Here is a 110408-nt window from a genome sequence, read left to right as displayed (position 1 = left end):
CTGCATGCCTGGAAGGGCCGCATCTTCCGCCTCGATGACCACATCGCGCGTTTCGAGGCCTCGATGCGCGGCCTGCGCATGTCCCTGCCGCACAGCGGGGCGGACATCGCCGCCATCCTGAAGGAATGCGTGCGCCGCAGCGGCTTCCGCGACGCCTTCATCATGGTGATCTGCTCGCGCGGGGTGCCCCCGCCCGGCACGCGCGACCCGCGGCTGTGCCGCAACCGCCTCTATGCCTGGGCGCAGCCCTTCATGAACATCGCCGAGCCCCGCCAGCAGGCCGAGGGCTTCCGCATGATCCTGGCGCGGACGCAGCGCATCCCCTCCGAATCCCTCGATCAGCGGATCAAGAACTTCCACTGGCTCGACCTGACGATGGGGCTGTTCGAGGCCTATGAGCGCGACGCCACCGTCGCGATCCTGCCCGCCGCCGACGGCACCATCACCGAAGGCCCGGGCTTCAACATCTTCATCGTGAAGGATGGCGTGCTGGCGACGCCGGCGCGGGGGATGTTCGAGGGCATCACGCGCCGCACCGTCACCGAGATCGCCGCCGACCTCCAGCTGCGCTGCGAAATCCGCGCCGTGCGCGCGGAGGAGGTGCTGGCGGCGGACGAGATTTTCACCAGCACCACCGCGGGCGGGATCAACGCGGTGACCTGGTATGAGGGCCGCCCCGTGGGCGATGGCCGCCTCGGGCCGATCACGCGCCGCATCCATGACCTGTACTGGCGGCGCCATGAGGACCCGGCGCTGAACACGCCCGTCGGCTTCGCGGACTGAACGCGGCCACCGAGGAGGGCGGCCTGAGACGCCGCGGCCCCCCTCCCCGCCTGCGGCCCTGGTCACATCTGGATGTTCAGGGCCTGGACCAGCGGGCGCACGGCGGCGATCTGGTTGTGGACGGAGGCGCCGAATTCCTGGGCGCTGTTCCCGCCGGGTTCCGCGCCCAGTTCCAGGATGCGGCTGGCCACGCTTTCGTGTCGTGCGGCGGCGGCGAGTTCGCGGTGAAGGCGTTCCAGCACGGGCGCCGGCGTGCGGGCAGGCGCGAAGAAGCCGTTCCAGCCGAGGAGTTCGGCGTTGGGGAAGCCCTGTTCGCGCACGGTGCGGACTTCGGGCAGCACGCGCGGGCGGCGGTCGGCCAGGGTGGCGATGGGGCGCAGCGCGCCGCCGCGGATGTGCTGGAGCGAGGAGGAAAGCTGGTCACCGCCGAACACGACACGGCCGGCCAGCAGGTCCTGCACCAGCGGGGCGGCGCCGCGGAAGGGGATGTGCTCCATCTGGAACTGCCCGTCGCGCTTCAGCACCTCGCTGATCATGTGCATGGTGCTGCCGGGGCCGGTGGAGCCGTAGAAGGGCGGCGGGTTCTGGGTCTTCGCCCAGGCGACGAATTCCGTCAGGTCCTGCGCCGGCACCTGTGCGTTGGCGAGCAGGATCATGGGCACGGCGGCGCCCAGGGTGATGGGCGCGAAATCCGTCTCGATGCGGTGCGGTGCGCGGCCGGCGATTTCCAGCGCGGCGGTCGTGGTGGAGAAGGTCAGGTTGTGGAACAGCAGCACCTGGCCGTCGGGCGGCGCCTTGGCCACATAGTCGGCGCCGATGGAGCCGCCGCCGCCGCCCCGGTTCTCGACCACGGCGGGGCCGAGGGTGTCGCCCAGGCGCTGGGCGAAGATGCGCGCCAGGATGTCGGTGGTGCCGCCCGCCGGAAAGGGCACGACGATGCGGATGGGCCCGCTCGGCGTCCAGGACTGGGCGCGCAGGATGGCGGGGGCGGCGGGCAGCCCGGCAAGCGCCAGGCCGAGCGTGCGGCGGTTGAGCATGTTCCGTTCCTCCAGCGGCGCCGGGTCGTTGCTGCCCGGCGCATGGAGGGAGGGTGGGCGCGCCGCCGCGCGCCCGTCAATGCCCGGCGTTTTCGCCCGAGAAGTCGGGCGCGGCGAGGCCCGAGGCCTCGATCTGCGCCGCGAGCTGCGCCTTGAGGCGTTCCAGCCCCTCGGCGCTGGAAGCCTCGGCGCGGGCGACGAGCACGGCCTGGGTGTTGGAGGCGCGCAGCAGCCACCAGCCATCGGGCGTGTTCACGCGCACGCCATCCACCGCGGAGACATCGGCGCCCTCGGCGTCGAGGCGGGCGGCGACCTCGCGCACCACCTCGAACTTGCGCGTGTCCTCGCAGTTGAAGCGGAGTTCCGGCGTGTTCAGCACCTGCGGCAGGCCCGCGCGCATCTGGGCGAGGCTCTGCTCGCTGCGGGCCAGGATGTCCAGCAGCCGCACGGCGGAATAGAGCGCGTCGTCGAAACCATACCACTTGTCGGCGAAGAAGATGTGGCCCGACATCTCGCCGGCCAGCGGGCAGCCGGTCTCGGCCATCTTCTGCTTGATGAGGGAGTGGCCGGTGCGCCACATCAGCGGCGTGCCGCCGGCGGCCGCGATCTCGTCGAACAGCACCTGGCTCGCCTTCACATCGGCGATGATGGTGGCGCCCGGATGCGCCTTCAGCACGTCACGCGCCAGCACCACCAGCAGCTGGTCGCCGAAGAGCATGTTGCCCTCACCATCCACCACGCCGATGCGGTCCGCATCGCCGTCGAAGGCGATGCCGAGGTCGGCCTTCGTCTCCTTCACCTTCGCGATGATCTGCGCGAGGTTCTTCAGCACCGTGGGGTCGGGGTGGTGGTTGGGGAAGCGACCATCAATCTCGGCGTTAATGACGTGGTGGGTGCCGGGAAGCTCGCGCACCAGGCGCTCCGTGATGGCGCCGCCCGAGCCATTGCCCGGGTCCCACACCACGTTCAGCTTCTTGGCGCCCCCACCGTAATCCTGGACCATGCGCGCGATATAGGTGGCCGAGACGTCCACCTCACGCGAGGAACCCTTCGCTTCCGGCACCACGTCGCCGGCGGCGGCCATGCGGCCGAGTTCCTGGATGTCCTTCCCGAAGAACGGCTTCTTGCCGATCATCATCTTGAAGCCGTTATAGTCGGGCGGGTTGTGGCTGCCCGTCAGCATCACCGCGCCATCGGCCTTCTGGTCGTAGCTCGCAAAATAGAGCATGGGCGTGGGGCCGCAGCCCACGCGCACCACCTCCATCCCCGAGGCCACGAGGCCGGCCACGAGGTGCGTCTCCAGCTCGGGCGAGGAGAGCCGCCCGTCACGCCCCACCGCCACGCGGCCGCCACCGGCGCGCGCCACGATGGTGCCGAAGACGCGGCCGATGGCGAAGGCATCCGCGCCATGGAGCGTTTTGCCCACGATGCCGCGAATGTCGTATTCGCGCAGCGAGGTCGGGTCGAAGCGGTGGGTGAAGGCGTCCATCAGGGGCGTCCGATCGGGTGCGGGGGGAAGGGTCAGCGGTAGCGGTCGAGGAAGCCGCGCACCGCGGGCGCCAGCTCCGGCCGGTCGAGGGCGAAGGCGATCTGCGCTTCCAGGAAGCCCAGCTTGTCGCCGCAGTCGAAGCGCCGCCCCTCATAGCGCAGCCCGTGGAAGGGCTGGCTGCCGATGAGCTTGGCCATGCTGTCGGTCAGCTGCACCTCGCCCCCCGCGCCCTTCTCGAGCTTGGAGAGGTGCGTCATCACCTCGGGCATCAGCACGTAGCGGCCGATGATGGTGAGGTTGGAGGGCGCCTTGTCCACCGGCGGCTTCTCGACGAGGCCCTTCACGGAAACGAGGCGCCCCATGTCCTTCTCGATGTCCAGCACGCCATACTTGTTGACGCGCTCCATCGGGACTTCCTCGATGGCGACGACATTGCCGCCGGTCTCCCGATAGGCCTCCGCGAGCTGGGCCACGCAGGAGGTCTCGCACTGCATCAGGTCGTCGGGGAGGATGATGGCGAAGGGGTCGTCGCCCACGAAGGCGCGGGCGCACCAGATGGCATGTCCAAGCCCCATCGGCACCTGCTGGCGGACGGTGACGATGGAGCCGGGGGTGACGGCCAGGCCGCGCAGCTCGGCCAGGATGTCGGCCTTGTTGCGCTCTTCCAGGCTCTTTTCCAGCTCATAGGCAATGTCGAAATGCTCGACGATGGCGGTCTTGCCGCGGCCGGTGATGAAGCAGAACTGCTCGATGCCGGCGGCGCGCGCCTCGTCCACCGCGTACTGGATCAGCGGGCGGTCCACGACGGGCAGCATTTCCTTGGCCACGGCCTTTGTCGCCGGCAGGAAGCGGGTGCCGAAGCCTGCGACGGGCAGGACGGCCTTCTTGAGGGGCTTCATCACGGGGGCTCCTTCACCGGTGCGAGCCGTTGTTGCCACGGCCCAGGTGTTACCGGCAAGTCAGCCCCCGGATGTGGTCAGCGCGTGCCGGCGACGCGCTGCGTGCCGGGCGGGGTGGCGCGGGTGCCGCGCGGCGCATTGGCCGGGGCGCGGCGGGCGGCCGGGCTGGGCTGGGCCCGGGCTGCCTGGGTGCGGGCAGCCTGGGCGCGGGCGGGCGGCGTGCGGGCCGCCTGTGCGCGGGCGGGCGCGGCGCGGGCCGGACGCGCGGCGGCCTGGGCACGCGCGGGCGGCGTGCGCGGGCGGGCCGTGGCCTGGGCGCTGGCCGGCGGACGGGCGGCACGGGCGGCCACGGCGGGGGGCACGGGCGGGGGCAGCCCGCCGCCCACCGCGCGGGCGGCCAGCACCCGGCCGGCGGCGGCGGCCGCGGCCATCTCGGCGGCGGCGGGGGGGACGCCGCGCACGCCCTGGCGCGCGAAGCCCTCGTCGAAGAGGCTCGCCATCTGGGCGTTGCGCTCGCGCCAGTTGGACCCGCCGAAGACGGCGCCCACGAGGCGCACCCCGCCCCGCTCGGCGGAAGTCAGGATGTTGTAGCCCGAGGCGCGGATATAGCCGGTCTTGATGCCGTCCGTGCCCGGATAGTCCACCAGCATGCCGTTATGGCTGCGGATCAGGCCCTGGTTGTGCCGGAAATGCGTGGTGCTGAAATAATGGTAGTGCTGCGGGAAATCCTGCAGCAGCCGGCGGCCCAGCAGCGCCATGTCGCGCGCCGTCGTCACCTGCTCGGGGTCGGGCAGGCCCGAGGCATTGCGGAAGACGGTGCGCGTCATGCCGAGCTGGCGGGCGCGCAGCGTCATCTGCCGGGCGAAGGCCTCCTCGCTGCCGGCCAGGTGCTCACCCACAGCCGCCGCCACGTCATTGGCCGAGCGGGTGACGAGGGCCAGGATGGCCGTCTCGACCGAGAACAGCGTGCCCACGGGCAGGCCGAGCTTGGAGGGCGGACGGGACTGCGCCTCGGCCGACATGCGAATCGGCGAGTTGAGCGCGAGCCGCCCGGCCTGGATCGCCTCGAACAGCATGTAGAGCGTCATGGCCTTGGTCAGTGAGGCCGGGTGGCGCAGCGCATCGGCATGGTGCGAAACCAGGATGTTGCCGGTCTGGTGGTCCAGGACGATGGCGGCGTAGCGCTCACTCCGCTCGATGGCGGCCACCTGGGCGCGGCCGGGCGCCATGGCCGCGAGCAGAAGCACCACGGCAAGGCCCAAGGCCTGGAAACGACACGACATGCAGCAATCCCCCCGGATCGGTCAGGGACGCGGCCTCCCCCAAGGCTGGGCATCCCTATGGGCGCAATCAATCAGCGATGCGGCGGGATGTCCATCGGTTTCGGGCCGGGAGCGGGCTTTTCCGTTGCCTTCAGGAATTTTGTGCGCTGCACCATTTTTCCTTGAAATGCACGGTGCGGCCCGCTAGATCACACTCATGCTGCATCGCAGCAAAAGCCGCATGCTGCATTCGCAGCGAAAACCGTCGTGGTGGATTTGCCGCGACAAAACGTGCCGCCTCGCCTCATCCAGGCCGAGAGGCGGTCTTGGACAAGGATGACGCAGATGGCCAACCAGGCTGACATGAAGAAGGCGATGACCACCGCCGCCCAGACCGGCGCCGACCAGGCGAAGAAGATGATGGAAGACGGCGCCACCCAGGCCCGCGCCACCGTCGAGAAGAGCATGGAAGCCGCCCACAAGGCGACCGCCGACATGATGAAGGTGGCCGAGGACGCGGTGGAATTCAGCCGCGGCAACCTCGAAGCCATCACCAAGGCCTCGCAGGCCTATGTGACCGGCGTGCAGGACCTCTCCCGCCAGACGATGGCGATGTTCCAGACGATGTCGGAGCAGGCCATCGAGGGCATGAAGACGCTCTCCTCCGTGAAGAGCCTGAAGGAAGCCGCCGATTTCCAGGCCTCCTTCGCCAAGACCTCCATGGAGCGCGCCATGAATGACGGCGTGAAGCTGCAGGAGACCGCGCTGAAGGTCGCCGAGACCTCCATCGAGCCCATCGCCGCCCGCATGACGGTCGCGATGGAGAAGATGGGCAAGCCGCTGGCCGCCTGACACCCTGCCCTCGCTTGCGAGGATCAGCGTGACGAGGCCCCGGGTTCCGCGCAGGAGCCCGGGGCCTTTTTCGTTCCACTTCGCGCGCCGCGCGTCATTTTCTTCGACCCGCGTGCGGTGCGGAGCAGGCAAGCCCTTTTCCTGGGCGGCCGGCACCCGATATCCTCACCCGATCATGACGCATACGGACAAGCGGCCCACCATGCAGCCCGGAACGAATTTCCTGAAGGATCGCGCCCTGGCGTGGGACAAGCTGCGCATCACCCTTTCGGATGGCGACAAGCGCGAGGGCGATGGCGGCCCGGCCACGGGCGTCGTCGTCAAGCCGCGCCCCAAGACCAAGAAGCCGGCGATGTACAAGGTGCTGATGCTGAACGACGACTACACGCCCATGGAGTTCGTCGTCCACGTCCTGGAGCGCTTCTTCCAGAAGAATCGCGACGAGGCGACACGCATCATGATGCATGTGCATCGGCGCGGTGTGGGTGTCTGCGGCGTCTATACCTATGAGGTGGCCGAGACGAAGGTCACGCAGGTCATGGACCTGGCGCGGCAGAACCAGCACCCGCTCCAGTGCACGATTGAGAAAGAGTGAAGCCGGAGCGCGTGTGACGCGAAAAAAATCCCCCCTTCCGGCCATACAGGCTTTACCTTTCCCGCCGGACTCTCGGTTCGGGACGGCCGCCCCAGGGCGGTGCGCCGGACCACGGCGGAACAACACCCCGGCGCCTGACTTGCAGGAGACTTTCGCCCGGGGAGGTGAATTCGGGGGAAGTGCCATCACATTACCCTTTAACGGATGGGCCGCATTTCCGCGGCCCGCCACCCTCTGGGGAGCGTACTGAACATGCTGTCCCGCAATCTCGAGCAGACGCTCCATCGGGCCCTCGGCCTCGCCAATGACCGCCGGCACGAATACGCGACACTCGAACACCTCCTCCTCGCCCTGGCCGAGGATGCCGATGCCACCACCGTGCTGCGCGCCTGCGGCGTGGACGTGGACAAGCTGAAGCGCGACCTGGGCGAGTTCCTGGACAAGGACCTGGCCGGCCTGGTCTCCGACCGCGGGGGCGACCCGAAGCCCACCGCAGGCTTCCAGCGCGTGGTGCAGCGCGCCGCCATCCATGTGCAGAGCAGCGGCCGCGACGAGGTGACCGGTGCGAACGTGCTGGTGGCGCTCTTCAGCGAGCGCGAGAGCCATGCGGTCTATTTCCTGCAATTGCAGGACATGACGCGGCTGGATGCCGTCAACTTCATCAGCCATGGCATCGCCAAGGCGCCCGGTCGCAGCCAGCCCCGCCCCGTGCAGGGCAGCGCGCAGACGCCGCCCGAGGAAGGCTCGGGCAGCAATGAGCGCGAGGAGAAGCCGCGCGGGGGCAACCGCAACCAGGACGCGCTCAGCACCTATTGCGTGAACCTCAACAAGAAGGCGGGCCAGGGCAAGATCGACCCGCTGATCGGGCGCGACCAGGAGATCGAGCGCACCATCCAGATCCTGTGCCGGCGCACCAAGAACAACCCGCTCTATGTGGGTGATCCGGGCGTGGGCAAGACCGCGATCGCGGAGGGCCTGGCCAAGCGCATCGTGGAAGGCGACGTGCCGGAGGTGCTGGCCAAGTCCACCATCTACTCGCTGGACATGGGTTCGCTGCTCGCCGGCACGCGCTATCGCGGCGATTTCGAGGAGCGCCTGAAGGCGGTGGTGAGCGAGCTGGAAGCCCAGCCCGGCGCCATCCTCTTCATTGACGAGATCCACACCGTGATCGGCGCCGGCGCGACCTCGGGGGGCGCGATGGACGCGTCCAACCTGCTCAAGCCCGCGCTGGCCCAGGGCACGCTGCGCTGCATCGGCAGCACCACCTACAAGGAATACCGCGTCCATTTCGAGAAGGACCGCGCGCTGGTCCGCCGCTTCCAGAAGATTGACGTGAACGAGCCCTCGGTCGAGGACACGGTCAAGATCCTGCAGGGGCTCAAGACCAACTACGAGAAGCACCACAAGGTGAAGTACACGCCCGAGGCCATCCGCGCGGCGGTGGAGCTTTCGGCCAAGTACATCCATGACCGCAAGCTGCCCGACAAGGCGATTGACGTCATTGATGAGGTCGGTGCCTCGCGCATGCTGGTGGCCGAGACGAAGCGCAAGAAGACCGTGACGCTGAAGGATGTGGAGGAGGTGGTCGCCAAGATCGCCCGCATTCCTCCCAAATCCGTCAGCGCGGACGACAAGGAGACGCTGCGCACCCTGGAGCGTGACCTCAAGGCCATGGTGTTCGGCCAGGACCGCGCCATCGAGGCGCTGTCCTCCGCCATCAAGCTGAGCCGCGCGGGCCTGCGCGACCCGGAGAAGCCCATCGGCAACTACCTGTTCTCCGGCCCCACGGGTGTCGGCAAGACGGAAGTCGCCAAGCAGCTCTCCAAGACGCTGGGCATCGAGCTGATCCGCTTCGACATGTCCGAGTACATGGAGCGGCACAGCGTCTCCCGCCTCATCGGCGCGCCCCCGGGCTATGTGGGCTTCGACCAGGGCGGGCTGCTGACGGATGGCATTGATCAGCACCCGCATTGCGTGCTGCTGCTCGATGAGATCGAGAAGGCGCACCAGGATCTCTACAACATCCTGCTGCAGGTGATGGACCACGGGAAGCTGACGGACCACAACGGCAAGACCGTGGATTTCCGCAACGTCATCCTCATCATGACGACCAATGCGGGCGCGGCCGACATGCAGAAGCCCGCGATCGGCTTCGGCAGCCCCGTCCGCACCGGCGAGGATGAGGAGGCGGTGAAGCGCATGTTCACGCCGGAGTTCCGCAACCGCCTCGACGCCGTCATCCCCTTCGCGGGGCTGACGCAGGAGATCGTGGCGCAGGTGGTAGAGAAGTTCGTCATGCAGCTGGAGGCGCAGCTCGCCGACCGCAACGTGACGATCGAGCTTTCCTCCGCCGCCAAGGAATGGTTGGCCGAGCGTGGCTATGACCCGCTCTATGGCGCGCGGCCCCTGGCCCGCGTGATCCAGGAGCACATCAAGAAGCCGCTGGCCGAGGAACTGCTCTTCGGCAAGCTGGCCAAGGGTGGCGCGGTCAAGGTGAACCTGGTGGATGGCGCCCTGGCCTTCGACCTGGCCGAGGCGCCCGTCGCCGCCCTGCCCCGCCCCGAAGGCGATGGTGAGGCGGAGAAGGAACCCGAGACTGCCGAATAAGCAGGCGTCTGATCGCGTTCGGTGGACTCACCGAAGGCGTGAATCAGCCGCCCGGCAGCACGGCGCCATGGACGGCGAGGCCCCGATGGGAAACCATCGGGGCCTTTCTGTTAGGGAGCCAAGCGCATGACCACCGACACCCGCATCGAGGATTGGGACAGCTACAGCGCCGGCCTGCGCGAGCGCGGGAAGGAACTCTCCGCCCTGCATCCGGAGCTGATGAAGGGCTTCGGCGCGCTGAGCCGCGGCAGCAACACCACGAAGCACCTGGACGCCAAGACGCGCGAGATGATCGCGCTCGCCGTCGCCGTCACCACGCGCTGCGAGGGCTGCATTGACGCCCATGCCCGCAAGGCCCGCGCGGCGGGGGCCACCAAGGAGGAGGTGGCGGAGGCGCTGGGTGTGGCCATCGCGCTGAACGCCGGCGCGGCGCTGACCTATTCCCTGCACGTGCTGGACGCGCTGGACGGCGCGGGCGGGTGAGGCTGCTCGTCCTCGGCGCCGGCGGCCACGCGCTGGTGGTGCTGGAGGCGCTGGACGCGCTGGGCTGGGCGGTGGCGGGCCTGCTGGATGACCGCGCCACTGCGCCCATCCTCGGCCGCCCCGTGCTGGGGCCGCTTGCGTCGCTGGGCGCCCATGGCGCCACGCGCGCCGTCATCGCGCTGGGCGACAACGCCACGCGGCTGGAATGGGGCCAGGCGGCGCGGCGGGCGGGGCTCGCCCTGCCCGCCTTGGTGCATCCGGCGGCGCTGGTCTCGCCCAGCGCGCGCGTGGCGGAGGGCGCGCAGGTGATGGCCCGCGCCTCGGTCGGGCCGCTGGCGGTGATCGGCGCACTCGCCCTGGTCAACACCGCGGCCGTGGTCGAGCATGAATGCGTGGTGGAAGGGGGGCCCATGTCGCGCCGGGCGCCGTGCTCTGCGGCGCGGTGCGCGTGGGGGCCGGCGCGCTGGTCGGCGCGGGCGCGGTGGTGGCGCCGGGGCGCCGCCTGGGGGCTGGTGCCGTGGCCGGCGCGGGGGCGGCGGTGGTGCGCGACGTGGCGGCGGGCGCGGTGGTGGCCGGAGTGCCGGCCAGGCCGCTCGGCGTCTGATCGTCACCGTTGACGTCACCGAAGGCGTGAAGCAATCATCCTACAGGATCTGGCTGAGGAACATCCGCGTGCGGTCATAGCGCGGGTTGGCGAAGAACTCCTCGGGCGGCGCCTGCTCCACCACCTCGCCCTGGTCCATGAACACCACGCGGTCGGCCACCTGGCGGGCGAAGCCCATCTCATGCGTCACCACCACCATGGTCATGCCCGTGTTGGCCAGTTCCACCATCACGTCCAGCACCTCCTTGATCATCTCGGGGTCGAGGGCGGAGGTGGGTTCGTCGAACAGCATGATGCGCGGCTGCATGCACAGCGCGCGCGCGATGGCCACGCGCTGCTGCTGCCCGCCCGAGAGCTGCAACGGGTACTTCAGCGCCTGCTCCGGGATGCGCACACGCTCCAGATGCGACATGGCGATGCGCTTGGCCTCTTCCTCCGGCAATTGCTTCACCCAGGTCAGGGCGAAGGTGCAGTTCTCCAGCACCGTCATGTGCGGGAAGAGGTTGAAGGACTGGAACACCATCCCCGTCTCGCGGCGGATGGCCTCGTCGTCGCGCGCCCCCCCGCCGAAGGCGCGGCCATGGATGCGGATGTCGCCGCGTTGGTGGCGTTCCAGCTGGTTCACGCAGCGGATCATGGTGGATTTGCCCGAACCGGAGGGGCCGCAGACCACCACGCGCTCCCGCTCGGCGATGGAGAGGTTGATCTCCTTCAGCGCCTGGAAGCTGCCATACCATTTGCTGACGCCGACGAGTTCGATGGCGGGTGTCGTCATCGGCGCTGCCCCCCGCCCAGCCGGCGTTCCAAATTCATACTGTATTGCGACATGGCGAAGCAGAAGACGAAGTAGATCATCGTGATGAAGAAGAAGGGCTCGATGAACAGGCCCAGCCAGCGCGTGTCCTCGCCCACCGCGCGCGCCATGCTCAGCATGTCGAACAGGCCGATGATGGAGACCAGCGTCGTGTCCTTGAACAGGCCGATGAAGTTGCCGACGATGGCCGGGATCATGATGCGCAGCGCCTGCGGCAGGATGATCAGCGTGGTGGACTGCCAATAGCCCAGCCCCATGGCGGCGGCGGCCTCGTACTGGCCTTTCGGGATGGCCTGCAACCCGCCGCGCACGATCTCGGCCATGTAGGCGGCGGCGAAGAGGCAGACTGCCACGATGGCGCGCAGCAGCCGGTCCACCTCCACCCCCACCGGCAGGAAGAGCGGCAGCATGGTGTTGAACATGAACAGGATGGTGATGAGCGGCACCGAGCGGAACAGCTCGATGAAGGCCACGCAGAAGCCGCGGATCAGCGGCATGGAGGACCGCCGCCCCAGCGCCAGCATGACGCCCGCCGGCAGGGAGAAGGTGATGCCGATGCCCGAGATCACCATGGTCAGGAACAGCCCGCCCCAGAGGCGCGTCGGCACCGCCACCAGTTGCCAGCGCGAGACGATGACCAGCGCCGTGACGAACAGCGCCGCCCAGGCCAGCTGCCGCACCAGGCGCGCACGCTCCGGGACGGGGTCGGGCCCGGCCAGGGTGCGGACCAGGAGGGGGATGAAGCCCAGGCCCGTGCGCATCTCGCTGATCGCCGTCAGCCAGACCCAGAAGAAGGTGGCGAGGCTGCCGGCCACCAGCACCATCCAGACCCAGCCCTTCTCCCCGCCCAGGAACAGGTAGGAGACGAGGAAGGGATAGACCAGCACCGCCGTCAGCCCGATGGCCACCTTGGACTTCACCCGCGGCAGGAACAGCGGCAGCGCCCAGAGCACCAGGATCAGCGCGCCAAGGTCAATGCGCCACACCTGGTCCTTGGGATAGAGGCCGTAGATGAGGTTGGGCAGCCAGGCGATGACGCCCGGCCAGCAGGCGCCCGAACGCCCCACCGCATCAAGGCAGGCGCGGCGGTTGGGCGCGTCCCACACCGCGTTGATCAGCGCCCAGGAGATGATGGCCTCCAGGAACACATAGAGGATGTAGGCGCCGAGGAAGGTCAGGATCGTGTTCGGCACCGAGGAGAAGAGGTTGGCGCGCAGCCAGCCCATCACCCCCACCGTGCTGGGCGGCGGCGGCGCCGAGGGGCGCGGCGTGAAGACGAGCGGCGGCGCGGGCGTGTGGTCAGGGGCCATGGCTCAACGCTCCGTCAGCTGCATGCGGCGGTTGTAGAGGTTGAGCAGGCCGGACACGGCGAGGCTCACCACGCAGTAGAAGGCCATGGTCATCGCCACGATCGGGATGGCGCGGCCCGACTGGTTGAGCGAGGTGTTCATCCACACGCTCACCAGGTCGGGGAAGCCGATCGCGATGGCGAGCGAGGAGTTCTTCGTCAGGTTCAGATACTGGCTGATGAGCGGCGGGATGATCACGCGCATGGCCTGGGGCAGGATGATGAAGCGCATGGTGCGGGATGGCTTCACGCCCAGCGCCCGCGCCGCTTCCGTCTGCCCATGCGCCACCGACTGGATGCCCGCGCGCACGATCTCCGCGATGAAGCAGGAGGTGTAGATGGACAGCGCCACCACCAGCGCGCAGAAGGCCGGCGGCACGCTGACGCCGCCCACGAAGTTGAAGCCGCGCAGCGTGGGCCAGTCCCAGGCCAGCGGCGCGCCGCTGCCGTAGAACACCGCGAGCGGCAGCAGGATGATGAGCGCGGTCGCCACCGTGCCGCCCGGGAAGATGCGCCCCGTGGCGCGGCGCCGGCGGTTGGACCACATGACGATCAGCACGGCACCCAGCACCGCGACCAGCAGGGCCGCCAGCGTCCAGCCGAACCCTTCCTGCGGCACGGGGCCCGGCATGTAGAAGCCGCGGTTGTTGAGGAAGAAGAGGCCGCCCCAGTCGATGCTCTCGCGCGGGCGGGGCAGCAGGTTGAAGACGCCGAAATACCACGCGATGATCTGCAGCAGCAGCGGCGTGTTGCGCAGCACCTCGATGTACCAGCGCGCCAGCGTCCCGATCAGCCAGTTGGTGGACAGCCGCGCCAGCCCCACGATGAGGCCGATGATGGTGGCGAAGACGATGCCGATGACCGCGACCAGCAGCGTGTTCGCGATGCCCACCTGGAAGACGCGCAGATAGCTGTCGCCCTCGCGATACGGGATCAGCGTGAAGGCGATGTTGAAGCCGGCCGAGACATCCAGGAAGTCGAACCCCGCGGACATGTTCCGCTGGGACATGTTCGTGATGGTGTTCGAGATCAGGTAGTAGAGCAGCCCCGTGACCGCCACGAACACCGCGGCCTGGTAGAAGAAGGCCCGCACGCCGGCATCATTGAGGAAGGAAGGGCGCGGCGGCGCCGTGCTGGTGCTGCTGGACATGCGGGACCTGTTCCGGAAATGGGGGGCCGCGCCCGGCGCGCGGCCCCGTTTCAGCGTCGCGGTGTGCGGATCACCGGAACGGCATGGCGTACATCAGCCCGCCATTGGTCCAGAGCGCGTTGAGCGAGTTCGCGCGGGGAATGCCGATGGGCGTGTTGGCGCCCACATGGCGCTCATAGGCCTCGCCGTAATTGCCGATGTGGCGGATGACGCGGACCATGAAATCGGCCGGCAGGCCCATCCCCTGGCCGATATTTCCCTCGGTGCCGAGCAGGCGGCGGATGCCGGGGTTGGTGGAACGCTGCATCTCGGCGAGGTTCGCCTGGGTGACGCCCATCTCCTCCGCCTCGATCATCCCATAGAGGACCCAGCGGACGATATCGCCCCAGTTCTGGTCGCCATGGCGCACCACGGGGCCCAGCGGTTCCTTCGAGATGGTCTCGGGCAGGATCACGTGGTCGTTCGGGTTCGGGAAGGCGGCGCGGCGGGAAGCCAGGCCCGACTTGTCATTGGTGTAGGCGTCGCAGCCGCCGCCCAGATAGGTCTCGACCAGCACGTTGACGTTCTCGTTCGTCACCGCGCGGAAGGTCATGTTGTGCGAGCGGAAGTAGTCGGCGAGGTTCAGCTCGGTCGTCGTGCCGGTCAGCACGCAGACGGTGGCGCCATCGAGCTGGCGGGCCGAGGTGATGTTGGACGCGCGCGGCACCAGGAAGCCCTGGCCGTCATAGAAGTTCACGCCGGCGAATTCGAGGCCGAGCTGCGTGTCGCGCACCGCCGTCCAGGTGGTGGTGCGGGAGAGCATGTCGCTCTCGCCATTGGCGAGCGAGGTGAAGCGCACGGCCGAGGTCACCGACTGGTACTGCACGCGGTTGGGGTCGTCGAAGATGGCCGCGGCGACGGCGCGGCACATGTCCACATCGAGGCCCGACCAGGTGCCGTTCGCGGCCAGCGCGTAGAAGCCCGGGGTGGGCAGGCCCACCTGGCAGTTCAGGCTGCCGCGGGTGCGGACCTGTTGCAGCGTCGCTTGCGCATAGGCGGCGGTGCTGACCGTCACCATCGCCGCGGCGGCGGCGAGGAGGGTGAGTCCCAGTTTCATTTTGGTGTACTCCCAGACGTTGAAGGCAGCCTCATGCGCCGAGGGCACATGCGGCCGTCTGCGCGGGGGAAGCATGACGGTTGTCACCATCCCGGTTCAACCGGATCGTGACGCTGCCGTGCATTTCCCAACCTCGCATGCCGGAACGGTACGTGAGGGCAAGGGGGCGTGCCACGCGCGTCTTGCCTGGCGCGCGGGCGAATATGGGGCGCCGGACAAGGGCATGCCGATGATCTGGTCAAAGGTCCGCATCGGCGCCGGAAAAGCGTGCAGATGCGCGATGTCCCATGGCATCAGCAGGCAAGCTGAACTGATGGGGCTTGCGCGGGAATCGGCGCCCCCTGCCCGTCCCCGGCCAGTCAGGCGGGCACGAATCCACCAACAGCCGGGAAGCCGCAGCGGTCATGTCTTGCGGTTGTCTTGTCGCGAGGGCCAAATCCTTGGCGAGGGCACGGCCATGACCGCGCCCTCGCCTTGGTTACTCGCATGGAGCTGGTGGGCTGGCCCCGGCATGCCGGGGCCTGGCTTCAACCGCGCAGGTGGCAGGACACCCAGTGGCCGGGCGTGGACTCGCGCAGCTCCGGCACCGTGTCGGCGCAGGGCGTGGGCTTCTTGGCAATCGGGCAGCGCGTGTGGAAATGGCAGCCCGAGGGCGGGCGCAGCGGGTTCGGCACGTCGCCCTGCAGCATGATGCGCTTGCGCTTCACCGTGGGGTCCGGGATGGGCACGGCCGAGAGCAGCGCCTCGGTGTAGGGGTGCAACGGGTTGGTGTAGAGGTCCCGCGCCGAGGCGATCTCGACGATGCGGCCCAGATACATCACCGCCACCCGGTCGGAGGTGTGCTCCACCACGCTCAGGTCATGGGCGATGAAGAGGTAGGTGAGGCCGAGCTTCTCCTGGAGGTCCTCCAGCAGGTTCACCACCTGCGCCTGGATGGACACGTCCAGCGCCGAGACGGGCTCATCGCAGACCACGAGCTTGGGCGAGACGGCCAGCGCGCGCGCGATGCCGATGCGCTGCCGCTGCCCGCCCGAGAATTCATGCGGGAAGCGGCGCATCTGGTCGGCCTTCAGGCCCACCGTCTCCATCAGCTCCACCACGCGGTCCTCGCGCTCGCGCGCGGATTTGGCGAGGCCATGGATCACCAGCGCCTCGCCGATGATGGAGCCCACCGTCATGCGCGGGTTCAAGGACGCGAAGGGGTCCTGGAAGATGATCTGCATGTCCCGGCGCAGGCTGCCGAGCTGCTCATGGTTCAGCGCCGTCACATCCTGGCCCTGGAACCAGACCTGGCCCGAGGTGGGCTCGATCAGGCGCAGGATCAGGCGGCCGGTGGTGGACTTGCCGCAGCCGCTCTCGCCCACCAGCCCCAGCGTCTCGCCGGGGTTGAGGGTGAAGCTGACATCACTGACCGCGTGCACATGATCCACGGTGCGGCGCAGCAGACCGCCCTTCACCGGGAACTTCTTCACCAGGTTCTGGACGCGCAGGAGGGGTTCGGTCATGGGCGCGGGGGAATCCATCACAGAATGCAGGCCGCCTTGTGCCCCGGCGCCTTCTCGACCAGCGGCGGTTCGGCGGCGAGGCAGGCCTCGGTCACGTAGCGGCAGCGCGCGGCGAAGCGGCAGCCCTTGGGCGGGTTCAGCAGGGAAGGCACGGTGCCGGGAATGGCCTCAAGCCGCGTGTGGGTGGTGGCCGCGAGGTCAATGCGCGGGATGGAGCGGATCAGCCCCTGGGTGTAGGGGTGGCGCGGATTGGCGAAGAGGTCCTCGACCCGCGCCTCCTCCACCACCTTGCCCGCATACATCACGACCACGCGCTGCGCCGTCTCCGCCACCACGCCCATGGCGTGGGTGATGAGCATGACGGCCATGCCCAGGCGTTCCTTCATCTCGGTCAGCAATTCGAGAATCTGGGCCTGGATGGTGACGTCGAGCGCGGTGGTCGGCTCGTCCGCGATCAGCAGCTTCGGGTTGCAGGAGAGCGCCATGGCGATCATGACGCGCTGGCGCATGCCGCCCGAGAACTGGTGCGGGTAGTCATGCACGCGGCGCTGCGGGCTCGGGATGTTCACCAGCCGCAGCATGTCCGCCGCCCGCTCATAGGCCGCCTTCTTGGACAGGCCTTCATGGTGGCGAACCGTCTCCGCGATCTGGTGGCCGACCGTATAGACGGGGTTGAGCGACGTCATCGGCTCCTGGAAGACGATGCCGATCTGCTTGGAGCGGATGGCGCGCATCTGCGCGGGCGACATGGGGACGATGTCCCGCCCCTCGAACATGATGCTGCCCGCCACGATCTTGCCCGGGGGCATGGCGATCAGCTTCAGCACCGTCATGGCGGTCACGGTCTTGCCGCAGCCGCTCTCGCCCACCACGCAAACCGTCTCGCCACGGTCCACGCCGATGTCCACGCCGTCCACGGCGCGCACCATGCCGTCATCGGTGCGGAAATGTACCTTGAGGCCGCTGATCTCCAGCAGGCGCTGGCCCACCGCCGCGGGGGCGGGGCGCGCTTGGATCGTGCTCGCGCTCATTTCACGCGCCTCGGGTCGAGGGCATCGCGCAGCCCATCACCCACGAAGTTGATGCTGAGCACCGTGAGGAAGATGGCGAGGCCGGGAAACAGCGCCCAATGCGGCGCGAAGTCGAGATTGTCCTTGGCATCGAACAGCAGTCGCCCCCAGGTCGGGATGTCGGGCGGGAAACCCAGGCCCAGGAAGGAGAGCGTGCTCTCCGCGATGATGGCGGCCGCCACGTCGATGGTGGCGGCGACGATGACGGGGCCGAGCGCGTTGGGCAGGATGTGCTTCCACACCAGCCTAAAGCGCGAGGCGCCGAGCGCGCGGGCGGCTTCCACGAATTCCTTCTCGCGCAGCGAGAAGAACTGCGCGCGCACCAGGCGCGCCACCTGCATCCAGTTGAACAGGCCGATGATGGTGACGATGAGGATGAAGACGCCCATCTCCGGCCCCACCACACCCGTCAGCGCGTCGCGGAACAGGTAGATGATGAGCAGCAGCAGCGGCAGCTGCGGCAGGGAGAGGAAGAGGTCCGTCAGCCACATCAGCGCCGCGTCGGTCCTGCCGCCCGCCATGCCGGCGAGCGAGCCCACCAGCACGCCCACGAAGACCGCCACGAACATCGCGGCGAAGCCCACGGCCAGCGAGATGCGCCCGCCATAGAGGATGCGCGCCAGCAGATCCTGCCCGAGGTCATCGGTGCCGAGCGGATGGTCCCAGGAGGGGCCTTGCAGCCGCACCGAGAAATCAATGCCGTCAATCGGCACACGGTAGAACAGGGGGCCGACGAGCACCGCCACGATCATCGTGATCAGGATGCCCGCGCACACCACCGCCAGCCGGTGCTTGCGGAAGCGCCGCCATGCATCCTGCCAGGGTGAGATGGGAGGCCGCCGGACCTCGGGCGCCACGAGGACGCCCGGGGCGCCCCCGGCGCTAACGGTAGCTGATACGGGGGTCGAGCCAGCCATAAATGATGTCCGCGAGCAGGTTGAAGAAGATGACGAGGCAGGCGAAGACGAAGGTGACCGCCATGATCACCGGCGTGTCATTCGCCAGGATCGCCGTGATCAGCAGCGAGCCGATGCCCGGGACGCGGAAGATCTGCTCCGTCACGATGGCGCCGCCGAAGACGATGGGCATTTGCAGCGCCACCAGCGTCACCACGGGGATGAGCGCGTTGCGGACAACGTGGCGGATGGTCACGCGGCTCTCGGGCAGGCCCTTGGCGCGCGCCGTGGTCACGTGGTCCAGACGGATCACGTCCAGCACGGCCGAACGGACGAAGCGCGTCCAGGCGGCACCCTGGAACAGCCCCAGCACCAGCACCGGCATGATGGATTGCCGGATGTGCTCCCACCACCACTGCCAGCCCGTGGCCGTGATGTTGGTGTTGTAGACGAAGGGCAGCCAGCCGAGCCAGATGGAGAAGAACATGATGAACAGCAGGCCGGTGAAGAAGGTGGGCAGCGAGAAGCCCACGAAGGCCAGGGTGTTCACCACCTGGTCGAAGATGGAATAGGGCCGGGTCGCGGCCAGCACGCCCACGGGCAGGGCGATGGCCAGCGCCAGGATCTGCGAGCTGCCGATCACGATCAGCGTCGTGGGCAGGCGTTGCAGGATCAGCTGGTCCACATTGATGCGGCTGACGAAGGAGAAGCCCCACTCGCCCTGCAGCATGGCGAAGAGCCAGCGGAAGTAGCGGATATAGATGGGGTCATCCATGCCGAGCGAGGCGCGCAGTTGCAGGCGCACCTCGGGCGGGATGGCGGGATTCGTCGCCAGCTCCTCGAAGGGATCTCCGGGAGCCAGCGCGAGCACGGTGAAGAGGATGACGCTGATCCCGAGCAAGCTCGGGATCGCGATCATCAAGCGACGGATCAGGTATTGGGTCACTTGGGGAAATCAGCCCTCGCGGTGCCAGTCGGACAGCAGCCAATGCGTGTTGTCCCACGCGCTCAGCACCGGGCGCAGGTTCCGCAGGCTGGCCGAGACCAGCGGGCGCTTCACCAGCGGGATGATGTGGTTGCTGCCCACGATCAGGTCGTTCAGGCGGATGAACATCTCGGCCCGCTTCACCGGGTCCAGCTCGTTCTCGGCCTGGCGGAAGATGTTGTCGTATTCCTCGTTGCGCCAGCGGACGATGTTGCGGCCCTGCCAGTTGTTCGCGCGCTGCGACACTTCCCACGACACGTACTGGTTCATGAAGCGCTGCGGGTCCGCCTGCGGCATGGTGGTCGTGTACATCTGCATGTCGGCGTAGAACTTCGGGAAGGTGTCCGGGTTCGCCACATCGGCCGAGAAGAACACCGAGGCCGTGACCGACTTCAGGTCGAGATTGATGCCCGCGCGCTGCGCCGCCTGCCGGTAGATGGCCTGGGTGCGCTGGCGCGGCGCGTTGACCGAGGTCTGGTAGACGAAGGACAGGCGCACGCCGTCCTTGGCGCGCACGCCGTCGCGGCCGCGCACCCAGCCCGCCGCGTCCAGGATCTCGTTCGCGCGCTGCACGTTGAACTCGTGGCGCATATTGGGCGAGTTGAAGCGCGGCGGGTTGTTCAGGAAGTTGGCCGTGGCCGGGCCACCGCGGCCATAGATGAACTGCTGCAGCGCGTTGCGGTCGATCAGCAGGGCCATCGCCTGGCGCACCGCCGGGTCGCGGAAGGCCGGGTGCTGCGTGCTGATGTGCGAACGCTCGCCATCCACCTCGCGGTTCGGGTCGGTGACGTTGAGCTGCACGAACTCGATGTTGCCGCCATCCACGATGTTCACGCGGCCGCGGTTGGCCGCCTCCAGGCGGACCAGCAGCTCATCCTCGACCTGCAGGTTCCAGGCGTAGTCGAAATCGCCGGTCTGCAGCACGGCGCGCGCGGCGGAGACCGCATCGCCCCCGCCCTTCACCTCGATCGTGTCGAAGAAGGGGCGGTTCTCACCGTGATAGGTCGGGTTCAGCGCACCGATCAGGTTGTCGCCGGGCGCGAAGCTGACGAAGCGGTAGGGGCCGGTGCCCACGGGCCGCAGGTTGGTGGGGGCGTCGCGCGCGGTGGCGCCGATGAAGCCGCCGAAGAGGTGCTGCGGGATGATGCAGCCGGCCGAGGCCACGAAGGCATCCGCCCAGAACGGCGTCGGCCGCTCGAACTCCACGCGCACCGTGTGGCTGTCCACCTTCACCACGTTCACGTCGCGGTAGCTGCCGCTGGTGGTGGTGGCATTGGCCGGGTTGCGGGCATATTCCCAGGTGAAGACCACGTCGTCGGCCGTGAAGTCCTGGCCATCATGCCACTTCACGCCGCGCTTCAGCTTCCAGGTGACCGCCCTGCCGTCCTCGCGCAGCCCGCCATTCTCGATGGAGGGGATCTCGGCGGCCAGGATGGGCACCAGCGTGCCGTCCGTGGCCCAGCCGGCCAGCGGCTCGTAGAAGACGCGGCTCGACTCCTGGTTGGTCGTGCCCACCGCGAAATGCGGGTTCAGCAGGGTGGAGGCCTGCCAGTAGAGGATGCGAAGCGCCCCGCCGCCGCCGCGCCGCGTGGGGGTATAGGCCGGGATGGAGCCCGCCTGCGCCTGGGCCGAGCCCGCACCCGCGATGGCCAGCAGCTGCGTCGCCATCGGCGCCGTCATGCCGAGCGCCACCATGCGCGTGACGAAACCACGGCGCGACAGCGAACCACGCTTCACGCGCCCGATCATCTGGCGCAGATCATCTTCTCTCATTTAACTCTCCCAGATCACAGCCTTGCCCATGCCGCCGGTTTGTCGCCGGTCGGTGGGGTCGCCTCTTCCTGCGCCAAGGCTATAGCACCGCCCACGGCGCGCACCACCCTTTTGTGAAGACCGCGTGATGGCGCGCGGCGCCCCGCCTGCATAGAGGCTGGGCGCCACATGCCGCGCGCCGAGGCAGGCGCGCCTCAGGCCACGCGGTGCCAGTCCCGCAGCAACCAGAGGGTATTTTCCCACCCGCTCAGCACGGGTCGCAGGTTGTTCAGATGGCCATTCACCAGGCGTTGATTCATCAGCGGGATGATGTGGTTGCTGCCCACCACCAAATCATTCATGCGGATGAACATCGCCGCGCGCCGCACCGGGTCCAGCTCCCCTTCGGCCGCGCGGAACAGCGCGTCGTATTCGTCGCTGTGCCAGCGCGTGATGTTGCGGCCCTGCCACCGATTCTCCCGCGTGGACAGCTCCCAGGAGGTGAACTGGTTCATGAAGAGCTGCGGGTCCGCCTGCGGCATGGTGGTGTTGTACATCTGGATGTCGGCGAAGAACTTCGTGTAGGTGTCCGGATTGCCGACATCGGCCGAGAAGAACACCGACCCCACGACCGACTTCAGCTCGATATCAATGCCCGCGCGCAGCGCCGCCTGCTTCACGATGGCCTGGGTGCGCTGGCGCGGCGCCGAGACCGAGGTCTGGAACACGAAGCGCAGCCGCACGCCATCCTTGGCGCGGATGCCGTCGCGCCCGCGCACCCAGCCCGCCGCGTCGAGCACCTCGTTCGCCTTCTCGATGCTGAACTCGGCCCGCGTGTTGGGCGAGGCGAAACGCGGCGGCTGGTTCAGGAAATTGCCCGTGGCCACGCCGCCCCGGCCATAGATGAAGCGCTGCACGGAATCGCGGTCCACCAGCAGGGCGATGGCCTGGCGCACGGCCGGGTCGCGGAAGGCGGGGTGCTGGGTGGAGGCGTGGGCGCGCTCGCCATTCACCTCGACATTGGGGTCGGTGCGGTTGAGCTGGATGTGCTCGATGCCGCCCGTGGGCAGGTAGCTGACCACGCCGCGCCCCGCGGATTCCAGGCGGCGCAGCAGGTCGTCCTCCACGCGCAGGCTCCAGGCGAAGTCGAAATCCCCGGTCTGCAGCACGGCCCGCGCGGCCGAGGCCGCATCGCCCCCGCCCTTGATCTCCAGCGTGTCGAAGAAGGGGCGGTTCTCGGCGTGGTAGGTCGGGTTCAGCTCGCCCCGCAGCGTGTCGCCGGGGGTGAAGCTCACGAAGCGGTAGGCGCCCGTGCCCACGGGGCGGAGGTTGGTCGGCGCGTCGCGCGAATTGGCGCCCACGAAATCCTGGAATTTGTGCTTCGGGATCAGCATCCCGCGCGAGGCGACGAAGGTGTCGGCCCAGAAGGGCGTGGGGCGCTCGAACTCCACCCGCACCGTGTGGTCATCCACCTTCACCACGTTCACGCCGCGATAGCTGCCCGAGGTGACGCCCGCCGTCGCGGGGTGGCGGCCATATTCCCAGTTGAACACCACGTCATCGGCCGAGAAATCCTGGCCGTCATGCCATTTCACGCCGCGCTTGAGCTTCCAGGTGACGGAGCGCCCATCCTCCGCCAGCCCGCGATTCTCGACCGAGGGGATCTCGGCCGCCAGGATGGGGTGCAGCGTGCCATCCGCCGCCCAGCCGGCCAGCGGCTCGTAGAAGACGCGCGCGGCATCCTGGTTCGTGGTGCCCACGGCGAAATGCGGGTTCAGCAGGGTCTGCGCCTGCCAGTAGAGCACCCGCAGCGGCCCGCCGCCGCCCCGCCGCGTGCCTGGATAGGGTGGCACGCCGCCAGGCGCGCTCTGCGCCGAGACGCCCGAGATGGCGAGAAGCTGCGTCGCCATCGGCGCGGTGAAGCCCACCGCCGCCATGCGCCGGACGAAGCCCCGGCGCGAGAGGGTGCCGCGCTTCACCCGGCCGATCAGTTCGCGCAGACCGTTTTCGTCCATGCCCGCCTCTCCCGAGATCTGTCTCCCGGGAAAGGCTAACGCATCGCGTCAGGCAGGAACCACTTCTTTCAGGCGCCGCGCAGTTCCTGATCCACGACGCTGACCCAATAGGCGACGCCCAGCGGGATGATGTCGTCGTTGAAGTCGAAATGCGGGGTGTGCAGGTTGGCGGAGGTGCCATCCGGCCCGTTGCCGCCGCCGATGAACATGAAGGCGCCCGGCCGCTGCTCCAGCATCAGGGCGAAATCCTCGGCGCCCGTCACCAGGGCGTTGTTGGTGTTCACCGCCGCATCGCCCACCAGCGCGCGGGCGGCGGCGGCGGCCACGTCGGTCTGCTCGTCATGGTTCACCGTGGCGGGCGTGCCGCGGCGATAGGTGACATCCGCCGTCACGCCATAGGAGGTGGCGAGGCCGTGCGCGAGTTCCCCGATGCGCCGCTCCAGCAGGTCGCGGATGGCCGGCGTGTAGCTGCGCGCCGTGCCCGTGACCGTCATCTCGGCCGGCATGACATTGGCGGAGATGGGGGAGCCGCCCTGGATCGAGCCCACGCTCAGCACCGCCGTCTCCACCGCCGGCACGTTGCGGCCGATGATGGTCTGCAGCGCCAGCACGAAATGCGCCTGCACGATGGTCACGTCGGTGGCCAGATGCGGCGTGGAGCCGCCATGCCCGCCCGTGCCCTTGAAGGTGACGATGAAGCGGTCCGACGCCGCCAGCGCCGGCCCCTTGCGGATGGCGAAGGTGCCGGCGGGGATGGTGGGCTTGTTGTGCAGCCCGTAGACGGCGTCCACCGGGAAGCGCTCGAACAGCCCGTCCGCGATCATGGCGCGGGCGCCACCACGGCCTTCCTCGGCCGGCTGGAAGATCAGGTGGACGGTGCCCGCGAAATCCTTGTGCTGCGACAGGTAGCGCGCCGCCCCCAGCAGCATGGTGGTGTGGCCGTCATGGCCGCAGGCATGCATCAGCCCCTCATGCTTCGATGCATAGGGCTTGCCCGTGGCCTCGGGGATTTGCAGCGCGTCCATGTCCGCGCGCAGGCCGATCACGCGCTGGCCCGGCCGCGTGCCTTTGATGGTGCCGACGACGCCGAGCTTGCCCACGCCCTCCGTCACCTCGATGCCCAGCGCGCGGAGTTCCTTCGCCACCAGGGCGGCGGTGCGGACCTCCTCCATGCCGAGCTCGGGGTGGGCGTGGATGTCCTGGCGGATGGCGGCCAGCTCGGGCTGCCATTGGCGCACGGTCTCGATGACGGAAGAATTCATGGGGCGGGCCTTCTCAGCGCGTTGTTGCGTGCAGAATGAACCCTTCAGCGCCGCGCCACCAGCCGCGTGCCGTCACTGCCCACCAGTTCCAGCCGGTCGCCGGTGAGGCGCGCGATGCGCCCGGTCTCGATGAGGCGCAGCACCACCCCCTCCTGCCCCATGGCCGGCTCGGGGCAGGGCATGCGCGTGGCGATGAGGGGGCCGGTGCGAAGCCTTCCCTCCTCCATGCGCCAGGACCCGCCGTAATTGTTGCAGGGGCCGCGCCCCGCGAGCCGCCCCTCCTCGAAACGCAGCGTGGAAGGCCGCGCGGGGGCGGCGCCGGCGATGCTCTCCAGACGCCATTCGGGGCCGGTCAGCGTGGCGGGGGCGGGCGGCGTGGCGCAGGCGCCGAGTGTCACGGCAAGGGCGATGATGGCGTGGCGCATGGGTTCCTCCGGCAATGGCGCCACCCCTACCACGTCTTGACCGGGCCCGGCGGCGCCCGTCTCATCGCGGGGCATGACGACCCCCCTCGCCTTCCATTTCGACGTGCACAGCCCCTGGTGCTTCCTGGCCTCGCTCAGGGTCGAGGCCATCGCGGCCCGGCATGGCCGCGCGGTGGATTGGGTGCCGCTGCACCTGGCGCGGCTGATGGAGCGGATCAACGGCCGCCGCCCGCTGGAGGCCAATGCCGCCTTCGTCGCCTGGTACCGGCAGGATTTGCAAGACTGGGCGACCCTAGCGGGAGTGACCCTGCGCCAGCACCCCGACTACCCGCTGCGCCCGGCCCGCGCGCTGCGCGCCTGCTGCTTCGCGCGGAGCGAGGGAAAGGGCGGCGCCTTCGCCCGCGCCGTGCTCACCGCCTACTGGACCGAGGCCGCGCAGATTGATGACGCGGGCCTGCTGGGCGACCTGGGCGCCGGGGTGGGGCTGGACCGCGCCGCCATCATCGCCGCCACTAACGACGCGCGCTGGAAGGCCGAGGTGGAGGCCAACACCGAGGCCGCCGCGCAAGCCGGCATCTTCGGCCTGCCGGCCACCATCGCCGACGGCAAGCTCTTCTTCGGCAATGACCGGCTGGAGCTGCTGGACCTGTTCCTGGCCCATGGGAGCATCCCCGGGCCGGGTTGACGCCCCTCAGTCCGTCCCGAAGCACCGATCCCCGGCATCGCCGAGGCCGGGGACGATATAGCCATGCTCGTTCAGCCGCTCATCCAGCGCGGCCGACAGGATGGGCACGTCCGGATGCGCGGCCTGGAGCGCCCGCACGCCCTCGGGTGCGGCGACCACGCAGGCGAAGCGCACGCTGGTGGCGCCGGCCTGCTTCACCCGCGCGATGGCCTGGATGGCCGAACCGCCGGTGGCCAGCATCGGGTCCAGCACCAGCGCGCCGCGCTGTGCCAGGTCCCGCGGCAGCCGCACGACGTATTCGCTGGCCTGGAGCGTCGCCTCGTCGCGCACCAGGCCCAGATGCCCCACCGGCGCGTCGGGCAGCACCATGCGCGCGCCCTCCAGCAGCCCGAGGCCGGCGCGCAGCACCGCCACCAGGCAAGGCTCGGGCGCGGCCAGCACGGGCGCGTCCATCGGCCCCACGGGCGTCTCGATGCCCGCCACCGCCTCGGGCAGGTCGCGCAGGATCTCGGCGGTCAGGATGGCGCCCATCTCCGCCAGCACGCGGCGGAAGGTGGCGCTGTCCGTCTCGCGGCGGCGGATCAGGGTCAGCTTCGCGCGCAGGAGGGCGTGGCGCGGCACGCGGAAGGTCGAGTCCATGCGTCGCGGTTAACCTACAATCACGCCGTCCGGAAGGGCGGTTTAGCGGTCGGTCAGCCGCAGCTCGATGCGCCGGTTGCGGGCGAAGGCCTCGGGCGTGGTGCCCTCGTCCAGCGGCTGGTGCTCGCCGAAGGCCGCGGCCGCCACGCGGCTCGGGGGCAGCCCGGCCTCGATCAGCAGGTTCACCACCGCGATGGCCCGCGCGGCCGAAAGCTCCCAGTTCGTCGCGAAGCGGGTGGAGCGGATGGGGTTGCGGTCCGCATGCCCGTCCACCCGCAGCAGCCAGTTCACGCCGGGCGGGATGCTGGCGGCGATCTCGTTCAGCAGGCGCGACAGGGTGCGCAGCTGCGCCTGCCCGGCGGGTGTCAGCTCGGCCGAGCCGGTGGGGAACAGCACCTCCGACTGGAAGACGAAACGGTCGCCGACCACGCGGATTTCCGGCCGCTCGCCCAGCAGGGCGGAGAGGCGGCCGAAGAACTCGCTGCGATAGTTCTGCAATTCCTCGACGCGGGCCAGCAGCGCGGCATCCAGCCGGGCCTGAAGGTTCTCCATCCGCGCCGCCGCATCGGCCTCGCGCGTGTCGGCCACGTCCAGCGCGGCGGCCAGGCGCGAGAGCTGCGCGCGCAGATCGGTGATCTGCCGCACCAGCAGCCCCACCTCCTCGCGCGAGGCGGCGGCGACGGCCTCCTCATCCCGCGCGCGCTCCTCGGCCGTGGCGGCGCGGGCGGTGGCGGCGGAAAGCTCGCCACGCAGGGCGCGCGCCCTGCCCTCCTCCAGCGCCAGCATCTCGGCGAGTTCCGCCACCTGGCGGTTCAACACGTCCAGCGCCCGGTCGCGGCTGGAGAGCGCCGCCGAGAGGAAGCCCTGCCCCAGCGCGAAGACCAGCAGCGCGAAGATGATGACCATCAGCAGGGTGGACAGCGCGTCCACATAGCCGGGCCAGGCGTCGAACCCGCCCCCGCCGCGCCGCGCGCGCCGGGCCATCAGCGCGGGCCTTCGGCCAAGGCGGCAAGGATGCGCGTGACTTCCTGGATCTCGGCGCGGAGTTCGGCGGTGGATTGCGCCCGGCCCTGCGCCAGCTCCTGCACGAGTTGGCCCAGCTGCGCCTCGATGGCGCGCAGATGGCCGCGATTGGCCTCCTCGCCGGTGGAAAGCCGCTGGTCCACCAGCCGCGCCAGCAGCATCTGGGTGGCGCGCATCTGCTCGGTGAGCACGGACATGCGCTCGGCCAGCTGGTGCAGGCCGGCCTCGTGCTGGGCGCGGCCCTCCTCCGCGCGGACCAGCATGCCGGCCACGACTTCCAGGCTATGGGCATTGGCCTCCAGCAGGGCGGGCAGTTCCACCTCGCCCTCCAGCTCACCCCCCGATCCGGCCGAGAGGCGGGTCTGGCCGGCCAGCCAATCCTCCAGCTCGGTCGCGAAGCGGTTCTGCGCCTGCCCGGCGGTGAGGTCGAGGAAGCCCAGCACCAAGGCCCCCGCCAGCCCCAGCAGCGAGGAGGAGAAGGCCACCCCCATCCCCCGCAGCGGCTGCGCGAGCCCGCCGCGCAGCTGGTCGAACAGCGCGTTCACATCGCCCACGCCCAGCGTCATGGCGCCGATCACGTCGGCCACCGCGCCGATGGTCAGCAGCAGCCCCCAGAAGGTGCCGAGCAGGCCGAGGAAGATCAGCAGCCCGGTCATGTAGCGGGAGAGTTCCCGGGTCTCGTCCAGCCGCGAGAGGATGCCGTCCAGCACCGAGCGCAGGGCGCCCGCCGAGAGGCTCAGCCGGTCGGAGCGGCGGGTGGCCAGCATGCTGGCGAGCGGCGCCAGCAGCCGCGGCGCCTCGCGCGCGGGTGCCCCCTGGCGGGCGTTGCGGAAGGCGGAGAGCCAGGCGACCTCGTCGCGCAGCAGGATCACCTGGCGGATGTTCCAGGCGATGCCGATGGCCAGCACGCCCAGGATCACGCCATTCAGCGCGGGGTTGGCCAGGAAGGCGGTCCAGAGCGTGCCGGCCAGCGGCAGGGCCGCGAGCAGGACCAGGGCCAGGAAGCCCAGCATGCGCCAGAGATATTGCAAGGGCTGCGTCATGGGGCGGGAGAGTAGAGGCTGGGCCCCGCCGCACCAAGCGAAGCCTCGCCGCGCGACCAGGGGGCGCGGCCGCGTGCCGGCGCCGCCCCTGGAGGTTGCCTGACTACGCCGCGACTCCGCCGGGCTTCATCCGCGCGTGGCGCCCATGGGCAGGATGTCCACCAGGTCCCGTCCCGCCTCGACCCGGCCGAGCGCGCGGATGTCCACCCGCGTCTCCGGCAACCCACCGGCCACGAGGCCCGCCCGCACGGCCAGGCCCCGCCGCAGGGAAAGGCGGCGCGTGGTGGAGACGTCCTCATTCCCCGCCGCCTCGGCCCAGAGGGTGATGCGGCCGGTGGTCTCCCGCGCCAGATGCCCGCCCAGCCGCAGCAGGCCCAGGCGCTGGGCGGCGGTGGGGGACTCGGTGCCGGGTTCGAAGGCCAGGCGCCAGCCGCCGCCATTCATGCTGAGCAGGCCGCCGATCGCCACGGGCCGCGCCAGGGGCAAGGGGGTGGCCGGCGGCGGCGAGCTGGGCAGGCGCACGGGTGGCGGGGGCGCCTGGGCGGGGTCGGGCAAGGAAGGGTTTGGCTGGGCGGCGACGGGCCGCGCCAGCAGCCCCGCCATCGCGGCCAGCAGCGCCCGGCGCGCGCGCATCAGCCGACCTCTGCGCGGCCCCGGCCGGCGGCGGCGGCCGCGATGCTGTCGGCCACGATCTCGCGCAGCTTGCCCTGGAGGTTCGGGTTGCCCGCGACCACATGGCCCTCGGCATAAGGGTCGCCGCCATCGGGCGCGGTGACATAGCCGCCCGCCTCGCGCACCATGACCAGGCCGGCCGCGATGTCCCACTTGTTGAGGCCGAGTTCCCAGTAGCCGTCATACCGGCCGGCCGCCGTCCAGGCGAGGTCGAGCGCCGCCGAGCCGAAGCGGCGCACGCCCGCCACCTGCGGCATGATCCGCACCAGGGCGTGGGTGAATTCCGCCTTGCGCGGCACCGAGGCGAAGGGGATGCCGGTGGCGAAGAGCGCCTCGTTCATCACCCGCCTTCCCGAGACGCGCAGCCGCTTGTCGTTGAGGAAGGCGCCCATGCCCTTCTCGGCCCAGAACAGCTCGTCCGAGGCGGGGTTGTAGATGACGCCGGCCATGATCTCGCCGGACGTTTCGCTGACGCGCTTCTCGATGCCGACGGAGATGGCCCAGTGCGGGATGCCGTGCAGGAAGTTGGTGGTGCCGTCCAGCGGGTCCACCACCCAGCGCCATTCCCAGTCCTTGTCGCCGCTGGCGCCGCTCTCCTCCATGAGGAAGCCGAAGCCCGGGCGGGCCTTGGAGAGTTCCTCGCGCAGCGTCTGCTCCGCCCGCAGATCGGCCTGGGAGACGAAGTCGCCCGCGGACTTGGCCGAGACCTGCAGCGTCTCCACCTCCGTGAAGTCGCGCAGCAGGCGGCGCGAGGCCTTGCGGCAGGCGGCGACCACCACGTTCAGCGCGGGCGACAGGCGGGGGGAGTTGGCACCGGACATGGGAGAGCCTTGGCGTGAAGTGGGGGGCCGGGGGTGATGCCCCCGGCAAATGGGCCTCAGCCCTTGGCGCGCTCGACGTAGGAGGCGTCCTCGGTGCGGACCACGATCTTCTCGCCGGCCGTGATGAAGGGCGGCACCATGGTCTTCACGCCGTTCACCAGCAAAGCGGGCTTGTAGGAGGAGGAGGCCGTCTGCCCCTTCACCACCGGGTCGGCCTCGGCGATTTCCAGCGTGACCAGCTCGGGCAGGTCCATGGAGACGGGGTCGCCCTCGATGAGGCGGACGTTCACCACCATGTTCTCCTGCAGGAAGGGCAGGCGGTCGCCCAGGATGGCGGCGGGGACCTGCGTCTGCTCATAGGTCTCGGGGTCCATGAGCACCAGGTTCTCGCCATCCGAGTAGGAGTAGGTGAACTCCTTGTCCTCGGTCGTCAGGCGCTCGACCACGTCGGCGGTACGCCAGCGCTGATCCTTCTTGGCGCCCGTCTTGATGTTGCGCATGTCCACCTGGATGATCGCGTTGCCTTTGCCCGGGATCATGATGTTCTGCTTGAGGATGGTGTAGCGCTGGCCTTCGAACTCGATGACCATGCCGGCACGCATCTGGTTGGCCTGCATCTTCGCCATGGGCGGGGGAACTCCTCAGAAGACCTGCGAACAAGGGGTGGCAAGCCCGGGCGGGCTTTCCGTGACGCGCTGTCTAGGCCACACTCCCCCTCCCGTGAAGGCCCTGGCGCCCGGCGGGCGTGGCCGTGGCTTGCCTTCCGGCGGGCCGGCACGAGATGGAAGGGCCTGGTCCCGCCCCCGATGCCGCCCGATCCCCACGCCGACGACCCCCTGCTGCAGCCCGACCCGCGGGCCCCGCTGCGCTGGCTCTTCCTTGATCTCAACAGCTATTTCGCGAGCGTGGAGCAGCAGGAGGACCCGGCCCTGCGCGGCCGCCCGGTCGGCGTCGTGCCCTCGGAGGGTGAGAACACCTCCCTCATCGCGGTGAGCCTGGAGGGAAAGCGGCTGGGCCTGCGGACCGGCACGCCGGTGCACGAGGCCCGGCGCCTCTTCCCCGGCATCGCCCTGCGCCCGGCCCGCCATGCGCTCTATGTCGCCTATCACCAGCGGGTGCTGGCCGCGATCGAGCGTCACGCCCCCGTCTCCCGCGCCTGGTCGGTGGATGAGTTCTCGGTGCGGCTCTCGGGCGCGCAGCGCGGGCCGGCGGGAGCGATGGCGCTGGCAAGGGCCATCCGGGCGGGAATCGCGGAACATGTCGGGGAATGCCTGCGCTGCTCCATCGGCCTCGCGCCCAGCTGGCGGCTGGCCAAGCTCGCGACCGAGCTGGAGAAGCCCGACGGGCTGGTGGCGCTGCGGCCCGAGGACCTGCCCGCCCGCCTGCTGCCCATCGGCCTGCGTGAATTCCCCGGCATCGGCGAGCGGCTGGCCGCCCGGCTGGCGCGCCGCGGCGTCACCGATGTCCGCGGCTTGTGGGAGATGGGCCCCAAGCGCGCCCGCGCCGTGTGGAACAGCGTGGAGGGCGAGCGCTTCTGGTATGGGCTGCGCGGCGCGGACATTCCCGAGCCGCCCCTGCCCGCCCAACCCGGCTCGCTCGGCCATGCCCGCGTCCTGCCACCCGAACTGCGCGACCCCGAGGGGGCGCGGCATGTGGCGCGGCTGCTGGCGCAGAAGGCCACCGCCCGGCTGCGGGCGGCGGGGTGCCTGGCCGGGCTCGTGGTGCTGGAGGCACGGCCCGGGCGTTCCGAACCCGTGACCGAGACGCTGCACGCCGCCCTGAAGCTGCGCCCGACCGATGACGAGCGCGCGGTGCTGGAGGCGGTGGAGGCGATGTGGCGCGGCTGGCTCACCCGGCCCGGCGCGCCGCGGCGGCTGCGGCATGTGAGCGTGACGCTGGCGGAGATCGTCTCCGCGCGGGCGCATGCGGCGGCACCCGACCTCTTCGCCGCCGGCCCGCCGGCCGGAGGCGAGGCGCCACCGAATGCCGGGCTGGGCGCGGCGCTCGACCGGGTGCACCAGCGCTTCGGCCGCGGCAGCCTGACCATCGGCGCGGCCCCGCGCGACTGGGAATCCTATGCGGGGGAGAAGATCGCCTTTTCGCGGGTGCCGATGCGGAAGGGCTGAAGCTTATCCGTGAAGGGCGGGCTTGCGGGAATGTCGCCTCGCCGCTAGAGACCCACCGCGCGCTGCCGTAGCTCAGTGGTAGAGCACTCCCTTGGTAAGGGAGAGGTCAAGAGTTCAATCCTCTTCGGCAGCACCAGCGCCCTCCCCTCACATCCCGAACATCCAGCTGAACCCCGCCATCAGCATCCAGCCCACGCTGCCGATGATGGACAGGGCCAGCGCGATGCCCGCGATGCCGAACATCGCTCCGCCCAGGATGGTGAAGGTGTCCTCCTCCATCATCCCCATCGCCATGATGAGGCAGGCCAGCGAGGGCGGCCCATTGGTGAAGGGCAGCGGGATGATCACGATGCAGGAGAGCAGCACGCCATAGGCGCCGATCATCCGGTCGCCCAGGCGCGAGGTGACGATGGAGGGGCGCGGCTTCACCCAGCGTTCCACCCGCTTCAGCCAGGGCAGCGCCCGGCTCGTGATCATCCGCAAATCCGACCGCTTCATGGAGCGCCGCGTCAGGAAGGCGGGCAGGCGCGGCGTGGGCAGCCCATAGGCCAGCTGCGCGCAGATGATCATCAGCGGGAAGCCGAAGATGGGGCTGAGGCCCGGGATGTAGATCGGCAGCAGGTTCGGCAGCGCGAAGAGCACGATCAGGATGCCGTAGCCGCGCGGGCCCAGCGATTCGATCAGCTCGCCCAGCGTCACGCGCTCGGTCGGCCAGTCGCGCGCGATGATGCCGATCAGCTCGGAAATGGGAACCGGGTGTTCCGCCTGCAGCGCCGCCTCGGCGCTCTCGGGCCCGGCATGGACCCCTGCCGCCGGCCCCGCATGCGGGCCGAATTCCCTGGGCGCGCCCTGCGCGCCCGGCTCTGATGACGTGGTGATGACGCTTGCACTCCCCGGGACAGCCGCGCGCTCATACTGCAACGCTGCCATGTCCTGCCAGCAAAACCTTGCATTGACCCAAGGGCCCGTTCAAGCCCCGACTTTCCCCTCATCTGGCGATCCGTGGCGATCCGTGCCACCCCCCCATTTGCCCCCTCGGGGGCCGGGCGGCCCCGTGCCGCTCCGGAGAGGAGGAACACCCATGAACACCGCCGCGCCATCCCATTGGCCGGGCGAGATCCTCGCGGCCTTCAAGGCCCAGGATGTGCGCCTGGTGCCCTATGTCCCCGACAACGTCCTGCGCCCGCTGATCGCGGCCATCGAGGCCGACCCGCATTTCACCGCCTTCCCCTGCGCGCGCGAGGAGGAGGCGATCGGCATCGCGGCCGGCGCCGTCATGTCGGGGATGCGCGCCGCCTGCCTGATGCAGACCTCGGGCTTCGCCACCCTGCCCAACGCCCTGGCCTCGCTGGTCTGCGCCTTCCAGCTTCCGGTGGTGATGGTGGTGAGCGAACGCGGCACGCTGGGTGAGTTCAACCCGGGCCAGGCCATCGTCTGCCGCACCATGCGCCCCATCCTGGACAGCATGGGCATCGAGCACCACACGCTGACGCGGCTCGACGAATGCGGCTTCCAGGCCGACCGCGCGCTGCGCCAGGCCTTCGCGACGCGCTGGCCCGCCTGCCTGATCCTGTCCCCGCTGCTGACCGCGAGGCCGCAATGACCCGCCCGAACACGCAAGTCATGAACCGCGCCGCCCTGACAAGGCGCATCGTGGGCAAGCTGAACAAGCGCGAGGCCGTGGTGGGCGGCATCGGCAATTCCAACTGGGACCTCTGGGCGGCCGACCCCACGCGGCCCGAGAATTTCTACATGCTGGGCAGCATGGGCCTCGCCGCGCCCATCGCGCTGGGCGTGGCGCTGGCCCAGCCCGAGCGGCGCGTGCTGGCGCTGGAGGGCGATGGCTCCCTGCTGATGCAGCTGGGCTGCCTGTCCACCATCGCGGCACGGGCGCCGTGCAACCTCATCATCGTGGTGTGGGACAACGCCATCTACCAGATCACGGGCGGGCAACCCACGCCGGCCGCGCAGTCGGGCACGGACTGGGTGGCCATCGCCCGCGCCAGCGGCATCGCGAAGAGCCATTGGGCCGCGGATGAGGCGGAGTTCGACGCGCTGATCGAGACGGCGCTGACCACCGATGGCCCGCACCTGATCGCCGCGCGAATCGACGACGAGCCCGGCCGCAACCAGACCGACCGCGATCCGGTGCGCTTCGCCCAGGCTTTTACCCGCGCCATGGCGCTGCCCGTGGGCTGAAAACTTCGGATGAAAAAAATGGCCGGAACCCGTGGGGGTTCCGGCCAAAGGAGAGAGAGTGCCGGAGGGGGGGAAACCGGCACCCTGCGCCAAGCCCGCCCACGAGGGGCGACATGGCACCATCCGGCGGCACCGGGCCCGCGGGAAAGCCGCGAGGACCTGGCGGGGCGGGGCTCCACCCTCCCTTGCCCGGCGAACCGGACGAGGGAGTGGGGGGGGATCTGGCGGAGACATCCACCGCACCACCGGAATGATACCGTATCAACGACGCGCCGGCTGCCGCGTTGCATCAGCCGACACCACTTTCTCTCCCGCCACAACAGCCGCCCGCGACCCCGGCCAAGGACCTCCCATGCCCGACGTGCAGATCAGCCATCGAACGGAATATGCCTATCAACGTCCGGTAGGGCTCATGCCGCACCGGCTCATGCTGCGTCCCCAGGACAGCCACGACCTGCGACTGCACGAGGCCACGCTGACGGTGGACCCGCCCGCCGCCCGCACGCGCTGGGCGCATGACGTCTTCGGCAATTCCATCTGCCACCTGGAATGGGACGAGAACCTTCGCACGCCGCATCTGCGCATCGTCTCGGAGCTGTCGCTGACCCATTACCCCGCGGGAACCTCGCTGCGGCGGGAGGCGCTGGATCCCCTGGCCGAGCTCTACCCCTTCTCCTACGCGGCCGATGAAATCCCGGACCTGGCCCGCCTGACCGAACGCCAGCTGCCGGACCCCGAGCGCCAGGTGGATGCCTGGGCGCGTCGCTTCGCCGCGCGCGAGGGCGGGGTGCACACGCTGGAGCTGCTGGAGGAGATGACGCGCGCCATCAAGGCGGAATTCACCTATGTGGGGCGCGAGGCGGAGGGCACCCAGGCCCCGGCCGAGACGCTCTCCATGGGCAGCGGCACCTGCCGGGACTTCGCCGTGCTGATGATGGAGGCCGCGCGCAGCCTGGGCTTCGCCGCGCGCTTCATCACAGGTTACCTCTACGAGGAGCCGGACGCCCCCAACCAGGGCGCCGGCGCCACCCACGCCTGGTGCGGGGTCTATCTGCCGGGGGCCGGTTGGGTGGAATATGACCCGACGAATGGCATCATCGCCGGGCAAAACCTCATCCGGGTGGGGGTGACACGCACCCCCGCACAGGCCATGCCTGTGGCCGGCGGCTTCGTGGGCGACCCCACGGACCCGCTGCCTCTGACCGTGGAAGTCCAGGCAAGGGCGGTGCCGCCACCGCACGGCACGCCGGGCGGCCAGAGCAACTGACGGCGGAATACCGCCGCACGAAAGGCGGCGCCGGCATCCCTCGGCGCCCGCATTCGGGAGATGACCACCAGTGCCTCTCGCGCTCATTGCGTTCCTTGGACTGCTCTTCGCGCTGATTCCCGCCGGCATCGTCCAGGTGCAGCTGGAACGCGAGGCGCGGGACACGCGCACGCGGGACCTCGAGGCCCAGGCCATGCAGCTGGCGAGCCTGGTGGGCCGCCAGGTGGCCAGCACCCTGGAGAGCGCGCGCCACACGCTGCGCACCATGGCCGCGCATGAGGATGTGCGCCGCCTGGAGGCCAGCGCCGCCTGCGACCTGTTCCTCCAGCGCGTGGTGGCCGTGGCCCCCCGCTATGCCACGGCCAATGTCTTCGACCGCGAAGGGAATGCGCTCTGCGCCTCCAACCCGGCGGTGCTGTCCACCAATGTGGCCGACCGGCCCTATTTCCAGCGCACCCTTCGCTCGGGCCGCATGGAGCTCGGTGAATTCGCCACGGGGCGGGCCAGCGGCCAGGCCTCGCTGCACATGAGCCAGCCGCTGATGGGGGCGGATGGCGAGGTGGCCGGCGTGCTCGTCCTGGCCATCTCCGTCGGGTGGCTGAACGATGAACTGCAGGCCCTGCTGCTGCCCGAGGGCGGCGTGGCCGTCATCGCCGATCGCGCGGGCACCGTCGTCGCGCGCTCCGCCGCGCGGGAGCGTTTCATGGGCCGCCCGCTCGGCGCCCAGGGGATGACCATGCTCCATGCCCGCGCCCCGGGCGTGATGGAGGCCCTCTCGCTCGACGGCGTGGTCCGCACCGTGGCCTACCTGCCGGTGGAGATCGAGCCCGAGGGCCTCTTCGTCGCGGTGGGGCTCGACACCGCCAGCGCCATCGCCGCGCAGGAGGACGCCAATGTCCAGGCGGCGGTGATGGTGGTGGGCTCGCTGCTGCTGACCTTCGTGGTGGGCCTCGTCTTCTTCAACGCGGCGGTGGACAGGCCGGTGCAGCGCATGCTGCGCGCCGCCAACCACTGGGCGCGGCAGGACTGGAGCACGCGCGTGGGCCATATCCGCGGCGGGCGGGAATTCCAGCGCCTGGCCGCGGCCCTCGACAGCATGGCGGATGCGGTGCTGACGCGCGAGGCGGCACGGCGCCGCGCGCTGACCCGCATGGAGGCGGTGGTGGGCGTGGCCCCCCAGATCGTGATGACCGCCGACCGCGCCGGCCATGTGGACTGGACCAACCCCTACTGGCAGGAACTGACGGGCTTCGACAACGCCCGCAGCCTGGGGCTGGGCTGGATGGACGCCACCCACCCCGAGGACCGGCCCGGGCTGTGGGCGGCCTGGGACGCCATGGTGGCGAGCGGCCTGGGCGATGGCGCGCAGGGGTTCAGCCATGAGGTGCGGCTCTGCCGCGCGGAGGACAAGCAATGGCGCTGGCACCTGATGAAGGGCGCGGCCATCCGGCATGATCCGTCGGAGATCGCGGCCTGGGCCATGGTCGGCATCGATTTCCACGAACTGCGCGTCATCCAGGCCCAGGCCGAGGACACGGCGGCGCAGCTGCGTGCCACCTATGAGAACGCGCCGGTGGGCCTTTGCCTGCTGGATTGCGACCTGCGCTTCATCGCCATCAACGACATGCTCGCCGCCATCCATGGCGTGCCGGTGGCCGACCATATCGGGCGGACGCTGTCCGAGGTGGCCCCCGACATGCCGCCCGTCATCGAGGAGGCCATGCGCCGCGTGGTCGCCACCGGCGAGGCGGTGGAGGAGCTGGAGGTCACCTGCGAGGTGGACGGCCAGACCCGCTATTGGCTGGCGAGCTACCGGCCCATCCGCGGCGCCGATGGCAGCATCACCTGCGTCAGCGGCTCCAAGGTGGACATCACGGCGCGCAAGCGCGTGGAGGAGAGCGAGCGCCTGCTCTCGCGCGAGGTGGACCACCGCGCGCAGAACGCCCTGGCCGTGGTGCGCGGTCTGATCCGCCTGTCCGCGGCGGATGCGCCCGATGACGTGCCCGCGCTGGTGGAGGTGCTGGAGGGCCGCATCGCCGCGATGAGCCGCGCGCACACCCTGCTCTCGCGCGAGAAATGGGTGGGGGCCGAACTGAGCGAGATCGTGCGCGAGGAGTTCGCCCCGCAATCGGGCCGCATCCTGGCCCAGGGCCCGCCCGTGCGCCTGACGGCCGAGGCCGCGCAGCCGCTCACTCTCGTGCTGCACGAACTCGTGACCAATGCGCTGAAATACGGCGCGCTCTCGGTGCCCGAGGGGAAGGTCACGCTGCGCTGGGAGCGTCAGCAGGACAAGCTGCACATGCAGTGGTGCGAGGAGGGCGGGCCGCCCATGGTGCAGGCGCCGCTGCGCCGCGGCTTCGGCACCCGGCTGATCGACGCCAACATCCGCGGCCTGCTGGCCGGCGACATCGAGCGCGACTGGGCCGAGACCGGCCTGCGCTGCACCCTGGTGCTGGGCCCGGAGGCGCTGGCCGGCAGCCGCTTCGTCACGGGGCTGCGCGAGACCTCGCCGCTGGCCGGAAGGCGCGTGATCGTGGCGGTGGAGAACGCGGCCGAGGCACGCAGCCTGGCGGGGCTGCTGCGCGCCTCGGGCTGCGCGGTGCTGGGCCCAGCCGCCAGCATCGAGGAGGCGGTGGAACTCATCGAGGCCGAGAAGCGCGTGGACGCGGCCGTGCTGTCGGGCACGCTGCAAGGCCGTTCGGCCCAGCCGCTGGCGCAATTGCTGCGGCGGCGGGCCTCGGCGCTGCTGTTTCTCAACACGCTTGGCCTCGAAAGCGAGAGCGACGAGGCGCCGCCGCGCATGCTGCACCCGCCGCATACCGCGGAAGGCATCCGCCGCGCGCTGGTGGAGGCGCTGGAGGCGTCCCGAAACGGCAGCTGAGCGGGTCCCGCTGCAACCGGACGGGGTTGGGCACGTTGCTTCTCCAGACAGACGCAGAAGGAGAAGCCGACATGCGCAAGCTTTCCAACATTGGCCCGAAGCTGGCCCTGGGCCTCATTCTCGCCGGCGGCCTCGCCGCCTGCGGCCAGACGCAGGGCGACCGCCTTCTTTCCGGCGCGGGCCTCGGCGCGGCCGGCGGCGCGGCGATCGGTGCCGCCACGGGTGGCAGCCCGCTGGCCGGCGCGGCGATCGGTGGCGTGGCCGGTGGCGCGACCGGCGTGCTGACCAGCCCCCGTGACGTGAATGTCGGCCGCCCGGCCTGGCGCTGAGCTTCGACATGAGCACGACGAAGAAGAGCCCCGCCGCCAATGACGCGGCGGGGGGCATCGCCGCCGCCCTCACCGGCTATGTCGCCGACACCTATGTGCTGATGGCCAAGACCCAGGCCTGCCATTGGAACGCGACGGGCCCGGGCTTCATCGGCATGCACCAGCTGACCGAGGCGCAGTACAAGGAGCTGTTCCTCGCCGTGGACGAGTTGGCCGAGCGCCTGCGCGCGCTGGGCGAGCCCGCCCCGCGCAGCCTGAACGCGATGCTGGACCTCGCCACGCTCGATGAGCTGGAGGACAAGGTGGACGTGGCCGGTGCCTACCGCACCCTGGCCGACGACAACACCAAGATCGCCGTCCGCGCGCGCGAACTGGCCGAAGCCGCCGAGGAGGCGGAGGACATCGCGACCCACGACATGCTCGTCCACCGCATCGAGGTGCACGAGAAGGCGGCCTGGCTGCTGCGCAGCCACGTCGCCTGACCACAGACGACAACGCCCAAGACGATATCTGGCCAAGGAGAATTTCCATGAGCGATTTCCGCAATGACCCGCCCCGCATGGGCACCACCGGCACCACCACGGGCTCCACGAACTTCGACCCGCATGCCGAGATCACGGCGCTGCGCGAGAAGGTCGAGTCGCTGATGAGCGAGCGCGTCTCGCCCGCCATCGGCAATGCCGTGGGCTCCGCCGAGGCCGCCGCCCATCGCGCCACCGACGCGGTGCGCCACCAGGCCGAGAACCTGAGCGAGTTCGTGCATGAGAAGCCGCTGACGGCCATGGCCTCGGCCGCGCTGGCCGGCTTCGTCTTCGCGCTGCTCGTGCGGCGCTGAGAATGCGTAGCCTGCGACTCCTCGAGGTCGCAGCGCAGGCGGAAGCACTCCGCCTGCGCTGCCAGGCGGCCGGCATGGCCCGGTCCGCCGCTTTTGCGGCGGTCGCGGGGGTGTTCGGCCTGTTCATGCTCGCCCTGCTCCATCTCGCGGCGGTGGTGTGGCTCGCCGAGGATCACGGGGAGTTGCGGGCGGTACTCTATGTCGCCGCCGCCGATGCGGTGATCGCGGGGCTCTTCCTCCTCGTGGCGCGGCGCAACAAGTATCGGCGCGTGGCCGATGAGGCGCTGGAGATCCGGCGCGACAGCCTGCGGATGGTGCGGCATTCCTCGCCCGTGAACGAGGTGACGAACCTGGTTCCCTGGCGTGGTCTGGCCGTGGGCCTCGCCGGCCGGGTCGGCGTGGGGATCGGGCGGAAACTTCTCTTCGCCGTCTTCGCGCTGATCTTCGGGCGTCGGCGTAGGCGCCGCTGAGGGATCCGGCGCAGGCGCCGCTGAGGGCTGCGGCGCAGGTGCCACCAGGAGCGGCAACGCTCCTTCCCTAACCGTGCCGCGGCCGGTGCCCCCGGTCGCGGCCACATGCGCTCAAGGCGCATTCAAAACATTGAAAAACCTTGGAAACCAAGCTCAAGCCCGAGCGTTTCTTTTGCGTGGGTCCCTTCGAGGCCTGCCAGACAAGGAGAACACCATCATGCGACGCAACATCCTGACGCCGGCCGTTCTGGCCTCCGCCCTGCTCGTGGCGCCGATGCTGGCCCATGGCCAGACGCAGACGACGCCTCCCGGTGGCGGCCCGACCACGACCCCGACCGCCCCGCAGGCCGCGACCCCCGGCCAGCCCGCCCCGCCGACGGCCGGCACCTCGCCTGGCATGACGCCGGGTGGCGCCATCGGCCAGACGCCCGGCGGCACCACGCCCGGCACCTCCCCCGGCACGACCGCCCCCACGGCGGGCATGACGGCCCCCGGCACGACCGCCGGCGCCGGCGCCGCCTTCCCGGCCGGTTCGGCCGTCATGGCGCGTCCGCGGATGAGCCAGATCATCGGCGCGAACGTCTACAATGACGAGAACAACAGCATCGGTTCGGTGGATGACATCATCCTGGTGCCGCCCGCGGGTGCCGCGGCCGCTGGTGCCGCCGCGGGTGCGGGCCGTGGTCCGCTGGCCGTGATCCAGGTGGGTGGCTTCCTGGGCCTGGGTGGCCGCCTGGTCGCCGTGCCGCTGACGGACCTGCAGTGGAACGCCGAGCGTGAGCGCGTCATGCTGCCGGGTGCGACCCGCGACGGCCTGCGCGAGCGTCCGGAGTTCAACTACGACAGCGTGCGCACCGGCAGCCGCTGAGTGAACGGGGGGCCGCTTCCTTCGGGGAGCGGCCCCTTTTTCATGCCCGGCTTTTTATGTTTCGCGGACCGGTTTCCCATCTACGCTGCCCTCACTCGGAGGACATGAAAAAGGCCCCGCGTCGCCGCGGGGCCTTTACGTTCACAACACTCCGAAGAGCAGGAGCAGAATGAGGATGGGAATGGGAATTCCCAGGAACCAAAGCAGAATGGTGCGCATGTTCATCTCCCTGTTGGCGATGTCTAAGGAACGCAATGTGACGCCCGCGGTTGCGGCGCCTTGCATGCTGGAACATCGCCCATGACCGCCCCGCCCCCCGAGGCACCGCCCGGCCCCGTCACGTCCTGGCCCGCCTGCCTCATCGTGAATCCGCGTGCCGGCAACCTCTCGGCCATGGATGATCCGGGGCCACAGCTCGCGGCCACGCTGCGCGCGGCGGGCTTCGCCGTGGAGGATCCGGACGCGGGCGCCGACCTCGACACGCAATGGGCGCGGGCGGAGGGCGCGCGCATCGTCTTCGTGGCCGGTGGCGACGGCACGTTGCGCGATGCGGCGGCGCGGCTGCGCGGCACGGGGCGCTACCTCGCCCCCCTGCCCGGCGGCACGCTGAACCGGCTCTGCACGCGGCTCGATCTGCCCAATGACCCTGTGGCCGCCGCGGCGCTCTACGCCGCCGCCGCGCCGGGTCTGATCGACACGGCCACCGCCAATGGCGAGGTGTTTCTCTACCAGCTCATCATCGGCCGCGCGACGCGGCTGATGCGTTTCCGCGAGATGCAGCGCGGCGGCGGCGCGGGCGGCTGGTGGCCGCTGGTGCAGGCGCTGCTGCGCGCGCTGACCCGCCCCTTCCCGCGCGAGCTCTGGGTGCGGCTTGGCCCCGCCGCGCGGCAGACGGGCCAGGCCGTGATCGTCACCCTGCCCGAGCCCAACCGTCCCACCGGGCTGCTGCTGCATGTGGCGCGTCCCGCCGGGGCCGTGGCACGGCTGCGCCAGGCCTGGCGCTGGTTCCGCGGCAAGCTCGGCGAGGATGCCGAGGTGTCCGAACGCGAAGTCGCCCGTGTGGCCGTGCATGGCCGCCAGGACGGCGTGCGGATGAGTCTGGATGGCGAGATGCGCCTCGCGCGCACCCCCGTCCGCGTCAACCTTCACAAGCGGGCGTTGTCCGTCCTGGTGGTGCCGCCGCAGCGGCCGCAGGATGGCGAGAGGGCGGCGCCCCCACCGGGAGTTCCGGCATGACCCATCGCCTCGCCCATCTCTCCGACCTGCATTTCGGCGAGGCCGATCCCGCGCGCGTGGCCGAGATGGCGGCCGATGTGCGGGCCGCCTCCCCCGACGCGGTGGTCATCAGCGGCGACCTCACGCGCCGCGCCCAGCCGCAGGAGTTCGAAGCGGCCTTCACCTTCCTGGCCGGGCTCGACGCGCCGCTGCTGGTGGTGCCCGGCAATCACGACATCCCGCATTCCGCGCTGTGGGAACGCTTCATGGCGCCCAAGCGGCGCTGGCGCGCGGCGCGGCTGACGGCGCCGGCCGAGCGGCTGGATCTCGACCATGCGCGCCTCATCGGCCTCGACACGGTCAGCCGCGCGCAATGGCATGTGGACTGGTCGGCCGGCGCGGTGCCGCAGCACAGGCTCGAAAGGTTGGAAGCGGCGCTGACGGTGGGGCGCGGCAAGCCGACCCTCGTGGTCTGCCATCACCCGCTGGTGCATGGCGCCTGGGCGCGCCGGCGGCGCACGCCCCGCGGGGCCGAGGCCACCATCCGGGTGCTGCGGCGAGAGAATGTCGCGGGGCTGCTCTGCGGCCATCTGCACCGCGCCGAGGTCACGCCCCTGGGGGCCGAGCCGGGCGCGCCCTGTCAGGTGATGGCGCCGAGCGCCTTCTCCCCGCGCGGCGTCTCCGCGGTGAATGGGTGGAATTTGATCGAGTGGGAGGAAGGCAGGCTGCGTGTCACCACGCGCGAGGTGACGAACCGGGGTTGGCGGGAACGGGTGGTGGAGGCCGCGTGAGCGGCACCCCGACCCCGCCAAGGGTGAATTCCGCGACGGGCCGGGGCGTCAGAGCGTGACGCCGCGGCCGGTCAGCAGGGACACCGCGAACAACACCAGGAACACGAAGAACAGGATGCGCGCGATGCCGGTCGCCGTGGATGCGATGCCGCCGAAGCCGAGGACCCCGGCGATGAGGGCCACGACGAGAAAAGTGATGCTCCAAGCCAGCATGGTTCTGCACTCCGGGAAACGGCAGGACCGGCCGGCGCCTGTCCCGCCGCGTCAGGCGGTGGCTCCGTCCGGTTCCTGGAGGGGGGGGCCGGGCGCCGGGACCATCCGCCCGCGATACGCCGCGCGCGTCCTGTCCCGACGGGTCGCGCGCGGCGGCACATTGGGCCCGCGCGCGTCCCGGGATGGCATCAAGCCCGGATCAGAACTTGCTTTCCCAGCTCTTCACCTGGGCCTCGGCCTCGTCGCGGGCCACGCCATAGCGCTCCTGGATGCGCCCGATCAGCTGGTCGCGCTTGCCCTCGATGACCGTCAGGTCGTCATCGGTCAGCTTGCCCCACTGCTCCTTGGCCTTGCCGGTCAGCTGCTTCCAGTTGCCCTTGATGGTGTCGCTGTTCATGGTCTTTCTCCTTGCTGGCGGCGTCGGCGCCGCCTCGGCCAGGAGAACGGGCAAGGCGCCCTGAGGTTGCAGCATGCCCCTTCACGGAATGCATCACGAAACGCATCACGGAATGGGCACGCGCCCGGCATGGACCGCCTGGTAGGTCGCGATGGCGAGGCTCAGCGGGTCGAAGGGCTTGCGGACGATGAAGGCGGGCTCGATGCCCTCGGCCGTCAGCAGCAACTCAGGATAGGCGGTCACGAAGATCACGGGCGTGGTCGTGCTCTCCATGATGGTCCGCACGGCCGAGATGCCGCTACCGCCCCGGCCGAGGTTCACATCGGCCAGGATCAACCCCACGGGGCGTTCGCCGGCCAGGCGCACCGCCTCGCGCTCGGTCATGGCCACACCGGCCACGCGGTGGCCGCAGCCCTGCACCAGCATCTGCAGGTCCATGGCGATCACCGGCTCATCCTCGATGATGAGGATGTCGGTGGCGGCCACCTGGCGCAGATCGTGCCGGGCCTGGCGCACCTCGTCGGCGGCCTGCTCGGGCGTCATGTCCAGCACGCGGGCGGCGTCGGCCAGCGTGACCTCCTCCAGCGCCGTCAGCAGCAGGAGCTGGCGCTGCACCAGCGTCAGCCCCGGCGCATCGCGCTGCGGGTGGTCGCGCATGAGCTGGGTGATGGCGGCGTAGAAGCCCAGCCGCGGCGGCATGTCCTGGGGCATGCGCGGGATGGCGCGGCCCACCAGCCCATCGCCCTCCCCCTGGCTGCCGGTGAGCGCGCGGGCGAAACGGCGGGCATAGGGCAAGGCCGCGATCAGCTCCTGCTGGGTGGCGCTCATGGAACAGTCTCCTCGACGACAGGGATGAGGGGGCGTGGGGCAGGATGCCCAAACTCGGGCCGGGCGGGAATGGTTTGATGGGGGAGGAAACGGTCGCCGCCCCCGACGAGGCCACTTTCCGCGCGGCGCTGGTGGCGCTGATGCCCGCGTTGCGCGGCTATGGGCGGGCGCTGAGCGGCTCCGTCGCCGCCGCGGATGAGCTGGTGCAGGAGACGCTGCTGCGCGCCCTGTCCAGCGAACGCCGCATGACGGAGGTGGGGGAGCTGCGCGCCTGGGTCTTCACCATATTGCGCCACGCCTGGCTGTCCGGCCTGCGGGCGGGACGGCGGCTGACACCATTGGAAGAAGGGATGGAGGGTGTGGCCGGGCCGACGGACAGCCTGGCCCTGGATGACCTGGCGCGCGCCATGCGCACCCTGCCCGCCCCGCAGCGCGAGGCGGTGGTGCTGATGGGGGCCCAAGGCATGTCCGCCACCGAGGCCGCGCAGATCTGCGGCGTGCCGGAGGGCACCATGCGCGCACGCCTCAGCCGTGCGCGGAGCGCCTTGCGGCGCGCGCTCGAGCCTCGGTTGCGGACCCCTCCAGGTGTTTGACGGCATCTTATGGGAATGAACGTGGCAGGGCTCTCCGGGTTGCCTGGACACCCCCCGCTTCACATTACAATTTTTTAATGCAATGAAGTCCGGGCCTCAGCGTTGGGGGGGCATGCGAGCACCGGACACAAACACGATGCCCCTCCCTCAGGACGACCAGGCCGAGGCCAACATGGTCGCTTCCGCACCCGAGGTCAGCTTCCATGACCTTCTTGTCGCCGCCCTGCCCGCCCTGCGGCAGCAGGCTCTGGCGCTGACGCGCAACCGCGCCGATGCCGATGACCTGGTGCAGACCAGCGTCAGCAGCGCGCTGGCCGCGCAGACCTCCTTCCAGCCCGGCACGAATTTCGGCGCCTGGATGGCGCGCATCCTGCGCAACCGCTTCCTGTCCAACATGCGCCGCCGGCGCGAGATCGTGGACATCGAGGACGCGCCCGCCTCCCTGCTCGCCCGCAGCGGCGGCCAGGAGGAAGGGCTGGCCATCCAGCAGCTTCGCCACCTGATCGGCAAGCTGCCGGCGGATCATCGCCTCGTCCTCATCATGATCTCGGTCCAGGGCCTTTCCTACGAGGAAGCCTCGGAGCAGCTCGACGTGCCCGTGGGCACGCTGAAGTGCCGCGTGTCCCGCGCGCGCGCCATGCTGCGCCGCTGGCTGCTGGGCGATGACGAGGCCCCCAAGCCCCGCGTCGCCGCACCCAAGACCCGCACGCGCGCTTCCGTGCCTTCTCATGCGCTCTCCGCTTTGCCCGCGGCCCCTGTCATGGCTAAGCTTGGCCGTGATAAGGCTGGGGCACAGCTGGAGCGGCGGTGAGCGGCGATACGGAAGAACCGGACAGGCCTGGACCACGGATGAGCAAGCCTGGCTCCCCCCGAAGCGTGCCCGCAAGGCACCCTCGGACAAGGCGTTCGATCTCTGGCTCGACCAGGGGTTGCACGCCATGTTCGACGAGGTGGCGAAGGAGCCGATTCCGGAAGAGCTGCTGCGTCTGATCGAGCAGGACCGGAACAACAAATAGGTTCCGGTATGGCCACCATGTCCAGGCGGCCCACACCTTGAGACCCGCAACCTGCCCCTGACGGGGGTGGGCGGCGGGTTTTTTCGTGTCCGGCGGCACCCTGCCCTCAGGGCAAGGAAAAACCCGCGTGGCGCGGGGCCACGCGGGGCGTGTGTCGGCCTCGCGGCCGGGCGGATCACCGCTCCGGCGTGAAGCGCGTGATCTTGGTGCCGTTCAGCGCCAGCGCCGCCATCAGGCCCTGCTGGCCGAAGGTGATGGCATAGACGGGCTCGGCCAGCGTGGTCGAGGTCACGTTGGCCTGCAGGCCACGGTCCAGCGCCACCACCGAGGGGCCCGTGCCGATTTCCCAGCCATCGGCATTGTCCAGCGCGCGCAGCGCGGCCTCGGTCATGAAGAACATGGCGAGGCCCGAGGTCTGCGCGCCGGCCTGCAGGCCGAAGGAGGCGCCGACGATGCGGTAGTAGCCCTGGTGCGTGGCGCCGCGGCGCAGCGCGCCCTCGCCATACTGGCCGCCCACGATGAAGCCGCCCTGGATGATGCGCGGGAAGATCAGCACGGCCTGCGCCTGCGAGAAGAGCGGGCCGGTGTTGTCCATGGCGCGCAGGCGGCGCTCCGCCTCGGCCACGTCGCGGCTGATCTCGGGGCCGGTGGCGGCGGCGGCGTCACGGGCCAGCGGCGCGCTGGCCAGCAGCCCGGCACCCGCGGCGAGAAGGGGGAATTGGCGTCGGGAAAGGTTCATGGATCGGTCTTCCTTCGAGCGGCGCCGAGATGGCGCGCGTCTGCTGGCCCAACGCATGAACCTGAAGGCGGATGCAGCGGCCGGGGTTAAACCTCTTCCACCGCGAAGACCCGGCTGGGCGCCACGAACTCCTCCTGCGCCGCCACGGTCAGGATTTCGCGCGAGCCCGCCTCGGCCGTCCGCCGCAGCAGGCCGAAGATGCTGGAGGCGGCGGCCGACAGCGCCACCTCCGCCGCACCGCTCCGCAGCCGGTGGAACAGGAAGAGGGCCGCGATGGCATCCCCCGCCCCGTTCACGTTCAGCGGCAGCAGCGGCGTGGTGACGCGCCAGAAGCGCCCGCCCTCGGCGGCCAGCATGGCGATGCCCTCCGCATCATCCGCGTCGAAGCTGGTCAGCAGCACGCAGCGCGGGCCCATGGCCTGCAATTCCGCGATGGCGGCCTTGGCGGAGGCGAGGTCGGTCACCTGGCGCCCCGTCAGCCATTCCAGCTCGAAGCGGTTGGGGGTGGCGATGTCGGCGCGCGGAATGGCCGCGTCGCGCAGGAATTCCGGAATGCCGGGGCGGACGAAGACGCCGCGGCCCACATCGCCGATGACGGGGTCGCAGCAATAGAGAGCGCCGGGGTTGGCGGCCTTGGCGCGGGCCACCGCGTCCAGGATGGCCTCGCCGATCTCGGCACCGCCCATGTAGCCCGACAGCACCGCGTCGCAGCGCGCCATGGCGCCGCGTTCCTCGATGCCCTGCACGCAGTCGCGCACCAGCCCGGCCTCGAACACCTGGCCGCGCCAGGCGCCATAGCCCGTGTGGTTGCTGAACTGGACGGTGTGGATGCCCCAGACCTCGGCGCCGAGCCGCTGGAGGGGAAACATCGCGGAGGCATTGCCCACATGGCCGTAGGCCACCCAGGACTGGATGGAGAGGATGTTCATCGCGAAGCGAGGGTTACTCCCGCCGCGCGGGCTTGCCCACCCGCCCCGGCCTTGCCCCGCGCAACCAAGGGATGCGAGGCTCGGCGCCATGCGATGGCTCCTGCTGGTGATGCTGCTGCTGCCCTGGCTCGGGGGTGCGGCCGCGCGCGCGGAGCCCGCCGAGGCCTGGCCCAGCCGCGACATCCGCATCATCGTCCCCTTCCCGCCCGGCGATGCGGCGGACAGCGAGGCGCGGCGGCTGGCCACCCATTACGCCGAGGTGTTCGGCGTCAACTTCGTGGTGGACAACCGGCCGGGCGTGTCGGGCCGCATGGGCACGGAGCTGAGCGCGCGGCTCGCCTCCGATGGCTACACCCTCATCATGACCGCCAGCGGGCCGCTGACGCTGGTGCCGCAGATCCTGGGCGCGGGCTATGACCCGCTGGTGAGCTTCGAGCCGGTGCTGCTGCCCGCCGCCATGCCCCTGCTGCTGCTGGCCCCCGAAGGCCCCGCCTATGCCCAGGTGCGGGACCTGGTGCTGCGCGCGCGGGGCCAACGGCGCGGGCTCGCGGCGTGCTCCACCGGCATCGCGACCCCTTCGCACATCGCCGCCGTGCTCTTCGCCCGCAGCCTGGACCTCGATTTCGTGCATGTGCCCTATCGCGGTTCCTACGCCGCCATGACCGATGTGATGGCCGCGCGCTGCGACATGCTGTTCGACAACGCGGCCTCGGCCGGGCGGCATGCGCGGGCGGGGCGGGTGCGGGCGGTGGCCATCACCACCGATGCGCCGCAGACGGCCTGGCCGGGCGTGCCGGCGCTGGAGGGCGTGCGGCTTTCCACCTTCTCGGTGCTGGTGGCGCCGGGCGGGACGCATCGCCTCATCGTGTCGCAACTGAACGACATCGGGCGCCGCTTCCTGGCCCGGCCAGAGGAACGCGCGCGCATCCTGGCCGAAGGCGGGCAGCCGCTGGACCTCGCGCCCTCGCAAATCCGCAGCTATCTCCGGCACGAGATCGCGGGGTGGAACGCCATCCTGCGCGGAATGGACCTCGCCCGGGACTGAACATGGATTCGATGACCGCCTGGAACTGGAGCTTCCTGCTGCTCCGGGCCGCCACCACCATCGCCTGCGTCGTGGCGGCCGTGGCCGTGGCGCGGCATGGGCGCGGGCGGCGCGGCACGGGCTGGGGGTATCGCGCCGGGGCCATCCTCTATCTGCTTCTGCTGGCCGGGCTGACCATGGCCGAGGGCTATGGGCAGATCACGACCTGGGCGGGATTGAGCACGCCATTGCTGGGCTGGTTCTGGCTGGCCACGGATCTGGTCATCCCGCTGGCCGTGCTGCTGCTGCTGCGCATCCTGCGCGAGCGCAACGCGCTGGCGGGGCAACTCGCCGCGGCCGCCCGGCATGACCCGCTGACCGGCCTGCCCAACCGCGCGGGCTTCGCCGAGGAAGTGGCGCAGGCCCTCGCGCGAGCGACGCGCGAGAGGGTTCCGGTGGCCGCCGCGATGCTCGACCTCGACCGCTTCAAGCGCGTGAATGATGGCTGGGGCCATGCGGCGGGCGATGCGGTGCTGCGGGGTGCGGCGGACGCCATGCGCCAGGCCATGCGCCCGGGCGACATCCTGGGCCGGATGGGGGGCGAGGAATTCGCGTTGCTGCTGCCGGGCCTGGATGCGCAATCCGCCCTGCCCGTGCTTGAGCGGGTGCGGGCCGCGGTGGAGCAGGCCGTGCCCCATCCGGGCGGGGGTGAGGAGCGGGTGACGCTCTCGGCCGGCGTCGCCACCCTCGCCGCGCCGCGCACCGAGGCGCTGGAGGCGGCGCTTCGGGCGGCGGATGGCGCGCTCTATGCGGCCAAGGCGGCGGGGCGCAACCGCGCCCTGCCGGCGACGTGACCCAGGCTCAGGCCGCGAATTCCGCGCGCACCTTGTCGGTGTGCGCGCCCAGCGCCGGCACGGGGCCGAGCGCGCGCGGCCCGTCGCTGAAGCGCGCGGCGGGGGCGGCGATGGCGATGGGGCCCTTTTCCGTCTCCACCGTCACGCGGCGCAGCGCGGGGTGTTTCGCGAGCCCGTCCACGCCGTTCACGAAGCCATAGGCGGTGTTGGCGGCTTCCAGCTTCGCCACACATTCCTCACGGGTGCGCGCGGCGAAGATGGCGGCGATGTGCGCGTCCACCATGGGGCGGTGCGCCACGCGTTCCACATTGGTGCGGAAGCCCTCGCGCTGCGGCAGGGTCGCGTCGTCCAGGAAGTTCGCGGCGAAGAGCGCCCATTCGCGCTCATTCTGGATGGAGATCAGGATCAGCGCGCCATCCTTCGTCTCGAAGGCGCCATAGGGGCAGAGCGATGGGTGGGCGAGGCCGATGCGCTGCGGCGCCTTGCCCGTGCCCTCAAAGTAGAGCAGCGGCACGTTCATCCAATCCGCCATGCCGTCGAAGAGGGAGACGGCGATGCCCTTGCCGCGGCCGGTGATGCCGCGCTCGATCAACGCCTCCAGCACGGCGGCATGGGCGTTCATGCCGCAGGCGATGTCGCAGGCGGAGACACCCACGCGCCCCGGCCCCTCGGCGCGGCCGGTCACGCTGCACAGGCCGCTCTCGGCCTGGACCAGCAGGTCATAGGCCTTCATGGAGGCGTATTCGCCCTCCTCGCCATAGCCCGAGATGTCCACGGTGATGAGGCGCGGATGCTTCGCCCGCAGTTCCGCGGAACCGAAGCCCGCGCGGGCCATCGCACCCGGCGCCAGGTTCTGGATGAAGACGTCGGCCTTCTCCAGCAGCCGCGCCAGCAGCGCCTTGTCGTCCGCCTGCTTGATGTCGAGGCAGATGCTCTCCTTGCCGCGGTTCAGCCAGACGAAATAGGTGGAAAGCCCGTTGCAGGCCGCGTCATAGCCGCGCGCGAAATCCCCCTCGGCGCGTTCGATCTTGATGACGCGCGCGCCGGCGTCGCACAGCTTGGCCGAGCAGGTGGGGGCGGCCACCGCCTGTTCCATGGACACGACGAGTAGGCCGGTGAGGGGTTTGCCCGCGATCATCTTGTTGAAATCCTCCAGTTCGGCGCGGAGGATGCCACCCGTGGCGGCGGGCGTTAAGCGCCACGCTACTGCATGCTGCACATTTACCGAGGATTAGTCGAGTATTGCGCACCTTCTGTACTCATGTTAACATAGAGGAATATGTTGTGTTAGCATGTCAGATGAGTGCGCCCTCCAAAATAAACTGATGCCTCGATGCAGAGGCTAACGTTAGGAATGATCATGGCATCAGGCGAACACAAAATAGATGAGATCAACAAAATAGTAGAATTCGACCTATCTCCAATAGAGAAGTCGCGTCTTTTGCTTAACAGGCGCCGACGCATCCTTAAGATTACTTTACTTTTTACCGCACTATACGCTGCAATCATGTCTATCAGCGTTTTATACATCACCTATCTCGAAAATGATCTAGCAAGCCTTACTATTACAGTACTCAATAAAGAATATAATCTACTTTCTGCCCTAATTTGGTACACAATCATGATAAGCGCGCTTCTTTTTAGCATTGTTTCGTACTTTTCAGCACAATTTGCATTTCACAATCTAGAATATAGCCAAGTGCTTCGCCACACTCTTACTAGCATGAAATCCAACTTAAACGATGTTCGTTCTAGTACACTCATTATCGAAAGTATTATCCAAGAAAGCAAAGTGCTTGCCCAGCGGAATGTTGAATTGCTTCGGAGAAACCATGAACTCGAAAATGAAATAAGTGAATTAAAGCAAAAATATAAATTCGGGAACGAAGCATAATGTCAAATCGTTCCGCGACGGCAACCATGTCAGTACTTACTGGCAGCATAACTTCGATCGCGATAGCACTTAGCGATGAATTAATTCCGAATGCAAATCTTAAATCTCTTTTTGCTGTAACTATTGGAATTATTTCGTCTATAATTGTATACGAAATTCTATCTTGGATGACGTACTTTAAATTGCTAAGACGAAAAAATATGATAGCAAAAATAATACCTCAAATTCAGCAAATTGATAGTGTTCTGAGGCACGAGATTTTGAGCAGCTTGAATGCTGCACGAAGTCATGCACCCGATTCAAATCAGACGCGGGAAATTGAAACAGCGGTTGTTAGGTGCAGTACAAATCTAGCTGTTGCACTTTCGGAAATTCAGAATGAGGCGGTAAAATTGCTGCGTGATTTGGCAGATTAAATTCAGATTTGCCGCGAATGGAATTCTGAGGCGTATTTACTCGTTTATCAAGAAAAGTCGTGCATATATCTAAGTGGGTGTGCTCCGATCGGAAGCTCGGTCGTATTACTCCAGGTCGAATTCCAGCACCGCCTCCTGCCGGCCATCTCAGCGATCCCCTCATTTCTGCTGAGCGAACATGCCGTTGAATTCGGCTGCGTTTGAGAGGGCTTTGGCAAAGGCCTGGATCAGCGGCGCGAGCCTGTGCTCGGGCATGTTCGGGATCAGTTCGTAGAGCATGCAGCCCTGGCGGAACAGCGAATGGCTTCGGGTCTTCGATGTGTTTGACTTGAGTTGGCGGTCCATCCCCAGGCTCTCTCCGACGGTGCCGAGCAGCGTCAGCAGCGCCATGGCGAAGGCGCTGACCAGCAGCAACCGGTCCCGTCGCATGGGCTCACCGACACGCGTCGCCGACAGCCCCATGCCGAAGCGCAGGTCCTTGGTGTCGCGGAACTGCGGCTCGATGGTCCAGCGCCGGGCATAGTGGTTGACCAGCATGGCCGCCGTCGCCTCGGGGTCGCTGGCCGCCAGGCACCAAGGCTCCTTCATGCCCCTGGCATGCACGCACACCACCGCACCCACCGGCTGGCCCTGCGCGGTCACCCGCGCATCGCGCAGCTTGCGGGCGCGGCCGCCCTTGCCCACCCACTCGGCCGCGGGCCGGGTCTCGCCGGCGGCATCGGTGACGTGGATGTTGCCGCGGAAGCGGATGACGTAGCCGAAGCCCAACTCGGCCAGGAACGCGAACAGCTTTTGGTCGCCGAAGCCGCGGTCGGCCAGGATCGTCGCCCGGCAGTCCGGCGGCAGCGTCTCGGCCAGGCGACGCAGGCAGGCGTCCTCATAGTCGTTGCGCCGGTCGGCCAGTTCCTCCTTCCAGACGGAAAGCCAGATCAGCGGGGCCGCCCGGCCATGGCCGGTGACCAAGCTCAGCACCAGGGTCGACTGGCCGTCATGGGCAAACTCGGTCCAGTCCATTGCCACCAGGATGTCGGGACGGGGGCCCACCTGCTGCGGCACCCAACGGGCGAAGCTGTCCCACACGTCGATGCCGGCGTTGCTCATCAGCCGGTCGACCTGCTTGACCGCGTGCTTGGTCGAAAGGCCTCGGGCCTGCGCCAGCGCCTGGCCGATCAGCGACACCGCGAGCGATGCGCCGGCCATCACGCCCAGCGTCGCGCCGGCCAGGGCATCAACCCGCTTGGCGTGCAGATCAGGCCCGTAGACGCCGCCAATGAAGGCACGGACATCCTCAAGCCGCCCACCTGTCCGACCCCGCTCCACCATGTCCATGCTCCAAACCGACCAAGCTTGGAACAGCTACAGAACCCCGCCGAATCGGCGCCAGAACCGCGTCACCGGAAATGAGGGGATTCTTGAGGCCGGCCATCGGCCACGGCGCGCAGGCGCATGGCATCCGTCTTGTGGCGCAGCAGCAGCAGGGCCACGCGGCGCAGATCGGGCTCCTCGGGCGGGGTGGCGGGGTCCAGGGGCGTGATGGGCACGCCCTGCCAGGACAGCGTCAGGCGCAGCACCGGGTCGGTGTTCTCCATGCGCAGATGCACCGCGCCGCCCGAGGCGATGTCCTCCTCGGCCAGCAGGGCGAATTCCTCCAGCGCGCCGCCCACCCGGTCGGCCACCGCGCGGCGCACGCCCCATTGCTGCAAGGGAACACGGGCGGCCTCCAGCAGCGCCGGCACGCCCTCCGCCGGGCGCCATTCCAGCCCGACTTCCCGCGCGAGGCCGATCCGCAGCAGCGGCCCCAGCACCAGCGCGACCGCCAGCGCCAGGGCCAACGAGGAAAAGGTCAGCGCCTGCACCGCGAAGGGCAGGCCCTCATAGAGGCCGGGGATCAGCGCGCCGGAGAGCCCCACCACCAGGCTGACGCCCAGCAGCACTGTCCGCCGCTGGTCCAGCAGGCGTTGCGTGATGGTGATGAAGCCCGAGGCGATGATGAAGGCCGAGACGTAGAGCAGCGCCGCCCCCAACACCCCCTGCGGGATCAGCAGCATCCAGACCGCGGCCGAGGGCAGCAGCGCCAGCCCCACCCAGAACGCCCCCGCCGCCAGCCCGACCACGCGCGAGCGCACGCCGGAGGCCACGGCCAGACCCACGCTGCCCGTGTAGCTGTTCATGCCCGGCAGCCCCATCAGCCCGGCCAGCGTGGTGCCCATGCCATCGGCCAGCACGCCGCCGCGGATGCTGCGCTGGTCGGGGCGGGTCCAGTGCGGGTCCTCGGCGCGCTGGGCAGCGATGATATCGCCCATGCAGCGCACCAGGCTCGCCAGCGCGCCCAGCAGGAAGCCGGGCAGCAGGGCCCAGTTGAAGCTGGGCGTCACGGGCGGGCCGTCCAGCAGGCTCACGCCCTCCACGGCGGGCGTCTCGGGCGCGCTGCCCAGCAGCAGGGCCAGCGCCGTGCCCCCCACCATGCCCGCCAGCACCGCGAGCGGCCGGATGCGCGGCGGCCCCCAGATGGCCAGCGCCACGATCAGGCAGAAGGTCGTGACGGCCACGCCGCGGTCCGCGCCCAGCGCGGGCTCGGCCGGGGAGCCCACGACCATGAGCCGCACGGCCAGGATGCCGAGGGCCAGGCCCACCAGCAGCACGATCAGCCCGATGATCTCATTGGGCACCTGGTTGCGCAGCCGCCGCACGAAGGGCGAGAGCGCCATCTGCGTCAGCCCCGCCACGATCGTCATGCCCGCGACCGCGGCCAGCCCCTCGCGCTGCGCGACCACCACGGAGAGGGGCAGATAGATGGCGGTGAAGATGCCGCAGATGAGATAGCCGGAGCCGATGCCCCAGCGCCCCCAGCATTGCAGCAGGGTGGCGATGCCCATGGCCAGCATGGACCATTGCAGCACCGCGGCCTTCAGCGCCGCATCGGCCCCCGCCGCCTCGGCCACCAGCAGGGGGAAGCCGAGCGTGACGGCGGCCAGGCCCGCCTGCTGCAGCGCGGAGGCGACCAGCAGCGGCGCCGGCGGTGTCTCGTGCAGGCGCCAGGCCCTGGGCGCGCCTGCCGGGGGCATCAGTAGCTGCGCGGCATGCCCAGCACATGCTCACCGATGAAGGAGAGCACGAGGTTCGTGCTGATGGGCGCCACCTGATAGAGCCGCGCCTCGCGGAACTTGCGCTCCACATCGTATTCCTCGGCGAAGCCGAAGCCGCCATGGGTCTGCACGCAGGCCTCGGCCGCGGCCCAGGCGGCGTCGGCGGCGAGCATCTTGCCCATGTTCGCCTCCTCGCCGCAGGGGATGCCGGCCTCGAACTTCTCCAGGCCCTGCTTCACGATGGCCTCGGCCGCGCGCATCTGGGCATAGGCCTTGGCGATGGGGAATTGCACGCCCTGGTTCTGGCCGATGGGACGGCCGAAGAGCACGCGCTCCTTGGAATAGGCCACCGATTTCTGGGTGAACCACTTGGCGTCGCCGATGGATTCCGAGGCGATCAGCAGGCGCTCCGCGTTCATGCCGTCCAGGATGTAGCGGAAGCCGCGGCCCTCGACGCCCACCAGGTTCTCGGCCGGAACCTCCATGTTGTCGAAGAACACTTCGCAGGAATTGTGGTTCATCATGGTGCGGATGGGGCGGATGGTGAGCCCCTTGGCGGTCCGCATGTCCACGATGAAGGTGGAGAGGCCCTCGGTCTTCTTCGCCACCTGGTCCTTGGGGGTGGTGCGGGCCAGCAGCAGCATCAGGTCGGAGTGTTCCGCGCGGCTGGTCCAGATCTTCTGGCCGTTGACGATGTACTTGTCGCCCTCACGCCGGGCGAAGGTGCGCAGGTTGGTGGTGTCGGTGCCGCTGGTGGGTTCGGTCACGCCGAAGGCCTGCAGGCGCAGCTCGCCGCTGGCGATGCCGGGCAGATAGCGCTGCTTCTGCTCAGGGCTGCCATGCTTGAGGATGGTGCCCATGATGTACATCTGGGCGTGGCAGGCGGCGCCGTTGCAGCCCTCCTGGTGGATGGTCTCCAGGATGGCCGCGGCGGCGGAAAGGGGCAGGCCCGCGCCGCCGAATTCCTCGGGGATCAGCGCGCCGAGATAGCCCGCCTCGGTCAGCGCCTTCACGAATTCGGTCGGATAGCCGCGGCGGGCGTCCAGCTCACGCCAATATTCGCCGGGGAACCGCGCGCAGAGCTTGCGGACCTCCTCGCGGATTTCGGCGTGGGGGTCGGCGGCGATCAGCGGCTGGTCCATGGCGGGTCTCCCTCTTCGTTTCCGATTAGGGCGCGACCCGCCTCACGGCAAGGGCGCGGCGGCACCTGCCGCGCGGCGGAGGCGCGCTACTCCTCCTCGCGCCGCACCCGCTGCTGCACCACGGGCCGCGAGGGGCCCGCCCCCTGCCGCCCGATGGGGATGGAGCGCACCTTCACCTCCGGCATGGGCCGCTGGAGGTCTATGTGCAGCAGGCCGTTGTCGAGGTAGGCGCCCTCGATCTCGATGCCCTCGGCCAGGACGAAGGCGCGCTGGAACTGCCGCGCCGCGATGCCGCGATGGAGGAAGACCCGCCCTTCCGTGTCGTCGCGCTGCCGCCCGCGGATGACGAGCTGGTTGTCCTCCTGCGTGATCGCCAAATCCTCCATGGCGAAGCCCGCGACGGCCAGGGTGATGCGCAGCCTGGCCGGCCCCGTCTGCTCGATATTGTAGGGCGGGTAGCCATCCGCGCTCTTCTGCACGCGGTCGAGCATCTGCTCGAGGTGGTCGAAGCCCAGGAACAAGGGCGAGCCGAACACCGAGGAACGGGACATGGGGCCTCCTGACCGCAGCGAGCCGCGGCGCGCCCCGGAACAGGCAGCGCGCCTTGCCTGAGAATTGGCGCGCCCCGGGCCTTGTTGCAAGGCGGCGCGTGGGGGGCTACCTCCGCGCCGGCCATGACGGACGAAACCCTCCCCATTCTCTACGTGCCCGATCCGCGGCTGCGGAAGAAGGCGCGCCCCGTGGCGCAAGGCGATGGGGATGCCGTGCGCGCCCTCGCCCCGCGCATGCTCGCCACCATGTATGCGGCACCCGGCATCGGGCTGGCGGCCCCCCAGGTGGGGTCAGACCTGCGCCTCATCGTCGTGGATGTGGGGGGGAAGGAGGCACCGGCGCCCATGGTGCTGGTGAACCCCGAGATCATCGCCGCCAGCCGCGAGATGGAGGTGCGCGAGGAAGGCTGCCTCTCGCTCCCCGGCCAATACGCGGATGTGGAGCGGCCCGCGCGCATCCAGCTGCGCTGGCTGGAGCTGGACGGCACGAAGCGCGAGGCGGAGGCGGACGGGCTGCTGGGCGTGTGCCTGCAGCACGAGATTGACCATTTGAACGGCGTGCTCTTCGTGGATCACCTCTCGGCGTTGAAGCGCAACATGCTGCTGCGCAAGCTCGCCAAGGAACTCAAGGCGCGGGAGAGCCGCGATTAGCCCGAAGCTGCGCCTCGCCTTCATGGGCAGCCCGGATTTCGCGGTGCCGGCGCTCAGGGCGCTGCACGCGGCGGGGCATGAGGTGGCGGCGGTCTATTGCCAGCCGCCCAAGCCCGCCGGGCGCGGCCAGCGCGAGACCCCCTGCCCCGTCCATCGCGCGGCGCTGGAACTGGGCCTTTCCGTCCGCACGCCGGCGCGGGTGAAGCGGGATGCGGCGGAACACGCGGCCTTCGCGGCGCTCGACCTCGATGTGGCGGTGGTGGCGGCCTATGGGCTGATCCTGCCGCCCGCCATGCTGGAGGCGCCCCGGCGCGGCTGCCTCAACATCCATGCCTCGCTTCTGCCGCGCTGGCGCGGGGCGGCGCCCATCCATGCCGCCATCCTGCATGGCGATGCCGAGACGGGCATCACCATCATGCGCATGGAGGAGGGGCTGGACACCGGCCCCATGCTGCTGCGCGAGAGCCTGCCACTCACGCCGCGCTCCACCACGCCCGAGGTGCATGACGCGCTGGCCGAGATGGGCGCGCGCCTGATCCTGCGCGCCCTGGACGAGAACCCGCCCGCCACGCCGCAGCCCGAGGCGGGCGTCACCTACGCGCCCAAGCTGACCAAGGCCGATGGCGCGCTGGATTTCACGCAGCCCGCCACGGCGCTCGACGCCCGCATCCGCGCCATGAACCCCTGGCCCGGCGCCTTCTTCACCCATGGCGGCGAGGCGCTGCGCGTGCTCGCCGCCGAACCCGCCGAGGGGCATGGCCCGCCCGGCACCATCCTGCACGGCTTCACCGTGGCCTGCGGCACCGGCGCCCTGCGCCTCACCCGCCTGCAACGCCCCGGCCGCGCGCCGCTCGACGCCGATTCCTTCCTGCGCGGCTACAACCTGCCGCCCGGCACGGTCCTGGGCGGATGACCGCCTACGCCCTGCTGGTGGAGTATGATGGCGCGGGGCTGGTGGGCTGGCAGCGCCAGCCCAACGGGATGTCCGTGCAGGAGGCGATCGAGACCGCCGCCACGCCGCTGAATGGCGGCGCGACGCCACTCGCCACCGCCGCCGGCCGCACCGATGCGGGGGTGCATGCCGAGGGGCAGGTGGTGCATCTGGACCTCGCCGCCGACCTCCCCCCTGCCCGGCTGCGCGCGGCGCTGGATTTCCACCTGCGGCCCCAGCGCATCGCCATCCGCGCCGCCTGCCTGGCGCCCGAGGGCTGGTCGCCGCGCTTCTCGGCCGTGCGGCGGCACTACCGCTTCCGCATCCTGAACCGCCCGGCCAAGCCCGCGCTGGAGGAAGGGCGCGTCTGGCACGTGCCGCTGCCCCTCGACGCCGCCGCCATGCATGAGGCCGCGCAGGCCTTGCTCGGCAAGCATGATTTCTCGGCCTTCCGCGCCGCCTCCTGCCAGGCCGAGCACGCCATCCGCACGCTGGACCGGCTGGATGTCACGCGCTGGGGCGAGGAGGTGGTGATCCATGCCTCCGCCCGCAGCTTCCTGCACCACCAGATCCGCAACCTGGCGGGCACGCTGCACATGGTGGGGCTGGGCCGCCGACCCGTCTCCTGGCCGCGCGAATTGCTGGACGGGCGCGACCGCCGCCGCGCCGGCCAGACCGCGCCGCCGGAGGGGCTGGTCTTCCTGGGCGTGGACTACGACCCGCCCTTGCCCTGGGTCACTTCGGACCGGGCTTGACCGGTTCCGCCCCGCCGGGTTCGCCCGGCAGCGCAAAGCCCGCCAGCGCCTGCCAGACGCGCAGCACGAAGGCATCGTCCCGCCCGCCATGACCGAGCGCCCGCTGCGCCACGAACAATTGCAGCGCCTGGGCGGCGAGCGGCACGGGAAGCGCGGCCTCCCGCGCCATGCCCTCCACGAGGCCGAGATCCTTCACGAAGATGTCGCCCGCCGAAAGCGGCGTGTCGTCGCCCGCCAGCACATGGGCCATGCGGTTCTCGAACATCCAGGAATTGCCGGCCGCACTCGTCACCACGCCATAGACGGTGTGCGGGTCGAGGCCGGAGCGCAGCGCCAGCGCCATGGCCTCGGCGGCGGCCGCGATGTGCACGCCGGCCAGCAACTGGTGCACCACCTTCATGGCCGCGCCCTGGCCCGGCTCAGTGCCCAAGGACCAGACCTTGCCCGCGATGGCGTCCAGCACCGGCTTCGCGGCGGCGAAGGCGGCGTCGCTGCCGCTGGCCATCACGGTCATGCGGCCCTCGCGCGCGGCCGCGGCGCCGCCGGAGACGGGCGCGTCGAGATAGAGCAGGCCGCGTGACGAAGCCTCGGCGGCCAGGCGCTTCGCATCGGCGGGCGCCATGGTGGCCGAGCAGATCACGACGCCGCCCGGGGCGAGGCGCTGCGCCGCGCCCTCGGGGCCATAGAGCGCCGCCTCGGCCTGGGCGGCGTTGACCGTCAGCACCACCACGGCCGCCTGCCCCGGGTCGAGATCGGCGCCGCGCGCCACGGCGCGGTTGCCGAAGGCCTGGCGCGCGCGCTCCGAGGGGTCCACGCCCGTGACGTCGAGCCCGGCGCGCAGCGCGCTCAGCGCCGCACCCCCGCCCATGCTGCCGAGGCCGATGAAGGCTGTTTTCATGCCATTGATCCTGTCACGGGCTCCAGCTTTCGCGGGCATTCAGCAATTCGGGGTCGAAGCCCGCCAGCTTCTTGTAGCGCGCGGCGGTGCCGGCCAGTTCCTCGTGCGAGATCACGTCGTGCAGCGCCTTGAACCCGTCGGGCGCGCGGCGATGCACCTCCTCCAGCACCAGATCGGGGCCGAGGTCGCGGTTGGCCAGCGTCAGCTTCGCGGTGGGCGGGCGGCGGGCTTCCTCATAGGCGGCAAGCCCCTCCTCGATCCGCCCCGCGCGCGCCAGGTGCAGCGCGAGCTGCCGCGCATCGAGCACCGCCTGCGAGGCGCCATTGGAGCCGATCGGGTACATCGGGTGCGCCGCATCGCCGAGCAGCGTGACGCGCCCCTCGGTCCAGCGCGACAGCGGGTCGCGGTCCACCATGGGGAATTCATAGACGCGCTCGGCGCCACGGATCAGGCCTGGCACGTCCAGCCAGCCCCAGTTCCAGCCCTCGAAATGCGGGAGGAAGAGGTTGCGATCTATCTCGCGATTCCAGTCCTCGCGGCCGGGTGCCTCCTCGGTTCGCATCTCCGCGATCCAGTTGATGACCGCCATGCCGTCCGGCAGTTGCCGGATGGGGTAGCAGACGAATTTTTGCGCATGATGCCCGGCCTGCACCATGGTGGCGCCGGTCAGATAGGCGGGTGCGATGGTGGTGGCGCGCCACAGCATGGCGCCCGACCAGCGCGGCAGGCCCTCATCGGGCGCGAAATACCCGCGAATGGCGGAATGGATCCCGTCCGCGCCGATCAGCGCCGCGCCCCGTGCCGTGCCGCCGCCGGCCAGTTGCGCCGTCACACCCTCGGCATCCTGCGCGAAGCCGGTCACGCGCTGCCCGGTCTCGACCGCGATGCCGCGCGCACGGACCTCGGCCAGCAGCAGCATCTGCAACTCGCCGCGATGGATGGAGTATTGCGGCCAGCGATAGCCGGCGGCCAGGCCCCGATCCTCCCGCCAGATCTCCTGCCCATGGGCGGAGACGTAGCGCAGCTCCTTGGTGGCCACGCCCGTCGCGGCCAGCTTCTCACCGAGGCCGAGCTCCGTCAGCTCCCGCACCGCATGGGGCAGCAGGTTGATGCCGACACCCAGCGGGCGCACCTCGCGCGCGGATTCCAGCACGCGCGGCGCGAAGCCCGCGGCCTGGAGGGAGAGGGCCGCCGTCAGCCCGCCAATGCCGCCGCCGGCGATGAGGATGGGGGTCGCCATGGCGTTCAGCCCAGCGCCCGGCGGAGCCATTCGGCCCACATCAGCGCCGCCGCGTCCTGCCCGCGCGGGGTGACGATCTGCGCGCCCAGCGGCAGGCCGCGCGGCCCGGTGCCGGCGGGAATGGTGACGCAGGGCGTGTGCAGCAGCGTCCAGAGCGAGTTGAAGACGGGCGTGCCGGTGAAATCAATGCCCTCCGGCGCCTCGCCGGGAGCGGAGGGCGTCAGCACCGCGTCATACCCCGCGATGGCGTCCGCGAAACCGGCCTGCGCGGCGGCGAAGGCGGCGCGGGCCTCCAGCAGTTTTTCGGGCGGCTCGGCCATGGCCCAATCCATGTTGGTCCGCATGGCGGGGCTGAGCTGGGCGCGGGCGTGGTCAATTTCCCAGGCCAGGGCCTGGGCGCTTTCCATGTGCATGACATGGGCATGGGCGGCGAAGGCGGCGTCGAAGAGGGCGGGCAGGGTGACGGGCGTCACGGTCGCGCCCGCGCGGCGGGCGGCCTCGGCCACGCGTTCCATATGGGGCGCGGTCTCGGGCCCGGCCTCCTCCGTCGCGCCCATGACGAGGGCGAGCTTCGGCGCGCGGGGCGCCTCGGCCGGGCCGTGGTCCAGCCCCGTCAGCGCCGACATGGCCAGCGCGGCATCGGCCACGCTGCGCGCCATGACGCCGATGGTGTCCAGGCTCTCGCTCATCACCTTCATCCCCGCCCGGTGCAGCGTGCCGTAGCTCGGCTTGACGCCCACCGCGCCGCAGAAGGCCGCCGGGCGGATGATGGAGCCCGCAGTCTGCGTGCCGAAAGCGAGATGCAGCATCCCCGCCCCCACCCCCGCCGCCGAACCCTGGGAGGACCCGCCCGGCGTGTGCTTCGGATTGTGCGGGTTGGTGGTGGCGCCGGGGAAGCGCGTGGCGAATTCCGTCGTCACCGTCTTGCCCGCGATGACCGCCCCCGCCCGCCGCGCCAGCGCCACGCAGGCCGCATCCGTGCGCGGCCGGTGCCCCGCCCAGATGGGCGAGCCGTATTGCGAGGGCTGGTCGGCGGTGTCGAGCACGTCCTTCACCCCGAAGAACAGGCCGGCCAGCTTCCCCTTGCTGGGCGCCGCATCCACCGCCGCCGCCTGGCGCCGCACCATGGCAGGATCCAGATGGGCGAAGGCCCGCACCACCGGCTCGCGCCGCGCGATGACGTCGAGCATGGCCTCCGCCAGCTCCCGGGCCTTGAGGGTGCCGGCGGCGATGCGGGAAGCGGCGTCGGTGGCGGAGAGTTCGGCGGGGTGGGTCATGAACCCAGCGTAATCGCGTGTGGCCCCGGCTGTGAACCATCCCCCGAGCAGCCCTATATGGAAGAGATGGTCCGCACCACCGCCCTTCCCTCCGGCGCCCTCCGGCATGAGCTGGGGGTGGCCGCCTCGGCACTGCCCGCCGTGCCGCCCGCCGCGCTGGAAATCGCCTGGGAGGTGGCGCGCGAGGGCGCCTCGGCCGGGCATTGGGGGCCGCCCCGCCTGCTCGCCTTCGCCGATGGGCGCGAGATGGCCCTGACCGACCCCGACGCCGCCGCCTGGGCCGAGGCCATGGACCGCCATGCCGGGCTCGATTCGCTGGCGGGCGTGGCGCTCTGCCTGCGCCTGCTGGCGCTGGTGGAGGCCATGGGGCGGGCCGAATGGCTGCGCGGCTTCTTCGCCATCGGCCGGCGCGGCGTGGAATTCCACCCGCTTCTGCTCGCCGCCGCCGCCCGCGCGCCGATTGATGCCACGGGCCGTTTCGAGGATCGCGCGATGCGTGCCATGCTGTCGCGGACCCTTCCACCCGACGCATCCCGCGTGCCCGCCTGACGAAAGCCCCGCACATGCCCCGCGCCGCCGCCCTGCTCCTGCCCGTATTGCTGCTCGCGGGCTGCGCCCAGGGCTTCGCGCCGCCGCCGCCCCCGCCCGGCGCGCGCAGCAGCAACCCCGAGGTGGTGGCCGCCTGCCGCAGCCAGGCCGCCTCGGTCATCACCCGCCAGGACCGCGGGCAGCTCATCCGCGAGGATGAGCGCAACAGCCGCCTGGGTTCCGAGACCACGGGCTCGCTGGCCTTCCGCGCGCCGATCGACCGCCTCAGCCGCGAATACCGCTTCGAGCAGATGGTGGATGAATGCGTGCGGGCCAACACGCGCGACACCGCGCCGGCCGCGCCACCCCCCGCACCGGTGGGCCGCTGACCCTGCCTGCCTTCGGCGCGCTCGGGCGCGCCCTCTCTCATCGTGACGCGCGCATCTTCTTCTCGGCCAGCCTCACCGCCTGGACCGGGCTCTGGATGCACCGCATCGCCGTCATGTGGCTGGCCTGGGAGCTGACGGGCTCCGCCTTCTGGGTCGGCATGGTGGCCTTCTGCGACCTGGCACCCGCGGTCGTCTTCAGCCCCATCGCGGGCGCCGTGGCCGACCGCATGGACCGCGTGCGCCTGACCATGATCGCCCAGGGCGTCATCGGCGCGCAGGCCGGCTGCATCGCCCTGCTGGTGGCCACGGGGCAGATCGGCATCGAGATCCTGCTGGTCTTCGAGGTGATCGGCGGCATCGCGGCAAGCTTCGCCCAGCCCGCCCGCCAGGCGCTGATGCCAGGCCTGGTGCCGCGCGCCGACCTGCCGGCCGCGGTCGCCGCCAATTCGCTGGCCTTCAACGTGGCGCGCTTCCTGGGGCCGGCCATGGCGGGGCCCATGATCGCGTTTGGCGGCGTGGTGCCGGCCCTGCTGTGCAACATGGCGGCCTATGCGATCGCCTCCGCCAGCCTGCTGACCATGCGGGTGGACCCCGCCCACCGCCAGGGCCACAAGCCCGAGGCCTCCCTGCTGGCCGAGACGGTGGAGGGCATGCGCTATGCCGCGAGCCACCCGGGCATCGGCCCCATCCTGATCTTCGCCGGCATCACCGCCATCCTGCTGCGCGGGGTGCAGGAGGTGCTGCCCCCCTATGTGGACCGGCTCTTCGGCCAGGGGGCGCCGGGGCTCGCGCTGCTGACGGCCTCCATCGGCGTGGGCGCGCTGGTGGGCGGGCTGTGGGTCGCCTCGCGCGGGCGGCTGGAGGGGACGACGCGGCTCGCCGTGGTGGGCGTCACCTTGCAGGCCGGCGTGGCGGCGGCCTTTGTGGCGACCGGCAACTTCGCCTTCGCGGTGCTGTGCGGGGCACTCTATGGCGCCTGCGCCACCATGCACGGGATTTCCGTGCAGACGCTGTGCCAATCGGCCGCGCTGACCCGCATGCGGGGGCGGACGCTGGCGCTGTGGGGCCTCATCACCCGCGCCTGTCCCGCGCTGGGCGCGCTGATCCTGGGCACGGCCGGCGAATTGTTCGGCATGCGCGTGCCCACGGTGGTCGCGGCCGCGCTCGCTTTCCTGGTCTGCATCTGGGCGGTGACACGGATGCGCGCCTGGGCGAAAGAACTCGAGAATCCGCAATGAGGAGTGACACGCCATGCTGAACGCCGCGATCGTGGGAATGGGCCGCTGGGGCCAGACGCTGGTGGACAGCGTCCAGGGCCGCAACGACGCCGGCATCCGCTTCGTGGCCGGCAGCACGGGCACGCGCAGCAAGGCGGAGGCCTATGCGGCGCAGAAGGGCATCACGCTGCTCGACACATACGACCAGGTGCTGGCCCACCCGGAGGTGAAGGCCGTGGTGCTGGCCACCCCCCACGCGCAGCACGCCGACCAGGTCATCGCCGCCGCCCGCGCCGGCAAGCATGTCTTCGTGGAGAAGCCCTTCACGCTCACCAAGGCCAGCGCCGAGGCCGCCGTGGAGGCCTGCGCCAAGGCCGGCGTGGTGCTGGCGCTGGGCCACAACCGCCGCTTCCTGCCCGCGGTGGGCGAGATGAAGTCCATGCTGGAGGGCGGCAAGCTCGGCACGCTGCTGCATGTGGAGGGGCAGTTCAGCGGCCCGGGCGGCTTCGCCTACAAGCCCGGCGCCTGGCGCGCGGACCGCGCCGAGAGCCCGCTGGGCGGCATGGGCGGCATGGGCATCCACATGGTGGACATGATCATCAACCTGGCCGGCCGCTTCCGCGACGTGCGGGTGCTGAGCCATGCCCGCGTCCTGCCCACCATTGACGACACCACCGCCATGCTGGCCACGCTGGAGAGCGGCGCCACCCTCACCTTTGCGACCCTCGCCGCGAGCCCGCGCTTCTGGCGCGTGGCCCTGTTCGGCACCGAGGGGCTGGTGGAGTTGCGCGGGCATGAGCAACTCTTCTTCCGCGCCCGCGAGGGGAATGAGGAATGGGTGCGCGACTTCCCCGTGACCGACATCGAGGCCGCGGAGCTGGAAGCCTTCGCCGCCGCCGTGGCGGGCGGCCCGGCCTATCCGCTGCCGGTGGCGGATGCCATCCATGGCGTGGCCGTCTTCGAGGCGATGATGGGCGCCGCGGCCTCGGGCAGCGCCTACGCCGTGGCGTGACGGCGTGGGGCCGGGCGCGCCCCGGCCCCGCTATCCCAGGGTGAAGATGGCCTCGCGCGTGCCGCCATGCAGGTAGAAGCCATCCATCCCGCCTGATTTCAGCCGCCAGCTGTGGGTGTAGAAGAACCACCAGCCATCCCGGTTGATGCCGAAATTGGTGGCGAGGAACCGGCCGGGGTCGGCCTCGTTCGTGAGATAGGTGGACGGCTCCACGACGTGGAATTCCTGCCCGTCGAACTTCCGTTGCAACTGCCCATGCTGGGCCAAGGCCTGCGCTTCGCCGCTCGGCATGCCCCTCGCCTTGTTCGCGTGCATGACGAGGCATCCCCCATCGCCCGCCTGGGAGCCGACGCCCAGCGAGCAGCCATCCATGTTCGCCGTGAACATCACCCGCGACTGGTTGTTGAGCGTGCCCTGCGTGACCTTGTTCTGCCGGTAGCCCAGCCAGAAGATCGGCAGCATCTCGTTGCGCGCGCATCCCGCCACGTCGTTGGACAGATAGAACACCTTGGCACCCGGGCGGTTCAGCACCATCGGCGGGCCCTGCATCTCCTTGATGGTGATGACGTGGGCGCGGCTCTGGCTGATGTCCACCGTGTTGTTCCAGTCGAAGAACTGGCACCGCACGATGTGTCGCCCCATGAACTCCACCGGGTCGCGCACGAAGTCCGAACGATCGGTCATGGGGTTTCTCCCGCCCAGGTTGCATGACGCTAGACGGCTTCGCACGGACGATGGAAGCGCGGCCTGCCTTCCGCCGCCCGGCCGGGCGGGTTACACGCGGGGGGTCACCACAGGCAGGAGGACCCCCGCCCGATGAGCAAGATCAACCGCACCGGCAGCAACGAGATTCTCTCGAGCGCCGTCGAGTATCACAACTTCGTTTTCTGCGCGGGCATGACCGCCGATGACCTGACGCAGGACATCACGGGCCAGACCCGCCAGGTGGTCGCCAAGATCGACGCCATGCTGGAGGCGAACGGCACCGACAACACCCGCCTTCTGCAGGCGCAGATCTGGCTGAAGGACATCCGCGACCGCGACGCCATGAACAAGGTGTGGGTGGAGTGGCTGGGCAGTGCCGGCCGCCCCGCGCGCGCCTGCGTGGAAGCGAACATGGCGAGCCCGCGCCATCTGGTCGAGATCATGGTCACGGCCTGCAAGTAACGAAGCCTTCATCCGCCCCGGCTGGTCACTACAACCGGGGCGGGTGGGCCCGCCCTGACGGCGATTAATTTCAGCTTGATGAATTTGGGCTAAAATAAGGCACGATTGGGGCAGGGCTTCCTCACCAAGGCGCGGCGATTATACACTTTCTATACTGTGACTTTTTGGCCGCAACACTGTTGCATGATTCTCCAACACCGGCTCCCTTAGGACATCCGTCCTTATTTCGCGGCCTATCCACCCCCCTATCCGACGAATCACGGCACATTGCGCCATGTATCGGTCAATCGGGTTGCCCCGCGTGCAACCACCGCATACCCGGTTTGCACGCACCGACGATATCCGTCGGCCGCGGTCCAGGAGGGATCGGAATGCGCCACGTGGCCGCCATATTCGCGATGAGCCTGGCTCTGAGCTGGGCACCTGATGCCTATGCCGCCCGCGGCGACGCCCGCACCGAAACCCGCAACCCGACCGCCACCAGCCGCCCCGCGGCAACCCGCCCCGCCCCCGCCCGCACCACCTCGGGCCAGCGGGCCGCAACCTCCCGTGGCATTTCCTGCGTGCCCTATGCGCGCCAGGTCACCGGCATGGACATCAGCGGCAATGGCCGCGACTGGTGGCACAATGCCGCCGGGCGCTATGCCCGCGGCCAGCGGCCGGAGCGTGGCTCCATCCTCTCCTTCCCCGCCTCGGGCGGCATGCGGATGGGCCATGTGGCCGTCGTCTCGCGCGTGGTGGATAGCCGGGTCATCGAGATCGACCACGCGAATTGGGGCGGCCCCGGCATCCGCAGCGGCAGCGTCATGCGCGGCGTGCGCGTGATGGATGTCTCGGACGCCAATGACTGGACCCGCGTGCGCGTGCAGGTCGGCCACAGCGCGGAGGCCTTCGGCCGCGTCTATCCGACCCATGGCTTCATCCACAACCGCCCGGCCGGCAGCATGGTCGCGCAGGCCGCGGCACCCGCCGCCCCGGCCCAGCGTGCGCATGCGCCCCTGACGGCGCAGCAGCTCGCCGAGGCGCGGCGGTAACACCGCCTTCCCGCCCGAAGTGCATTCCACGCGCATTAGGTTCTTCCCAAGCCTGGCTTTGGCTGCCTAACCTTCCTTCCATCAAAGGGAGGAAAACACTCATGAATCGTCGCAGCGTGCTCACGCTTGCGGGGGCTTCGGCCCTTGGTGCCGGAACCCTCGCGGCACCCGCCCTCGCCCAGGGCGCCTGGCAGCCCGACCGTCCCATCCGCGTCATCGTCCCCTTCCCGCCCGGCGGCGCCACCGATGTCTGGGCACGCCTCGTCACCGAGACGATGGGCGAGATCATGCGCGCCACCTTCGTGGTGGAAAGCCGCTCGGGTGCGGCGGGCATGATCGGCGCCGAGGCGGTGGCCCGCGCGCCGGCCGATGGGCACACGCTGCTCTTCACCATCACCTCGCTCGTGCAGTCCCCGGTCGTGCTGCGGCAGCATCCCTATGACGCGGTGCGCGACTTCACGCCCATCGGCCAGATGGGCACCACCACGCTGATCTTCATGAGCCGCGCGGCCCTTGGCCCCCGCAACCTCGCGGAGTTCATCACCTTCGCGCGCGAGCGATCGCAGCGTCGGCAGGGGCTCAACCTCGGCTCCTGGGCCGCCGGGTCCAGCGCGCATGTCTTCGCGCTGGCGCTGAACAACCAGCTCAACCTCGGCATGACGCATGTGGCCTATCGCGGCGAGGCGCCCATGCTCTCCGCCTATCTGGGGCAGGAGGTGGATTGCGGCATCAATTCCCTCACCACCATGCGCCCGCATATCGAGAGCGGCACCATGGTCCCGCTGGCGGCGCTGGGTGATGCCCGTGCGGGCGGGCTGCCCAATGTGCCCACCTTCGTGGAGCAGGGGCATGACATCGGCCGCGGCTGGAGCGGCTTCGTGGGCATGCTGGCCCCGGCCCGCCTGCCGGAACGCGTCCATACCCGCCTGGCCGAGGCCTTCCGTGAGACCATGGCGCGCCCGGCCCTGCAGGCGCGGCTACGACAGATGGACACGGACCCGATCTGGCTCGGGCCCCAGGAGTTCGGCGCGGCGATCGAGCGGGTGCGGTCGCGCTGGATCGAGATCACCTCGGGGATGGATTTGCAGATGGGATAATCCCCACGAAGTTTTCGGCGGACGTCACGCCTGCGGCGTGAGCGCCGCCGAAACCTTCGCGGGGGCCCCGAATTATTCCCCACGAAATCGCTTCGCGCTTTCGTGGGGGCCCCGGTTTGGTGTTGATCCTGCCGGGGATTCTCCGTTGGCGCGGCGAAGCCGCGCCGCCGATCGGGGCTTTCCGGGGATCGGGGGCACGGCCCTCGGCCCCCGGTTCAGGTCACACCGGGCGGGGGCGTTCCAGTTCGGGCAGGACCAGTTTGCGCACGGCCACCTCGCCCGCCTCGGCCACGCGCTCAGGGCCGATGGCGGCCAGCTTGTCGTCGGCGTTGCGCCAGGTCTTGTAGTCGTCGCGGTAGTCCCAGCCCATGCCCTCGGCCAGCAGATGCACCCAGTTCAGCACGCGCACGCCGTGGTCGCGCTCCAGCCCCACCATCTCGCGGTGGCAGGAGTGGAAGATGGTGACCAGCGTGTCCGCGCCCGATTCCCGCACCGCGTCCAGCGTGGCGCGCAGATGGTCCGGCAGGGCGCCAGGCACATTCGCCAGGCCGAAGCACATGTAGGAGGCGCCGCGCAGGGGGTGATCCACATGCTCCGCCCCCGGGATCATCGAAAGCAGCCCGGGGATGATGTCGTTCACCGGCACCTGCTTGTGGAAGCCCACATGCCGGTCCACCAGGAAGCGCGCCTTCACTTGGTGGGTCAGCAGCGGGGCCAGGGCCTCGCGCCGCTCCCACAGCGCCTCGCACAGGTGACGGCTGTCGAACTCCTGTTCCTTCGACTGCCCCATGAAGTCGTCGAGGTTCATGTGGCAGGAGGGGCACCAGGTGATGACGCGGTTGGCACCGCTGGCCGCGAACTTGTCCATGGTGCGGTCGGCCATGCCTTCCGCGATGCGCGGCGTGCTCTCCTTGGGGCTGCCGCAGCAGGCGCCCGGCCCGCCGACCGGCGCGGCGCCCACGCCCACCGCTTCGAGCAGACGCTGGCTCAGGCGAATGATCTCGCCATGGCGCGTCATGTTGCAGCCATACCAGAAGAGGTTCTCGGTCACAGCCATTGCCTCTGCTCCTCCTCGGTGAAGCCCAGCCGGGCGAAGACCTTCACGCGCGACATGGTCTCGGAGGCATCGCGCTTGGGCAGCGCGCCCGTCTCGTTCGCGCGCCACTTGGCGAGGCGCAGCATCAGCATGGGGTTCACCTCATGCGGGCAGGCGGCGTTGCAGCTGCCCGTGCGGGTGCAGGCGGCGATCCAGGCCAGCGCGGCAGGGTCGGAGGGCCCGCCCGCCAGCGCGTCCAGCACGCCGCGCACAAGGTCCGGTGCCGCGGCGCCCTGCGCGGCCGGCGCGTAGGGCAGCATGGGACAGGCCTCCGCGCAGGCGCCGCAGTGCGTGCAGGCGTCCAGCATCCGCGCCGTCTCGCTGGCGCGGAGCGCCGACCAGTCCTCGTGGCGTGCTACCATCCGTTGACGCGGTCCCATGTGGCGATCACCTGGCGTGATCCGTCCACCACATGATAGCGCTCATAGGCCGCCGCCGTCAGGCAGGAATGGTTGGGGGCGACGCGCAGCTTCGTGCCCACGGGCAAGTCGGGCATGGGCGTCGCCTCGCCATGCTCCTGGTGGACGCGGGTGATGATGGCCTCGCCATGCGTGCGCTGCCCGTCCAGGTCCAGCACCAAGCCGAAACCGTAGTCGCGCGGGGCCTTCTCCGTGCTGCGGTCCTTGGACAGCGCCAGCGCGCCTGCATCAAGCAACAAGGCTCCGCGCGCGGGCTTGCGGCCGATCACGCTGGTCAGCACCGTCACCGCGATGTCCTGCTCGGGATGGGTGCCGAGCTGCGCCTGGAACAGGTCGCCGAACATATAGACCCCGGCGCGCACCTCCGTGATGCCGGCGAGCGACTTCGCGTGCAGCGCGGTGGGCGAGGAACCGAGGCTCACGATCTCGACCGTCAGCCCCGCCTCGCGCAGCGCCTGCGCGGCGCCGGCCACGCCCGCGCGTTCCTGCTCGGCGATGGCCTCCATCTCGGCCGCGCTCCGCCCGCCATAGGAATGGCCCGCATGGGTGAAGATGCCCGCGAGCCGCTGGCCCAGCGCGCGGGCCACGGGCAGCGCCTCGGCCGGCGGCACGCCGCCGCGGCCCTCGCCCACATCCACCTCGACCAGGGCGCGGAGCTTGCCCGGATGCGCGGCGATGGCGGCGGCGGCCTCGGCATCATCGGTGATGATTTTCACATCGGCGCCGGCGGCGTTCAACGCCGCCACCGCATCCAGCTTCTGCGGCGTGATGCCGACGGCATAGATCTGGTCGCGCCAGCCGGCTTCCGCGAAATACCGCGCCTCGGCCAGCGTGCTGACGGTGATGGGGCCGTGGTTGGGCGCGGCCAGCGCCGCCACCTCGCGCGACTTCGCGGTTTTCAGGTGCGGGCGCAGCACCACGCCCGGGTGGCGCGCCATGGCGCGCTCCATCAGCGCCAGGTTGCGCTTCAGCACGCCCAGGTCGAGCACCAGGCAGGGGGTGGGCAGGTCATCGAGGGTCATGTCAGCGCAACCTCAGCACGGCGATTTCGAGGGCGTAGTTCCCTGCCCCGGGCGGGCGGTCCAGCAGCATTTCCACCTCCGCCCCCGGCAAGGTCCAGATGATGCCGTGCTGCGCGGGCACGCGGGTTTCGCGCAACAGGGTGGCCTCGGGCAGGCAATCGGGAATGGCGCGGCGCAGCTGGCGGTAGAGGCGCGGCGCCTGGGCGCGGGTTTCCTCATGCTCGGCAAGCGTCGCGTGGAAGCTCGCGGCATGTTCCCGCCCGGGCGCGTGGTCGGTCTGGCGCAGGCTGCGCAGGGCGCCGGGGAAGACCACGTCGCCCTCGGGGATGTCCCGGAAATCACCGGGCGCCGCGGCCACGACGCGGCGCAGGGCCTCGCAGAAGGCATCCTCCGCCCAGGCCGGGGCGGCGGCCAGCAGCAAGGCTGTGAAAAGGACCCTCAGCGCCACGCGCTCTCCTCGTCCAGCGGCAGGACGGGGCGGGGCAGCTTCGTCCAGTCGAAGCGCGACAGGATGGGCGAGGTGAGGCCCGGCGCATCCACCTCCACGATGCGTTCGTGGTCGAAGAACTCGTCGAAGCCGCCGCGAAAATGCCCGCGCGACTTCACGACGACGCAGCGCGCGGCGCCCACATCAATGCCCAGATGCTCCAGGAAGGCCGGGTCCGCGCATTGGGTGCGGCCCTCGATCACCACCACCTCGATGCCCCCCAGCCGCAGCCGCGCGGTGGCGCCGAGGCGCATGGCCGTGCCCTTGAAGATGCCGCGCCGCCCCGTGACCTTGCCGTCGGAGAGCGCCACCACCTCGGCTTCGGCGGAAAAGGGGCGGGAGAAGGGGTCCTGGCCGGAATCGCGGTTGAAGCGGGCCTCGAAGCGGGCGCCGAGCCCCTTGGCATGGGCCTCGCGCGCCAATTCGGGGTCATGGATCACGCCGAAGACGGCACCCTGCACGCCCGCGCGGTGGAAGGCCTCCAGCAGCCACATGGTGTTGCCGCGCCCGCCACCGCCCGGGTTGTCGGCGACATCGGCGAAGGCGAGCGGAACATCACTGGTCAATGCGCGCCGCGTCGCCTCCTCGATGGGCGTCAGCGCGGCCACGAAGCGCGCGCGGCGTTCCCACAAAGCATCCGCCAGCTCATCGGCCAGCGCATCGGCCGCCCCCTGATGCGTGGCGGTGACGATGGCGCACATGCCGTTGAAGGGCGTGTCGCTATAGGCGAAGCCCGCCATCACCGAGACGTTCACGATGCGCGGATCAGCGGCACGTCGTTCCTGGCCGAGATTGATCACCTCCGCGTAGGGCCCGGCCGCCGTCAGCAGCGAGACGGTGGGCGGCACGATGGGCAGGCGGCGATGGGCGCGCACGAAACGCTCGCCGCCCATCAGCCGGCGCAGCAGTTGCGCGGATTCGGCGCCGCGCTCGCGCATGTCGAGATGCGGGTTCGTCAGGTAGCCCACGAAGGCGTCGTTCAGTGCCACATTGGCATCGCTGACATTCACATGCAGGTCATAGCTGCACACCAGCGGCACTTCGCCGAGTTCGGCGCGGATCAGCGCCTGGATGGCGCCCTCCGGGTCATCCAGCACGGTGGTCAGCCCCGCGCCATGCATCACGCAATAGACGCCATCCACGCGGCCGCGCAGCAGGCGCAGCCCCTCGCGCCATTCATCCATCAGGCGCTGGAAGAAGGCGTGGTCCACCGGGCCGTTGGGCTCCGTCATGGCCAGCAGCAGGGGGTGGGGCTGCCAGGGACCGGCGGCGTCCATGTCCGCCACGAAGCCCGGCATCTCGCCCAGGGCGCGGGGGGCGGGGCTGCGAGAATCCTCCAGGATGGCCTGGCCGCGCAGCAGACAGCGCGCGGCGAAGTCGGCCTCGGTCGCCACGGGGGCGAAGCGGTTGCACTCGATGGAAAAGCCCAGGAGGGCGACGCGTTTCATCAGATCTCGACCCCCAGCATCTCGGCATAGCGCGGCGTGGCCTTCAGCCCCGTGCCGGTCAGGACCACCACCGTGCTTTCGCCCGGCGCGACCTGGCCTGACGCCAGCAGCCGCGCGAACCCCGCGGCGGCCTGCGCGCAGGTGGGTTCCACATAGATGCCGCGGCGGGCCAGCATCAAGGAGGCCTCGGCGATCTCGCCCTCCTCCAGCAGCACCGCACCGCCGCCCGACTGGTGCAATGCCGCTACGCATTCGGGCAGGCGCAGCGGCTGGGCGATGGCGGTGCCCTCCGCGATGGTGGGCTTCGCGTCCTCGGCGGGCAGGCCCAGGGCCGCACGCGCGATGGGCCCGCAATGCGCGGGCTGGGCGGCGAAGAGGCGCGGCAGGCGTTCGATCTGTCCCGCCCGCAGCAGCTCGGAGAACCCGATGTAGAGCCCCAGCACGTTCGACCCCGCGCCGCAGGGAATGATCACGTTGTCGGGGGCTGTGAAGCCCAGGTCTTCCCACAGCTCATAGGCCAGCGTCTTGGTGCCTTGCAGGAAGAAGGGGTGCCAGTTGTGGCTGGCGTAGAAGATGCGCTCCGCCTCGCGCTCGGCCGCCTCCGCGCAATCCTGCCGGGTGCCGGGGACGAGGGTGATGGAAGCGCCCGCCGCCCGGCTCTGCACCGTCTTGGCGGGCGAGGTGCTGGCGGGCACGAAGATGGTGGCTGCCATGCCGCCCGCGGCCGCATAGGCGGAGACGGCCGCGCCACCATTGCCCGAACTGTCCTCCAGCACGGCGGTGATGCCCTGTTCGCGCAGGAGCGAGAGCATGACCGAGGCGCCGCGGTCCTTGAAGCTGCCCGTCGGCATGAACCATTCGCATTTCAGCAGCGCCGTGCCGGCCGGCAGCGCCATCTCGATCAGCGGCGTGCAGCCCTCGCCCAGGGTGATGGGTGCCCTCGGCAGGAAGGGGAAGGCGGCGGCGTAGCGCCAGATGCTGCGCACGCCGGTCGCGATGTCGTCGCGCCCGATGCCGGGCAGGTCGGTGAGCAGCAGGGGCGCCCTGCCCTCGCCGCACCAGCGGGGGGTTTCGAGGGGCCAGGCCGTGCCGGTGCGGGGGTCGAGATACTGGGTCATGCGGGGCGGGAGGGTTGCGCGGCGAGGCACTTCGGGCAAGCCTCGCGCCCATGGAAAACGACCTCGCGCGGCTGGCCGCCGAACTTGTGCGGATGGACAGCCGCAGCTTCGTGTCCAACCTGGCCGTGGCCGAACGGCTGGTCGCGGAACTGGAGGGGTTCGAGGTGGAGCGCCTCGATTTCACCGACCCGGCCGGCGTGCCGAAATGCGTGATCGTGGCGCACAAGGGGGGCCCGGGCGGCATCGCCCTCTCCGGCCACATGGACACGGTGCCCGATACGGGCTGGACCACCGATCCCTGGTCCGGCGACATCCGTGACGGCGTGCTGCATGGCTTGGGCAGCGTGGACATGAAGGGCCCGGTCGCGGCCTGCGTCATGGCCGCCCGCGCCGCCCCCCGCGCCACCCTGCTGCTGACCACGGATGAGGAAACCACGAAGCAGGGCGCGCGGCTGATCGCCGAGCAATCCGCCCTCGCCCGCCGCGCCGAGCTGCGCGGAATCGTGGTGGCCGAGCCCACCGCGCTGATCCCCGTTCGCGGCCACCGCGCCCATGTGCTCTTCACCGCGACGGCTGAGGGCGTGCAGAAGCATTCCTCCACCGGCCAGGGGGTGAACGCCAATTGGGCGCTGATTCCCTTCCTCGTCGAGGCGCGCGCCATGTTCGAGCGCCTGCGCGCGGACGAAACGCTGCAAGACCCCGCCTATGACCCGCCCTTCAGCGACTTCAACCTGGTGCTGGACAATCACGGCACGGCGGTGAACGTGACGGTGCCGCGCGCCACGGCCCGCATCAAGTTCCGCTATTCCGCGCGCGTGGACCCCGCGCCCGTGGTGGAGGCCATGCGCCGCGCCGCCCGCGCCCAGGGCATCACGCTGGAAGAGGCCTATGAGGGCCGCCCGCCCGAACTGCCCGAGGACCACCCGCTGATCCGCGCGGCCCAGCGCGCCACCAACGCCGCCCCCCGCACCGCGCCCTATGGCACCGATGCCTCGGAGTTGCAGGCGCTTGCGCCCTGCGTGGTGCTGGGGCCCTCGGTGATGGCCACCGCCCACACGCCGCATGAGCATGTGCCGCTGGATGATCTCAACAGGGCGGTGCCGGTGCTGCGCCGCCTGCTCGACGCTTGACGAACAAGAACACACGGAAACTGTCACATGGATTTCTCCACCCTCGATCCGATGATCCGGCCGCGCTCCATCGCCATCATCGGCGCCTCGGATGATGCGACGCGCATCGGCGGCCGGCCCATCGCCTATATGAAGCAGCGCGGCTTCCAGGGGACCATCTTCCCCGTGAACCCGAAGCGCCCCAGCGTGCAGGACATCAAGGCCTTCGCCGATGTGGCGAGCCTGCCCGAGACGCCGGATGTGGGCCTGATCGCCGTGCCCGGCGAGGCCGCCATCGAGGCCATCGAGGCGCTGGGCCAGAAGGGCACCAAGGCCGCCATCGTCTTCACCGCGGGCTTCGCGGAGGTGGATGAAAAGGGCGCGGCCGCCCAGGCGCGCATGGTGGCGGCGGCGAAGCGCCACGGCATCCGCATGCTGGGGCCCAATTGCCTCGGGCTGTTCAACGACGCGATCGGTTTCTACCCGATCTTCTCGTCGAGCTTCGAGCAGGGCTGGCCCATCGCGGGGCGCATCGGCATCGCCTCCCAATCGGGCGCCTATGGCACCCATGTCTATTCGCTGGCGCGCAAGCGCGGCATCGGCACGGGTGTGGTCGTCACCACCGGCAATGAGGCCGAGGTGGCGCTGGGCGATGTGCTGGGCTGGATGGCGCACAGCCCGGACGTGGACGTGATCTGCGCCTATGCCGAGGGCATCCGCGAGAGCGACAAATTCCTGGCGGCGCTGGACCTCGCCCGCCGCAACCGCAAGCCCATCGTGATGATGAAGGTGGGCAAGAGCGAGCTGGGCGGTGCCGCCGCGCAGTCGCACACCGCCTCCATCGCGGGCGATGACGCGGTGACGGATGCGGTGCTGAGCGAATATGGCGTGGTCCGCGCCCGCAACACGGAGGAGCTGCTGGACATCGCCTATACGGCGACGAAGCGCATCTATCCGGTGGGCAACACGCTGGGCGTCATGACCGTCTCCGGCGGCGCGGGCGTGCTGATCTCGGACGTGGCGGAAAGCCTGGAATTTCCCATGCCCGCCATGCCCGAGGCGGCGCAGGCGAAGCTGCGCGGCTTCGTGCCGTTCTGCGCCCCGCGCAACCCGGTGGACTGCACCGCCCAGGCCTTCAACCAGATCGAGCTGATCGGCGAATTCACGCGCTCCATGGTGGAGGAAGGCGGCTACACCTCCTGCCTCGGCTTCTTCACCCAGGTGGGCGGGTCCAAGACCAATGCGCCCAAGGTGCGGGCGCAGATGAAGGCCGTGATGCAGGACCATCCGGACCGGCTCTGGGCGCTGTGCATCATCGCCTCGGACGAGATGGTGCGCGAATACGAACAGGACGGCTTCCTGATCTATGAGGACCCGACGCGGGCCGTCGCCGCGCTGCACGCCATGGGCCGCTTCGGCGAGGCCTTCGCGCGCGTGGCCTCAGCACCCCCCGCCGCGCCTTCCGTGACCCTGCCCGCCAAGACCCCCACCGAGGCGGAGGGCAAGCGCATCCTGACCGAAGCCGGCATCCCCGCCGTGCCGGAGCGCGCCTGCGCCGATGTGGACCAGGCCATCGCCGCCGCCCGCGCATTCGGCTTCCCGGTGGTGATGAAGATCCTCTCGCCCGACATCCTCCACAAGAGCGAGATCGGCGGCGTGCTGCTGGACGTGAACAGCGTGGACGCGGTGCGCGAGGGCTTCTCCACGCTCCTGCGCCGCGCCGGCGAAAAGGCGCCGACGGCGCATATCGAGGGCGTGCTGGTGGCCAAGCAGATCAAGGGTGCCACCGAGATGGCGCTCGGCATCCTGCGCGACCCCGTCTTCGGGCCGGTGGCCATGGTCGGGCTGGGCGGCATCTTCATCGAGGTGCTGAAGGACGTCGCCTTCCGCCGCTGCCCCTTCGGCGAGGCGGAGGCGGAACAGATGATCCGCTCGCTGAAAGGCTTCCCGCTGCTGGACGGCGCGCGCGGGCGGCCCAAGGCGGATGTGGCGGCGCTCGCCAAGGCGCTCGCCAACCTCTCGGCCTTCGCCGCCGCCGCCGGACCGCGCCTGGCCGGCGTGGACATCAACCCGCTGCTGGTGCTGCCCGAGGGTGAAGGCGCCTATGCCGCCGATGCCGTGCTGGAGATCACGCCGTGATCAACGAACAGCATCTGCTGAACTATCCCATCCCGGAAATCCGCCAGACCCTGCGCTGGCAGGATGTGGCGCTGTATAACCTCAGCGTGGGCCTGGGCCAGGACCCGATGGACAAGGCCCAGCTTCCCTACACCTACGAACCGCAAATGACCGCCCTGCCCTCCATGCCCGTCGTGCTGGGCTATCCGGGCTTCTGGCTGAAGGCGCCGGACACGGGGGTGGATTGGGTGAAGGTGGTGCATGGCGAGCAGTCGCTCATCCTGCACCGGCCTGTGCCCGTCTCGGGCGAGATCATCGGGCGGTCCAGCGTCACCGGCATCGTGGACCGCGGCCCCGGCAAGGGGGCGCTGATCTACTCGGACCGCGTGGTGCTGGACGCCGCCACCGGCGAGAAGATCGCCACACTCGAAAGCACCACCTTCGCGCGCGGCGATGGCGGCTTCGGCGGCAAGTCGGGCCCCGTGAAGCCCCCCCACCCCGAGCCCGCAGGCGCGCCCGAGATCACCTGCGACCTCGCCACCCGCCCCGAGCAGGCCGCCTATTACCGCCTGAACGGCGACTTCAACCCGCTGCACATAGACCCCGACGTGGCGACGAAGGCCGGCTTCCCCCGCCCCATCCTGCACGGTCTCTGCACCTTCGGCGTGGTCTGCCACGCGCTGCTGCGCGAGATGTGCGGCTATGACGCCACGCGCTTCGGGCGGATGGATCTGCGCTTCTCCTCGCCCGTCTATCCGGGTGAGACCATCCGCACCGAGATCTGGCACGAGGAAGGGGGTGCGGCCTTCCGCGCCCGCGTCGTCGAGCGCGACATCGTCGTGGTCAGCAATGGCCGTTTCCGCTTCGCCTGAAAGGACGAGACATGAACATCACCTATGACCACATCCACCTCCGCACGGCCGACCATGAGGCCGCCGCGCAATGGTTCGTGGACATGCTGGGCGGCGCCATCACCGGCCGCATCACCACGGGCAAGCCGCGGGTGGATGTGAAGCTTGGCGGCGCCACCATCCTCATCACCCAGGCGGAGGCCAGCGACCTCACGGCGCCCGATGGGCTGAACAAGGGCATCGACCATTTCGGCTTCGCGGTGAAGGGGCTGGATGGCGTGGTGGCGGAGCTGAAGTCGAAGGGCGTGGTCTTCACCATGGAGCCGAACGAGGCCCGCCCCGGCATCCGCATCTGCTTCATCAAGGGGCCGGAGAACATCTCGATCGAGCTGCTGGAGCGGTCCTAAACCCCTCTGAGCCACTCCAGCAGCGGCTCCACCACCGGCGATTGCCCGGCGGCATCGCCGAAAAGGCACATCTCGGCGGTCCCCAGCGGGGGCAGGTGGTCCAGTTCCACCAGCCCCTCGGGCAGGCCGGTGCGGCCCATGACGCTGGCGGCGAAGCCCGCCTCGGCCGCCGCCGCGACGCCCATGAGGCTGGGCGAGGTGTAGACCACCTCCGACGCCACGCCCGCCCGCGCCAGCGCCGTCAGCGCCCGGTCGCGGAACATGCAGCCCTGGGGCAGCATGGCCAGCGGCAGGGGCCGGCCGGGGGGCGCCGTGAAATCGGGTGCCGCCACCCAGACCACGGCCTCGGTGAAGATGACGCGGCCTTCCGTCTCGCCATCGCGGCGCTTGCCCAGCACCAGGTCCAGCTCCTCCCGCGCCAGGCGCGCGCGGAGTTCGTGGCTGCGGCCCACCTCCACCTCGATCCGCAATTCGGGCCAGGTGCGGGAGAGGCGCGCCAGCGCGGGCGCCAGGTGGCGCGGCACGAAATGGTCGGCCACCCCCAGACGCAGCCTCCCCTCGACGGGCGGGCTGACGAAGCGGCGCACCGCCTCCTCGTTCAGGGCCAGCATGCGGCGGGCATAGGCGAGAAGCGTCTCGCCCTCGGGCGTCAGCGCCACCCGCTTGGCGCCGCGCAGGAAGACGGGGCCGCCCAGCAGGTCCTCCAGCCGCTTCACCTTCAGGCTGATGGCCGATTGCGTGAGGCCCAGCGCCTGGCCGGCCGCCGTGAAGCCGCCGCGCTCCGCCACGGTGACGAAGCCGCGCAGCAGGTCGAGGTCGAGGTCGGGGATGCGCATGGGAAGGGTTATCCCCTCCCCACGCGCAAAGACAAAGGCCCCGTCAGGGCTCAGAGGTCGTCGTCGAAGCCGCCGCCATCATCGTAGCCGGCGTCGTCATAGGCGCCATAGGCGTCCTGCCCGCCCGCATCGTCATAGCCGCCGCCGGCATCCTGCTGGGGCGTGCCCCAGCCCTGCTGCTCGGCCGCCGCACCCGGGTCGGTCCAGGGCGAGGAGGCGGGCACGGCCTCCTGCGCGAAATCGCCGCCGGAGGCGCCGGCCGCCTGCGCGCCGCCGCCGCCCATCATGCCCATCAGCATGTTGCCCAGCACCATGCCGCCGGCCACACCGGCCGCCGTCATCATGGCGGTGCCGAGGAAGCCCGGGCCCTGGCGGCCCTGCAGGGCCTGGGGGTTGTGGCCGGGCGGGAATTGCGGCTCCGGCCGCGGCGGCATCGCCACCGGCTTCTGCCCGCCAAAGCCGAAGAAGCCGCGATTCTGCGCCGCCTGGCCCTCGCGCTGCGCCTTCTCCAGCTCCCACTCCAGCTCCTTGATGCGGTTCTGGGCGGCCACCAGCGCGTGCTCCTGCACGAAGGCGGTCTGGGTGATGCGGAAGCGCGCCTCGGGGTGCTTGGCGAAGAGCTCCGCGATCAGCGCATCGGCCTGCGGCTCCACCGGCGGCAGGGGCTGCGCCGCGGCGGCACCCGTGTTGGGCATGCGCCCCGGGGCGGCCTGGGCGGGGGAAGCGGGCTGCGCGCCGGCCACGCGCAGAACGTAGTCGGTGATGATCCGGCGCTCTTCGTCGGTCATGGGTGTCCTCTCTCTGGGCGGGGGTCGCATCGCCCCTTCGCCACGCGGCAGCAGGTGGAACAACGGAGAGTGGATTTCAAGAAGTTCATACAGGGATCACACGGGGTGGCAGGGCATGGGCGCCCCACTCGATCACGGGGCATCGGTCCATCACCACGGAAAGCCCCTTGGCGCGGGCGCGGGCGGCGGCTTCCTCGTCCACCACGCCCAGTTGCAGCCAGAGGGTGCGGGCGCCCAGCGCCACGGCCTCGTCCATGACGCCCCCCGCCTCCTCGCTGCGGCGGAAGATGTCCACCATGTCCAAGGGACCGGCCTCGGCCAGGCTCGCCACCACGCGCCGGCCATGGATCTCCCGGCCCGCGAGGGCGGGGTTGACGGGCATCACGTCATAGCCGCGGGCCAGCAGGAAACCCATCACCGCGTGTGAGGCGCGGTGCGGTTTGTCGGAAGCGCCGACCAGGGCGATGCGCCGTGTGGCCAGCAGGATGTCGCGCGTGTTTTCCATACCGACCATATGGGCACAGCTTGCGCCAGCGCACCGGGGGGGCATCTTGGCCGCATGTGGAATCCCTTTCGCGCCCGCCCCCCGTCATCCCCCTGGTCCGGCTGGAGGGGATGATCGCCGCCCGCGGCGGGGTGATCAGCGGCATGAACCTGGCGGGCGTCGCGCCCCTGCTGGAGCGCGCCTTCGGCATGAAGCGCGCGCCGGCGGTGTTCCTGGCCATCAACTCGCCGGGTGGTTCGCCCGTGCAGTCGGCGCTGATCGCCAACCGCATCCGGCAATTGGCGGAGGAGAAGAAGAAGCCCGTCATCGCCATCTGCGAGGATGCGGCGGCCTCGGGCGGCTACTGGATCGCCTGCGCGGCGGATGAGATCGTGGCGGACCCGGCCTCCATCCTGGGCTCGATCGGTGTGGTGTCCTCGGGTTTCGGCTTCCAGGAGGCCATCGCGCGGCTGGGGGTGGAGCGCCGGCTGCGCACCGCCGGCACCGAGAAGACGCTGAACGACGCCTTCCAGCCCCAGCGCCCGGAGGACACGGCGCGCCTCGACGCACTGCTGGAGGAACTCCACACCGAGTTCAAGGACTGGGTGCGCGCCCGGCGCGGCGCGAAGCTGCGCGCGCCGGAGGAGGAGTTGTTCACCGGCCGTTTCTGGGCCGGGCGGCGGGCGCTGGCGCTGGGGCTCTGCGACGGGCTGGGTGATGCGCTGGGCGAGGCCAGGCGCCGCTATGGCGAGACGGCGCGGCTGGTGCCCATCGGGCCGCGGCGACGGCGCTTTCCCTTTTCGCTGCTGGGGGGCGGCGCCGCGCTGCTGGAGGGGGCGGCGCAGATGGCGGAGGAGCGGGCGGCCTGGGCGCGGCTGGGGCTGTAGATTCACCGAAATAACAACGTGATTTGGTCCAGTGTATTCTTGCATTCAAGGCGTGACATTCCACGAGGGGTGGGTAAAATGCCGCCCAGGAATGCACGATCATAGGATGTGAAAATGCCCGACGGTTCCATCAAGCAGTCCGGCGCCTATTGGCGCCACCACGGCATCCGCCGGGTCCTCTCCAGCGAGCGCAGCGCCGACACGCCCGAGACGCAGGGCATGGGCCGCATGGCCGCCATCAGCGGCAGCAAGACCGGGTCCACGCATCTCTGGGCCGGCACGAACCTGATCCGGCCCGGCGCCAAGACGGGCGCACACCATCACGGGCCGCTGGAGAGCATCATCTACATCGTGCGCGGCCATGCGCTGATGCGCTGGGGCGACCGGCTGGAATTCATCACCAAGGCCGGGCCCGGCGACTTTTTCCAGGTGCCGCCCTATGTGCCCCACCAGGAGCTGAACGCCTCCGACACCGAGGAACTGCACTGCGTCCTGGTCCGCAGCGGCACGGAAGAGGTGGTGGTGAACATCGAGCTGGACGCGGTGGAGGAGCCGGAGTGGGTCTGAGCGCCTGATCGCCTTCGGTGGAATCCCCGAAGGCGTGAATCAGCCGCCCACAATCCGCTAGCTGACCTGCGCGATCCACTCCTGCAGATTGTAGAAATTCGTGACGCGGGCGATCTTCCCGCCCGTGATCTCGAAGAAGGCGCCGACCGGGAGCGCGTAGGACTGCCCCCGCGCCTCCGGCAGGCCAGAATCCGTCACAAGATAGCGGCCATGGATGGTGAATTCGGCGGCCGCGCGGGTGCCCTCCGCACTTTCCATCACGACCAGATCCTCCACCCGCTCCGCATAGTGGTGGGCCATACGGTCCAGAAAGGCGCGGAAGGCGGCGCGGCCGGTCTCACGCCCGCCCTGGTTCACGTCATGGGCCACATCCTCGGTCAGCAGCGCGGCCATCCCGTCCCAATCGCCCGCGTTGAAGGCGGCGTAGTAGCGCCGCAGCAATTCCGTCCCGCTCATGCCGTCAGGGCCGGCTGGCGCGCGCCGATCACGGCAAGCTGCGCGGCCGCCGCCGCCGCCTGACAGGGTTCGATCACCGGCAGGCCCGAGGCCTCAGCGGCCACGGCCACATGCCGCGCCATGCCGGCGCAGCCCAGGATGATGGCCTCCGCCCCCTCGCCGGCCAGTCGCCGGCAGGCCTCGGCGATGCGCGCCTGCGGGGCCACGGGGTCGGTCAGCACCTCCATGGGCAGGTCGAGCGGGACCCAGCCCGCCATGCGCCCTTCCACCCCCATGGATTGCAGGGCGCGGCGCTGCCGCTGCTCCGAGCGCCAGGTGAAGCCCACCACCCCGAAGCGCTCGGCCCGCGTCAGGGCCGCGGCCACGGCGCAGCGGAACATGCCCAGCACGGGCCTGTCGGTCACGGTGCGCGCGGCCTCTAGCCCGGGGTCGCTGACACAGCCGATGATATAGGCGGCGGCCGCCTCGCGCTCGATGGTGCGGCAGAGGGGCTCGGCCACCTGGAACCAGTCCCGCCAGGTGACGATGGCGGGCGGGCCCTCGTCATCGGCCAGCTGCGTCACCTCCAACCGCGGCAGGCCGGGCGCGTTGAAGGGAGAGACGGCTTCCGCAATCCCGGCGGTGCAGGCATGCGAAGTGTTCGGATTGATGACAAGGATGCGCTCACTCATGTGGTCGAGCATGGCATCGCGCGGTTTTCCTTGCCATGATCTTTTCGCCGGTCCATTCCTGTCCGCCCTTTTGTGCATTGCAACATGACCCCCACACCCGAGACCCCCGCCGAGACGATCCATTGGTCCCCGCCCCGCGCGGCGGTGCCGCCCGGCTATCCGCGGCCGCCCTTCGCCACCGCGCTGTGGCGAGGTGCGAACAACCGCTGCCCGGTCTGCGGCGAGGGCAAGGTCTTCGCGGGCTTCCTGCGCGTGGCCGAGGAATGCGGGCATTGCCACGCGCCGCTGGGCCAGCTTCGCGCCGATGACGCGCCGCCCTATTTCACCATCTTCATCGTGGGCCACATCCTGCTGCCGCCCATCCTCTTCGTGGAGCGGCATTGGGGCTGGCCCATCTGGCTGCACATGGTGGTCTGGCTGCCGCTGATCACGGTCTTCACCACGCTGATGCTGCGCCCGGTGAAGGGCGCCACGGTGGGGCTGATGCTGCGGTTGGGCATCACGGGCAATGACCAACGCCCGCCGCCCGAGGCCAAGCCCCGCCTGGCCGAAGACCCCAGGCCCTGAAGGTGCCCGACCGTCACCTGGTGCGGATCGAACTGCCCGACGCCCCGCCGCCCCCCTCCGCCTATGCCGAGGCCGATCGCCGCCAGGCCATCGAGGACCTTCTCCGCGGCAACCGCTTCGACCCGGCCGGCATGGGCGAGGGTCCCTTCGCGCTGCACCTGATGGTGCGCGAGGGGCGGCTGGTGCTGGATGTGCGGCGGGCGGATGATGTGGCGCTGCGGGCCATCGTGCTCTCGCTCGGCCCCTTCCGCCGCCTCATCAAGGACTACCTGATGCTGGTGGAGAACCACGAGGAGGCGGTGACGCATGGCGCCATGGAGGCGCGGGTGCAGGCCATTGATATGGGCCGCCGTGGTTTGCACAACGAGGCGGCCGAATTGCTGATGTCGCGGCTGGAAGGCCGGATCGCGGTGGATTTCGAGACGGCGCGGCGCCTCTTCACCCTGATCGCGGCGCTGCACCAGCGGGTGTGACCCGGCGCCACACCCGCCGCCCTCAGGGTCAGCGGCCGCGCGGCGCGCCGGTGCGCGGGTCGAGGCGGACCGTGCGCTTGCCGCCATCGCGCGTCACATATTCCACCTTCCAGTAGCCGTCATCGTCCCACTCCATCTCGTGCAGCGACGCGAAGTCCGGCCGCTGTTCGATCTGGCGCAGCACCTCTGAGGCCGCCATGCTGCCCGCGGGCGGGCGGTCCTGGTCGGCCAGCACGGGGCCGGAGAGCAGCAGGCCCGCACCCAGCGCGGCGGCGGCGAGAAGACGACGGTTCATGGAAATTCCTTCTGGCGGCTTGGCCCCGAACACGAAGACGCGCATCTAGGGGCCGGTTTCCCTGCCAACCCATGTGGTACCGGAAGGTTGCACGATGAAGATCAACGGCGTCGCCTATCGCTCCGTCTGGCTCGATGCGGATGGCTGGGGCGTGCGCATCTTCGACCAGACGAAGCTGCCCTGGGTGGTGGAGGAATTGCGCCTGACCACCTGGCAGGAGGCGGCGCACGCCATCCGCTCCATGCAGGTGCGCGGCGCGCCGCTGATCGGCGCCGTCGCGGCCTATGGCGTGGCGCTGGCCATGCGCACGGACCCGGGCCAGCTCGACGCCGTGCTGGAAGCGCTGGCCGAGACGCGGCCCACCGCCATCAACCTGCGCTGGGCGCTCGACCGGCAGCGGGCCAAGCTGCACAACCTGCCCGTGGAGGCCCGCGCCGCCGCCGCCTATGCCGAGGCCGCCGCCATCGCCGATGACGACGCCGAGACCTGCCGCCGCATCGGCGAGAACGGCCTGCCTTTGCTGCAGGAGATCGCGGCGAAGAAGGGCCGCGTGAACGTGCTGACGCATTGCAATGCCGGCTGGCTCGCCACCGTGGATTGGGGCACGGCGCTGGCGCCCATCTACATGGCGCATGATGCGGGCCTCGACATTCATGTCTGGGTGGATGAGACGCGGCCGCGCAACCAGGGTGCCGCGCTGACCGCCTTCGAGCTCGGCGCGCATGGCGTGAAGCACACCGTCATCGCCGACAATGCCGGCGGCCACTACATGCAGCATGGCGAGGTGGACATCGTCATCGTCGGCACCGACCGCGTGACGCGCACGGGCGATGTGGCCAACAAGATCGGCACCTACCTCAAGGCGCTGGCGGCGCGGGACAATGGCGTGCCCTTCTGGGTCGCCCTGCCCCATTCCACGCTGGACATGCGCGTGCGCGACGGGGTGGCGGAAATCCCCATCGAGGAACGCAGCGGCACGGAAGTCACGGAACTGACCGGCCGCACCGCCGATGGGCGCATCGAGACGGTGCGGGTGGTGGCCGCGGGCAGCGAGGCGGCCAACCCCGCCTTCGACGTGACGCCGGCCCGGCTGGTGACGGGGCTGATCACGGAGCGCGGGCGCTGCGCGGCGGATGAGGCGTCCTTACTGGCGCTCTACCCCGAGAAGGCCTGAGCCGGGCTCAGCCCAGCTCCGGCCCCTGGTCCCGCCCGCGTTCGAGCGAGAAGAGGCCCACCACCAGCAGTACGCCCCCCAGCGCCGCGCCAATGGCGGCGAAGCCGGGGGCGAAGCGGCCGGGAGTGATTCCATCGGTCAGCATCAGGCCCACCACCCCAAGGATGAGGACCAGGCCGGACAGGACGAGGATAAGGCCAAGGCGCTGAATCATGCTGTGTCTCCAGCGCCGAAACTGACCGCCGGAAGGGGCGGCTTGACGGACATGATGGGGCGATTTCATGGCCGTGCATGTCCCGGCCGTCACCCCATCATGTTCCACACGCGTGGCTGAGGGTTAGCGCACCGCGTAGACATCATAGCGCGGCCCGGAGGGCGGGCGCTGGCCCACCCCCACACCCAGCGTGCGGTTCAGCCAGGCCAGATCGGGTGCCGCGGTCTGGAAGCGCATCAGGGTGCGGAAGTAGTAGTCGCTGGCGGGCACGGCCTCACCGGCGCCCAGGCGCGCCAGCACCTCGGGCGCGCCGGTGCGGATGCCGGCATATTGCACATAGACCAGCCCGCCCGAGGCCGCCTTGATGGTGAGCCGCACGTCGATATGGGCGGTGCCGTCCGCCTCCACCCGCAGCCAGTCGGCCGCCGTGCCGCCCAGCACCTCGCCCTGCAAGGCGGGGCCGGAGACCACGCCGCCGGTCACGGGGACGATGCGAAGGTCCATCCCGTCGGCGCCCTTCCCCGCCATCTGCGGGGCGCCCACGGTGATGTCCATGGTGAAGATGTGCTCGACAATGAGCGGAAGCGGTTGGGTCATTTCGTGTTTCCTCCTGCGCGATCCTGCCCGCTGCGACGAATAGGGGGAAGGTGGGGCTTGCGCCGGAGGGCGAGTGAGGCCCATGTTGGATGACGAATTTCGTCACTCTTCTCTTTCGCCGGTGGTGCCCTTATGAACATGCCCGACAGCCAGGCGATCACCCGCGCGCGCATCGCGGACGCCGCCGAGCGGCTTTTCCGCAGCCTGGGCTACCAGAAGACGGCGGTGGCGGACATCGCGCGGGAATGCGGCATGTCGCCCGCCAATGTGTACCGCTTCTTCGCCTCCAAGAGCGCCATCAACGAGGCCATCACCCAGCGCCTGCTGACGGGCATCGTGGCCGAGCTGGACAGCATCGCGACCGGCGGCGGCTCGGCCGAGGCGCGGCTGCGCGCCTCCATGCGGCTGATGTTCCAGCGCGACATAGACCTGTTCTTCAGCGAGAAGCGGCTGCACGACATGGTCACCGCCGCCATGACCGAGCATTGGGGCGTGATCGAACGCTTCATCGAGGGGCTGGTGGATGTCTGGGCCCGGCTGCTGGCCGAAGGGATGGAAACCGGCGAGTTCCGCCGCCGCGACCCCGTGCAGACCGCGATGACGCTGAAGCAATGCACCATGCACTGGATGCACCCGGTCCTGATCGCGGATTGCCTGAGCCACGGCTTCGAGCCCGACCGGATGGGGGCGGACCTGGAGGCGGCCATGGACCTGCTGATGGACGCGCTGCGGATTGAGCGTTGATGCTGGCGATCTGTCGTCGGTGATTTGTTGACTGATGAATGTTGAAAATCGTCAGCGGATAGCATAATCAGGCTCCAGCGACGGAGCCTCCTTCCATGACACGCCTTGCCCTCATCCCCGCGGTGCTGCTGCTCTCGGCCTGCATGCCCCAGGCGGAATCCAGCGCCCCGCCGCCCGAGGAAGCGCCCCGCGCCGTCCAGGCCGCCCGCATCGCCCATCTCCCCGCCGAGGCCGGCCCCGCCTTCACCGGCACGCTGCGCGCCCGGCGCGAGGCCGATGTGGCCTTCCGCGCCTCCGGCCGCATCGCCGAACGGCTGGTGGATCTGGGCGCCGAGGTGACGGCCGGCCAGCCCCTGTTCCGGCTCGAGGCGCGCGACCTGGAACTCTCCCTCGCCGCGGCCGAGGCCGAGGTGCTCTCCGCGGAAGCCAACTCCATCCAGGCCGCCGCCGAGGCCGCGCGCTCCCGCCAGCTGCTCGCCGCCGGCCATGTCGCCCGCGCCTTCCACGAGGCCCGCGACGCCACCGCCCGCAGCGCCGCCCAGCGCCTCGCCGCCGCCCGCGCCCAGCGCGACCTCGCGGTGAACCGGCTGGACTATGCCACGCTGCGCGCCCCCGGCGCCGGCCTCGTCACCGCGATCCTGGGCGAGGCGGGCCAGGTGGTGGCCGAGGGCACGCCCGTGCTGCGCCTGGCCGACCCCAGCGAGGTCGAGGTGCTGGTCCAGCTGCCCGAGGACCGCACCGGCACCGCCGAGGCCAGCATCCGCTTCTGGGCGCGGCCCGATGTCGCCCTGCCCGCCCGCCTGCGCGAGGTGGCGGCCAGCGCCGACCCCACGCTGCGCACCTATGCCGCCCGCTTCACGCTGAGCGAGCCGCCCGAATGGGCACGGCTCGGCATGACGGCCACCGTCACCCTCGGCACCCAGGCGGCCGCCACCCCGCTGGCCCGCGTGCCGCTGGGCGCGCTGCATGACCGCGGCCAGGGCCCCATGGTGTGGCGCATCACCCCCGAGGGGCGCGTGGTGTCCGAACCCGTCACCGTGGTGGCGCTGACCGCCCAGGCCGCCACCATCCGCGCGGCGCTGCCCGAAGGCACGCCCATCGTCGCCATGGGCGCCCAGCTGCTGATGCCGGAGGCGAGGGTGCGCGCCGTGGACAGCCGCCTGGCCGGGAGCCTGCGCTGATGCTGGGCCGCTTCAACCCGAGCGAGGCGGCGATCCGGCAGGGGCAGCTCACCCTCTTCGCCATGGTGCTGCTGCTGGTGGCCGGCGCCTGGGCCTGGACCAAGCTGGGCCGCGCCGAGGACCCGGCCTTCACGCTGAAGGTGATGGTCGTCAGCACCGCCTGGCCCGGCGCCACGGCCGAGGAAATGCAGAACCAGGTGGCCGAGCGCATCGAGGCGCGCCTTGTGGGCCTGCCCTGGCTGGACGTGTTGCAGACCTACAGCCGGCCGGGCGTGGCCACCACCACCGTGCTGCTGCGCGACGACACGCCGCCGCGCCTGGTGCCCGAACTCTGGTATCAGGTGCGCAAGCGGGTGGGCGACATCCGCCACACCTTGCCCTCGGGCGTGCGCGGCCCCTTCTTCGACGACGAGTATTCGGACGTCTATTCCGCCGTGCTGGCGCTGCGCGGCGCCGACAATGCGGAGCTGGTGCGCCAGGGCGAACGCCTGCGCGACCGGCTGCGCCGCGTGGAGGGCGTGGAGAAGGTCTCGCTCTTCGGCGAGGAGACGCAGCGCATCCATGTCGAGATCAGCCATGCGCGCCTCGCCACGCTGGGCATCCAGCCCCAGGCCATCAGCGAGGCGCTGGCCCGCCACAACCCCGTGACCCCCGCGGGCGAGGTCGAGACCGGCGTGACGCGCGTGAACCTGCGCCTGCCCGAGGGGCTGGACGGCATGGCGAGCATCGCGGAGATCCCGATCGCGGCCGGCGGCACCAGCATCCGCCTGGGCGACATCGCCACCATCACGCGGGGCCTCGCGGACCCGCCCTCCCAATCCATCCGCCACATGGGCGAACCGGCCGTGCTGCTGGGCCTGACCAAGCGCCCCGGGCATGACGTGCTGCGGCTGGGGGCGGCGCTGAACGCGGAACTCGCCGCCATCCGCGCCGAATTGCCGCTGGGGCTGACGCTCTCGGCCGTGGCCGACCAGCCGCATATCGTGGCGGAAAGCGTGAACGAGTTCCTGCTGAAACTGGCGGCGGCGCTGGGCGTGGTGCTGCTGGTCTCCTTCCTCTCGCTCGGCTTCCGCGCGGGGGTGATCGTGGCGCTGGCCGTGCCGCTGACGCTCTCCTTCGTCTTTCTCTTCATGGCCTGGCGCGGGACGGAGCTGGAGCGCATCTCCCTCGGCGCGCTCATCCTGGCGCTGGGCCTGCTGGTGGATGACGCGATCATCGCGATCGAGGCCATGGCGGTGAAGCTCGAACAGGGGTGGGAGAAAGTGCGGGCCGCGGGCTTCGCCTGGACCAGCACGGCGGGGCCCATGCTGACGGGCACGCTCGTCACGGTGGCGGGCTTCATCCCGGTGGGCTTCGCGGCGTCCACTTCGGGCGAATATGCGGGCGGCATCTTCTGGGTGGTGGGGGCGGCGCTGGTCGCGAGCTGGGTGGTCGCCATCATCTTCACCCCCTGGCTGGGCGCCAAGCTGCTGCGCGTGACGCCGAACCACCACGGCCATGACGTGCATGACGGCCGCTGGTACCGGCTGCTGCGGCGGGGCGTGACCTGGACGGTGAACAACCGGCTGCTGACGCTGGCGGCGCTGCTGGTGCTGATGGGCGCGGGCTTCGCCGGCATGGCCGCCACCAAGAAGCAGTTCTTCCCGGCCTCGCAGCGCCTCGAATTGCTGGTGGACATCAACCTGCGCCAGGGCGCCTCCTTCGCCGCCACGGAAGCCGTGGCGCGGCGCGTGGAGCAGGCGGTGGAGGGCGACGCGGACGCGGTCCATTTCACCACCTATCTGGGCGCCGGCGCACCGCGCTTCTTCCTCGCACTCAACCCCGACCTGCCCAATGAGAACTTCGCCAAGCTCATCATCGTCACGCGCGACGTGGCGGCGCGCGAACGCCTGCGCGAAAGGCTGATCGGCCTGGTGGATGACGGCGCCTTCCCCGAGGCGCGGGTGCGCGTCTCGCGCCTCGATTTCGGCCCGCCTGTGGCCTTCCCCGTCGCTTTCCGCATCACCGGCCCCGACCCCGACGTGCTGCGCGAACAAGCCGACCGGATGATCGCGCTGCTGCGCACCGTCCCCGGCACCGTGTCCCTCCAGACCGATTGGAGCGAACGCGCGCCCGCGCTGCGCCTCGAACTGGACCGCGAGCGCGTGGCGCAGCTCGGCCTCTCGCCCCAGGCGGTGGCGACCTCGCTGGCCACGCTGCTCTCGGGCGTGGACGCGACCTCGGTGCGCGAAGGCACGCGCGAGGTCGCGGTGCGGCTGCGCGCGACACCGGAGGAACGCGCGGGGCTCGACCGGCTGGGCGACCTGACGCTGGCCACGCCCGCGGGCGCCGTGCCGCTCTCGCAGGTGGCGCGCCTGGTGCCGGTGATGGAGGAGCCCATCCTCTGGCGCCGCAACCGCGAGCCCTTCATCACCGTGCAGTCGCAGATCCGCCCGGGGCTCCAGGCGCCCGACGTGACGGCGGCCGCCCTGCCCGTGCTGGCCCCCTTCGTCGCCGCCCTGCCCCCCGGCTACCGCATGGAGGTGAGCGGCGCGGCGGGCGAGAGTGCGAAGGCCAATGCCTCGCTGCTGGCCATGTTCCCGGTGATGGTGGCGGTGATGGTCACGCTGCTGATGATCCAGCTGCGCAGCCTGGGCAGCATGGCGCTGGTGATGGCGACGGCCCCGCTCGGCATTCCGGGCGCCGCGGCCGCGCTGCTCATCATGGACGCCCCCTTCGGCTTCGTGGCGCTGCTGGGCGTGATCGCGCTGGCGGGGATGGTGATGCGCAACACGCTGATCCTGGTGGACCAGGTGCAGCAGGACCAGGCGGCGGGCCTGCCGCTGCGCGAGGCCATCATCGAGAGCACCGTCCGCCGCGCGCGGCCGGTGATCCTGACGGCACTCGCCGCCATCCTGGCCTTCATCCCGCTGACCACCTCGGTCTTCTGGGGGCCCATGGCCATCGCGATGATCGGCGGGCTGCTGGTGGGCACGGTGGCGACGCTGGTGGTGGTGCCGGCCATGCACGCCCTGGCGCTGGGCCGCAACCGCCCGGCCAGCCCGGCGGCGCCGGCCCCACGGCCGGCGGTGCTGGAGCCGGCGGAGTGAGGGTGGCCCCGCCCGCCCCTACCTTTGCACCCAGGGCAGGCCCTCCGCCTTCCAGCCGGCCACGCCGCCCCGATGGCCATCCGGCCCCACCGGCCCTTCGAAGCCATCGGCCACGTTGAAGGCCTGGGGGAAGCCCGCCGCCTGCGCCGCCTGGCCCGCCGCCAGGCTGCGCGCGCCGGAGCGGCAGAGGTAGTAGACGCGGCTTTCGGGTGTGACACCCGCCTTGCGCAGATGCTCGGTGAACTGGCTGTTCACCTGCATGGTGGGGAACATCTGCCAGGGGATCAGCACGACCTTCTTCCCCAGCTCCGACAGGTCGGGCAGGCCCACGAAATTCCACTCGGCATCGGTGCGGACATCCACCAGCACGGCGTTCGGGTCGGTCTTGAGCGCCTCCCAGGCGGCCTGGGGGGAAACGTCGGGGACATGGGTCATGGGGCTCTCCTGCCTCGCTTTGCCAAGAGGATGGGGCGCGCGGCGGCGCAGGACAATGCACGACGCTTGATCGGCGCCCCCCTGCTGCGCCACTTTGCGCGCCTTCCGATGCACGCAAGGACGCCCCGCATGACCCGCCTTCCCCGCCGCGCCGCGCTTCTCGGCGCGGGCGCGCTGCCGCTCGCCGCCCCCGGCCTCGCCCGCGCCCAGGCGGCGCGGCTGCGCCTGACGCTGGACTGGGCCTTCCAGTCGCCCAACGCCTTCGCGCTCGTGGCGCGGGAGAAGGGCTATTTCCGCGAGGCCAACATTGATGTGCAGATTGACCGCGGCCAGGGCTCGGGCGGGGTGCCGCCGGCGCTGATCAGCGGCAGCCACGACATGGGCTATGCCGACATCAACCCCGCCATCCGATTCGTGGCGCAGAACCCCGATGCGGGCCTCATCTGCGTGGCGGTGCTGCATGACCGCGCGCCGCTCTGCGCCATCGTGCGCGCCGACGGGCCGATCCGCGAGCCGAAGGACCTGGAGGGCAAGCGCCTCGCCGCCCCCGACTTCGACGCGGGCCGGCAGCTCTTCCCCGCCTTCGCGCGGGCGGCGGGCGTGGATGCGTCGAAGGTCACCTTCCTCTCGGTCTCGCCCGCGCTCCGCGAGCCCATGCTGGTGCGGCGCGAGGCCGATGGCATCACGGGCTTCGTCACCACCTCGGCGCTGGCCCTGCGCGGCATCGGGATGGACCTGCCGGCGCAGCGGACCATGATGTATTACGACCACGGGCTGAACCTCTATGGCGGGGCCATCCTCACCACCCGCGCCTATGCGCAGCGCAACCCCGAAGTGGTGCGTGGCGCCGTCTCGGCGCTGATCCGCGGCTTCCGCGACACCATCAGCGACCCCCAGGGCATGATCCGTGTGCTGCGCCAGGTGGAGCCGCTGACCGACGCCACCCTCGAACTGGCCCGGCACGAGCTGAACATGGAGCGCGTGGTGATCACGCCCCATGTCCGCGCCAACGGCATCTCGGCCGTGGACATGGGCCGGATGCAGACCGGCATCCAGGCCGTCGAGGGCGCCTTCAACCTGCCCCAGCGCGTCCAGGCCAGCGCCTTCTACACGGAGGAGTTCCTGCCGCCCGCCGACCAGCGGCGGATCTGATCCTGCCGCACGGGGTGGCGCTGAACCCGGGAAACGCCCGTTTCCTGGGCAGGCGCCGCCCCGCCCGCGCCCGCCTCCCTCAACCATCCATGGGCAGGCGCGCCCGGCTTTGCTAGCGATGGGCTGGACCCATCCTGCAAGGCCGCCCGCATGACCCACCGCCCCACCCCCGCAGGTTCCGCATGAGCCGGGCCTTCGTCGAGATTGACAACGTCGCCATGCGCTATGGCGGGGTGGAGGGCACGCTCGCCCTCGAAGGCTGTTCCATGAACGTGGCCGAGGGCGAGTTCGTGGCCGTGGTCGGCCCCTCGGGCTGCGGCAAGTCCACGCTGATGCGCCTCGTTTCCGGCCTCTGGCCCGCGACGGACGGCAATGTGGTGGTGGCCGGGCGCGAGGTGGACGAACCGCTGAGCCTGGTCGGCATGGCGTTCCAGAACCCGACGCTCCTGCCCTGGCGGCGCATCCTGGACAACGTCATGCTGCCGCTGGAGGTCGTGCCCGCCCATCGCGCCCGCCTGCGGCGCGAACGCGTGGCCTATGAGCAGAAGGCGCTGGACCTCCTGAAGCTGGTCGGGCTGGAGGGGTTCGGGGCGAAGTATCCCTACCAGCTCTCGGGCGGCATGCAGCAGCGCACCAGCCTCTGCCGCGCGCTCATCCACGAACCGCCGCTGCTGATGCTGGACGAGCCCTTCAGCGCGCTCGACGTCTTCACGCGCGAGGATCTGTGGGACGTGCTCCAGCAGGTCTGGATGGCGCGCAAGCCCACCGTGATCCTGGTCACGCACGACCTGCGCGAGGCCGCCTACCTGGCCGACCGCGTGCTGGTCATGAGCAGCCGGCCGGGCCGCATCATCGCGGAACGCAAGGTGCCCTTCCCCCGCCCGCGCACCATGGAGACGACCTTCCTGCCCGAGTTCACAGCCCTGGTCGCGGATCTCCGCGCCTATATCGCCGCCGCGCGTCGCGGCGAGGAGGTGGTCTGATGTCCGCCAAGGCCAATGCCCGCCTCATCGCCATGGCGGCCGCGGCGCGCCGCCACCGCCGCCTCCAGGCCTGGCTGCCCTGGATCGTGATCTTCGGCACCTTCGGGCTGTGGGAGGTGGTGGTCCGCGCCTTCGGCATCGTCCCCTTCATCCTGCCCGCGCCCTCGGACATCTTCGAGGCCGCGGTGAAGTGGTGGAAGCCGCTGCTGGATGACAGCCTGCAGACGCTGTTCACCACGCTGGTGGGCTTTGGCCTGGCCGTGGTGGCGGGGCTGGTGCTGGGGGTGGCCATCGGCAGTTCGACTCTGATCTACAAGGGGCTCTACCCGCTGCTGATCGCCTTCAACTCCATCCCCAAGGTGGCGGTGGTGCCGGTGCTGATCGTGTGGTTCGGCATCGGCGTCTGGCCGGCCATCATCACGGCCTTCCTGATCAGCTTCTTCCCCATATTGGTGAATGTGGCGACGGGCATCGCGACCGTGGAACCCGAATTGCGCGACGTGCTGCGCGCGCTGGGGGCGCGGCCCGTGGACATCATCCGCAAGGTCGGCCTGCCGCGGGCCATGCCCTATTTCTTCGCCTCGCTGAAGATCGCGATCACGGTGGCCTTCGTGGGCTCCATCATCGCGGAATCCGTGGCGCCGAATGCGGGCATCGGGCGGCTGATGATGGTGGCCTCGAGCCGCTTCGACGTGCCGCTGGTGTTCGCCGGGCTGATCACCACGGGGCTGATGGGCATCATGCTCTACTGGATCGCGGAATGGATCGAGCGGCGGACCACGGGCTGGGCCACGCGCAGCACCGAGGGGTCGAACTTCACGCCCGGCGGCTGAGGCGACTTGGGGCGGGCGCGCCGGCGGGGTAGTGCTGGCGCGCCATTCCCGGAGACCCCGCCCCGCATGTCCACCCGCCTCGGCTTCCTCACCCCCTCCTCCAACACCGTGCTGGAGCCCGTCATCTCCGGGCTGCTGCACGACACGCCCGAGGTCACGGCGCATTTCGCGCGCTTCCGCGTGGTGGCCATCAATCTGGGCGAGGCCTCGCGCACCCAGTTCGACACGGGCCCCGTGCTGGCGGCCGCCGAGATGCTGGCGGATGCGCATGTGCATTCCATCTGCTGGGCGGGCACCTCCGGCTCCTGGCTCGGCTTCGCGCAGGATGAGGCGCTGTGCGCGGCCATCACGGCGCGCACCGGCATCCCGGCCACCACCGCCACCCTGGCCCTGCGCGATGCGCTGCGGGCGGCGGGTGCGCGACGGGTCGCGCTGGTCACGCCCTATCTGGGCGATGTGCAGGCCGCGATCATCGCGAATCTGACGCGCGAGGGCTTCACCGTCACCGCCGAACGCCATTTGGAAGACCCCGGCAACTACAGCTTCGCCGCCCACAGCCCCGCCCGCGTGGATTCGCTGGTGCAGGAAGCGGTGGCCGAGGCGCCGACCGAGGCCGTCATCATCCATTGCACCAATTTCCGCGGCCTGCCCGGCGCCATTGGCCTGGAGGCGCGGCTGGGTCCGCTGATGCTGGACAGTGTCGCGGTCTCGCTCTGGGGCGGGCTGGTCGCGGCGGGGCGGCCCATGGCGCTGCCGGCCGGACGGCTATTCGAGATGAACACAAAATGAATTGTCTAATTTTTGATTGACAGGTAAAGAAAAGGTGAACATTCCTCGCGGATGCTCGCCTTCTCCCCCAGCGACCTCCTGCCCCCGCCCGGCACCCATGGCTGGACCGCCGGGTTTCCACGGCCCACGGTGCTGGGCGTCTCCTTCGCCTCCACCGGCGGCACGCTGGACGGGGCGGTACAGGACCTGCTCCGCCAGGCCCTCTTCGCCTGGCAGGTGGTGGCCGGCGTCACCTTCGTCGAAACCCCCTGGCACCGCGCGGACCTCGTCTTCGGCTTCGGCGCGCCGGGCGACAATGTCCTCCTCCCCTCCGAACCCACGCTGCGGGACGCGCTGAAGGCCACGGGCGCGGCCCTCGGCCTGGCCGCCGACCTGCCGGGCGCCTCGCTCTCGGCCACCGTCATGGCGGCGGAGGCGGGCCCGGCCAGCGGCCTGGGTTGGGCCGATGCCGAGGCCATTGCCGCCCTCTTCGGCCCCCGCGCCGAGGCCGATGCCCAGGGCGTGCGCTGGCGCTACGACCCCGCGCTCGACATGGTGCGCGGCGACCTCTTCGCCTTCGAAAGCCGCACCGTCTTCGGCGGCAACAAGGGCACGGCGCTGTTCGGCGACATCGGCGACGATCTGCTGATCGGCGGGGCGGGCGATGACCTCTTCATGGGCGGGCCAGGGCAGAACGCCTATCTCGGCGGCGCGGGGCGCGATGTGGTCGTGACGGGCTTCCTCCGCGCCGAGACGACGCTCGACTTCCGCTTCCAGCGCCTCAGCACCGAATGGGGCACCGACCAATGGGACCAGGTGGAATACCTGCGCTTCCGCGATGGCGGTTTCGCCCTGCACCAGCAGGAAAACGCGGCGCTGGTGGACCGCCTCTACCAAGCGCTGCTGCTGCGCCCGGCGGACCCGACGGGGCTCACCACCTGGACGCGCTTCCTGGAGACGGGCGGCACGGGCGAGCAACTCATCGGGCGCATCACCGGCAGCCCCGAATACCGCGAACGCTTCGGCACGCCCGATGCGGCCGCCCTGGCGCGCGCCAGGGCCGCCCTGGAACCCGCGCCCGACGCGCTGCTGGACACGCCCATCTGGGTGCCCAACAAGGCCGCCGTCCTGGCCGTGCGCTTTCACCTGATGGTGGCGGGCGTGGCCCCCGACCGCGCGCGCTTCGACACCTGGTTCGCGGCGCTGGAGGTCGCGCCCGATTACGCCGAGGCCGCGCAGGCCTTCCTCGACGCCCATCCGGGCCATGGTTTCGCCAATGGCCAGGCGCTGCTGGACGCCGCCTGGTCGCTCCCCGTCATCCGCGCCACCGCGCCCTGGGTGGACCACGGGGTGGTGCTGGCGAATGACTGGATTCTCTAGCCGGCTCTTGCCCCCGCCCCCGGCCCGCGCGACGCTTCCGCCATGACCGATTGGCGCGCCCGCGCGGGCACCGTCTTCACCCCCACCAAGCAGCCCGCCCAGGGGGCGCGCGGCATGGTCGTCACCAACCATCCGGCCGCGAGTGCCGCCGGCGCCCAGATGCTGGCCGAGGGCGGCACCGCGGTGGACGCGGCCGTCGCCAGCCTTCTGGCGCTGACCGTGGTGGAGCCCATGATGGTGGGCGTCTTCGGCGGCGGCCTCATGCACATCGCGGACCCCGAGGGCCGGCACGAGGTGCTGGACGGCATGGCCACCGCCCCCTTCGCCGCCCGCCCCGAGATGTTCGAGAACGCGCCCCCCGGCGCGCAGACCATGGGCGGGCGCAGCGTCTGCGTGCCGGCCAACCTGCTGGCCTGGGAGGCGGCGCTGGCCCGCCATGGCCGCTTCACCCTGGCCGATGTGGCGGAACCCGCCATCCGCCTCGCGCGGCGGGGCTTCGCGGCCAGCGCCTATCTCAGCGAATGCACCGCGGAGGTGGCGGGCGACCTCGCGCGCGATGCCGGCATGGCGCGCCTCTTCCTGCCCGACGGCAAGCCCGTCTCCCCCGGCCAGCGCGTGGTGAACGAAGCGCTGGCCGAGACGCTGGAGGCCATCGCCAAGGAGGGTGCGGCCGCGCTGCATGAGGGCGATGTGGGCAGTTCCTGCGTCATGGACCTGGCGCGCAAGGGCGGGATGATCTCGACGGACGATCTCGCGGCCGCGCGCGTCATCACCCGCGCGCCCGTCCATGGCACCTATCGCGGCGTGGAGGTCTGGGGCCCGCCCCCGCCCTCGGCGGGCGGCGTGCATGTGCTGCAGATGCTGAACATGGTGGAGGGCTTCGACCTCGCCGCCATGGGCTTCGGCACGGCCGAGAGCCTGCACCTGATGGCCGAGGCCATGCGGATGGCTTTCGCCGACCGCGCCGTCGCCACCGCCGACCCGGACTTCGTGCCGGTGCCCGTCGCGCGCCTCATCGCCAAGGAGTATGCCGCCGAACGCCGCGCCCTGTTCGACCCCGCCCGCAGCCGGGCGTGGGCGGCCGGCCTCGCGCCAGACCGCGAGAGCGCCAACACCACCCATGTGACGGTCGCGGACCATGAGGGGCGCATCGCCTGCTGCACGCACACCATCAACTCCCTCTTCGGCGCGCGCATCCTGCTGCGCGAGACGGGGCTGATCCCGAACAACTACATGGCCCTGTTCGACCCCGTGCCGGGCCGGGCGCAATCCATCGCGGCGGGCAAGCGCGTCACCACCTCCATGTCGCCGCTGATCCTGCGGCGCGAGGGCAAGCCCATCTTCGCGCTGGGCCTGCCCGGCGGCTTGCGGATCTTCCCCTCCACCTTCCAGGCGGTGGTGAACCTGCTGGACCATGGCATGTCGCTCCAGGAGGCCATGGAGGCGCCGCGCATCTGGACCAATGGCGGCGCGCTGGAGATGGAACCCGCCTTCGACGACGCCACCATCGCGGCCCTGCGAGCCCGCGGCCATGAGGTGCTGCGCCTGCCCCATGTGGCGGGCGGCATGTGCGGCATCGCCTTCCAACCTGACGGCATGATGGAGGGCGCGGCCTGCTGGCGGGCCGATGGCGCGCCCGCCGCACTTTCCGGCGGCTGGGCGCGCGCGGGGGTTCGATTCTGGCCGGATGTGCGCCAGGCCTGATCCGTGTAACACAGCGCCATGCCCAACCTGCACGCCCGCCTGAACCAATTCGTGGAGTCGCTCCCCCGCTCCCATCCCGGGCCGGGCGGGGCCATCGCCGTGCTCCGCGCCGGCGAGGTGCTGGTGCGCCACGCCTGGGGCTTCGCCAATGCGGAACGCCGCATCCCCTTCACGCCGCGCACCCTGTTCCGCATGTGCTCCATCACCAAGCAGTTCACCTGCGGCACGGTGCTGGAGGCCGTGGAGGATCTGGCCGCGCTGGACGCGCCGCTGCGCGCGCGGCTGCCGCTGCTGGAAGGGCCGGTGCCGTCCATCCTGGACCTCTGCCACAACCAGTCCGGCCTGCGGGACTACTGGGCGGTGGCCATGCTGCACGGCTCGCCCGCCGAGGCGCCCTTCGGCGACACCGAGGCCGCGCGCGTCATCGGCGGCACGCGCAGCCTGCATTTCGCGCCCGGCACCCGCTATTCCTATGTGAACCAGAATTTCCGCCTATTGTCGGACCTGGTGGAGAACCACACCGGCCGCGGCTTCGCGGAGCTGCTGCGCCGCTTCATCTTCGACCGCGCGGGCATGGAGGGCGCCTTCCTCGCCGCCGACACCCGCGCCATGCCCGACGGCACCGAGGGCTATGAGGGCAACCCCGTCTCGGGCTTCCGCGCCGCCGAAAACCGCGTCCTCTGGACCGGCGATGCGGCGCTGGGCGCCAGCCTGGACGACATGATCGCCTGGGAACGCTATATTGACGCCACGCGCGAGGCGCCGCGCGGCCTCTACAACCGCCTCTCCGCCCCGGTGCATTTCGCGGGCGGGGCGGAGGCGCCCTATGGGTTCGGCCTCGGGCGCGGGCGGGAATTCGGCATGGCGGTCACCGGCCATGGCGGCGCGCTGCGCGGCTGGCGCAGCCACCGGCTGCATGTGGCCGAGGCGCGAATCTCCGTCGTCGTCATGTTCAACCATTTCGCCGATGCGCAGGCCGCGGCACTCGACGCGCTGGCCGCCGTGCTGGGTGAGGAACGCCCCCGCCAGGCGCCCCTGGAAGGCCCCGGCCCCGACTGGCTCGGCGCCTATCTCGAACCGGAGAGCGGGCTGGCCGTGCGGCTGGACGCGCCGGGTGGCGCCATGCGCCTGCGCTTCGGCCATGGGCCGGAGCGGCTGGAGCTGCAGCCTGATGGCAGCGCCACCAATGGCCGCACGCGCCTGCGCCCCACGCCGGACGGGCTCTGGATGGACCGCCCGCAGGAGAACATGTCCACCCGCCTCGAACCCCTGCGCGGCGAATCCCGCGCGGATGTCGAGGGCCGCTTCCGCTGCGACGAACTCGACGCCGAACTCTGGGTGACCCAGGCGGGCGGTGCCCCCTATGGCGGCTTCTCGGGCTTCCTGGGCCAGGGGCGGATGGAATTGCTGGAGCCCATCGGCCCCGATGTCTGGGCCCTGCCCTGCCCGCGCGCCCTGGACCACACGCCCCCGGGCGACTGGACGCTGCATTTCCGCCGCGACGGTGGCGGCGCGGTGACGGAGGTGGTGGTGGGCTGCTGGCTGGCGCGCGGGTTGCGCTACCGAAGGGTGGGATAGAGCGCGATCCGCGGAGGCGGAATCGCCGGAGCGGTGAATCGCGCTCTCAAACGAGGCTGGAGGTGATCCGCGCAAACGGGTCATGCTCCAGGTTCCTTCCGCGCCCGCCAGGGTCTAGAAGCGCGGCATGACCCCGAGCTTCCAGGACATCATCCTGCGCCTGCACGCCTTCTGGTCGGCGCAGGGCTGCCTCATCCTCCAGCCCTATGACATGGAGATGGGCGCCGGCACCTTCCACCCGGCCACCACCCTGCGCGCCCTGGGCCCCACGCCCTGGTCGGCCGCCTATGTGCAGCCCTCGCGCCGCCCCTCGGACGGGCGCTATGGCGAGAACCCCAACCGGCTGCAGCACTACTACCAGTACCAGGTCATCCTGAAGCCCTCCCCGCGCGACCCGCAGGCGCTGCTGATGGACAGCTACCGGGCACTCGGCCTCGACCCCGCGCTGCACGACATCCGCTTCGTGGAGGATGACTGGGAGAGCCCCACGCTCGGCGCCTGGGGCCTGGGCTGGGAGGTCTGGTGCGACGGGATGGAGGTGACGCAGTTCACCTATTTCCAGCAGGTGGGCGGCATCGCCTGCGAGGTGCCGAGCTGCGAGCTGACCTACGGGCTCGAACGCCTGGCCATGTACATCCAGGGCGTCGAGAACGTGTACGATCTGCGCTTCAACGATGCGGGCGTGACCTATGGCGAGGTGTTCCTCCGCGCCGAACGCGAATACTCCGCCCATAATTTCGAGCATGCGGACGTGGCCCTGCTGAAGCGCCAGTTCGAGGAGGCGGAGCAGGAATGCAACGCGCTGGTGGCGCAAAAGCTCGCCCTGCCGGCCTATGACCACTGCATCAAGGCCAGCCACCGCTTCAACCTGCTGGATGCGCGGGGTGCCATCAGCGTGACCGAGCGCGCGGCGTATATCGGGCGCGTGCGCAACCTGGCGAAGGCCTGTTGCGAGACCTGGCTGGCCGGGGGGCAAGGCTGATGGCCGAGCTGCTGATCGAACTCCTCACCGAGGAAATCCCGGCGCGCATGCAGGCGCGGGCGGCGGAGGATTTGTGCCGCCTTGCCGCCGCCGCGCTGGCGCCACTGATGACGGTGGCGCCGCAAGGCTTCCACGGGCCGCGCCGCATCGGGCTGGTGGGCGAGATGGCACTTTCCGCCGAGACGCCGGCCAAGGAGGAGCGCGGCCCCCGCCTCGGCGCGCCCGAGCAGGCGCTGGCGGGCTTCCTGCGCAAGCACAACGCCACGCGCGAACAGCTGGTCGAGCAGAACGGCTTCCTGGTGCTGGTGAAGCCCGGCGAGACCATCACCGCCGAGGCGCTGCTGCTGCGCGCCCTGCCGGACCTGCTGTGGTCCTTCCCCTGGCCCAAATCCATGCGCTGGGGGATGAGTCAGATCACCTGGGTGCGGCCCTTGCAGCGCGTGCTCTGCCTGCTGGACGGGCGTTCGGTGCCGGTGGCGCTGGCGCGCGGTGAGGATGCGGCGCATGGGCTGGTGGGGGCCGCGATCAGCGAGGGCCACCGCGTGCACGCGCCCGGCCCCTTCCCCGTGACCTCCGCCGCCGAGCATGAAGCGGAGCTACGCGCCCGCTACGTGCTGCGGGACGCGGGCGCGCGCATGGCGGTGATCCGCGAGGGCATCGCGACCCTCGCCGCCGCCGAGGGGCTGGAGGTGGTGCCCGATGAAGGCCTGCTGGCCGAGGTGGCGGGCCTGGTCGAATGGCCCGTACCGCTGCTGGGCCGCATTGACGACGCCTTCATGGATTTGCCGGCCGAGGTGATGCGAACCTCGATGCGCGTGAACCAGCGCTACTTCGCGCTGCGCCACCCCGATGGCCGCGCCGCGCCGCGCTTCGCCTTGGTGGCGAATATCGCGGCCAGCGATGGCGGGGCGGCGCTGGTGGCGGGCAATGAGCGCGTGCTGCGCGCGCGCCTCTCCGATGCGCGCTTCTTCTGGGACCAGGACCGCAAGCAGAAGCTGGAAGATTTTTTGCCAAGGCTGGAGGGCGTGACCTTCCACGCCAAGCTCGGCACGCAGCGGCAGCGGGTGGAGCGGCTGGTGCGGCTGGCGGGGCATCTGGCGCCGCTGGTCGGCGCCGATGAGGAACTGGCGAGGCGCGCGGCGCTGCTGTGCAAGGCGGACCTCGCCTCCGGCATGGTGGGCGAGTTTCCGGAATTGCAGGGCGTCATGGGCGGCTACTACGCCCGCGCCCAGGGGGAGGATGCGCGTGTGGCCGACGCCATCGCGCAGCATTACCGCCCGCTCGGCCCGACCGATGCGGTGCCGACCGAACCCGTGGCCGTGGCGGTGGCGCTGGCGGACAAGCTGGACCAGCTGGCGGGCTTCTTCGCGGTGGATGAGCGGCCGACGGGCTCGGGCGACCCCTATGCGCTGCGGCGGGCGGCGCTGGGGGTGATCCGCATTTTGCGCGAGAATGGGTTGCGCCTGAACCTCGCCGATGCGCTGGGCGAGGGCTTCTTCGGCTTCCCCCAATCCACCGGCACCACGGCCCAACCCGAATTCGGCATGTCCGTCGCCACCGAGCGTATGAAGTCCGGCGCCCCGCCCGAGGGCCGGCACCCGCCCATGGTGGCCGCCTTCGCGGGCGGCGTGTTGGACTTCCTGCTGGACCGCCTCCGCGTCCAGCTCCGCGCCGAGGGTGCCCGCCATGACCTCGTCGCCGCCTCCATCGGTGACGACGACGACATCACCCGCATCCTTTCCCGCGCGGCCGCGTTGCAATCCCTGATGGAATCCGACACGGGCAGAAACCTCCTGGCCGCCTATACGCGCGCCCGGAACATCCTCCGCATCGAGGAAAAGAAGGACGGGCCGCATTCCGGCCCGGTGGAGGAGGCCGCCCTCGAAGCCGCCGAGGAACGGGCCCTCAACACCGCCCTCACCCGCGCGGAAGCCGAAGTCGCCGCGGCACTCGCCGCCGAGGACTTCCCGGCCGCCATGTCGGCCCTGGCCACCCTCCGCGCCCCCACGGATGAATTCTTCGAGAAGACGCTGGTCAACGACCCGGCCTTCCGAAAAAACCGTTTGCGGCTACTCTCAAGGCTACGCTCCGCCATGGACCGCGTGGCCGACCTGTCCAAGATCGAAGCTCAAGGGAACATCTCCGCATGACGCAGTGGGTCTATAGCTTCGGCGCCGGCCGCAATGAGGGCCGCGCGGATATGCGCAACCTCCTGGGCGGCAAGGGCGCCAACCTGGCCGAGATGGCCTCCATCGGCCTGCCCGTGCCCCCCGGCTTCACCATCACGACCGAGGTCTGCACCCACTACTACGCCAATGGCGAGCAATATCCGGGCGAACTCCAGGCCCAGGTCCGCGCGGCCCTGGCCCGCGTCGAGGACGCCGTCGGCCTCAAATTCGGCGACACCGACAAGCCGCTGCTGGTCTCCGTGCGCTCCGGCGCGCGGGTCTCCATGCCGGGCATGATGGACACGGTGCTGAACCTCGGCCTGAACGACGCCACGGTGGAGGGCCTGGCCCGCGCCAGCGGCGATGAGCGCTTCGCCTGGGACAGCTACCGCCGCTTCATCCAGATGTTCGGCGGCGTGGTGCTGGGCGTGGACCATCACCGCTTCGAGGAGATCATCGAGGGCGTGAAGCTCGATCGCGGCGTGATCGAGGACACCGCACTCACCGCCGATGACTGGAAGACCGTCATCACCGGCTACAAGGAAGCCGTGCAGGAAGCGACGGGCAACCCCTTCCCGCAGGAGCCGGAGGCCCAGCTCTGGGCCGCCATCGGCGCCGTCTTCGGCTCCTGGATGAACCAGCGCGCCATCACCTATCGCCGCCTGCACGACATCCCGGCCGAATGGGGCACGGCGGTGAACGTCCAGGCCATGGTCTTCGGCAATATGGGCGAGGATTGCGCGACAGGCGTCTGCTTCACCCGCGACCCGTCCACGGGCGAGGACATCTTCTACGGCGAATACCTGGTGAACGCGCAGGGCGAGGACGTGGTGGCCGGCATCCGCACGCCGCAGCCCATGTCCAAGCTGCGCGCCAAGCCCGGCGAGAAGCCCATGGAAGAGGTGATGCCCGCCGCCTATGCCGAGCTGGTCCGCGTCCGCGAGACGCTGGAAAAGCACTACAAGGACATGCAGGACATCGAGTTCACGGTCCAGCAGAACAAGCTCTACATGCTGCAGACGCGCAACGGGAAGCGCACCGCGGCCGCCAGCCTCAAGATCGCGGTGGATATGTGCCGCGAGGGGCTGATTGACCAGAGCGAGGCCATCAAGCGCGTCGCCCCCGGTTCGCTCGACCAGCTTCTCCACCCGACGCTGGACCCCAAGGCGCCGCGCAAGGTGCTCTCCAAGGGCCTGCCGGCCTCGCCGGGTGCGGCCTGCGGCGTGGTGGTGTTCAGCGCCGATGAGGCGGAGATGCGCGCGCGCGAGGGCGAGAGCGTCATCCTCGTCCGCGTCGAGACCAGCCCCGAGGACATCCACGGGATGCACGCCGCCCGCGGCATCCTCACCACGCGCGGCGGCATGACCAGCCACGCGGCGGTCGTCGCGCGCGGCATGGGAAGGCCCTGCGTGGCCGGTGCCGGCGGCATCACGGTGGACTACACGGCGCAGGCGCTTTCCGCCGGCGGGCACATCATCCGCGCGGGCGAGACCATCACGCTGGATGGCGCCACGGGCGAGATCTTCATCGGCTCCGTCGCCATGATCGAGCCGCAGCTCTCCGGCGATTTCGCCGCGCTGATGGAGTGGGCCGACCAGGTGCGCCGCATGAAGGTGCGCGCCAATGCGGAAACGCCGTTGGACGCCGAAACCGCGCGGAAATTCGGCGCGGAGGGCATCGGCCTCTGCCGCACCGAGCACATGTTCTTCGACCCCGAGCGCATCGGCGCCGTGCGGCAGATGATCATGGCCGAGCACGAGACGGGCCGCCGCGCCGCGCTGGCCAAGCTGCTGCCCTTCCAGCGCAAGGACTTCCACGACCTGTTCCGCATCATGGCGGGGCTGCCGGTCACGATCCGCCTGCTCGACCCGCCGCTGCACGAATTCCTGCCGCACAGCGACGCCGAGATCGCGGAGGTGGCGAACAGCCTGGGCGTGGACGTGGCGCTGATGCAGCGCCGCGCGGCCGACCTGTCCGAGGCCAATCCGATGCTCGGCCATCGCGGCTGCCGCCTCGGCATCTCCTACCCCGAGATCTACGAGATGCAGGCGCGGGCCATCTTCGAGGCCGCGGTGCAGGTGGCCAAGGAAACCGGCGCCGCCCCGGTGCCCGAGATCATGATCCCGCTGGTGATGACCAAGCGCGAGCTCGACATCACCCGCGCCCAGGTGGACCGCATGGCCGCCGAGGTCTTCGCGGAATCCGGCACCACCATCGAATACCTGGTGGGCACCATGATCGAGCTGCCGCGCGCGGCGCTGACCGCCAACCAGATCGCCGAAAGCGCCGATTTCTTCAGCTTCGGCACGAATGACCTGACGCAGACGGTCTTCGGCCTCTCGCGCGACGACGCCGGCAAGTTCCTGCCTTCCTATGTCGAGAAGAACATCCTGCCCAAGGACCCGTTCGTCTCGCTGGACGTCGAAGGCGTGGGGGCGCTGGTCGAGATCGCGGCGCAGCGCGGGCGGAGCGTGAAGAACGGCCTCAAGCTCGGCATCTGCGGCGAGCATGGCGGCGACCCGGCCTCCATCCAGTTCTGCGAGACCGTGGGGCTGGAATACGTCTCCTGCTCGCCCTACCGCGTGCCCGTCGCACGCCTCGCCGCCGCCCAGGCCGCGCTCCACGCGGGCGGGGTGGACCGGACGGCCTGAGGGGGCGATGCCCGGCGGGGGCTGCCGCCCCCGCCAGGGGCCATGGGCCCCTGACCCCGTCAACATCCCCATTCAAAAAGCTGAGGGGTTCCGAGGGCGCTTCGGCTTCAGCGGGCGGGATGTGGAATCACCGAAAACCTTGAATCCCGCTCCCAACGAAGGCTGGAGCAGGCTGCGTGAACGCATGTGAACGCAGCATGCTCTAGGACCTGCGCGCCGTGACCGTGACGAAGTCGCTCCCGATCTCCCCGCTCGCGATCAGCGCGGCCTCCCGGTCCAGCAATCGTCTCAGATGCGCCACGTCCTCGGGGATCTCGGGATCGAAATTGTGGGCGATCCCGCCCAAGGCCATCATCGTCAGCGTGCCGCCGAGCGGTCGGCGCCGAATGATCTCGAACCGCGCCGCAAGCAGCGGCTCGATCATCGAGGAGCGCGGCGCCTCGGTCGGGTCGTGCGCCAGCATGTCCGCCACGCTCGCTCGGCCGGCCGCATCCTTCACCAGGCCGTCCATCGTGCGCCGGTATCGCTCGGGGAGGCTGCGAAGCCAGGCTGTCATCTCCTCGATCTGACGGTCCGGCCACTGGAAGCGGTCGGCGCCGACGAACTCCTGCTCGAGATGGAAAATTCCGCCGGGACGCAGGGCCGCGTGGACGTTGTCGAAGGCGAATTCCAGGCGTTCGATGTGATGCACGCCTTGGCAGCCGATCACGAGGTCGAGGCCGATCTCGCCAAGGTCGGTCGTGTCCATGTCGCAGCGGCGGTAGTCCAGCGACGCGCCCAGGCCGGCGGCGATCGCCTCGGCGCGCGCCGCCTCGATCGCGCCGGCCGAGAGGTCGTAGCCGATGCAGTGGCTGACGATACCCTGTTGCACGAGCCGCCGCTCAAGCCCGCCGGTTCCGCAGCACAGCGAAGCGGCACGGGCCGCCGGCAGCCGGCCTTCGCGCAGCAGGAGTTGGCGCAGGCCTTCGACCCCGTCCTCGTCGGGCCGGTCGGTCGCGCGGCGGTTCATCTCTGCCCGGATCACCGGATGCGAGGTCGGATAGGCAGCCCATTGGGCGGCCTGGCCGGAGGGCGGCGCCTTGCCCCAGAGCGCCTCCACCCGTGCCAGACGATGCGCCGGCGCGGCCAGTTCGGCAGGGTTCCCGAGCGCCGCGGCCAGGGTGTCCTGGAAGCGCTCGGCGCTGAAGTCGCGCCGCAGCAGTTCCTGCGCGCGCTCGCGCATGGCCTGCCAGGCCGCCGCATTCCCGTGCAGCGCGACGGCCTCGGCCGCCAGCGCGGCGGGATCGTCCCGCGCGGCCAAGGCCCCGGCTTCCTGCCAGCCCAGTTGCCGTGCGATCAGCTGGGTACAAACGACCGGCAGCCCGGCCGCGGCGGCCTCGATCACCTTGATGGACACCCCGGCACCGACCTGCACCGGTGCCACGAAGACGCGTGCCGCCTCATAGAAGGGCTGGAGATCCTCGACAGGCCCGACAAGCCGCACGCCGGGCGCCGCCAGTGCGGCATGGTCGGGATGCAGCAGCCCCACCACGGCCAGTTCGGCGCCCGGCAGCGCCTGGCGCACAAGGGGCCAGCAGCTTTGCAGGAACCAGGCAAGCCCCTGCCAGTTCGGGGCCTCCGGTTCCATGAGCCGTCCGACGAACAGGAAGCCGTGGCGCGCCGCGTGGCCGCGCGAAGTCAGGCGTGCCGCCGGCAGGTGCGCCAGCCGGTGCACCGCTTGGCCGGGCGGCAAGTGGCGGCGGAACAGCTCCTCCTCGGCATGGGTCACGCAGAGGACGGCATCGACGCCGGCGGCGTTGCGCCGGATCTCCTCCGCGACGCGGCGCTCGGCTTCCTCGGCCGGCAGCGGTCGGCCTTCCATCGCCGCCTGCGCCTTGTCCCGCAGGGCATAGATCGCCTCGGCGTCGTAGATCACACGCGCCTTGCCCAGCAGATCCGGCCGCCCTGCCAGCGCGTCGCGGAACAGCCCCATGTTGTGCGGCCGGCTCACCAGGATGGCGTCATAGTGGCCCGCGCGCTCTGACAGGAAGGACGCCAGGCCGGCGACCCCGCGCTGGTCGATCACTTCCACCGACGCGTGCAATTCGTGGCGCAGCCGCTCCCATGGCACCGCCGGCTGCTGCAGCGGATAGTGCGTCACCGACCAGCCCTCGGCCACGGCGCTGGTGACGATCGCGCGCGCACGCGGCAGCCCGGCGCCATTGACCTCGAGCGGCAGCAGGTCGTCGATCACCAGAAGCCGACGGAGGTCCCGCCCGCCCGCCGCGTCGCGCGCGGCGAGCAGGTTGGCCTTCCCCGGCGGCAGGTGGTCGCGCCGCAGCGTCGCGGCGTGACGTTCGCGGAAGAGGCGGGCATTGCCCTTGGTCGCCGCGACCCCGTCGCCGGATTTCGTCTCGCTGCCGAACTCATAATGGTCGACCGCCGCCGCCGGTTCGTAGATGACCCGCAGGCCTGCTTCGCGCAGGCGCATGCAGTAGTCCGTTTCCTCATAGTAGGCCGGTGCGTAGCCTTCGTCGAAACCACCCAGGCGCTGCCAGACCGAGCGTGGCGTCAGCAGGAAGGCGCCCGACACGTAGTCCACGTCGCGACGGAACATCGCGACGCCGGCCTCTGGCGGCAGCCCGCGGCCATAGCCGTGGGTGCTGCCGTCGGCCCAGACAATGCTGCCGGCCTCCTGCAACACGCCCGAAGGCAGAATCAGCCGGGCGCCGACCGCCCCCGCGCGGGGCTCGACATCCAGCGTGGCAAGGGCCGCGGCCAGCGCGCCGGGACGCAGGAAGGCGTCGTTGTTCAGCAGCAGCAGGGTGCGGCCGCGCGCTGCCGCCGCGGCGGCATTTGTGGCGAGCAGGAAACCCTGGTTCTCGGTGTTGCGGATGATGCGGGCGCCATCCAGGCGCTCCAGCAGCTGGGCTGTGGCGTCGGTCGAGGCGTTGTCGACCAGCACCAGCTCGATCGCCACACCGTCCTGCGCGCGCAACATCTGCAGGCAATGCAGGGTGAGATGGGCCTGGTTGTGGACCACCACCAGCACCGATACGTCCGGGGCCTCGCCGGCGCGGAAATCAAGCCGCTCGTTCGTCCCGAGAAAGCGGTCCATGGACGCGCGCAGGTCTGCGGTCAGCGCCGCCTTGGCATCAGGCGGGGGCGCTACGTCGCTTTCGGCCGCCGGAACGGGTGGGGCGACGGATGGCGTCAGGGGTGGGGCAACGGGCGCTGGCAGGGCGGCGGCGGGGGCCGTCGCGGGCTGGGCGGCCCTGCGCACCCAGGGAAGCAGCACGCTGGCGGTGCGGAGCATGTGACGAAAGGCGGGATAGAGTTCGGCGTAGCGCTGCAGCGGTGCGAGCGCCTGCCAACTGCTCGATGCGAGCATGGCCAGCAGCCTTCGCTCCACCATGTCGCCCCGGGCGCGCTGGACGGCCAGCTCGGCCTCGACGTGCCGGGCATAGGCAGCGCCCTCCGCGACAATTGCCTTGGCCTTCTCGTAGGCCCTCTGGGCATGCGTGCTTTGCGACTGCGCTTCCGACAGCGCCGCCCGGGTGCCGCGCAATTCGGTGTCAATCGCCTTCAGCCTGGCGACCGCAGCCCGCAACGCGGCCTCGGCTTCGGCGAGCGTGCGTAGTGCCGCTTCCCGTTCCGCTTCCGCCTCGGCAAGCTTGTCCAGCGCGGCGGCCCCCGTGGCCTCCGCTTGGGCGCGCGCGGCGTGGGCGGCCTGCGCGTCCTCCCGCAGCGCCGCGAGGCTCGCGCGCATGCCAAGGAGGTCGCGCTCGAGCGTTTCGCGTTCGGCCAGATGCGCCTCGTTGAGGTGCGTTGCCGCTTGCTGCGCGGCCTCCTCCACGCGGCTGGTATGAACATAGAGGCTGCCGGGCAGGGCCTCCAGTGCCGCGTCGGATGCGACGGCCAGCAGGTAGACCGCGCGCGGCAGGCCGGGCGATACCTCGAACCGATCGGAGCCGCGCTGCTCGAAGGTCAGCAGACCGGTGGCTTCGGAAGGCGGCTCGGCGAAGA

110 protein-coding genes, 1 tRNA gene and 1 pseudogene (2 of these 112 running past the window's edge) are annotated in these 110408 nt (G+C 70.3%); 59 read left to right on the top strand and 53 right to left on the bottom strand.

Annotated features, from left to right (window positions below):
- Positions 1–783: the 3' portion of an aminotransferase class IV gene (locus tag ICW72_RS01295; protein WP_191084574.1), read on the top strand. It extends 132 nt beyond the left edge of the window; the window shows 783 of its 915 coding nt (coding positions 133–915); its start codon lies beyond the left edge, outside the window; the stop codon is at positions 781–783.
- A 62-nt stretch (positions 784–845) separates the two neighbouring features.
- On the opposite strand, the gene ICW72_RS01290 is transcribed toward ICW72_RS01295, so the two are convergent.
- The 4 genes from ICW72_RS01290 to ICW72_RS01275 all read right to left on the bottom strand — a co-directional run bounded on the left by ICW72_RS01290 (position 846) and on the right by ICW72_RS01275 (position 5491).
- Positions 846–1820: a Bug family tripartite tricarboxylate transporter substrate binding protein gene (locus tag ICW72_RS01290; protein ID WP_191084573.1), complete on the bottom strand. Its 975-nt coding sequence runs from the start codon at positions 1818–1820 to the stop codon at positions 846–848.
- Positions 1821–1896: 76 nt separating this feature from the next.
- On the bottom strand, positions 1897–3309 hold the full coding sequence (gene pgmG, locus ICW72_RS01285; protein WP_191084572.1) for a phosphoglucomutase/phosphomannomutase PgmG: 1413 nt from the start codon (positions 3307–3309) through the stop codon (positions 1897–1899).
- 32 nt (positions 3310–3341) lie between these two features.
- A complete protein-coding gene (gene galU, locus ICW72_RS01280; RefSeq protein ID WP_191084571.1) occupies positions 3342–4208 on the bottom strand; it encodes a UTP--glucose-1-phosphate uridylyltransferase GalU in 867 nt (288 codons plus the stop codon).
- A 77-nt stretch (positions 4209–4285) separates the two neighbouring features.
- Positions 4286–5491 (bottom strand): D-alanyl-D-alanine carboxypeptidase family protein, encoded by a 1206-nt coding sequence (locus ICW72_RS01275; protein ID WP_223880740.1) that lies wholly within the window; start codon positions 5489–5491, stop codon positions 4286–4288.
- 324 nt (positions 5492–5815) lie between these two features.
- On the opposite strand from ICW72_RS01275, the gene ICW72_RS01270 reads away from it, so the two are divergent.
- The 5 genes from ICW72_RS01270 (at position 5816) to ICW72_RS20905 (ending at position 10624) form a co-directional block, all read left to right on the top strand.
- Positions 5816–6322 (top strand): phasin family protein, encoded by a 507-nt coding sequence (locus tag ICW72_RS01270; RefSeq protein ID WP_223880739.1) that lies wholly within the window; start codon positions 5816–5818, stop codon positions 6320–6322.
- A gap of 175 nt (positions 6323–6497) precedes the next feature.
- Complete coding sequence (gene clpS, locus ICW72_RS01265) at positions 6498–6917, top strand: ATP-dependent Clp protease adapter ClpS (protein ID WP_375781519.1); 420 nt, start codon at positions 6498–6500, stop codon at positions 6915–6917.
- 252 nt (positions 6918–7169) lie between these two features.
- The gene (gene clpA, locus ICW72_RS01260) at positions 7170–9524 is read left to right on the top strand and encodes an ATP-dependent Clp protease ATP-binding subunit ClpA (RefSeq protein ID WP_191084570.1); all 2355 of its coding nucleotides are present in this window, start codon (positions 7170–7172) and stop codon (positions 9522–9524) included.
- Between the two features lie 144 nt (positions 9525–9668).
- Complete coding sequence (locus ICW72_RS01255) at positions 9669–10007, top strand: carboxymuconolactone decarboxylase family protein (RefSeq protein ID WP_223881007.1); 339 nt, start codon at positions 9669–9671, stop codon at positions 10005–10007.
- The gene (locus tag ICW72_RS20905; RefSeq protein ID WP_191084568.1) at positions 10004–10624 is read left to right on the top strand and encodes a PglD-related sugar-binding protein; all 621 of its coding nucleotides are present in this window, start codon (positions 10004–10006) and stop codon (positions 10622–10624) included. The genes ICW72_RS01255 and ICW72_RS20905 overlap by 4 nt, the downstream gene beginning before the upstream one ends.
- A gap of 27 nt (positions 10625–10651) precedes the next feature.
- Here ICW72_RS20905 and ICW72_RS01245 read toward each other — a convergent pair whose 3' ends face one another.
- The 12 genes from ICW72_RS01245 to ICW72_RS01190 all read right to left on the bottom strand — a co-directional run bounded on the left by ICW72_RS01245 (position 10652) and on the right by ICW72_RS01190 (position 24929).
- Positions 10652–11386 (bottom strand): amino acid ABC transporter ATP-binding protein, encoded by a 735-nt coding sequence (locus ICW72_RS01245; RefSeq protein ID WP_191084567.1) that lies wholly within the window; start codon positions 11384–11386, stop codon positions 10652–10654.
- Complete coding sequence (locus ICW72_RS01240; protein WP_191084566.1) at positions 11383–12735, bottom strand: amino acid ABC transporter permease; 1353 nt, start codon at positions 12733–12735, stop codon at positions 11383–11385. The genes ICW72_RS01245 and ICW72_RS01240 overlap by 4 nt, the downstream gene beginning before the upstream one ends.
- A 3-nt stretch (positions 12736–12738) precedes the next feature.
- Complete coding sequence (locus ICW72_RS01235; RefSeq protein ID WP_191084565.1) at positions 12739–13923, bottom strand: amino acid ABC transporter permease; 1185 nt, start codon at positions 13921–13923, stop codon at positions 12739–12741.
- Between the two features lie 70 nt (positions 13924–13993).
- A complete protein-coding gene (locus ICW72_RS01230; RefSeq protein ID WP_191084564.1) occupies positions 13994–15019 on the bottom strand; it encodes an amino acid ABC transporter substrate-binding protein in 1026 nt (341 codons plus the stop codon).
- 527 nt (positions 15020–15546) lie between these two features.
- Entirely contained in the window at positions 15547–16524 is a 978-nt protein-coding gene (locus ICW72_RS01225; RefSeq protein ID WP_191084563.1) for an ABC transporter ATP-binding protein, read from the bottom strand.
- 17 nt (positions 16525–16541) lie between these two features.
- The gene (locus ICW72_RS01220; protein WP_191084562.1) at positions 16542–17555 is read right to left on the bottom strand and encodes an ABC transporter ATP-binding protein; all 1014 of its coding nucleotides are present in this window, start codon (positions 17553–17555) and stop codon (positions 16542–16544) included.
- Positions 17552–18451, bottom strand: coding sequence for an ABC transporter permease (locus tag ICW72_RS01215; RefSeq protein ID WP_223880738.1), 900 nt, complete (start codon positions 18449–18451; stop codon positions 17552–17554). Before ICW72_RS01215 ends, ICW72_RS01220 begins: the two co-directional genes overlap by 4 nt.
- Positions 18452–18476: 25 nt before the next feature.
- Positions 18477–19436 carry an ABC transporter permease gene (locus ICW72_RS01210; protein WP_184384081.1) on the bottom strand — a complete coding sequence of 320 codons (960 nt, stop codon included), beginning with the start codon at positions 19434–19436 and terminating at the stop codon, positions 18477–18479.
- Between the two features lie 9 nt (positions 19437–19445).
- On the bottom strand, positions 19446–21248 hold the full coding sequence (locus tag ICW72_RS01205) for a peptide ABC transporter substrate-binding protein (RefSeq protein WP_191084560.1): 1803 nt from the start codon (positions 21246–21248) through the stop codon (positions 19446–19448).
- 194 nt (positions 21249–21442) lie between these two features.
- A complete protein-coding gene (locus tag ICW72_RS01200) occupies positions 21443–23242 on the bottom strand; it encodes a peptide ABC transporter substrate-binding protein (RefSeq protein ID WP_191084559.1) in 1800 nt (599 codons plus the stop codon).
- A 68-nt stretch (positions 23243–23310) separates the two neighbouring features.
- Entirely contained in the window at positions 23311–24504 is a 1194-nt protein-coding gene (locus tag ICW72_RS01195; RefSeq protein ID WP_191084558.1) for a M20 aminoacylase family protein, read from the bottom strand.
- Between the two features lie 44 nt (positions 24505–24548).
- On the bottom strand, positions 24549–24929 hold the full coding sequence (locus ICW72_RS01190; RefSeq protein WP_191084557.1) for an META domain-containing protein: 381 nt from the start codon (positions 24927–24929) through the stop codon (positions 24549–24551).
- Positions 24930–25002: 73 nt separating this feature from the next.
- On the opposite strand from ICW72_RS01190, the gene ICW72_RS01185 reads away from it, so the two are divergent.
- Complete coding sequence (locus ICW72_RS01185) at positions 25003–25614, top strand: 2-hydroxychromene-2-carboxylate isomerase (RefSeq protein WP_191084556.1); 612 nt, start codon at positions 25003–25005, stop codon at positions 25612–25614.
- Positions 25615–25620: 6 nt separating this feature from the next.
- On the opposite strand, the gene upp is transcribed toward ICW72_RS01185, so the two are convergent.
- The 6 genes from upp to efp all read right to left on the bottom strand — a co-directional run bounded on the left by upp (position 25621) and on the right by efp (position 30438).
- Positions 25621–26253, bottom strand: coding sequence for a uracil phosphoribosyltransferase (gene upp / locus ICW72_RS01180; protein ID WP_191084555.1), 633 nt, complete (start codon positions 26251–26253; stop codon positions 25621–25623).
- A gap of 42 nt (positions 26254–26295) precedes the next feature.
- Entirely contained in the window at positions 26296–27237 is a 942-nt protein-coding gene (locus ICW72_RS01175; RefSeq protein WP_191084554.1) for a peptidoglycan -binding protein, read from the bottom strand.
- Entirely contained in the window at positions 27237–28319 is a 1083-nt protein-coding gene (locus ICW72_RS01170) for a flagellar motor protein MotA (RefSeq protein WP_191084553.1), read from the bottom strand. Before ICW72_RS01170 ends, ICW72_RS01175 begins: the two co-directional genes overlap by 1 nt.
- Positions 28320–28445: 126 nt before the next feature.
- Positions 28446–28952, bottom strand: coding sequence for a hypothetical protein (locus ICW72_RS01165; RefSeq protein WP_191084552.1), 507 nt, complete (start codon positions 28950–28952; stop codon positions 28446–28448).
- Positions 28952–29812, bottom strand: a complete 861-nt coding sequence (locus ICW72_RS01160) for an inositol monophosphatase family protein (RefSeq protein ID WP_191084551.1) — start codon at positions 29810–29812, stop codon at positions 28952–28954. The genes ICW72_RS01165 and ICW72_RS01160 overlap by 1 nt, the downstream gene beginning before the upstream one ends.
- Before the next feature lie 56 nt (positions 29813–29868).
- Positions 29869–30438: an elongation factor P gene (gene efp, locus ICW72_RS01155; protein ID WP_191084550.1), complete on the bottom strand. Its 570-nt coding sequence runs from the start codon at positions 30436–30438 to the stop codon at positions 29869–29871.
- A 180-nt stretch (positions 30439–30618) separates the two neighbouring features.
- Between efp and ICW72_RS01150 the strand changes: the two genes are divergently transcribed.
- Positions 30619–31938, top strand: coding sequence for a Y-family DNA polymerase (locus tag ICW72_RS01150; RefSeq protein WP_191084549.1), 1320 nt, complete (start codon positions 30619–30621; stop codon positions 31936–31938).
- Positions 31939–31999: 61 nt separating this feature from the next.
- Positions 32000–32074, top strand: a tRNA-Thr gene (locus ICW72_RS01145).
- 11 nt (positions 32075–32085) lie between these two features.
- Here ICW72_RS01145 and ICW72_RS01140 read toward each other — a convergent pair.
- Positions 32086–32868 (bottom strand): exopolysaccharide biosynthesis protein, encoded by a 783-nt coding sequence (locus ICW72_RS01140; RefSeq protein ID WP_191084548.1) that lies wholly within the window; start codon positions 32866–32868, stop codon positions 32086–32088.
- A 151-nt stretch (positions 32869–33019) separates the two neighbouring features.
- Here ICW72_RS01140 and ICW72_RS01135 point away from each other — a divergent pair, with 151 nt between their 5' ends.
- From ICW72_RS01135 to ICW72_RS01085, 11 genes are all read left to right on the top strand, one after another.
- A complete protein-coding gene (locus ICW72_RS01135) occupies positions 33020–33541 on the top strand; it encodes a thiamine pyrophosphate-binding protein (protein ID WP_191084547.1) in 522 nt (173 codons plus the stop codon).
- Between the two features lie 20 nt (positions 33542–33561).
- Positions 33562–34137 carry a thiamine pyrophosphate-dependent enzyme gene (locus ICW72_RS01130; RefSeq protein ID WP_232370760.1) on the top strand — a complete coding sequence of 192 codons (576 nt, stop codon included), beginning with the start codon at positions 33562–33564 and terminating at the stop codon, positions 34135–34137.
- A 352-nt stretch (positions 34138–34489) separates the two neighbouring features.
- A complete protein-coding gene (locus tag ICW72_RS01125; protein WP_191084545.1) occupies positions 34490–35404 on the top strand; it encodes a transglutaminase family protein in 915 nt (304 codons plus the stop codon).
- A 70-nt stretch (positions 35405–35474) separates the two neighbouring features.
- Positions 35475–38285, top strand: a complete 2811-nt coding sequence (locus tag ICW72_RS01120) for a PAS domain-containing protein (protein ID WP_191084544.1) — start codon at positions 35475–35477, stop codon at positions 38283–38285.
- A gap of 71 nt (positions 38286–38356) precedes the next feature.
- Positions 38357–38614 (top strand): hypothetical protein, encoded by a 258-nt coding sequence (locus ICW72_RS01115; protein WP_184384116.1) that lies wholly within the window; start codon positions 38357–38359, stop codon positions 38612–38614.
- An 8-nt stretch (positions 38615–38622) separates the two neighbouring features.
- Complete coding sequence (locus ICW72_RS01110) at positions 38623–39096, top strand: Dps family protein (protein WP_191084543.1); 474 nt, start codon at positions 38623–38625, stop codon at positions 39094–39096.
- 47 nt (positions 39097–39143) lie between these two features.
- Positions 39144–39449: a hypothetical protein gene (locus tag ICW72_RS01105; RefSeq protein ID WP_191084542.1), complete on the top strand. Its 306-nt coding sequence runs from the start codon at positions 39144–39146 to the stop codon at positions 39447–39449.
- Positions 39450–39523: 74 nt separating this feature from the next.
- A complete protein-coding gene (locus ICW72_RS01100; RefSeq protein ID WP_191084541.1) occupies positions 39524–39919 on the top strand; it encodes a phage holin family protein in 396 nt (131 codons plus the stop codon).
- 217 nt (positions 39920–40136) lie between these two features.
- Positions 40137–40787, top strand: a complete 651-nt coding sequence (locus tag ICW72_RS01095; RefSeq protein WP_191084540.1) for a PRC-barrel domain-containing protein — start codon at positions 40137–40139, stop codon at positions 40785–40787.
- Positions 40788–41087: 300 nt separating this feature from the next.
- Positions 41088–42023, top strand: a complete 936-nt coding sequence (locus tag ICW72_RS01090; protein WP_191084539.1) for a diacylglycerol/lipid kinase family protein — start codon at positions 41088–41090, stop codon at positions 42021–42023.
- Positions 42020–42793, top strand: a complete 774-nt coding sequence (locus ICW72_RS01085; protein ID WP_191084538.1) for a metallophosphoesterase family protein — start codon at positions 42020–42022, stop codon at positions 42791–42793. Before ICW72_RS01090 ends, ICW72_RS01085 begins: the two co-directional genes overlap by 4 nt.
- 48 nt (positions 42794–42841) lie before the next feature.
- Here the strand turns inward: ICW72_RS01085 and ICW72_RS01080 are convergent, their stop codons facing one another.
- The 3 genes from ICW72_RS01080 to ICW72_RS01070 form a co-directional block, all read right to left on the bottom strand.
- A complete protein-coding gene (locus ICW72_RS01080) occupies positions 42842–43006 on the bottom strand; it encodes a DUF1328 domain-containing protein (protein ID WP_191084537.1) in 165 nt (54 codons plus the stop codon).
- Positions 43007–43205: 199 nt separating this feature from the next.
- Positions 43206–43403 (bottom strand): CsbD family protein, encoded by a 198-nt coding sequence (locus ICW72_RS01075; protein WP_191084536.1) that lies wholly within the window; start codon positions 43401–43403, stop codon positions 43206–43208.
- 105 nt (positions 43404–43508) lie between these two features.
- Positions 43509–44231 carry a PhyR family response regulator anti-anti-sigma factor gene (locus tag ICW72_RS01070; RefSeq protein ID WP_191084535.1) on the bottom strand — a complete coding sequence of 241 codons (723 nt, stop codon included), beginning with the start codon at positions 44229–44231 and terminating at the stop codon, positions 43509–43511.
- A gap of 77 nt (positions 44232–44308) precedes the next feature.
- On the opposite strand from ICW72_RS01070, the gene ICW72_RS01065 reads away from it, so the two are divergent.
- From ICW72_RS01065 to ICW72_RS20475, 3 genes and pseudogenes are all read left to right on the top strand, one after another.
- A complete protein-coding gene (locus tag ICW72_RS01065; protein ID WP_191084534.1) occupies positions 44309–44824 on the top strand; it encodes an RNA polymerase sigma factor in 516 nt (171 codons plus the stop codon).
- A gap of 136 nt (positions 44825–44960) precedes the next feature.
- Positions 44961–45635: a sigma-70 family RNA polymerase sigma factor gene (locus ICW72_RS01060; protein WP_191084533.1), complete on the top strand. Its 675-nt coding sequence runs from the start codon at positions 44961–44963 to the stop codon at positions 45633–45635.
- 85 nt (positions 45636–45720) lie between these two features.
- Positions 45721–45840, top strand: a pseudogene (locus ICW72_RS20475) (NepR family anti-sigma factor); the annotation flags it as partial.
- 175 nt (positions 45841–46015) lie between these two features.
- On the opposite strand, the gene ICW72_RS01050 reads toward ICW72_RS20475, so the two are convergent.
- Both ICW72_RS01050 and pdxY read right to left on the bottom strand, forming a co-directional pair.
- Entirely contained in the window at positions 46016–46579 is a 564-nt protein-coding gene (locus ICW72_RS01050; protein ID WP_191084531.1) for a lipid-binding SYLF domain-containing protein, read from the bottom strand.
- A gap of 86 nt (positions 46580–46665) precedes the next feature.
- Positions 46666–47508: a pyridoxal kinase PdxY gene (pdxY, locus tag ICW72_RS01045; protein WP_191084530.1), complete on the bottom strand. Its 843-nt coding sequence runs from the start codon at positions 47506–47508 to the stop codon at positions 46666–46668.
- A gap of 88 nt (positions 47509–47596) precedes the next feature.
- On the opposite strand from pdxY, the gene ICW72_RS01040 reads away from it, so the two are divergent.
- Both ICW72_RS01040 and ICW72_RS01035 read left to right on the top strand, forming a co-directional pair.
- Complete coding sequence (locus ICW72_RS01040) at positions 47597–48553, top strand: tripartite tricarboxylate transporter substrate binding protein (RefSeq protein ID WP_191084529.1); 957 nt, start codon at positions 47597–47599, stop codon at positions 48551–48553.
- 2 nt (positions 48554–48555) lie between these two features.
- Positions 48556–49386: a GGDEF domain-containing protein gene (locus ICW72_RS01035; RefSeq protein WP_191084528.1), complete on the top strand. Its 831-nt coding sequence runs from the start codon at positions 48556–48558 to the stop codon at positions 49384–49386.
- A gap of 7 nt (positions 49387–49393) precedes the next feature.
- Here the strand turns inward: ICW72_RS01035 and ICW72_RS01030 are convergent, their stop codons facing one another.
- Complete coding sequence (locus ICW72_RS01030; RefSeq protein ID WP_191084527.1) at positions 49394–50524, bottom strand: CaiB/BaiF CoA transferase family protein; 1131 nt, start codon at positions 50522–50524, stop codon at positions 49394–49396.
- A gap of 222 nt (positions 50525–50746) precedes the next feature.
- On the opposite strand from ICW72_RS01030, the gene ICW72_RS01025 reads away from it, so the two are divergent.
- Both ICW72_RS01025 and ICW72_RS01020 read left to right on the top strand, forming a co-directional pair.
- Positions 50747–51280: a hypothetical protein gene (locus ICW72_RS01025; RefSeq protein WP_191084526.1), complete on the top strand. Its 534-nt coding sequence runs from the start codon at positions 50747–50749 to the stop codon at positions 51278–51280.
- Positions 51280–51696: a hypothetical protein gene (locus tag ICW72_RS01020; RefSeq protein ID WP_191084525.1), complete on the top strand. Its 417-nt coding sequence runs from the start codon at positions 51280–51282 to the stop codon at positions 51694–51696. The genes ICW72_RS01025 and ICW72_RS01020 overlap by 1 nt, the downstream gene beginning before the upstream one ends.
- A 159-nt stretch (positions 51697–51855) precedes the next feature.
- Here the strand turns inward: ICW72_RS01020 and ICW72_RS01015 are convergent, their stop codons facing one another.
- From ICW72_RS01015 to ICW72_RS01000, 4 genes are all read right to left on the bottom strand, one after another.
- A complete protein-coding gene (locus ICW72_RS01015) occupies positions 51856–53019 on the bottom strand; it encodes an IS4 family transposase (protein WP_191086069.1) in 1164 nt (387 codons plus the stop codon).
- A gap of 68 nt (positions 53020–53087) precedes the next feature.
- Positions 53088–54761 carry a uracil-xanthine permease family protein gene (locus ICW72_RS01010; RefSeq protein ID WP_191084524.1) on the bottom strand — a complete coding sequence of 558 codons (1674 nt, stop codon included), beginning with the start codon at positions 54759–54761 and terminating at the stop codon, positions 53088–53090.
- Positions 54761–55924, bottom strand: coding sequence for an acyl-CoA dehydrogenase family protein (locus ICW72_RS01005; RefSeq protein ID WP_191084523.1), 1164 nt, complete (start codon positions 55922–55924; stop codon positions 54761–54763). The genes ICW72_RS01010 and ICW72_RS01005 overlap by 1 nt, the downstream gene beginning before the upstream one ends.
- A gap of 86 nt (positions 55925–56010) precedes the next feature.
- Complete coding sequence (locus tag ICW72_RS01000; RefSeq protein ID WP_191084522.1) at positions 56011–56475, bottom strand: Hsp20 family protein; 465 nt, start codon at positions 56473–56475, stop codon at positions 56011–56013.
- A gap of 123 nt (positions 56476–56598) precedes the next feature.
- Between ICW72_RS01000 and def the strand changes: the two genes are divergently transcribed.
- From def to truA, 3 genes are read left to right on the top strand one after another with little or no spacing between them, the layout of a single operon-like run.
- The gene (gene def / locus ICW72_RS00995; RefSeq protein ID WP_191084521.1) at positions 56599–57126 is read left to right on the top strand and encodes a peptide deformylase; all 528 of its coding nucleotides are present in this window, start codon (positions 56599–56601) and stop codon (positions 57124–57126) included.
- A 7-nt stretch (positions 57127–57133) separates the two neighbouring features.
- The gene (gene fmt, locus ICW72_RS00990; protein WP_191086068.1) at positions 57134–58039 is read left to right on the top strand and encodes a methionyl-tRNA formyltransferase; all 906 of its coding nucleotides are present in this window, start codon (positions 57134–57136) and stop codon (positions 58037–58039) included.
- Positions 58036–58812 carry a tRNA pseudouridine(38-40) synthase TruA gene (gene truA, locus ICW72_RS00985; RefSeq protein WP_191084520.1) on the top strand — a complete coding sequence of 259 codons (777 nt, stop codon included), beginning with the start codon at positions 58036–58038 and terminating at the stop codon, positions 58810–58812. The genes fmt and truA overlap by 4 nt, the downstream gene beginning before the upstream one ends.
- Here truA and ltnD read toward each other — a convergent pair.
- The 3 genes from ltnD to ICW72_RS00970 are packed head-to-tail and all read right to left on the bottom strand — an operon-like array spanning position 58793 to position 62227.
- Positions 58793–59710: an L-threonate dehydrogenase gene (ltnD, locus tag ICW72_RS00980; RefSeq protein ID WP_191084519.1), complete on the bottom strand. Its 918-nt coding sequence runs from the start codon at positions 59708–59710 to the stop codon at positions 58793–58795. The genes truA and ltnD overlap by 20 nt on opposite strands.
- A gap of 13 nt (positions 59711–59723) precedes the next feature.
- Complete coding sequence (locus ICW72_RS00975; protein WP_191084518.1) at positions 59724–60950, bottom strand: flavin-dependent oxidoreductase; 1227 nt, start codon at positions 60948–60950, stop codon at positions 59724–59726.
- 5 nt (positions 60951–60955) lie between these two features.
- Positions 60956–62227: an amidase gene (locus ICW72_RS00970; protein ID WP_191084517.1), complete on the bottom strand. Its 1272-nt coding sequence runs from the start codon at positions 62225–62227 to the stop codon at positions 60956–60958.
- 57 nt (positions 62228–62284) lie between these two features.
- Between ICW72_RS00970 and ICW72_RS00965 the strand changes: the two genes are divergently transcribed.
- Genes ICW72_RS00965 through ICW72_RS00950 form a run of 4 tightly spaced genes read left to right on the top strand, consistent with a single transcriptional unit; the run spans position 62285 to position 65373 of the window.
- Positions 62285–62776: a hypothetical protein gene (locus tag ICW72_RS00965; protein ID WP_223880736.1), complete on the top strand. Its 492-nt coding sequence runs from the start codon at positions 62285–62287 to the stop codon at positions 62774–62776.
- Between the two features lie 14 nt (positions 62777–62790).
- Complete coding sequence (locus ICW72_RS00960) at positions 62791–63144, top strand: hypothetical protein (RefSeq protein ID WP_191084516.1); 354 nt, start codon at positions 62791–62793, stop codon at positions 63142–63144.
- Entirely contained in the window at positions 63078–64382 is a 1305-nt protein-coding gene (locus ICW72_RS00955) for an MFS transporter (protein ID WP_191084515.1), read from the top strand. The genes ICW72_RS00960 and ICW72_RS00955 overlap by 67 nt, the downstream gene beginning before the upstream one ends.
- 13 nt (positions 64383–64395) lie before the next feature.
- On the top strand, positions 64396–65373 hold the full coding sequence (locus tag ICW72_RS00950) for a Gfo/Idh/MocA family protein (protein ID WP_191084514.1): 978 nt from the start codon (positions 64396–64398) through the stop codon (positions 65371–65373).
- A 30-nt stretch (positions 65374–65403) separates the two neighbouring features.
- Here the strand turns inward: ICW72_RS00950 and ICW72_RS00945 are convergent, their stop codons facing one another.
- On the bottom strand, positions 65404–66057 hold the full coding sequence (locus tag ICW72_RS00945) for a hypothetical protein (RefSeq protein WP_191084513.1): 654 nt from the start codon (positions 66055–66057) through the stop codon (positions 65404–65406).
- A 132-nt stretch (positions 66058–66189) separates the two neighbouring features.
- Here ICW72_RS00945 and ICW72_RS00940 point away from each other — a divergent pair, with 132 nt between their 5' ends.
- From ICW72_RS00940 to ICW72_RS00930, 3 genes are all read left to right on the top strand, one after another.
- Positions 66190–66540: a RidA family protein gene (locus tag ICW72_RS00940; RefSeq protein ID WP_191084512.1), complete on the top strand. Its 351-nt coding sequence runs from the start codon at positions 66190–66192 to the stop codon at positions 66538–66540.
- A 371-nt stretch (positions 66541–66911) separates the two neighbouring features.
- A complete protein-coding gene (locus tag ICW72_RS00935) occupies positions 66912–67574 on the top strand; it encodes a CHAP domain-containing protein (protein ID WP_191084511.1) in 663 nt (220 codons plus the stop codon).
- A 101-nt stretch (positions 67575–67675) separates the two neighbouring features.
- Positions 67676–68671, top strand: coding sequence for a Bug family tripartite tricarboxylate transporter substrate binding protein (locus ICW72_RS00930; RefSeq protein ID WP_191084510.1), 996 nt, complete (start codon positions 67676–67678; stop codon positions 68669–68671).
- Between the two features lie 220 nt (positions 68672–68891).
- On the opposite strand, the gene ICW72_RS00925 is transcribed toward ICW72_RS00930, so the two are convergent.
- The 6 genes from ICW72_RS00925 to ICW72_RS00900 are packed head-to-tail and all read right to left on the bottom strand — an operon-like array spanning position 68892 to position 74261.
- Positions 68892–69728, bottom strand: a complete 837-nt coding sequence (locus ICW72_RS00925; protein WP_191084509.1) for a heterodisulfide reductase-related iron-sulfur binding cluster — start codon at positions 69726–69728, stop codon at positions 68892–68894.
- Entirely contained in the window at positions 69719–70129 is a 411-nt protein-coding gene (locus tag ICW72_RS00920; protein WP_191084508.1) for a (Fe-S)-binding protein, read from the bottom strand. Before ICW72_RS00920 ends, ICW72_RS00925 begins: the two co-directional genes overlap by 10 nt.
- Positions 70123–71208, bottom strand: coding sequence for an alanine racemase (locus tag ICW72_RS00915; protein ID WP_191084507.1), 1086 nt, complete (start codon positions 71206–71208; stop codon positions 70123–70125). The genes ICW72_RS00920 and ICW72_RS00915 overlap by 7 nt, the downstream gene beginning before the upstream one ends.
- A gap of 1 nt (position 71209) precedes the next feature.
- Positions 71210–71656: a hypothetical protein gene (locus ICW72_RS00910; protein WP_191084506.1), complete on the bottom strand. Its 447-nt coding sequence runs from the start codon at positions 71654–71656 to the stop codon at positions 71210–71212.
- On the bottom strand, positions 71647–73143 hold the full coding sequence (locus ICW72_RS00905) for a M81 family metallopeptidase (protein ID WP_191084505.1): 1497 nt from the start codon (positions 73141–73143) through the stop codon (positions 71647–71649). The genes ICW72_RS00910 and ICW72_RS00905 overlap by 10 nt, the downstream gene beginning before the upstream one ends.
- Positions 73143–74261 (bottom strand): pyridoxal-phosphate dependent enzyme, encoded by a 1119-nt coding sequence (locus ICW72_RS00900; protein ID WP_191084504.1) that lies wholly within the window; start codon positions 74259–74261, stop codon positions 73143–73145. Before ICW72_RS00900 ends, ICW72_RS00905 begins: the two co-directional genes overlap by 1 nt.
- 50 nt (positions 74262–74311) lie before the next feature.
- Between ICW72_RS00900 and ICW72_RS00895 the strand changes: the two genes are divergently transcribed.
- Genes ICW72_RS00895 through ICW72_RS00880 form a run of 4 tightly spaced genes read left to right on the top strand, consistent with a single transcriptional unit; the run spans position 74312 to position 78746 of the window.
- The gene (locus tag ICW72_RS00895) at positions 74312–75391 is read left to right on the top strand and encodes a M20/M25/M40 family metallo-hydrolase (RefSeq protein WP_191084503.1); all 1080 of its coding nucleotides are present in this window, start codon (positions 74312–74314) and stop codon (positions 75389–75391) included.
- A gap of 27 nt (positions 75392–75418) precedes the next feature.
- Complete coding sequence (locus ICW72_RS00890; protein ID WP_223880735.1) at positions 75419–77509, top strand: acetate--CoA ligase family protein; 2091 nt, start codon at positions 75419–75421, stop codon at positions 77507–77509.
- Complete coding sequence (locus ICW72_RS00885; protein ID WP_191084502.1) at positions 77506–78360, top strand: MaoC family dehydratase; 855 nt, start codon at positions 77506–77508, stop codon at positions 78358–78360. Before ICW72_RS00890 ends, ICW72_RS00885 begins: the two co-directional genes overlap by 4 nt.
- Before the next feature lie 11 nt (positions 78361–78371).
- Positions 78372–78746 carry a VOC family protein gene (locus ICW72_RS00880; RefSeq protein WP_191084501.1) on the top strand — a complete coding sequence of 125 codons (375 nt, stop codon included), beginning with the start codon at positions 78372–78374 and terminating at the stop codon, positions 78744–78746.
- On the opposite strand, the gene ICW72_RS00875 is transcribed toward ICW72_RS00880, so the two are convergent.
- From ICW72_RS00875 to ICW72_RS00865, 3 genes are all read right to left on the bottom strand, one after another.
- Positions 78743–79582: a LysR family transcriptional regulator gene (locus ICW72_RS00875; protein ID WP_184384200.1), complete on the bottom strand. Its 840-nt coding sequence runs from the start codon at positions 79580–79582 to the stop codon at positions 78743–78745. The two genes, ICW72_RS00880 and ICW72_RS00875, sit on opposite strands and share 4 nt — an antisense overlap.
- Positions 79583–79632: 50 nt before the next feature.
- Positions 79633–80370 carry a DUF2076 domain-containing protein gene (locus ICW72_RS00870; protein WP_191084500.1) on the bottom strand — a complete coding sequence of 246 codons (738 nt, stop codon included), beginning with the start codon at positions 80368–80370 and terminating at the stop codon, positions 79633–79635.
- 85 nt (positions 80371–80455) lie between these two features.
- A complete protein-coding gene (locus ICW72_RS00865; protein ID WP_223880734.1) occupies positions 80456–80884 on the bottom strand; it encodes a CoA-binding protein in 429 nt (142 codons plus the stop codon).
- 47 nt (positions 80885–80931) lie between these two features.
- Here ICW72_RS00865 and ICW72_RS00860 point away from each other — a divergent pair, with 47 nt between their 5' ends.
- Together ICW72_RS00860 and ICW72_RS00855 are read left to right on the top strand one after the other, a co-directional pair.
- Positions 80932–81741 (top strand): S49 family peptidase, encoded by an 810-nt coding sequence (locus tag ICW72_RS00860; RefSeq protein ID WP_332308961.1) that lies wholly within the window; start codon positions 80932–80934, stop codon positions 81739–81741.
- Between the two features lie 114 nt (positions 81742–81855).
- Entirely contained in the window at positions 81856–82308 is a 453-nt protein-coding gene (locus tag ICW72_RS00855) for a cupin domain-containing protein (protein WP_191084499.1), read from the top strand.
- A 57-nt stretch (positions 82309–82365) separates the two neighbouring features.
- On the opposite strand, the gene ICW72_RS00850 is transcribed toward ICW72_RS00855, so the two are convergent.
- Complete coding sequence (locus ICW72_RS00850; RefSeq protein WP_191084498.1) at positions 82366–82764, bottom strand: ketosteroid isomerase-related protein; 399 nt, start codon at positions 82762–82764, stop codon at positions 82366–82368.
- Positions 82761–83435: an aspartate/glutamate racemase family protein gene (locus ICW72_RS00845; protein WP_191084497.1), complete on the bottom strand. Its 675-nt coding sequence runs from the start codon at positions 83433–83435 to the stop codon at positions 82761–82763. Before ICW72_RS00845 ends, ICW72_RS00850 begins: the two co-directional genes overlap by 4 nt.
- 84 nt (positions 83436–83519) lie before the next feature.
- On the opposite strand from ICW72_RS00845, the gene ICW72_RS00840 reads away from it, so the two are divergent.
- Both ICW72_RS00840 and ICW72_RS00835 read left to right on the top strand, forming a co-directional pair.
- Positions 83520–84002 carry a DUF983 domain-containing protein gene (locus ICW72_RS00840; protein WP_191084496.1) on the top strand — a complete coding sequence of 161 codons (483 nt, stop codon included), beginning with the start codon at positions 83520–83522 and terminating at the stop codon, positions 84000–84002.
- Positions 84003–84004: 2 nt separating this feature from the next.
- Positions 84005–84475, top strand: a complete 471-nt coding sequence (locus ICW72_RS00835) for a UPF0262 family protein (RefSeq protein ID WP_184384214.1) — start codon at positions 84005–84007, stop codon at positions 84473–84475.
- 28 nt (positions 84476–84503) lie between these two features.
- Here ICW72_RS00835 and ICW72_RS00830 read toward each other — a convergent pair whose 3' ends face one another.
- The gene (locus tag ICW72_RS00830) at positions 84504–84770 is read right to left on the bottom strand and encodes a PepSY domain-containing protein (RefSeq protein ID WP_191084495.1); all 267 of its coding nucleotides are present in this window, start codon (positions 84768–84770) and stop codon (positions 84504–84506) included.
- Positions 84771–84864: 94 nt separating this feature from the next.
- On the opposite strand from ICW72_RS00830, the gene mtnA reads away from it, so the two are divergent.
- Positions 84865–85944, top strand: coding sequence for an S-methyl-5-thioribose-1-phosphate isomerase (gene mtnA / locus ICW72_RS00825; protein WP_191084494.1), 1080 nt, complete (start codon positions 84865–84867; stop codon positions 85942–85944).
- A gap of 7 nt (positions 85945–85951) precedes the next feature.
- Here mtnA and ICW72_RS00820 read toward each other — a convergent pair whose 3' ends face one another.
- Both ICW72_RS00820 and ICW72_RS00815 read right to left on the bottom strand, forming a co-directional pair.
- Positions 85952–86158: a hypothetical protein gene (locus ICW72_RS00820; RefSeq protein WP_184384220.1), complete on the bottom strand. Its 207-nt coding sequence runs from the start codon at positions 86156–86158 to the stop codon at positions 85952–85954.
- Positions 86159–86281: 123 nt separating this feature from the next.
- Entirely contained in the window at positions 86282–86755 is a 474-nt protein-coding gene (locus tag ICW72_RS00815; RefSeq protein WP_184384224.1) for a DUF3237 domain-containing protein, read from the bottom strand.
- A 132-nt stretch (positions 86756–86887) separates the two neighbouring features.
- Here ICW72_RS00815 and ICW72_RS00810 point away from each other — a divergent pair, with 132 nt between their 5' ends.
- From ICW72_RS00810 to ICW72_RS00800, 3 genes are all read left to right on the top strand, one after another.
- The gene (locus tag ICW72_RS00810; RefSeq protein ID WP_191084493.1) at positions 86888–87499 is read left to right on the top strand and encodes a TetR/AcrR family transcriptional regulator; all 612 of its coding nucleotides are present in this window, start codon (positions 86888–86890) and stop codon (positions 87497–87499) included.
- 95 nt (positions 87500–87594) lie between these two features.
- The gene (locus ICW72_RS00805; protein WP_191084492.1) at positions 87595–88680 is read left to right on the top strand and encodes an efflux RND transporter periplasmic adaptor subunit; all 1086 of its coding nucleotides are present in this window, start codon (positions 87595–87597) and stop codon (positions 88678–88680) included.
- Positions 88680–91769: an efflux RND transporter permease subunit gene (locus ICW72_RS00800; protein ID WP_191084491.1), complete on the top strand. Its 3090-nt coding sequence runs from the start codon at positions 88680–88682 to the stop codon at positions 91767–91769. Before ICW72_RS00805 ends, ICW72_RS00800 begins: the two co-directional genes overlap by 1 nt.
- 18 nt (positions 91770–91787) lie before the next feature.
- On the opposite strand, the gene ICW72_RS00795 is transcribed toward ICW72_RS00800, so the two are convergent.
- Positions 91788–92204: a rhodanese-like domain-containing protein gene (locus tag ICW72_RS00795; protein ID WP_191084490.1), complete on the bottom strand. Its 417-nt coding sequence runs from the start codon at positions 92202–92204 to the stop codon at positions 91788–91790.
- 129 nt (positions 92205–92333) lie between these two features.
- Between ICW72_RS00795 and ICW72_RS00790 the strand changes: the two genes are divergently transcribed.
- The 10 genes from ICW72_RS00790 (at position 92334) to ppdK (ending at position 106403) form a co-directional block, all read left to right on the top strand.
- Positions 92334–93356, top strand: a complete 1023-nt coding sequence (locus ICW72_RS00790; protein WP_191084489.1) for an ABC transporter substrate-binding protein — start codon at positions 92334–92336, stop codon at positions 93354–93356.
- Between the two features lie 182 nt (positions 93357–93538).
- Positions 93539–94339 carry an ABC transporter ATP-binding protein gene (locus ICW72_RS00785; RefSeq protein WP_184384236.1) on the top strand — a complete coding sequence of 267 codons (801 nt, stop codon included), beginning with the start codon at positions 93539–93541 and terminating at the stop codon, positions 94337–94339.
- On the top strand, positions 94339–95172 hold the full coding sequence (locus ICW72_RS00780; protein ID WP_191084488.1) for an ABC transporter permease: 834 nt from the start codon (positions 94339–94341) through the stop codon (positions 95170–95172). Before ICW72_RS00785 ends, ICW72_RS00780 begins: the two co-directional genes overlap by 1 nt.
- Before the next feature lie 66 nt (positions 95173–95238).
- Complete coding sequence (locus ICW72_RS00775; RefSeq protein ID WP_191084487.1) at positions 95239–95961, top strand: maleate cis-trans isomerase family protein; 723 nt, start codon at positions 95239–95241, stop codon at positions 95959–95961.
- A gap of 51 nt (positions 95962–96012) precedes the next feature.
- Complete coding sequence (locus ICW72_RS00770; RefSeq protein WP_191084486.1) at positions 96013–97320, top strand: calcium-binding protein; 1308 nt, start codon at positions 96013–96015, stop codon at positions 97318–97320.
- Positions 97321–97362: 42 nt separating this feature from the next.
- Positions 97363–99024, top strand: a complete 1662-nt coding sequence (ggt, locus tag ICW72_RS00765; protein WP_191084485.1) for a gamma-glutamyltransferase — start codon at positions 97363–97365, stop codon at positions 99022–99024.
- An 18-nt stretch (positions 99025–99042) separates the two neighbouring features.
- Entirely contained in the window at positions 99043–100602 is a 1560-nt protein-coding gene (locus tag ICW72_RS00760) for a D-aminopeptidase (protein ID WP_191084484.1), read from the top strand.
- A 127-nt stretch (positions 100603–100729) separates the two neighbouring features.
- A complete protein-coding gene (locus ICW72_RS00755; protein ID WP_191084483.1) occupies positions 100730–101584 on the top strand; it encodes a glycine--tRNA ligase subunit alpha in 855 nt (284 codons plus the stop codon).
- Positions 101584–103734 (top strand): glycine--tRNA ligase subunit beta, encoded by a 2151-nt coding sequence (gene glyS / locus ICW72_RS00750; RefSeq protein WP_191084482.1) that lies wholly within the window; start codon positions 101584–101586, stop codon positions 103732–103734. The genes ICW72_RS00755 and glyS overlap by 1 nt, the downstream gene beginning before the upstream one ends.
- Positions 103731–106403 (top strand): pyruvate, phosphate dikinase, encoded by a 2673-nt coding sequence (gene ppdK, locus ICW72_RS00745; RefSeq protein WP_191084481.1) that lies wholly within the window; start codon positions 103731–103733, stop codon positions 106401–106403. The genes glyS and ppdK overlap by 4 nt, the downstream gene beginning before the upstream one ends.
- Before the next feature lie 202 nt (positions 106404–106605).
- On the opposite strand, the gene ICW72_RS00740 is transcribed toward ppdK, so the two are convergent.
- Positions 106606–110408: the 3' portion of a methyltransferase domain-containing protein gene (locus ICW72_RS00740; RefSeq protein ID WP_191084480.1), read on the bottom strand. It continues 505 nt past the right edge of the window; 3803 of the gene's 4308 nt are visible here — the last part of the coding sequence; its start codon lies off the right edge, out of view; it ends in the stop codon at positions 106606–106608.

Source organism: Roseococcus microcysteis (assembly GCF_014764365.1).
GTDB lineage: Bacteria > Pseudomonadota > Alphaproteobacteria > Acetobacterales > Acetobacteraceae > Roseococcus > Roseococcus microcysteis.
The sequence above is the reverse complement of the archived record's forward strand: the minus strand, read 5'-3'. Positions and strand labels throughout refer to the sequence as shown.

Coding starts and splice junctions, on each gene's coding strand:
- ICW72_RS01290 (WP_191084573.1), bottom strand. CDS start 1,820: ATGCTCAACCGCCGCACGCTCGGCCTGGCGCTTGCCGGGCTGCCCGCC.
- ICW72_RS00795 (WP_191084490.1), bottom strand. CDS start 92,204: ATGACCCATGTCCCCGACGTTTCCCCCCAGGCCGCCTGGGAGGCGCTC.
- ICW72_RS01140 (WP_191084548.1), bottom strand. CDS start 32,868: ATGGCAGCGTTGCAGTATGAGCGCGCGGCTGTCCCGGGGAGTGCAAGC.
- ICW72_RS01100 (WP_191084541.1), top strand. CDS start 39,524: ATGGCCCGGTCCGCCGCTTTTGCGGCGGTCGCGGGGGTGTTCGGCCTG.
- ICW72_RS00755 (WP_191084483.1), top strand. CDS start 100,730: ATGACCCCGAGCTTCCAGGACATCATCCTGCGCCTGCACGCCTTCTGG.
- ICW72_RS00810 (WP_191084493.1), top strand. CDS start 86,888: ATGAACATGCCCGACAGCCAGGCGATCACCCGCGCGCGCATCGCGGAC.
- ICW72_RS00865 (WP_223880734.1), bottom strand. CDS start 80,884: ATGGTCGGTATGGAAAACACGCGCGACATCCTGCTGGCCACACGGCGC.
- ICW72_RS01175 (WP_191084554.1), bottom strand. CDS start 27,237: ATGGCCCGGCGCGCGCGGCGCGGCGGGGGCGGGTTCGACGCCTGGCCC.
- ICW72_RS00895 (WP_191084503.1), top strand. CDS start 74,312: ATGGAAAACGACCTCGCGCGGCTGGCCGCCGAACTTGTGCGGATGGAC.
- ICW72_RS01095 (WP_191084540.1), top strand. CDS start 40,137: ATGCGACGCAACATCCTGACGCCGGCCGTTCTGGCCTCCGCCCTGCTC.
- ICW72_RS01125 (WP_191084545.1), top strand. CDS start 34,490: ATGCCCGACGTGCAGATCAGCCATCGAACGGAATATGCCTATCAACGT.
- ICW72_RS00960 (WP_191084516.1), top strand. CDS start 62,791: ATGCCCCGCGCCGCCGCCCTGCTCCTGCCCGTATTGCTGCTCGCGGGC.
- def (WP_191084521.1), top strand. CDS start 56,599: ATGACGGACGAAACCCTCCCCATTCTCTACGTGCCCGATCCGCGGCTG.
- ggt (WP_191084485.1), top strand. CDS start 97,363: ATGACCGATTGGCGCGCCCGCGCGGGCACCGTCTTCACCCCCACCAAG.
- ltnD (WP_191084519.1), bottom strand. CDS start 59,710: ATGAAAACAGCCTTCATCGGCCTCGGCAGCATGGGCGGGGGTGCGGCG.
- pgmG (WP_191084572.1), bottom strand. CDS start 3,309: ATGGACGCCTTCACCCACCGCTTCGACCCGACCTCGCTGCGCGAATAC.
- ICW72_RS01185 (WP_191084556.1), top strand. CDS start 25,003: ATGACGACCCCCCTCGCCTTCCATTTCGACGTGCACAGCCCCTGGTGC.
- ICW72_RS01165 (WP_191084552.1), bottom strand. CDS start 28,952: ATGCGCGCGCGCCGGGCGCTGCTGGCCGCGATGGCGGGGCTGCTGGCG.
- ICW72_RS00770 (WP_191084486.1), top strand. CDS start 96,013: ATGCTCGCCTTCTCCCCCAGCGACCTCCTGCCCCCGCCCGGCACCCAT.
- ICW72_RS01225 (WP_191084563.1), bottom strand. CDS start 16,524: ATGACCGAACCCCTCCTGCGCGTCCAGAACCTGGTGAAGAAGTTCCCG.
- ICW72_RS01080 (WP_191084537.1), bottom strand. CDS start 43,006: ATGCTGGCTTGGAGCATCACTTTTCTCGTCGTGGCCCTCATCGCCGGG.
- ICW72_RS01270 (WP_223880739.1), top strand. CDS start 5,816: ATGGCCAACCAGGCTGACATGAAGAAGGCGATGACCACCGCCGCCCAG.
- ICW72_RS00840 (WP_191084496.1), top strand. CDS start 83,520: ATGACCCCCACACCCGAGACCCCCGCCGAGACGATCCATTGGTCCCCG.
- ICW72_RS00805 (WP_191084492.1), top strand. CDS start 87,595: ATGACACGCCTTGCCCTCATCCCCGCGGTGCTGCTGCTCTCGGCCTGC.
- ICW72_RS01015 (WP_191086069.1), bottom strand. CDS start 53,019: ATGGTGGAGCGGGGTCGGACAGGTGGGCGGCTTGAGGATGTCCGTGCC.
- mtnA (WP_191084494.1), top strand. CDS start 84,865: ATGAAGATCAACGGCGTCGCCTATCGCTCCGTCTGGCTCGATGCGGAT.
- ICW72_RS01190 (WP_191084557.1), bottom strand. CDS start 24,929: ATGCGCCACGCCATCATCGCCCTTGCCGTGACACTCGGCGCCTGCGCC.
- ICW72_RS01035 (WP_191084528.1), top strand. CDS start 48,556: ATGGATTCGATGACCGCCTGGAACTGGAGCTTCCTGCTGCTCCGGGCC.
- ICW72_RS01020 (WP_191084525.1), top strand. CDS start 51,280: ATGTCAAATCGTTCCGCGACGGCAACCATGTCAGTACTTACTGGCAGC.
- ICW72_RS00965 (WP_223880736.1), top strand. CDS start 62,285: ATGGAAGAGATGGTCCGCACCACCGCCCTTCCCTCCGGCGCCCTCCGG.
- glyS (WP_191084482.1), top strand. CDS start 101,584: ATGGCCGAGCTGCTGATCGAACTCCTCACCGAGGAAATCCCGGCGCGC.
- ICW72_RS00935 (WP_191084511.1), top strand. CDS start 66,912: ATGCGCCACGTGGCCGCCATATTCGCGATGAGCCTGGCTCTGAGCTGG.
- ICW72_RS00955 (WP_191084515.1), top strand. CDS start 63,078: ATGCGTGCGGGCCAACACGCGCGACACCGCGCCGGCCGCGCCACCCCC.
- ICW72_RS01200 (WP_191084559.1), bottom strand. CDS start 23,242: ATGGACGAAAACGGTCTGCGCGAACTGATCGGCCGGGTGAAGCGCGGC.
- ICW72_RS00775 (WP_191084487.1), top strand. CDS start 95,239: ATGTCCACCCGCCTCGGCTTCCTCACCCCCTCCTCCAACACCGTGCTG.
- ICW72_RS01070 (WP_191084535.1), bottom strand. CDS start 44,231: ATGAGCGCCACCCAGCAGGAGCTGATCGCGGCCTTGCCCTATGCCCGC.
- ICW72_RS00845 (WP_191084497.1), bottom strand. CDS start 83,435: ATGAGTGAGCGCATCCTTGTCATCAATCCGAACACTTCGCATGCCTGC.
- ICW72_RS01030 (WP_191084527.1), bottom strand. CDS start 50,524: ATGATCGCGGGCAAACCCCTCACCGGCCTACTCGTCGTGTCCATGGAA.
- ICW72_RS01010 (WP_191084524.1), bottom strand. CDS start 54,761: ATGCCCCCGGCAGGCGCGCCCAGGGCCTGGCGCCTGCACGAGACACCG.
- ICW72_RS00815 (WP_184384224.1), bottom strand. CDS start 86,755: ATGACCCAACCGCTTCCGCTCATTGTCGAGCACATCTTCACCATGGAC.
- efp (WP_191084550.1), bottom strand. CDS start 30,438: ATGGCGAAGATGCAGGCCAACCAGATGCGTGCCGGCATGGTCATCGAG.
- truA (WP_191084520.1), top strand. CDS start 58,036: ATGACCGCCTACGCCCTGCTGGTGGAGTATGATGGCGCGGGGCTGGTG.
- ICW72_RS01195 (WP_191084558.1), bottom strand. CDS start 24,504: ATGAATTCTTCCGTCATCGAGACCGTGCGCCAATGGCAGCCCGAGCTG.
- ICW72_RS01115 (WP_184384116.1), top strand. CDS start 38,357: ATGCGCAAGCTTTCCAACATTGGCCCGAAGCTGGCCCTGGGCCTCATT.
- ICW72_RS01105 (WP_191084542.1), top strand. CDS start 39,144: ATGAGCGATTTCCGCAATGACCCGCCCCGCATGGGCACCACCGGCACC.
- ICW72_RS00950 (WP_191084514.1), top strand. CDS start 64,396: ATGCTGAACGCCGCGATCGTGGGAATGGGCCGCTGGGGCCAGACGCTG.
- ICW72_RS01160 (WP_191084551.1), bottom strand. CDS start 29,812: ATGTCCGGTGCCAACTCCCCCCGCCTGTCGCCCGCGCTGAACGTGGTG.
- ICW72_RS00760 (WP_191084484.1), top strand. CDS start 99,043: ATGCCCAACCTGCACGCCCGCCTGAACCAATTCGTGGAGTCGCTCCCC.
- ICW72_RS01050 (WP_191084531.1), bottom strand. CDS start 46,579: ATGAACCTTTCCCGACGCCAATTCCCCCTTCTCGCCGCGGGTGCCGGG.
- ICW72_RS00850 (WP_191084498.1), bottom strand. CDS start 82,764: ATGAGCGGGACGGAATTGCTGCGGCGCTACTACGCCGCCTTCAACGCG.
- ICW72_RS00780 (WP_191084488.1), top strand. CDS start 94,339: ATGTCCGCCAAGGCCAATGCCCGCCTCATCGCCATGGCGGCCGCGGCG.
- ICW72_RS01000 (WP_191084522.1), bottom strand. CDS start 56,475: ATGTCCCGTTCCTCGGTGTTCGGCTCGCCCTTGTTCCTGGGCTTCGAC.
- ICW72_RS00920 (WP_191084508.1), bottom strand. CDS start 70,129: ATGGTAGCACGCCACGAGGACTGGTCGGCGCTCCGCGCCAGCGAGACG.
- ICW72_RS00875 (WP_184384200.1), bottom strand. CDS start 79,582: ATGCGCATCCCCGACCTCGACCTCGACCTGCTGCGCGGCTTCGTCACC.
- ICW72_RS01025 (WP_191084526.1), top strand. CDS start 50,747: ATGGCATCAGGCGAACACAAAATAGATGAGATCAACAAAATAGTAGAA.
- ICW72_RS01275 (WP_223880740.1), bottom strand. CDS start 5,491: ATGTCGTGTCGTTTCCAGGCCTTGGGCCTTGCCGTGGTGCTTCTGCTC.
- ICW72_RS01130 (WP_232370760.1), top strand. CDS start 33,562: ATGAACCGCGCCGCCCTGACAAGGCGCATCGTGGGCAAGCTGAACAAG.
- ICW72_RS01075 (WP_191084536.1), bottom strand. CDS start 43,403: ATGAACAGCGACACCATCAAGGGCAACTGGAAGCAGCTGACCGGCAAG.
- ICW72_RS01245 (WP_191084567.1), bottom strand. CDS start 11,386: ATGACGACACCCGCCATCGAACTCGTCGGCGTCAGCAAATGGTATGGC.
- ICW72_RS00855 (WP_191084499.1), top strand. CDS start 81,856: ATGCCCGACGGTTCCATCAAGCAGTCCGGCGCCTATTGGCGCCACCAC.
- ICW72_RS00800 (WP_191084491.1), top strand. CDS start 88,680: ATGCTGGGCCGCTTCAACCCGAGCGAGGCGGCGATCCGGCAGGGGCAG.
- ICW72_RS00930 (WP_191084510.1), top strand. CDS start 67,676: ATGAATCGTCGCAGCGTGCTCACGCTTGCGGGGGCTTCGGCCCTTGGT.
- ICW72_RS00915 (WP_191084507.1), bottom strand. CDS start 71,208: ATGACCCTCGATGACCTGCCCACCCCCTGCCTGGTGCTCGACCTGGGC.
- ICW72_RS01005 (WP_191084523.1), bottom strand. CDS start 55,924: ATGGACCAGCCGCTGATCGCCGCCGACCCCCACGCCGAAATCCGCGAG.
- ICW72_RS00940 (WP_191084512.1), top strand. CDS start 66,190: ATGAGCAAGATCAACCGCACCGGCAGCAACGAGATTCTCTCGAGCGCC.
- ICW72_RS01220 (WP_191084562.1), bottom strand. CDS start 17,555: ATGAGCGCGAGCACGATCCAAGCGCGCCCCGCCCCCGCGGCGGTGGGC.
- ICW72_RS00820 (WP_184384220.1), bottom strand. CDS start 86,158: ATGATTCAGCGCCTTGGCCTTATCCTCGTCCTGTCCGGCCTGGTCCTC.
- ICW72_RS01205 (WP_191084560.1), bottom strand. CDS start 21,248: ATGAGAGAAGATGATCTGCGCCAGATGATCGGGCGCGTGAAGCGTGGT.
- ICW72_RS01090 (WP_191084539.1), top strand. CDS start 41,088: ATGACCGCCCCGCCCCCCGAGGCACCGCCCGGCCCCGTCACGTCCTGG.
- upp (WP_191084555.1), bottom strand. CDS start 26,253: ATGGACTCGACCTTCCGCGTGCCGCGCCACGCCCTCCTGCGCGCGAAG.
- galU (WP_191084571.1), bottom strand. CDS start 4,208: ATGAAGCCCCTCAAGAAGGCCGTCCTGCCCGTCGCAGGCTTCGGCACC.
- ICW72_RS01150 (WP_191084549.1), top strand. CDS start 30,619: ATGCCGCCCGATCCCCACGCCGACGACCCCCTGCTGCAGCCCGACCCG.
- clpA (WP_191084570.1), top strand. CDS start 7,170: ATGCTGTCCCGCAATCTCGAGCAGACGCTCCATCGGGCCCTCGGCCTC.
- ICW72_RS01240 (WP_191084566.1), bottom strand. CDS start 12,735: ATGGCCCCTGACCACACGCCCGCGCCGCCGCTCGTCTTCACGCCGCGC.
- clpS (WP_375781519.1), top strand. CDS start 6,498: ATGACGCATACGGACAAGCGGCCCACCATGCAGCCCGGAACGAATTTC.
- ICW72_RS00785 (WP_184384236.1), top strand. CDS start 93,539: ATGAGCCGGGCCTTCGTCGAGATTGACAACGTCGCCATGCGCTATGGC.
- ICW72_RS01085 (WP_191084538.1), top strand. CDS start 42,020: ATGACCCATCGCCTCGCCCATCTCTCCGACCTGCATTTCGGCGAGGCC.
- ICW72_RS00890 (WP_223880735.1), top strand. CDS start 75,419: ATGGATTTCTCCACCCTCGATCCGATGATCCGGCCGCGCTCCATCGCC.
- ICW72_RS00880 (WP_191084501.1), top strand. CDS start 78,372: ATGAACATCACCTATGACCACATCCACCTCCGCACGGCCGACCATGAG.
- ICW72_RS00790 (WP_191084489.1), top strand. CDS start 92,334: ATGACCCGCCTTCCCCGCCGCGCCGCGCTTCTCGGCGCGGGCGCGCTG.
- ICW72_RS00905 (WP_191084505.1), bottom strand. CDS start 73,143: ATGAAACGCGTCGCCCTCCTGGGCTTTTCCATCGAGTGCAACCGCTTC.
- ICW72_RS01065 (WP_191084534.1), top strand. CDS start 44,309: ATGGGGGAGGAAACGGTCGCCGCCCCCGACGAGGCCACTTTCCGCGCG.
- ICW72_RS00945 (WP_191084513.1), bottom strand. CDS start 66,057: ATGACCGATCGTTCGGACTTCGTGCGCGACCCGGTGGAGTTCATGGGG.
- ICW72_RS01110 (WP_191084543.1), top strand. CDS start 38,623: ATGAGCACGACGAAGAAGAGCCCCGCCGCCAATGACGCGGCGGGGGGC.
- ICW72_RS00830 (WP_191084495.1), bottom strand. CDS start 84,770: ATGAACCGTCGTCTTCTCGCCGCCGCCGCGCTGGGTGCGGGCCTGCTG.
- ICW72_RS01040 (WP_191084529.1), top strand. CDS start 47,597: ATGCGATGGCTCCTGCTGGTGATGCTGCTGCTGCCCTGGCTCGGGGGT.
- ICW72_RS01135 (WP_191084547.1), top strand. CDS start 33,020: ATGAACACCGCCGCGCCATCCCATTGGCCGGGCGAGATCCTCGCGGCC.
- ICW72_RS01060 (WP_191084533.1), top strand. CDS start 44,961: ATGCCCCTCCCTCAGGACGACCAGGCCGAGGCCAACATGGTCGCTTCC.
- ICW72_RS00975 (WP_191084518.1), bottom strand. CDS start 60,950: ATGGCGACCCCCATCCTCATCGCCGGCGGCGGCATTGGCGGGCTGACG.
- ICW72_RS00925 (WP_191084509.1), bottom strand. CDS start 69,728: ATGGCTGTGACCGAGAACCTCTTCTGGTATGGCTGCAACATGACGCGC.
- ICW72_RS00900 (WP_191084504.1), bottom strand. CDS start 74,261: ATGACCCAGTATCTCGACCCCCGCACCGGCACGGCCTGGCCCCTCGAA.
- ICW72_RS01230 (WP_191084564.1), bottom strand. CDS start 15,019: ATGAAACTGGGACTCACCCTCCTCGCCGCCGCCGCGGCGATGGTGACG.
- ppdK (WP_191084481.1), top strand. CDS start 103,731: ATGACGCAGTGGGTCTATAGCTTCGGCGCCGGCCGCAATGAGGGCCGC.
- pdxY (WP_191084530.1), bottom strand. CDS start 47,508: ATGAACATCCTCTCCATCCAGTCCTGGGTGGCCTACGGCCATGTGGGC.
- ICW72_RS00970 (WP_191084517.1), bottom strand. CDS start 62,227: ATGACCCACCCCGCCGAACTCTCCGCCACCGACGCCGCTTCCCGCATC.
- ICW72_RS01235 (WP_191084565.1), bottom strand. CDS start 13,923: ATGTCCAGCAGCACCAGCACGGCGCCGCCGCGCCCTTCCTTCCTCAAT.
- ICW72_RS00870 (WP_191084500.1), bottom strand. CDS start 80,370: ATGACCGACGAAGAGCGCCGGATCATCACCGACTACGTTCTGCGCGTG.
- ICW72_RS01170 (WP_191084553.1), bottom strand. CDS start 28,319: ATGACGCAGCCCTTGCAATATCTCTGGCGCATGCTGGGCTTCCTGGCC.